Below are 114,597 nucleotides of genomic sequence, written 5' to 3'. Positions count from 1 at the left end.
TGAGGATAGTCGATCGTGTTTGCTTCGCGAATAAGGATGAAAATCCCTCCAGTTTCAAGCATCTTTTATAATAATTCGCTGGTGCCAGCTGAATAGCAAATTATGAGCTGGATCCTTCTTCACGTTTTCCCCCTAACTTCATAGATAACTGCACGCCAATCATCAGCATCACGATGGCGAGCATTGCGAAAATAGCAGCTTGAAAATGTCCGCTGATATCGAAAATCAAACCGATTAAAAATGGACCAAATCCTCCCATGATGTACCCGCCCATCTGCGACATCGCTGACCATGTACCGGCTTCTTCTGGCGTACGCGTTTCAATAATAGGCAGCATAAGCGCCAAAGGAAATAATCCACCTGCTCCAATCCCTAGAAAAATAACAGCTGGCAGGATCGGCATTGGCAGTAGAAGGAATAGGAGGCCAATCAGCTCTGACAAACTGCATAAGATCAGAAATAATTTCGGCTTTCCTAGACGATTGACGATGTTTGGAACGAGTAATGCCACCGGAATCTGAATGAGTGTAAATATCGTAAGCAACATGGCGGCATACTGTGGACTATTCCCAAAATCAAGCGCAATGGGTGTAATCCACGCTGTTAACGAATAGAACATGCTAGACATAAAGCCAAAGAACAAGGTGAATTGAATGGCTTTTTTGTTTCGCAGCGGTAATCTCAGCGGCACGTCTGCAAGATCCGCTTGTTGGTTTTGACGAGCTAGACCGAGCCATAAAATCAGTGCAATAACGCCTAAAACCGCCCAGCAGGATAACGCAAGTGGAAGGTTATGCTCACTGCGAAGGTAAATCGGAATGGTCAAGCCCGAAGCAAGTGCAGCTCCAACTGTCATCGATATAGAGTACACACTGACAATCCCAGGACTTTTCGGGAAATACTTTTTAATAAAACTAGACAACAATGGTCCGGCAAAACTAATTCCAACTCCTCCTGCAAAAGCAGTCGTAAGAAGGATGGTAACCGTTTGACTTGTACCACGCAGTCCAGTCGCAATTGTGATAAGAAAAATCGAGAAAAAAAGAGTTCTCTCTAATCCAAACCGGCGGCTTAGTTTCGTTGCTACAGGGGCAAACACTCCCATGCACAAGACCGGCAAAGTGGTTAAAAGACTTGCCGTGAGTGCACTAACGCCAAGGTCTGATTGAATCATGCTCATCATAGAAGCTACGGATGTAATGATTGGGCGCAAGTTTAAGGCAGCTAAAAATAAAGCAGCTAAATAAAATATTTTTTTTATCAATACTCTTCTTCCTCTCTCATCTTGTTGAGGTTACTATGAGTATAAATCCGCTTCATTCATTGATCAATACAATAATTCGTATTATGATGATAGGAAAATACTATCATTAATGAAAGGATGGCATATGGATACTCGTCACATTACCTATTTTATGGCTGTATTCGATCATTTACATTTCACAAAGGCTGCAGAGCAACTAGGTATATCACAGCCTACATTAAGCCAACAGATTCAGCTGCTTGAAGCTGAAGTTGGGATGCCGCTTTTTGACCGAATCGGTAAAAAAGTAGTTGCAACTGAAGCTGGTACGCTCCTTTATCAATATGGCATGAAAATGCTTCAGGCTGAACGAGATGCAAAAAATGCTATGAAAGAACTGTTATCTGAACAGCGGGGCACTGTTCGGCTTGCCGTCCTTCCCTCTGATCTTGACTTTCAGCTTGTTCCGCTTTTTGTAGAATTTAAAACGCTGTATCCAGAGATCAACCTAAAGGCTTTTTCGACCATCTTTGTTCGTGACGAGGTGCTCTCACATAAAGTCGATATCGGAATTGGGCTGCGCGGGCCTGCGGATAAACGACTGATTCAAATTCCTCTTGGCGATGAGCCCTACGAATTGTTTGTTCATTCAGACAGTGAACTGGCAAAAAGGCGTGAAGTGACGCTAAAAGAATTGACAGAGCATGCACTGGTCATGTATCCAAAAGGCTATCTAGGAAGAGATTTGGTCGATGACGTATGTAAAGAACACGGTTTTGAATTGGACACGGTCATGGATGTTGGATCTGCCACTTCACTATTGCAATTGGTTGAAGCCGGGATCGGTGCCACCATCCAGCCAAGAGGGCTGTTAAAGCAACATTCAGCATGGACTAATATTGTCTCTATCCCTATTTCTGCCCCTGCTCCTGTTCGGCATCTTGAATTAACGTATTATGCCGATCGATTTGTGACCAAAGCGCAAAAACAGCTATCTGAATGGCTAATAGACTTTTTCAAATCAAGAACAAATTAAAAAGTGAGGGTAACACATGAAGAATGCAAACAGCATATTTACAAGAACAAGCCGGGTTGTGATTCGTCAGTTTGATCAGCTGGATATTGAAGCATTTTATCAATACCGATCAAATCCCTCTATTGCCACATTTCAATCTTGGGAAAACTACACGCACGAAGACGCTGAATCATTTGTTCAACACCAAATGACGCAACAACCTAATCAACCAGGGACGTGGTTTCAATACGCGGTTGCCTTAACTGAATCCAATCAGCTGATAGGAGATTGCGCCATTCATACACTCGGCAGCGAGCCTAGAATCGTTGAAATAGGATTTACACTCGCGCCTGAATTTCAAGGAAAGGGCTATATTCATGAAGCCTTGAATTCAATGATCGAATATATTTTCACTACACTGAACAAGCATAAAATCATTGCCTTTACAGATGTAAGAAACGAAAAATCTATTCGAGTGCTGGAACGTTTAGACATGAGACGCGAAGGACATTTGCTACAAAATTATATGTCAAAAGGACATTGGGTCGATGAGTATCAATATGCGATTCTTCAATCCGAGTGGGACGCGAAGCGTCATTAATCATTTATTTCCTATTCAAAATCCCTAAATAAGCGCTTCAAAGAAGAAAATAAAAGGTGCTTTTGATCAACCTTCTATATACAAATAGAACTTTTCTATAACACTCACCATCCTTTCTTTTTTTATAATAGAAAAAAATGAAATGTGGTGATAGTGATGTCTACAACGATTGGGATTATGGGTGGTATGGGCCCTTTAGCGACGATTGATCTGATGAAAAAAATTATCTCTCATACACCAGCTATTAAAGATCAGGATCATCTCCATGTGATTGCTGATAATTATGCGCAAATCCCTGATAGAACCAATGCCATATTTGGGAAAGGCGAAGATCCTACAGAATATATGATTGCATCAGCTAAAAGATTAGAACGCGCAGGAGCGGACTTTATTCTGATTGCATGCAATACCGCTCACTTCTTTTTAGAAAACGTACAACAATCCATTCATATCCCTATCATGAATATGCCATTAGAAACCGCAAAGCACCTGAACAAACATCACTATACGTCTGTGGGCTTACTATGTACTGATGGCACATTAAAAACCCAGCTCTATCAAAAGGCTTGTGCCCATCACAAGATTGATGTCATGACTCCTAGTGAAAATCTTCAGAAAAACGTGATGAATGGGATTTATGCCGTGAAAGCAGGGAAATTGAGTAAAGGCGAAAGTGAACTGGTGTTAGCTGCAGAAATTTTAATCAATCAAGGAGCAGAAGCCATCATTGCCGGCTGTACAGAAATTCCTTTAGTTCTAAGGTCAACCAAAGCTGTGAAAGTGATTGACCCTACTGTCATTTTGGCGAAAGAAGCTGTAAAATTAGTGTATGAGCTTGAAAAGCTAAACATTTAAAGAACGTCATATAAGGGGATAACATGAATATTGAGAATATAGAAGCGTTTATTTATGTATGCCAGCTAGGCAGTATCAATAAAGCTGCAGAAGCACTGTATTTAACCCAGCCTTCTGTATCGGCACGTATTCAATCGTTAGAAAAAGAATTAGATCTGAAATTATTTGATAGACAGAGAAATAAACTATCTCTGACGGAAAAAGGTGAACAGTTTTACCCTCATGCCAAAAAGATTCTCCATTCTTATCAAGAAGCAAAGCATAGTCTTAAACAAACGATGATCCCTTATGAATTGACGATTGGATGCGCATCCTCTATTTCCAATAATCTATTGCCTAACATATTGCCCGCCCTAAAAGAAAAATACGAAAACCTGAAAGTGAAAATTGTAACAGGACATTCAAAGGATGTTGTCCAAAAAGTGATTAACAACCAAGTAGACTTTGGCATTGTCAGGACTGAAACACATCCTCAAATTGAATCCATCCCGATTTTCAGCGATCCAATCGGGCTGTTCGTCCCAACTCATCACCCGCTCGCCAGCCTAGACAACATCAATATGAAAGAACTAGAAGAACAACCTTTTATTTTCTTTGACTATGGGTCATTTGATTGGTTGATGCTCCACCGATTATTTCAAAAAAACAACATCACACCGAACATTTCCATTGAGGTTGATCATATGGAAACTGCAAAAAATTTAGTACTGCAAGGAATGGGACTATCGTTTCTTCCTCATCATTGTGTTAGAAATGAAGTAAAACAAGGAACATTAAAACAAATTTCTATCGATCCCTCTATCAATTTCAACATCAATATTGAGTTTATCTATAAAAAGGGAAAATCCAAATCCGTTTTCATTGATCAGCTCAAACAATTTTTTCATGAATTAGATTAAAAAAAGCCCTTTTTGGGGGCTTTTTTTCTTTCACTATCGTTTTTTCACTGGATGAATGTCCCCTCCCAAAAAGGCGATATTCGGATCTCCACTATTTTCTAGAAATTCAGCAATTACTTGCAGCTCTTGATTAATACGGTCATTCCTTGGCATATCTGGGTTTAACAGAAGGTTGGAGTGAATAGCAGTAGCTGTTTCATACAAGACATGTTGATCTTTTATCTGTTTGATGCACTGTTTCATGCGCAAGAAAAACCATGCGATCTCTTCAATGTCTTCCATCGGATAATGTGCCATTTTGAAGAGATTCTGCTGACGAAGGTCTCCTCTCTCAAAAATGTGTTCAAGCTCTTCTTTACTGATATATAAATCCGAAGCTTCCTCCTCAATCTCTATTACTTCAACCATGGCGTCGTCAGCTGTATATAACCGCTCAACAAATTCATCAAAACTATCTGCCAGCTTAAAATCTACTTCCAGCTCTAAATCAAAATAGTGAATAGGAGGATGTTCTTTCGTTTCTCGGTAATCCATGGCGATCCATGTATCTTCTTCTCCGCTGATGAAAATAAGTCCCTCGGGCAGCTCCAATTCATCACTTAACTGAGCGCTATTCATAATTCCATCATCTTTGGCGATTCCTCTTAGATGGTCGAATTGAACATGATCCTCTGCCCATGAATTCGGCCGTTCGGTTGGAAAAGCATTGCGAACTGTAAAACCACCATTCCATTCTAAAATGAGTTTTTTGTATGTATCAGGTAAAGTGACACCAAGTGTTCCCTCTGCTTCACGAATTTGTTCCTCATCTATCTTTTCAAACGTAAAAGGACTCTCTTCATCTTTCTCCCAGAATGATTTCAAAGTGGATGCCTCCTCGTATCTATCTGAGATAAGTATAACATTGGCCAACTGTTCATTTGCTCATTCTACTTCATAAAAAAACAGACTCTTAAAGTCTGTTTTAATCTTGTCTATGCGTTTTCAGAAGTTGAATTTCGATCAATCATAGTCGTGTTTCGATTTGATTTTTGTTCCTCCATTGTTGTATTCCGAATTGATTTTGTTTCAATGATTTTTAAAGTTTCTGCTGTTGAAACACTTAACAATACAATGGATAAAATGATTAGTAATTTTTTAATAATCATACAGACACTCTCCTTTTTGAATATCATTTTGAGCCTTAAGAGCCTTTCTGTAATATTCGGCAGCTTTTTCAAAGTCCCCTTTTTTTTCATAAAATAACCAAACACTTTGAGCAAATGCTTCCACATAGACATGTAGTTTCTTTTCTTCAAAAATATCAAACACTTCTTTCAAAGCTTGTTCATTAGTATCCATATAAATAGCTTTTAATGCTTTAAATAACAAGACACTTAGCGAATCATTTACCTTTAAGGAATATATAAGTCCATCTTCAACGAGCAGATCCGCTTCATCAGTTTGATTAGACTTGTACAGCGACCAACACAAACTAAATAGAGTGATTGGCTTTATGTCACTTTTTTCCGAAGAAATAACATCTAACACTTCTTTATAATGCTTTATTGCCTTTGTATACTTTGATTGCCTATCATATGTATTACCAATATTTAATAATGTTTTTGCTACTAAACGTTGATCGTTTGCGCCCACAGCAATTAAATAAGCAGTCTTTAAATGTTGCAACGACTTTTCATATCTCATGAAATCATCATAATTTCCTGCAATGACAATTAGACTTTGAATTTGGCGAACTTTATACTGCTCATGTTCTTTATAAATATCTAGCGCCTTTATGATGTGATGCATAGACACATGCGTTTGTTTCATAATATAGTAGGCCTCAGCCACCTTGAAGTGAAACTCCGCTTGCTCAATATCATCGACAACCAGTGCAAGCTGCCTTTCAATGATCTTGTAATATTGAATAGCCTGTACATATTCTTTCTTACTAAATTCATGCATTCCTCAAAAAAAAGCATTGTAATATTGCAACATACCGGAAAGTTGATGATTAGAATTCTCAATTTTATCAACCAAATCAGAAACAGAAGGCGATCGTTTTTCTGATGGTTTGATATAATCAAGCATAAGCTGGTGACGAAAGCACATCAATTGATAATAAATGAGTAAATCCTGATCTTCTTCCATCCGTTCAATTTCATGTTCTACCTCAGCTTTCAAAATCTCTGCATCAGGTACACTGAATTGCCGAATCATTTTATACCATTCATTGATTTTCACACCTACATGTGAAGAAAGAACTTTCTCCATCCCTTATCCCCCTTCCACTGAACTCCCTTATATGACATTTATTATCACATACAAGAATTTACAAAGCACCGAAAAGAAACCGAAAAAAGAACAAATATAGCCTTAGTAAACCTTTGGAACATTTTCATTCTCATCACAAAACAAAATGGCAGACTCATTTCAGTCTGCCTTCATCTTCTAGATTTCCATGAGAACACCTTTTGTCTTCAGGTAATTTGCATTGAATCATTTAACCACTCTTCACAATGTTCAATAAGCCATCTCATATATTCCACATATTGACCGACATGATAGCCATCACAAACAGCATGATGGACTTGAATCGCGACTGGCAAGGTGATTTTTTCTTCTTTCATCTTAAATTGACCTAACGTAATTATTGGTAGTAAATAAGTTATATCTGTAGATACATTAAGGTTAAAAGAAGTAAAATCAATCCACGGCAGACTTGAAATATTGAACATGTTTTCTGGCATATGAGGTTTCGGAAATAGGCTGCTGCTTTTGCTGTAAGTGTCCATGTCCGCTACACAGCTTTTATAAAACCGACCAAAGTTTTCGTCATAAGGCGTCCAAATACTTGAAAACGTCTTTGTTTCTTTATTTAAAATCGTATAACTAGGATGGAGAATCTCCCAGTAACCAAGTGCATCGTTCACTTGATCCATCCGAAATTCCGGTATTTTTTGCACAGCTCTTGCTAACAAATAAATTTGCACAGGATATACTTTTAGCCTTTTTTCTTTTAATATTGCATACAATTTCGTGATGTCTAGATCGATCACCAGACTATATGTGCATCGGGTTACCGTCATATAATGATGAAAGTGCTCTTTTCTCGGATAATTGTCATCTATTTGTTTAAACATTTTTTATCTCCTCCTGAATGTAATTGCTTGTATTCAGGAGGAAGCTTTATCTGTTTTTACCACCACAATCATCCTTTCAAAAGATATATCATGTTTCTGTCTATTCAAAGACTACCATGAGCTTTGCCTACGTTAAAGCCTGCAGCAACTCTTCGTAAGTTATCTTGCCCAACGTGAATTTTTCTAGTGCTATATATGTATTCTCCGCTGAGGTATTCATTCTATTATGACAGTCTTTCACTAGCTCATGTTCATTTGGTAATGGTTCATGTATATGTTCTGTTTTTCGAAATGCTTCATAGTATCTTATCCCAAATATTCTCTGGGACATCGCATTGATGTGAATTCCGTCCAGATTAGGTATAAGGCCTTTCGCAGTAACATAATAACAATTTTCATGATGATTTGCATATTTTTGTAGTACCTCATTGATCAGTTGATATTCCACACATCCTGAGCCAAATGCTGTCTTTCCTAAGAAATCGCCCAAACCACCTATCACAAGCGGAATGTTAGGGACAGATAATTCAGTTCTTAGCTCATGAAATAATCTTCGTATTTTTTCATCGTATTCTTTGTATTTTCCATCTTGGCTGTCACTTTCTCCTTGATGCCATAATATCCCGACTAATTCGCTATCTTCCTTTGCAAATGTAGCTTCATTTATTGCATGACGAAATAAAGCCCCATCTCGTGACCACTCATCAATAGAACTGCCACCTTCGGCACATGGGATAAGACCCATCTTCTCTCTCTCATGCTCTTTACACCAAGCCTCCGCAAAAGAAGCCGCTAGTCCTACGCCAGCTACCGGTCTATCAAAATGGATGGGCTCAGTCATCATTTGCCATCTACCATTTCTCAACATCATGATTCTTTCATTATAAATTGGCGGCACTTCATGCTTAAAGCCTCGACCCGCCATATTAGATTGTCCAATTAGTAAAAATGACTTCATACCTTTCCCCCCTCCGCTAAATATTTTATCAAAAATGTATTTGCCTGAACGTTATCAGTTTACCCTTGCTCTGTGATTTCTTGAATTTCAACACTCTCTTGAAATTCCCTTAAAAACTATTACTTCTTTCTCGACTCATAAACATAGTTCAAATCAAAAGCAATCTCTTTTAATATATCAATGAAAATGTGAATGGCTGCTCCTAGATGTTTGTCCTTCCTATAAACTATTCCTACACTTCTAATCAGATTAGCGTTCTTTATAGGAATAATCTTTAATTGAGGTTCGTTTAAGTATTCAAGATAAGGAGTCGGTAAGACCGTTATCCCTATGCCATCTACCACCATATTAATTAATGACTGCATAGTTGTTACTTCAAAAATAGGATTGGGTAGAAAACCAATATCTTTACAACTTTTGTTGATAAACTGTCTGATATAAAATTGCTCAGGAAACAAAATTGAAGCAGTTTCTTCTAATACTTCTAACCCCAACTTTTCACTTTGTGCCAGGGGATGTTTAACAGGTACTGCATAAGCCATATCTTCCGTGTATAAAGAGATTGTTTCAAATTCATCCCCTTTCATTGGTAAAAACACAATCCCTAAGTCCACTCTATTTTCTATTAAGTGTTTTTGAATATCCCCAGTACGGAGACCTAGTACAGAAATTTTCACAGCTGGATATTGCTGATGAAATTTAAATAATGCCGGTGGAATAAGGTAGTTCTCTACTGTTAGCAATGTCCCAATTGAGATTGATCCTCTTTGAAGCCCATTTAATTCATTAATCGATATTTTTGCTTGTTCAATTTCGTGAAAAATATTGCGAGTATATTTTAATAGGAGTTTTCCTGATTCAGTAAGAGTCGTTTTCTTACCAATACGATCAAACAAAGGTGTTCCAATTTCATGCTCTAAAAGTTTGATTTGCTGGCTCAAAGATGGTTGAGATATTCCAACCTTTTCTGCAGCTTTTGTAAAATGCAGTTCTTGACACATTGCATAAAAATACTCTAATTGTTTTAATTCCATTCTTCGACTCCTAATTAGAAATTTTCACAAGTACCAACTTTATGATTTTTGAATATCAACATCTAATATACATTATTATACAAATAAAACCATAGGTACAAACTATAGTTATTATATAAATAATTGAATTGTTCTATAAAAATAAGTGTCTTAGACTATTACATGAAGGCTAGACTTACATGCACAAAGAATTCCTTCAAACCATGTAAAGGAGGTCAGTCGATATAACGGGAACGAGTAACATTTTTTATACATGATAAAAATTTTAATGTTGGAGGTTAAAAATATTGAAGAATTTAAATGTAGCGATTCCAACCCCCTTTCATGAAGATGAAAGTCTGTACTTGGATGGATTTAAACCAATCGTTGAATATTTAGCTGAAAATGGTATTGATTCACTACTCGTATCTGCAACTACAGGTGAACAAAACTCAATGAGTATTGAAGAAAGGATACAAATTATTGACTTTTTTAATCAGCAAGACTTTAAACATGTTGAACTAATGTTTGGTGTATCAGCTACAACGACAAAAAATGCAATAAAATTGATTGAAAGTCTCGAGGATTCAGTTTTCGACTCGATTCTCATTCAATTTCCTCCTTATATCCGACCAACTCAGGAACAAGCGATATCTTACATGAATGAATTGTTAGAGCAAACCACAAAACATGTTGTTCTTTATAATAATCCTTTGCGCACGGGGTTTGAATTGAGCGCTGACTCATTTCACACTCTTGTGAATCAAAAACACTCTCATTTGGTTGGGATGAAAGAAGAGAGTGATGTTAGACGCCTGAAAAACACAACTTTACCAGATGACTTTATCATGTTCGCTGGAGGGGACGTAAACCTCATTGAAAAAATATTAAACGGATGTAACGGGCTTTCTAGTATGGTAGGAAATGTTTATCCAAAAGAGATTCAAACATTTTTTAGTGACTTAGTTGCAAATAAGCCTGTGAATCTTCAAAAAATAAATCAACTAATCGATGAGGTGACACGTGGACACGCGATTGTAAATATTAAAAACCATTACAATGCTTTAGGCATAAAGGTAGGTAGTTGTCGTTCTCCAATTCGATAAATATTATTTCATTGCAAGCAGATTCAAATCATTTCATCCAGATTGTCCCAATTCGTCATAAAAGATTTGGAGGAGTCTATAGCTGCCATGAGTATTCCGCAAACAGAGCAAAAGAAAAAATCGAGTATGCAGACAAATAAAAAGATATTAACTGTTGTTGGTGTTATTCTAATTGCAGCAAATCTAAGGGCCCCAATTACATCAGTCGGTCCAGTATTGTCTTCCATTCGTGATCATCTTGGTATCTCTAACACATTAGCTGGTACAATTCCTACAGCCATTTTACTCACATTCGCATTGTTTTCTCCTTTTGCCCCCAAGATCACTCGCCGTTTCAGCATGGAATTCACACTGTTTATGTCAATAGCATTATTATTCGTTGGAATTGGAATACGTTCTTTTGGTAGAGTGGACACGTTATTTATAGGAACCATTATAATCGGTTCTTCAGTCGCGATTTGTAATGTTTTATTACCTAGCTTCATTAAACATCATTTTGCAACCAAATTAGGTTTGATGACAGGCCTATATGCTGTTTCTATGAATTTATTTGGCGCTATTGGCTCAGGGATTAGCGCCCCCATTTCTTCATCATTGGGTTTCGGATGGTCAGGTTCCCTGGGTTGCTGGGGAATCTTAAATCTTCTTACCATGATATTTTGGGTACCAAAACTAAGGAACAACCAAGAATCTTTGGATTTTTTTCGAAAAGAGAATAAGAAAAGACCTATCAGTCTTTGGCGTTCTAAGCTAGCGTGGAATGTTACATTGTTTATGGGGACTCAGTCCTTCGTATTTTTCACAGTCATTTCATGGATACCTGAAATTCTTGAAACTAAAGGGTTAAATGCTAATGAAGGTGGATGGATGCTGTCATTGATGCAACTTTCAATGCTTCCTGTTACTTTTATTGTACCTATTTTAGCTGGACGTTTTAGCAAACAACAGATATTAGTATGGATTTCATTTCTCTTGCTTGTTGTTGGTTTAATGGGCATTTTATTTGGCGTGTCATTCCTTATACCTCTGTGGATGATAATGATTGGGATTGGCATTGGAATGGCCTTTAGCTTAGCCATGATGTTTTTTAGTTTACGCACCAAAGATACACAAGAAGCAGCAGAATTATCTGGTATGGCACAGTCTTTAGGCTATCTATTAGCAGCGATAGGACCTATTTTATTCGGCTGGTTACATGACATTACTTATCATTGGACTGTTCCTCTGTTCATGCTCATCTTCATTTCAGTCATTATTTTAATTACTGGTGTGAATTCTGGTAAGAACGTATATGTTACTTCTGCTAAATAAATGGTAACATTCATTAAGAATTTTTATGACACATGCATCGTAAAGGTTTTTGAGTTAGTAACTTCTTCCCCAATTCGTCCCTTTTCAAAAAAATAAAACAAATATCTGTTGTCAAAAAAACCCTTGCTAAGCAAGGTTTTTTTGATGATTCCGGCTAAACTCGATCCAGCAACCTCTCCCCTGTCAAGGACCGTTCAACCCCTATAACAAATAACCTATTTACTTCATTTTTTACAAATGATAACATCCATTAGAGATGGAAAACCAATATGCATACATATTCATTATGATAAAAACTTCAAAAGGTTTAATATTATCCACTGTTGCAGGAATTTCTTTTTTTATTCACACCTTCTGCAGAATCAAAATTCGAAACCATTCTAATCACTCTTGAACACTATACAGGCGCTCTTAAAGTGAATGGAAGTGAAAAGGCAGCATGTGGGTTGCTAGAACCATCATGTTGTTCGTTTTTTAAAATGAACTAAAACACAATGCTGAAACAATAAGGAGGTGCTTGGTTAGTGACACAGGAAAATAAGGCATCAAAAGGTTTGTTAATTACTTTACCCATCGCTATTATAGCTGTTGTCTTGATTTTAGGGAAAATTGATACACCTGTAACAAATATTTTATTTTATGTAGTAGCTTTCGGTGTAATGGGTTTAACTGTTTCAAGTTTAGTAAAAGACTACAAAAAAAAGAAAGATTGATGACTTGTCCGTAGGTGCTGGTTACAAAAATATGGTTTCATGATCTTAAACAAACTATGAAACTAATCTATTGTTAAGTGGCTCACCTATCGTATCTTAAATTGACCACACTGAAAAATGCAGTGTGGTTTTTAATTTTACTAATGTTTTCTTTTGCTTTAGAAATACAAAAGCCACTCTCGACTATCTCAAGAATGGCTCTGTATCAACATCTTTTCATATGATTCCGACTGGGTTCGAACTAGCGATCTCTCCCCGTCAAGGTGAATGACCTTATCCGAAGCCACCAGATGTTCTCTTAAAAAGATTGATTTAATAAGATTCTACGATGAGCCTTTCTGATAAAAAATGTGCATTTCTGAAGGAAACTGAAAGGGTTCGTCCCCAATCCGTCCCCATAAAAAACAGACGCTGCATGGTCTGTTTTCATTTTGCCTATACGTTTTGAGATGTGTTTCTAATACCTTTTGATCAGCAGCCGTAGCTTCTTCAAATCGACCTTGTTTCCCATACTCATCTGCATATACTATATAGCATGCTTCAGCATAAGCGAAACGCTGTTTCTGCTCTAAATACTGAAAGACCTCGGGCAACTGCTTCTCATTTATATTAATAAAATAAATCGGTTTATACCATTTTAACAAGTAGAAATATCTCATCCTTATTTTAATATTGGCTTACGTTAAACTTGTGAAAAAAACATATTCATGTATAATACAATTAATGTATGATACATGAATTGTAGGAGAGTGACCTTTTTGAAAAGAGAAGATGCCTTAAAACTAAGATCAGATATTAAGAAAATGATTATAATAACTGGGGTTTTTGAATCTCAAAATTTGCCCAATGGACCATTTGAAAAACCTCTACCAACCTCTCAAATGATGGCGTTAGAGGAAATAGAGATGGAAAAATTAACTGTTTGGCAACTATCCAATAAACTTAGATTAGAGACTTCAACTGTAAGTAGATTGGTAGATAAGTTAGTAAAAAAGGGGCTTGTTTATCGTGAAGTAAATGAAAAAAATAGAAGAGAACTTTTTCTGCACCTCACAGAAAAAGGTCGCAAAACTGTTCATAACTTAAGAGAGCAATCCATTACATTTTATCAAAATATTCTCAATAACTTATCAGAATCAGAACAAAAAATAGTTGTGGATGGTTTTGAATTATTTATTGATTCTATTTCTAAGTCTTTTGATTAGAGTGAGGTAAATCATACCCTTTGGAGGATAAAATGAGTTTGGATTTTGAACGTCCTATTATTGAACTAAAAGAGAAATTTGATGAATTAAAGAAAATGATGAAAGAACATAATGTAGATTTATCATCAGAAATTCAAGAATTAGAAAAACGTTTAAATAAAATGCAAGATGAAATTTATTTTAATCTTACACCTTTTCAACGAGTTCAAATTGCAAGGCTACGTAACCGGCCCACGACATTGGATTATATACCTTTATTGTTTACAAACTTTTTCGAACTTCATGGTGATCGATTATATGGTGATGATAAAGCAATGATAGGTGGTATTGCAAAATTTAAAGGGATGCCCGTTACGGTTATTGGTCATCAAAGAGGGAGAAGTACAAAGGAAAATATAGAAAGAAATTTTGGAATGTCACATCCAGAAGGATATAGAAAAGCGCTAAGACTGATGAAACAAGCTGATAAATTTAATCGCCCTATTATTACATTTATTGATACAATTGGCGCCTATCCAGGCAAAGGGTCTGAAGAACGTGGAATTTCTGAAGCGATAGCTCGAAATCTATTGGAAATGGCTACACTTAAAGTACCAATTGTTTGTATTGTAATTGGAGAGGCATCAAGTGGTGGAGCTCTTGGTATTAGTGTCGGTAACCATATCCATATGTTAGAGTATTCATGGTACTCGGTCATTTCGCCAGAAGGAGCAGCATCTATCCTATGGAAGGATGCTAAGTATGCTCCAGAAGCTGCTAAACACATGAAAATTTCAGCAAAAGATTTAAAGCATTTAGGAATTATTGATGAAATTATTCCTGAAATTAAGGGTGGAGCACAAAATGATATAAAATCACAGGCAAAATTGATTGAATCTGCAATCGAATCATCTCTTAAAAAATTGATACGATTATCCTCGGAAGAGCTTATACAACAGCGATATGAAAAGTATAGACAAATAGAGAATTATAAATGAAAATACTTAAAACCGTATTACATTTCTGAGGATTCTTACTAAAAAGTTCTAAATATTTTGTAAGTAACCTCTTAAACTGGATATGCTGATACTATTAAAAGTGTGTGATCGGTATGGAAAAGGGATTTTTTGATTCTAAAAATACTGAGAAACAATCTAATGGATAAAGTTCGTTCCCAATTCGTCCCCAATCAAAAGAAACAGAACAAACATTTGTTACCGACAATCAAAAAACCCTTGCTAGGCAAGGGTTTCAACGATGATTCCGACTGGGCTCGAACCAGCGACCTCTACCCTGTCAAGATGAATGATCTTATCCAAAGCAAACGTAGGTTCTCTGAAAAAGGCTGATTTAATAAGGTTCTATGATGAGCCTTTCTGATAAAAAATGTGCATTTCTGAAGAGAGCTGAAAGGGTTCGTCCCCAATCCGTCCCCATAAAAAACAGACCATGCAGGGTCTGTTTTAATTTTGCCTATACGTTTTGAGAAGTTGTGTTTCGATCGATCATAGTTGTGTTTCGATCGATTTTTTGTATCGATGTCGTGTTTCGATCAGTTGCAATAGTGTACACTCCTGCAGCTGCAACCACAGTAAGAGCAATCATCGTAAAACCCTTCTTAAAACTCATACAAACAATCCCCTCTCTGAATTTTGAGTTGTGTTTCTAATACCTTTTGATAAGCAGCTGTTGCTTCTTCAAATTGACCTTTTTTCCCATACTCATCTGCATACACTATATAGCATGCCTCAGCGTAAGCGAAAAGCTGTTTCTGTTCTAGATACTGAAATACTTCGGCCAGCTGCTCCTCATTTATATTATTAACATAAACCGCTTCTAAGAAGGTAAATAGATTTTCATAAAGCTTATTAGGGGCTTCCTTAAGTATATTAGTTCCTTGTTTTAAAGATGCTTCTCCTTCTTTAAGTCTTCCTGCTTTAAATTGCGTACAGCTAATCGCAAAATACAATTTTGTAAGAAGCTCAGAATCATCATCTGCCTTTAGAATAGCCTTCTCAAAATAATTGATTGCTTCATCCCATTGACCGTCTCTATCAAATGTATGGCCAATATTCAAAAATGCTTTAGTTAGGATTTTTTGATCTCCAATTTCCTCTGCTATTTTAATTGCATTCTTTAGATGAGGAATTGATTTATCATGTCGAGCCAAATCATCATAATTTCCTGCTATGACAAATAAACATTGAATTTTTCTTACTTTATACAGATCATATTGATCGTAGATTTCCAGAGCTTTTAAAATATGATGCATCGAGACGTGGGTTTGTTTCATAATATAGTAAGCTTCAGCCACCTTGAAATGAAATTCAGCTTGTTCAATTTCATCTATAACTAGCGTAAGTTGTTTCTCCGCCATTTTATAGTATTGGATGGCCTGTACATATTCTTTTATACTGAACTCGTACATCCCACGAAAAAAAGCGTTGTAATACTGCAGCATGCCGGACAATTTATGATTGGAGTTTTCTATTTTATCAACTAAGTCTGCAATGGATAAAGAGCGTTGATCAGAGGGTTTAATATAATCAAGCATAAGCTGATGACGAAAGCACATCAATTGATAGTAAATCAGTAAATCCTGGTCTTCTTCCATTCGTTCAATTTCTTGTTCTACCTCAGCTTTCAAAATCTCTGCATCTGGAACACTAAATTGACGAATCATTTTATACCATTCATTTATTTTCACACCAACATGTGAAGAAAGAACCTTCTCCATCCCCTTACTCCCCTTCCACAAGATTGCCTTATATTACATTTATTATGACATACAGAAATTTACAATACACCGAAAAGAAACCGCAAAAAGAACCATTGTACATCAATAAACCTTTGGCACATGTCTTTATCATCACAAAACTAAAAGGCAGACTCATTTCAGTCTGCCTTCATCTTCTAGATTTCCATGAGAATACCTTTTGTCTTCAGGTAATTTGCATTGAATCTAGCCTTTTTTCTTTTAATATTGCATACAATTTCGTGATGTCTAGATCGATCACCAGACTATATGAGCATCGGGTTACCGTCATATAATGATGAAAGTGCTCTTTTCTCAGATAATTTTCATCTATTTGTTTAAACATTTTTTATCTCCTCCTGAATGTAATTTCATGTATTCAGGAGGAGACTTTATCTGTTTTTACCACCACAATCATCCTTTCAAGAGTTATGTCATGTTTCAGTCTATCACTAGTTTGAATTATAACGTTTTCATTCAGTGACTGCCATAAGCTTGGCATGAGATAAAGTTCCAGCAACGCTTGATACATAAATTTGTCCAACATGAACGTCTCTATTAATATATGTTTTCTTTGCTGAAGTATTCATTCTATTAGTATGTCTATAGAAGTTAAACTAGACGAACTCGAATAGAAAAGCACCTTCTATCATAGGATGGTACTGATCTTATATTCAAAACTTAACCTTTTTATCTTTTTGAATAAATTGATGACCTTCATTTAAAAAAACTAGAAAACGCTTATTTATAGTTTCAATAACGATTCTATCTGATTGACCGTATGGAGCACCAATCTATATTATCTGCAACTCCATACTTGTCCGTCTGTTTAATACTAACTATTTGATCAATTGGTATTTCTGTTTTAGATAAAACAAATTTTATGACTAAGCTTTTTTCATCAAAACTATACCGAGTATTTAAGAAAACAGTAAAAATAAAGAAAAGTGCTAATAAAAAGATTAACACAACTACATATTCCGTAAAATCACTCTTTCTTATATTTTTATCTAATTTTACCATGTTTTTCACTCTTAAATCAAAAAGCTTTAAGAGAAAGTTTAAATTTACCCTAGTAAGGCAAGCTCTGTGAATTGCTGTTCAAACATTCATATAAAAAACTGTTCTCTGAATCTCATTTGATTAATTCGTATTTTATTCTAATCTCATATAGTACAAACTTGTGTTTCCTTCTTTGTTTATTATACAAATAACTCAAATGTGCTTAGCTGCGATCCCTCCTCCTCTATATTTGAAAGAATGACTGAGAGTTCATCGTACTTTAAGTGAGGAAATCAATTGTTCAATCAGTCAATCGACATAACTTTTCTGGAATGTCCACAATTTCATCTTCATACCCGTTGATCTCAATAGCTGTTTTTAACCAATTCGCATATTCACCGCCCGCAGATACGTCACGCTTTGTTACTTCGACTGGATCTTGTGTGCTGTATGCCTTACGCAATTCCTTTGATTTGTTTATTTGAATGCAATAAAACACACGCTCATAGAAAAATAAATCCCCTTTTTCTCGGTTTACAGCCAATTAAACAAAAAAACCTTGAACGCCAGTGGTCAATCAAGGTTTAAACCATTTTCTAGTCATGGTCTTCATTCTTTATTTCAATTAATAGATCTTTAATAATAGCTACTATGGATGAATCCTGTTTTGATAGTACATTGCGATATTCTAATCTCACTTCAGGTTGGTTAAGAATCTTGGGAATCGCCTTAGCAATGCCGTGCCCTTCCTCTGTATCATTTTTATATGAGTATAGTCATCAAAAACCGAAACACTTCCATGATCAAGTACTTTACTTTTGCCCAAGACTCTTCGAACTCTTGTATTTTCGTTTTCTAAAAGTCGATGATCGTATAAGCTTTTTAATTCTTACATAAGATCCAAAGGAATTCAACCCTTCCATATTTACTTATTGAACAAATTAGGATACTGTTCTCTATTTTATTCATTACGTTTTTTAAACCTTGTCTTTTATATATTTTCCGGGCATTCCAAATATCATGTGCTAATGAAGCGCAATATATTTAAATTCTAGATAATCTTTCAATTTTTGCCCCGATAAACCATATGTTTATTTCTCACGATGTCTACCACCTATACCAGGATGTGGTTGTTTCAAATTCATACTAATACCATTGTTCTTTTTTATACCCGACTGTTTCATTTTTGCATAGACCGGTATTGGTAAATATCGAGTGCTCTGACTGCAGCTGAAGTGGCTTTGGTGGTTGTGTAGACGGCTTTTCCACCTTTGAAAATACGCCCTTGTCCAGCCGGCAATTGGGATGTAGCCCGCCGCTGCCATGCCGCCTGCGGCGACGCGCTGACCTGACATTAGTTCTTCACCTGTGATCGGGTCAACACTTGTTGCGGCACGCTTTGTCACACCTGTTAGCTCATTGACAATATTTTCGCCATAACGAGTGCTTTGAACGGTTAGCCAAGGCTTGATGTTCCTTAGCAAACTCACGGGCTTCTTCTTGTTCTTTTTGAATTTTGAGATATTCTGCAGTTTGCTTCTCGATATCGCTTTTTGCCTTGTAGATTTCACAATCTTGAAATGCTTTTTTGTCAAAATTCATAGGCGAAATGGCTTTTCCGTCATTTGCTTCAATTCATCATTTCTGCATACCATGCCATTATAGTCTTCTCCCTAGTCTCTGACAAAGCATATTCATCTTTTAAATTAATCTTTAACGTCTTTTTCCGCTCATCTTTAAGCTTAAATCCCTTAATGATTATAAGGAATTTAAGGATTTATAAACCTTTAGCTCCTTGATCAGAGCATTTCGGACTTGTTTCTGATCGATCCTTTGCAGTAAACGCAATTGTATAGATTTCATCCTACCACTCCTTGAAAGTTCATATTGAAATTTTCTTATAATCTATCTAACTCTGAAAACCATTCGTTTTTTTACAAAAATGCCCTTGAATTTTTTATAAAATATAGGATAATTAAGGATGTCAAATTAAACTAGGGAGTGTTTTAAATGAGATTAAAAAAAGTTATAACTTGTTCCGCATTATCCATTGCTTTACTTCTTTCTGCATCTTCTGCATCCGCTTCAAATTCTAGTGCAGACAGCAACAAGAGTCAAAAGATAAAAACTCCTCAAGCTGAGCTGAACACTATTCATCTAAAAGCCAATACACAAAAAGAAGCTATCATTTGTCTCTTTCCTCCTAAAAGATGCAAAAGAGGTTGATGGTGCTTGGACAGGCAAATATCAAGGTTGATTTTAAAAATGAGATAGGAGGGTAACTCCCCTATCTCATTTTTAATTTTTAAGACATACAATGATCGAACTCCTTATTGGGGGCTGATGAGAGCATTAAAGCCGGACATGCTAGCGCTAAAACAATCTTACATATTAATGGTCATTCTACAAATAAATTAAAAATTAACACTGCTGAACAATTTAATCGTTTTGTTACTAAAGAATACTGACAAACAATCTGGTGGATTAAGTTCGGCTCAATCAAAAGAAACTAAACAAATATTCGTTACTGAAATAACAAAGAAACCCTTGCTAAGCAAGGGTTTAAACAATGATTCCGACTGGGCTCGAACCAGCTACCTCTTCCCTGTCAAGGACGAGACACGTTTTCTGACTGATTCTAACACATTCTAAATAATCGTCCCAACCCTTGGTACATAAAGGTTCATTCGATTTAGTTTACTAACTTATACTGAGTGATTCTTAATAGTAAAAACATTTCTTGTGACACCGCCGTGACTCAAATCCTCAATCAATTCATCATGATCCACACTCTTAGCTTCATCTAACTCACGTTCTAACCGTTTCTTATCTTGTTCAGCTTCCTTTAATGCTTTCTTAACTTCACGCAGCTCACGCACAGTCATTTCGTCTACAGTTTTCGTTTCACCTGTGGATGGGATTTTGTGTGGTTGGTTCCGCTGATCGGGAGATAGTTGAGCAATTTCATAAAGGGCATTCAATCCCATATCACGTGACGTCACGTGTTTTCCTCCACTAAATTCTTAAAATACTCTAATGTACCTTCTCGAGAGGTCTTGAGTTATTCCAATTGAAGCACACCACTTTCCCCACTCCCCATAAACCAAATCATTCTCCTTCACATTCTTCAGCCTTCTGCCAATCTCGAATATGGCTTGGCCAGCTACTTGCTTATATGAGTTTATTTCTTTTTCATATCTTCTTTTATTTGAATTAGTAACTCTTTAAAATGAAGTGATACAAAGTATCTTTCTCTATCTTTATACGCCATGAATATTAAAAACAATAGCAATAAAGCAAATATGACAAACATCCACCTGTAATCTAAATTTAACTGAAACAATCGTTTAAAGATCCCTGATTCCCTAAATATTAGTGAAATAGTAGTTACGAAAAATCCCATTACTATTATTGATTGTCTAAGATCACTTATTTGACAAATCTTCTCCAATCTGGCTATTGCATATAAAATAAAATCTTTTTTTAAACTCCTTATAGCCTTAATATTATTTTCAATATCTGAAGGCTTTTGTTGACTAGGAAATGATTTTTTTAGGAACTTAATTAGTTTCCCTGTTGACATATTTGTTAAGTTTTCTTCAAGGGTGATTTCGCTAAAATTCATCTCATTATTTTTTTTGTGTTTCATAATAGGTCACCTCGTCTAATATATCGTCCAAGGAAGAAAATGGTTTAAGCGTAACGTTTAACATATGGCACTCCCACTACAGACTTTAAGTATTTACTTCCTAAGTTCAATTTAGGCGGCTTAATACCCTCATTTAAAATGATAGTGGTGACCGGCATAGTATTCCTATCATATAGGGTGTCGGTTAAAACTACACCCTTCAATACCTGTCAAATGGACAGACAATAAGTCAAAACGCAAAATTGCGTTCTGATCAATATAAAGGTAAGCCAAAATTTAGATTCTCTAATCACCCAACCCAAAAATGGGTTCGTTAGATCATTTCATTTTCTCCTACTGTAGATGAGTGAGCTATAATCTCTAAATAGATCGCTACACCCGAAGATATTTTAAAAGTAGCCAAGGCAACATTGACCTTCGCTTTTGTTTTCTGTCCATTCCTGTGAAAACGTATAGCCATTTTCAAATGAATGAGGCTAACTCTAATCGGAATGACTAGAAAGAAAATCACATTGTCAAAAGTGAGCCTTACTTTCATATCCTTTTCTAAAACTTCTCTGTATGCCGAATATGATGTGCTTAGATATGCCAATAACACGAAAAGTACGAACAAACCTAAATAATCCATTTGTTTTCCTCCTGTTTGATTCAATTTCCATATCGGACGACATCGCCACTCCTTTAAATCGAATCCTAAATCTCCGAACGGTCGGAGGTTTGAATAGTTTCCATTTTCTCAAATGTGTGGTACGTACCACATTTTCTTTCACTTTTAGTCTTGACTTGTCGTTTACTTTTTGGCTTGATAGGTTGTAAGCAATGGACAACGGCTGAACAAGTTGTCTGCCTGAATTTGCTTGTAAAAAAATAAACAAACTCAGACAGGCGACTGACTAACTTGATAGTATATCAAGCTTATGGTATCCGTATGTGTCACCCTATTTGCCGTTGGTTATTCCCCAAACAAGCCTACTGTGTCAAGTGTCCCTAACAGTTTCAACGAACGCAAAATTACGTTCGTATACTTATGGCTTGTCCTGCATCGTCAGAAACGATACACCCATCCTTCGTACAGCACTTAATGGCAGCTTTCGCCTTTCAGATACATGTGCAAATAGGGAAGCACAGTGGTATCCTATCCTCATTTATCGCATCGGCTGAGTCACTACCCTTTCAAGTTTAACGTGTGTTAGCGCATTCCACGACAGTCTTATCCTTAAAATAGGCATCACTAAAGACAACACCTTGATCCAGGAGTATAGACTGATTCTATTCAATTAAGTGAGGTAAACTTTACTTACCTCACTGAATGCACGACCTATGTTTAAATGAGGTCGTAGAGTGACCTATTGAATACAGATTAAAAATAAGTTAGAATGGGCTGATATCATGGGAGTGTAGCAACCCAACAGATTAGATAGTGCGCCAACACTTTTCTAATCAGCTAGAAATGACGATCATGAGCAGTAGGAATATTCCTGTTAAGCTCATGATTGTTACAAACAGTAACTCATCTATGAACCTTCTACACAGCTTCCCCATTAATTTAACCCCACTACAGCTAACTCTTCACGATCATAAACATCAAGCATGTTATATTCATCATCAGCGACTCCATATTGATTATTGCTATGTACTTCTTCGATTGTTCCTAGTCCGTATAACGTTTGTACTCTTTGACCTACAGATAGTTTCCAGTTTGGATTAACATTGTTTAACATGTTCATTTCCCCTTTGTAATTGGTTTAGTTGGATCAAGTATGATGCAATCAAATTCAGTTTCTTGATTCTTCGGTTCTAATATCCTCAAGTCCGTTAAGGCTTCCCAAAGCGTAATTTGCTTCAATAGATGTGTAACGACCTCAGCAAGCGTTTCTAAGTCTGCATATGGAACGTTTCTTCCTATATACCAGATCATTCCCTCATCGTAGTTACCATCAGTTCGTTGAGTGATTTCAGCTAAAACAACCTGGCCATCACACTCTCCTACTGCATAACCTTCTTTAACTATGATTGCTGAGTAAAGATTGTTGATTTCTTGTGTGTTGAATTCGGTTTGAACGATTGTGATATGGTTCATCTAACTCTCCTCCCCTGACACGTTTTTGTTGTTGACTTAACCATAAATCAACACCTGAAAGGTGTCAACACTTTTTTGTAGTCGTTTTTTAAGAAAATCCACTTTTAGATTCTGTTTTTTGTTATAATCAAAGAGGAGGTGAAACTGTTGACTAAAATTGTTAAAACAAGATTGAAAGAAATATTAGATGAACGAGGCTTATCAATTAGGGGTTTCGCCTTCGGAAACGACCTAAGATTTGAAACCGTTAGAAGGTTTTACAATAACACCGCTAAACAATACCAACGTGAGACACTAGGCAAGATTTGCGAAGCCTTGGATATAAAAATTGAGGATTTACTTTACATTGCAGAAGATGATTCTAATGACTCTTAAGCAAAAATATTGCTTTTTATTTTTTGAAATTCGTTAAACAAAACAATTGCAATGGTGATACAATCAGACTAGAGGTGAAACACAAAATGGAAAACAATATGCTTCAAGCTATACTTGATGAGATAAAGAAAATTGATAAGAAGGTTGACGGTTTAGCTTCTGATTTGAAATCATTTAAAGAAGATATGAACGAATTCAGAGAAGATACAAAAAAAGAATTCAATCAAATCAATGTTAAATTAGATAGACTTGAAGAGAATCAACCTAAAGATATTACAGCGCACCTGAAACAAATTCAGAATGTAGACAACAAAACAGAACTACTGAATAAACGACTGTTCGATGTTGAAAGTAGGCTTAAAAATTAAGCTGAAGGGGAAATGTATATGAAGATCAATAAAATCCGTTCTGCGCTTTATAAATCAGCAAAGGTACTTGGTGATGTGAATGCTGTCCAAAAGGGTACAGTAGGCAAGAGAATAGCTAGAAGAGCCGCAGGAAAGGCAACAGGAAGACTATTGGGGAAATTGTTTAAATGACCACTTACATAAATGTGTAGGTGGTTTTTTCATGTGCAAAAATGCCCATTATTATCTGTAAGAAATTAGTAACAAATCAGCTATTACACTGACAAATAATGTGTGATTTAAATTCCATTTATTCTAATTTATGTAAATTTTATTTCATTTTGTGATATCCTCACTATTGAAAAAATGATTAGAAAGGAAGTATTCCAATGAAAAAGTTTTTTGTTAAGATGTTGCTAGTTCTCATATCAGCAGCAGTATTTATTCCAACAACAGCTACATATGCAGCAGAAAAGATCGAACAGAAAGAAGATTTGGTAGTAACATACAATCCTACAGAACTTCAGAAGCAACTTGCTCTAAGAGATGTACCTTTAGAAAAACAAGAAGTCTTGCTTCAAGCATTTAAAGCTATTGAGAATGCTAATAATGATCCACTTGCTACTACAAATGGCCCGAAGGGTACTGGAATTAAAGCAGCTATTAAAATTCTTAAAGGATTAGCTAATAATGATTTTGCTCAATAAGAGCTAATAAGCTTGTTTATGCAGAATTGAAAAAACATATGGATGCTGGATTAGCACAAGGTATAGCTCATGTAGTTGAATACATCCTTATTGTTGGTGACGCTTTAATATTATAATTGTGAAAGGACGTATACTATGGCAGAAAATAAATTCGTTGAATTTCAGAAGAAAAATAATTTAGATAGTGATGATGAATTATTTCTGATTACACTTAGTGGAGCTTTTTGTGATTTTGAAAATGACAAAGCTAGTGAAATTGGAAAAGTTGCCTTCCTTAGACACTTTGGTGAAGAATTAAACCTTTCAGAAATTGAAGGAAACACTAGAGAAGAATATGAAAAGATCATCAATCAATTTTTAAGCAAGAAGGATAAAAAGATCAATGTAGATGAACTATTACAATCTTTTTATGCTGCAGATATGATGGATGGATTAAAGAAGAAATTCAATTAATGGCCTTCATTTGAAGGTCTTTTTTAATACCATCATTTACATATAGACCTCCTCCTCTATTCTTCTTATTATTAATTTTAGAAATTCAATTAGAGGGGTTTTATTGTGGTCAAAACTAATAGAGGAAATTGGCAGGAAATCTTTGAACATGCCAAGAAGAATACGACAGAAACATTAACATTTCCAGGAAAACCCTACTCCATAGCAATATTCCCCCAAGTTTATGGAACACTGACAGAAGAAGAATTCTATCAAGAATTAGCAAACATAATCATAAAAGAAGCACTTATGGAATCTAAATATGAGGGTGATGAATATGAGCGAACAGCAAAAAAACAAGCCAATGAAGAGAAAAGAAGCAATCGCGAACTATAGAATCACTACACAGGTAACACCAGAAATGGAAAAATTCTTTAAAGAAGGTATGGCTACAAAAGAGTTATATGATTTCGCCTCACATCTAATGTACAAATACAAAAAAGTCTAAAAATAAAAAAGAACCCCAATATTATAGGGTTCTTTTTCTCACATTCCTGGTCTAACATCATTTAAAGATACTTTCATATTCATCCCTCTCCACTATCTTCAAAATACTTCTTTTATTTAGATACATAACATTTATGTGTTTCTTATCATTTTACAAATTATATGTTATTTCCATCGGTTGTAATTTCAGCAAAGCTATTCATTATATAAGCTAAACTTTCCCCTGCTTTTTGTGGTCTTTCACCTTTCTGCATTAGAGAAATCAAAGCACTTAAAAAATCAAAAAAATTGTTCTGGTTTAGTATCACTTTTTCTTTATAGATTATGAAAGCTTCTTCAAATTGGTTAAGTTGCACTCCGTTCATAGCAGTAACAGCTAACTTATCAGAAATGCTTTCATATGACTCACTTAAATCAAAAAAACTTTTTACATCGATCAATAAGGTAATACATTTTAAATAATCATAGCTAAGTCCTATATGTAAATTTCCGGCTGCAAAAAGCAAGTCGTTCGTAACTAAATATTGTTCTCCGTTCTTTGCAATTGTTTGGATTCCTTTAGCAAAAAGTAATGGTTTTATAGCTTTAGGTTCTCGGTTTTCAGTAACAAACTTGATTATATCTTTTGTAGTAGGAGTACCTCCAAACAGAGCTGATGCTTGGGCGCAATAAAATTCAACTTCCTCATATTTTTTCACTGAGTCAAATACAAATAAAAGAATTAAACTTATGCTAATCATGGAAACTGTCCAAACGTTATACTCTGTTGTTACTGCTGTAATTATTGCCAACCCTGTATTAAACAATGGCACAAGTGTAAGTTTTGATTTAAACAAAGTCAAAGCAATTGTAAAAAATGCTGATAAACAATTAATAACTATTATAAGCGTATACCAGTCCACAAAGTTCCACACCTTTTTTATTTAAAAGAATGATTTCATAAAAATTCCTATATCTTCTTTAACTCTCGATGAAAACAAAAACTTTCAATTTCAATTATCTCTCAAAATCTTGGAAAAAACACACAAAAAACAGGTATATAGAATACAGTCTATACACCTATTAGACCTTACCTTTCATTTGCTTTAATCCCTGGCAAATTGCTTGCAGTGCATTATTAGCCCCCTTTTTCATTAGCAACCATTTTATCAACGTTCATATTCACTGAATAATTGTTGGTAAAATTCTAGTCACTGACACTTCAAATACTTAAAACGATCGATTTTTTGTCCAGTAGTATTACCCTTAACGACAACACCAAGAGTATTTGAAGCCTCTTTCCAACAGAGAGAAAATCAAATTGATCACATATTAAATTGACCACACTGAAAAATACAGTGTGGCTTTTAATTTGTTAATGTTACCTTTTTGTTTTTAGAAATACAAAAGCCATTCTCGATTATCTCAAGAATGGCTCTGTATCAACGTCTTTTCATATGATTCCGACTGGGCTCGAACCAGCGACCTCTACCCTGTCAAGGTAGCGCTCTCCCAGCTGAGCTACGGAATCGGGTTATGTATCAGTTCTGGGCTTTCTGTTACTGACAGTCTCTATTATATAACCATCATGATCAGTCGTCAATGGTTTTGTTCAAAAAAGGCACAAAGCCGGTATCCATACCGGCTTTTTACTGACTTTTATGATTGCTTCACAAGAACTGGCTTTAGTTGATCTAGTGCTTGTTTGAAGTCCCTTTTGAGATCTTCTCCGTTTTCTACGCCCACACTTAATCGAAGTAAACCATCCGTGATGCCTCTTTTTTCTCTTTCTTCTTTTGGCATAGCGGCATGGGACATTTTGGCCGGATAGGAAAGAATGGATTCGACTGCTCCGAGGCTGACGGCGAATACAGGTAATGTAACGCCATCGACCAATTCTTTGACAGCCGCTTGGTTTTCTAGTTCAAATGAAAGAACAGCACCTGCACCGCTCGCCTGCTTCCGCTGAATGTCTGCCCCTGGGTGATCATCTAATCCTGGGTAATATACTTTTTTGACCGCAGGATGTTCTTTGAGGAATGTAGCCAGTTCTAATGCGGTTTGACTGGCTTTTTCTAATCTGACTTGAAGGGTCTTTAATCCTCTAAGCACAAGCCAGCAATCCTGTACGCCAAGTACCGCCCCGAAGGAGTTTTGCAGCGAATAAAGTTCGTCTCCTAGCTTCTCATCTTTCACCACGGCTAAGCCTGACAGTACATCACTGTGGCCGCTTAAAAATTTCGTTGCGCTGTGCAGCACAACGTCAACACCAAGGTCCAGCGGACGCTGAAGCGCAGGCGTTAAAAACGTATTATCTAAGAAAGTCAGACAGTCATGTTCTTTCGCAATCTGTACGACACCTTCAATATCCGTAATACCGAGTGTAGGGTTTGACGGTGTTTCCATGTAAATGACTTTTGTATTTGATTGAATGCCTTGTTTCACTTCATTCAAATTGGTCATGTCCACAAAGGTATGCTCAATCCCAAATCTTGAAAGAACTTGGGTGATCATTCGGAAAGTCCCGCCGTACACATCTCTTGTGACAAGGACATGATCTCCTTTTGATAATAGAAGAAAAGCGGTTGAAATGGCTGCCATACCTGACGCAAAGGCAAGCCCTCTCGTTCCTCCTTCTAGCGCTGCAATGGTATCCTCCAATGCCTGACGTGTAGGGGTGCCTGATCTGGAGTAGTCATATTGACCAAAGTCATCGAAGCTGCTTTGGTGAAACGTCGATGCATGTTGAATCGGTACACTGACTGCACCTGTTGAGCGGTCTGTTTTAAACGCATTATGAACGAGTTGTGTTTCGAGTGTCCAATCATGTGTGGTCATTTCGTGTGTACCTCCTCTTTCACATTTGATAGTGCCTGTTTCAGGTCTGCTTTTAGGTCTTCCACATGCTCAATCCCGACTGAGAAACGGAGCAATTTGTTACAAACACCGTTTGCGATGCGAATCTCTTCTGGGATGTCCATATGGGTTTGCGTTGCAGGATACGTAATGAAGCTTTCGACTCCGCCAAGGCTTTCAGCAAAACAAATCGTTTTCAGCTGCTTCAAAAATGGATTGACCCAGTCCTCTTTGGCTACTCGGAATGACAGCATGCCTCCCTTTCCTGGGTAAAGGACATCTTGAATTTCAGGCTGCTGCTTTAGAAAATCAGCTAATTCCTTCGCATTTGCTTCGTGCTGACGCATTCTCAGCGCCAATGTTTTCATTCCTCTCATTAAAAGCCATGAGTCAAATGGAGATAAAACCGCCCCAATGGCGTTTTGATGCTGGAACATGTCTTCCGATAGCTTCTCTCCTTTTGTGACGACAAGTCCGGCAAGAACATCGTTATGTCCGCCTAAATATTTGGTTGCACTATGAATGACAATGTCCGCTCCGAGTGTAATCGGTTTTTGCAAGACGGGCGTATAAAAGGTGTTATCCACAATGACCAATGCACCGTGTTCTTTTGCGATTTTCGCAACCTGTTGAATATCCGCTTCCTGCATGAGTGGGTTTGTTGGCGTTTCAATAAAGACGGCTTTTGTATTTGGCGTCATTTTAGAGCGTAAACAGTCTTCATCTGAAAAATCATCATAAACAAAGCGCAGTCCGTACTTTTTCCATTCGTTTTCAAATAGACGGTATGTACCGCCATATAAATCTGATGAAACAATGAGTTCATCCCCGCTCTCAAACAGCGCCATGATCGTTTGGATGGCAGCCATTCCCGAACTGAAGGCAAAACCGGCCGTTCCTTCTTCGAGTGAAGCAATCGCATCTTCTACAAGCTGCCTTGTTGGGTTTTTCGTCCGAATATAATCAAATCCTGTTGATTCCCCAATGCCTCTATGTCTGTAAGCTGTTGAAAGATAAACGGGAGGACTGACAGTACCAGTCACCTCTTCGCTGCGGTTTCCAATTTGCGCTAACTTCGTTTCCACATGTTCTGTCATTTGACACCATCCTAAGTAAAAATCTAATTTCAAAACAGAAAAACCCCTTCTTCATAAGAAGAAGGGGTTTAATCGCTTCCTCTTATCTTCCAAGCAAAAAAGCTGCTTGCTGGATTTAGCACCTTGGTACATCACATGAAGTGATGCATACCGGTTGCTGAGGTTTCAAAGGGCCAGTCCCTCCACCTCTCACGATAAGAATGTGTTGTCTGTCTGTTCTAATTCTTAATACTGTAACGCATTAAACCTCATTTTTCAAGGGGAAATGTAACGATTAATTAAAATTTTCTGTATTTTGCACTAGATCGAATGTCAGCCAATTTGATTGCATGTTAGCATATAGGAACAACGCTGTTTTTCGTGTTACAATGAATGGAAACGTTTCACTTATGATGAATTTGGTTAGCTGGAGGAATGGATTATGGTGAAGAAAACAGGCATCATTCAAGAAGAAACCTTACAGTCAAAAGAACTTGGGGCAGAAATGACCATTTTGATTTATTTGCCAGTCAATTACTCCCCCCTTTATACATATCATGTCATCATTGCACAGGATGGTCATGATTATTTCCGTCTAGGTAAAATAGGCAGACAAGCGGAAGAATTAATGCAAAACAAAGAAATGGAACGCTCGATTATCATTGGTGTCCCATATGAAAATGTTACTGAAAGGCGAAATACGTATCATCCAGACGGACCAAAGTTCGAGGCGTATAAACGCTTTTTGGCAAATGAACTAGTTCCGTATATTGATGAACACTATCCAACGTATCAAGTTGGATCAGGTCGTACATTTATTGGTGATTCATTAGGTGCTACGATCTCACTTATGACAGCCATTGATTATCCTTCGTTATTTGGCGGACTGATTTTGCAGTCTCCTTACGTGGATGAGTCGGTTCTGCAAGCAGTCAAACAATCATCATCCCTTGCTCATTATGCCATTATCCATCAAATCGGGTTAGAAGAAACAGCTGTGAAAACGACAGATGGGCAAGTGCTAGACTTTATTCAGCCGAACGAAGAATTAAAGTTCCTTTTGGAGAAGTCCGGTGCGGATTATTTATTTGAGACATTCGAAGGCGATCATAAATGGACGTTTTGGCAGCCGCTCATTTCACCTTCGTTAAAAAGAATGCTCCCATATTCGTTAATCAACTGAATTTTGTTATAATAAAAAATAATAAATACTTTCTTAATCAGGAGGGAACATGATGAAATACGGAGTTGTTTTATTTCCATCAAAAAAATTGCAAGACATTGCGAACTCTTATCGGAAACGTTATGATCCGAACTATGCACTCATACCACCTCATTTAACATTAAGAACACCTTTTGAATTAACGGATCTAGAAGCAGCTGAGGTCGTCTCCACCTTGCGAGAGTACGCAAAAAATGCTTCTCCTATTACGTTACGTATTAAAAAATTCAGTTCATTCGCTCCTGTAAACAACGTGATTTATATGAAAGTAGAACCGAACGAAGAATTAATGACTCTCAATGAGAAGTTGTACACTGATCCGCTTGCTGGTACACCTGAATATGCATTTGTTCCGCATGTGACAGTGGCTCAAAAGTTATCAGACGATGAGCATTCAGACGTTCTAGGCACATTGAAGCTGAGAAAAATTGACCACGAGGAAACGGTTGACCGCTTCCATCTTTTATATCAATTAGAGAACGGTTCTTGGACCGTTTATGAAACATTTATCTTAGGAGAAGAGGGTTAAAGACATTTGAATACAGTCATCGTAAAAGAACAAACACAACGAGAAGATGCTTATTATGTTCGAAAAGAAGTTTTCGTAAAAGAACAAGAAGTCCCGTTAGAGATCGAAATTGATGAACTTGAGGACGAAGCCATTCATTTTGTCATTTATAATGATGACAACAAACCACAAGCTGCTGCTAGACTGCGCATAATTGAAGGTCATAAGGCAAAGCTTGAACGAATTTGTGTATTAAAAGAGGCGCGCTCTTTCGGTCTTGGCCATCAGCTTTTAGAAGCACTTGAGTCTGAAGCGATGGCAAACGGAGCGAAAGAAGCTGTCATGCATGCACAAGTCCAAGCTCTTCCTTTCTACGAAAAGAAAGGCTACAAAGCCGTTTCAGAACCGTTTGAAGAAGCAGGGATTACACATGTCAAAATGACAAAAACACTATCCGTTTAACGAAAATAAAAAGCCAGGGCATCATGGATGCTCTGGCTTTTTATTGATTCCATCTCGTTCGCTCAGGAAGAAAGCGCAGTCATTTAGACGTAAGTATTGATATGAACGCCCTTACCTTCTTCCATAAACATATCTCGTACAAAGCGTTCCCGCTTTTTTTGCTGTACTTTCGTTTCCGCTTCTGTCACTAAGTCCTCTTTTTTCTCCAGCTCTCTGTATACCTTGTCATGAAAGGTGCGGGTGACCTTCGTCACTTTCGCATAGTCTTCTTTATCCTGAGGAGCAGGACGATTGATATATTGAAAATACAGATCCGGCTGAATCGGGGCTATATATCCCATCAAGAACGCCTCCTTTGCTTCTCTTCTACTCTACTATTCCCTAATTATGACTGTTTGAAACACGCCTCATTTGATATGATTAGATGTGTTTCTTTTTAAGATTGATTGACTATTGGAGGACTAGCTTTGAAATGCGCACGACGACATGATCGAACGATCTCATTACATACATATTCGAGAGAACACTATCAATTCCTCCATGATGAGGGGAAAAAAGGGCATTTATCTTGCCCATATTGCGGACAACCCGTCTTTTTTAGATTAAATATACATGAAGAACCTGCCTTTATCCATAAGCAAATATCTCAGCAAGAGATTTGCGAAAAAAGAGAACAACAAGAGGAAAAGAAACCGGCTGAACGAGAGGAAGATGCATCCTACAAAGAACTTGGCAGCTTTCGCTTTCCAACCGGCAAACAGATCATCTCACAAACAGAAGATTCGGATGACTGGCAGGAACCACGGTCCATTCAATTTGGCGAAACCTTTCATTTAGAAAAGAATGAAGAAGTGCATACCATTGACCTCTTTCCACACATCACCTTTAGCGCACCACAGCTTCAAGCAGTCACACACAAAGACGGTCCGATGCTTGTGCTAGCTGGCGCCGGCAGCGGGAAAACAAGGGTACTGACAGCAAGAGCTGCTTATCTGATGTCGCACCATCAAATCCCTGCTCACCATATCCTGCTCGTGACCTTCACCACAAAAGCAAGCAGTGAAATGAAAGAAAGACTGCGTATGCAGTATCAGCTTCATCCTTCACAGGCGAGCCAAGTTGTGACAGGCACATTCCACAGTCTATTTTATAAAATGCTGCTTCACGATGATCGGGGCAAATGGAACAGACAGCATTTGATTAAATTCGACTGGCAAAAAGAGCAGTATATTCGCAAAGCGATCATGCATGAAGGACTTGATGAAAAAGACTATCCAACCGATCAAGTGCTGCAATCAATCGGCTATTGGAAAAATGCTTTTTTACCAAACGAACTTCCTGAGCTGAAAGATGAAAAGGAAAAGCAAATGTGGACAATCTATCAGTCATACGAACAGCAAAAGCGTGAAAATCAACAATTTGACTTTGATGACATGGCGATTGCCTGTTTACACATGCTGAATAAGCAGCCTGAATTGCTCAAACAATATCAAGAACGATTCAAGTATATTTTAGTAGATGAATTTCAAGATATTAATCCCGTACAATATCAATTAATCCAGCTTTTAGCTGGAGAATCCGAGCAGCTATTTTGTGTAGGCGATGATGATCAAGCCATCTATGCATTTAGAGGAAGCAATCCTGCTTTTATTCTTGACTTCAAACAGGACTATCCTTCGGCCGAGATCGTCCATTTACATGCAAATTACCGCTCTCATCATACGATTGTCGCAAGTGCTGACGCCATTATTAAGAAGAACCAGCATCGTTACGAGAAAACGTTAAAAGCCGTACGCGTGGAGAAGATTCCGCCGACTCTTTTTTATCCATATGACGAGGAAGAGGAAGCAACCATGATCGTAGCAGATATTCAGGAGAAAATTAAAAACGGTGCAAAACCGAATGACTTTTGCGTGCTGTTTAGAACGAATACAGGAGGCCGCGCGATTTATGAACGTCTTCATCAATCGGCGATTCCGTATCAAACCGATGCTGGCGTAAAAGCCTTTTATAGCAGAAGAATTGTTCGGGTGCTGCTCGCTTTTCTTTCGCTAAGTCAGGATGCAGATGATGTCGCCGCAATGAAGCTGCTGCTGCCCGTTTTCTTTTTAAAGCAGCAAACACTGAATACCATGAAGGCGCTGACCATTACGGAAGATTGTTCTATGGTAGAGGCACTTGGAAAGCTAACAGACATTCAGCCGTTTCAGCGCAAAAAACTGCAATCGATCGTTCCCCTGTTTCGAACGTTAAAATCGTTAAAGCCATCTGAAGCTGTAGCGTTTATTGAACAAAGGATGGGACTTGGTGATTATTTAAAAAAACGTGTGAATGATACGAATGTGCTTGAAAAAGGAACAGATGATGTACGAGATGTGAAAACAGCGGCGAAACGTTTTGAAACAATTGAAGCCTTCCTCGCTCATGCCGAACATATGAAATCTGCTGAAAAGGAAAAATCAGATGAACCAGGCGTTCAGCTCATGACGATCCACCGTGCGAAGGGACTAGAATTCCAAACAGTGTACATCACGAGCGTGGTTGATGGGGCGCTCCCTCATGACTTTGCACTTGATGAGCTGAGAAACGGTGATGAAGAAGCCATTGAAGAGGAGCGGCGCTTATTATACGTTGCCATGACGAGAGCAGAACAATCCCTTTATCTATCCGTTCCATCATATAGAAGAGGAAAAACTGCTCACCGCTCCCGCTTTTTGTACCCTCTTTTAAAGAAAAATCGTGAATTATTCACACAAAAACAACAGGCCCCCCTTTAAACGGAGAGCCTGTTGTTTATTTTTTGTTGTTCATCATTTTAGCGATTGTATTAAAATCAAGCTTTTCTTTTCCACTTGTAATCGATTGAACGATTTTGTCTTCCATTTCTTTAGGTACACGTTTGTTTGCAAGCTGCGCCACTTTTTTAATGACACCTCGAACGGTATTCTCATCTTTAAAGTTCGCGTTTTGCAAAGAACCTGCAAGCTTAAAGACATCATTCATATTTACACCTGTTTTATTTTCCACACTTTTAAAGAACTTATTATCCATTCCTTTGCCTCCTCTTTGTGGAGTAATCACCTTACTATATGAAAATAGGCGAGATATGTGCCTATCCTGCTGCCTTGTTAGCAAAGAGAAAGGAAAGCAAAAGGCTTCCCTATTGCTTCCCTCACCTTCTTACTGTTTAGTTAAAGAAAGAAGCACCAACGATGATTAGAAGAATGAAAAGCACGACGACAAGAACAAAAGTTGAACCATAACCGCCGCCGTAGCCGCCGCCATAACCTCCGCAATAACCGCCACCGTAACCGTAACAACTCATATTTAAGCACCTCCTCTTCTCCCTTACAAAATATGAAAAATACATGAAATGGTTTGGACGATCACATAAAAAAGTGCGGAATTTTTATTTCTGCTGTTTAAAGACGTAATCTGCCTCTCCATGACGGATCATGAATGCTTCTGTTTCTTTCGCAAAAGTATCCATTTTCTCGCCAAATGCTTTTAAGTGCTCTTCAAGATCCTTCGCTTTATTCGCTAGATCCATTTCAGCTTTTTCGTGCGCTTGCTCTTTCCCATCATGGGGTTTAGTGAACAAGGAACCGATTAATTGTTCGAATGCATCCATTCTGGTCACCCCTTCTCTCTTACATATGCATCACCCAAAAAAAGGGCAACAAAAAAACCGGATAAATCCGGCTTTTGTTTTTCCCTATTGAGGTTTCTTTTTCTTCCCGCAGCCGCAGCCCGTCTTCTTGATTTTCTTCGTATATACAGATTGTTGATTTGACTGCGCTGGATACCCTTGAAGCATATGTGACGGTGTTTCAGTTGGTTTCATCGCAACCCTTCCTTTCCTATTCCATGTTAGTATATGCATTTTCTTTAAGCGTGTCTGATCAGAATGCCTGTTTATTTCACAAGCTTCGACACGACTGCTTCAATCAAGCCTGCTGCGGCGGCAATCGCTAATAGTAAATTAAGCCACATGCTGATGACAGGAAAAAATATGTATATCAGTAGTAAAGCAGCAGTGCACCACATACCCGTACACCAATAACAGCTTAACAGCTCTCCTATCCAAGATCGCAGTCCCTTCCCCTTAATGACGATATAGGTCTCGACTTCACCTTGTTCGTTTACCTCTTCTTGCTCTTCATGAAATAGACGGCGAAAGGGGGCTGTAATCGTATCAAACACGATCAATCTCGTCAGCCTAAAGGATGCGAGGGCAAATATAGCAAATGACAAAGCGCCGCTCATGGAACCTCCACCTCCTTCATTCTTCTTTTTCCGTCCTTTCTTTATATATGCAAAAAGAAAGACCACCATGATGAATCGGGTGCAAATAAAATTGGGTTGTACTTTTTCATGCTTTCCGATTCCACCTTGAGCCTCTGCTGCATTAAATAATGTATAGATAAGAAAGGAGTGAAAGTATTGTCTATTGAAGAAAGTGCTGATTTATTATACACACAACTGTTGAACGAATTAATCAGCAATTATGATGATTTCATCGAGATCAAGGATTCCGAAAATGTCACGATTCATAAAACAGATGTAACAGCCGCACTCTCCCTTCAAGCGACCGTAACGACAATCATTACTCTTTTAATTCAAATTCTTGTACCAGATGATGAATTGGCTGCAGACATCACAGAACAGCTTTTAGCTGCACAACAAGTGACAGTTCAAAAGAAAACAGTGATTCAAATCATCAATTGTTATAACGTCACGATTACATTATCTGATGCATCCATTATGAACTCCGTACAAATTCTCACTCAAACACTGAATGTACTTTTAGTTGAAGCCGGCATTCTTTGACCCTTTCTTTTTCTAACATCACGTATGAAAGAGGTGAAATAATCGTGGCTGAAGAGAACGAAAAAAAGGAGTTTCAAATCAACACTGATGTTGATCCATTAACAAGCCTTCTTGTGAGTGATATTTTAAACAAAAATAATGTCACAGATGATCAGAAAGCAAACCTTTCAGAAGATCAAAGAAAGATGATTTTGAAGCTGGTTCAGGATTTACAAAAGAAAGCAGATGATTTCGTACAGCAGCAGCAGGAGAAAAAGCGTCAGGCAGAGGCAGCAAAACATGCAGAAGAGGTCGAGCCTGAACCACAAGTGCGCCCTAAACGAAATTCACTTCGAGAACGTATCCAGCAGCGTCGTCAAGCGCAGCAAAATAACGATTAAATAAAAATGGGTTGCCTGCTAGGATAAATGCCCGAGACAAAACCAATCATTCCAGCATTTAATAAAGTAAACGGAAGGAGGAAAAGAAATGGATTCTAAACCATACTCTTGGGTCGCTCTAGATCGCAACTGTACACACCACGGCGATTACCATCATAACTACGAAAGAAAAGCAGTTTGTGACGGCCACTATTATGATGATGAAGATGTTTTACAAGACTTTGATCAAGTGAGTGTAACAAAGCAGACATCTGAGGAAGTCATTATCGTTAGAGATTCTTGTGACATTAACGTCTCTTCTGTTGATGCACAGGTTGCAGCATCTATCCAAGCAGCTGTTCAAACAGCGATCATCACCATTACAAACATCTCAATCGCTGATGGTGACCTAGCTGACCGCGTCACTCAAGATCTATTGCAAGCAGCTAGCCACAAACAAACAAATCGCCAGAAACTTGTTATCGAAAACTCTAGAAACGTTACAGTCTCTACAATCGATGCAGACATCTCTATTGCCATCCAAACGCTTACACAGACACTTGTTGCGACGATCGTTGCAATTGGTATCCTCTAATGTACAAAAGCAGAGCGAAAAGCTCTGCTTTTCCTTTTCTAAAAATACAACAAAGATAAATAGTCATTTACCCACACCAACTAGAGGGCGCATACATATGTTGTTAAGGACTAAAGTCAAATACCTTGTTAAAGGAGCTGAAATCCATGAGCTGCGGAAAACACCATGGCCGACATGATGAAAACTGTGTATGCGATGCGGTTGATAAGATTTTAGCAGAGCAGGAAGCTGTAGAAGATAAATGTCCTACGAGCTGCTACAGTAATTTATTAAGCCCGACAGTTTCTGGAAAAGATACGATTCCGTTTTTACTTTTTGATAAAAAGGGCGGATTGTTCTCTACTTTCGGAAACATTGGAGGATTTGTTGACGATTGCCAATGCTTCGAATCCATTTTCTTCCGGGTTGAAAAATTGCATGACTGCTGTGCCACATTATCTGTATTAAGACCTGTTGATGTACACGGACATACGCTAAGCGTTTGTCACCCTTGCGATCCTGACTTCTTTGGTTTAGAAAAAGCGGACTTTTGTATCGAAGTTGATTTGAACTGTTTCTGCGCGATCCAATGTTTAAATCCAGAACTTGTCGACAGAGTCATGCCAACAAAAGATAAAAAGCATCATCACCACGGCTAAACCAATCGCCCGCTCATCTAACTTGTCATAAGTCAAAGCATCCCCTTCCTCACGAATGACAACCAATCATGCGGAGCAGTCAGCAAAAGGCGGCCGCTTCCGCATTGATTGACATTAGATGCATCAACCGGCGAGACACGTAATAAAGCTTATAGATGATGATGACAGTGCTCAAACACTCAAACAAATTTCCTTGTATAGGAGGGTTGAATATGAGCCGCAAACATTCATGGAACTGTGTAGCAGAGGCTGTTGAAAACATAAACGACTTACAAAATGCCGTCGAAGAAGATTGCCCGACCAGCTGTTACAGCAATCTCCTTTCTCCATCACATTCATTAGGTGACACTGTCCCGTTTGTTCTATTTACCTCAAAATCAAAACCATTCGTCGCATTCGGAAACGTCGGAGAAGTAGATGCTGGCCCTTGCTTCAGCACTGCATTTTTCAGAGTCGAACACATCTCTGATCACTGCGCAACACTCAGCTTGCTTATTGCATTTGACAAAGATCGTCATATTTTAGATTTTACAGATAAAGATTCCGTATGTGATGTGTTCCGTTTAGAAAAATCAAAATATTGCATTGAAGTAGACCTTGACTGCTTCTGCGCAATCGAGTGCTTAAATCCAAGACTCATCAACCGTAGCTGCTAACAAAAAAAGTCCCGTTATGGGACTTTTTTTATGTTCATTAAAAACCAAGTGGATGAATAGAAGAAATATCACCAATCGCTAATTCTACTGGATTACCACCGCCTGCTGTGCGGATGACCACCATATTGTCTTTTCTCTCCATGATGATTCCTCTGTATGTTTTTCCATCGGCTTCAATGAGGCAAAGCGCTCTCGGCATATTATGCGGCAGACTTGTAAGAAAATCGACTTTCTCCTCGATATTCATTTGGCTTAACGGCTTCTTCACTCGTTTTCTTCTTGGTTCTTCTTTTGTTTCATGAAATACGCCTTCTGGCTGTTTTTCTTGTTCTTGTACTGGCTCTCGATTTTGTGAATCATCTTTTTCTAGATTGATCTCCCGCTCTTGCTGTAGCGTAGGCGGCTCTTCTTTTTTCTGCTTTACTTCCTGTGATACAGGTTCTTGCACGCTCTCTTCGATTGCATGCTCTTTGTCGCTTTTTTTGGTTTCTGAAGGTTTTTCTGACTTCTTGCGCTTTCTCACAATATTTTGCATGGCCGGCGCTGATTCATCATAGCTCGGCTGAACAATATACATAAGCGGCTTTTGATTCTCATCACCTTTATTTGACATACTAATCCCTCCCGAATGATTCATTCCTTATATATATGAGAGGACACCCCAAATCAGAAGAAAAATAAAAAACAGCATACCAGTGATTGGTATGCTGCAAATCATTTATTCGTTTAGCGAGCAATGATATGGAAGCCAGAATCAACATGAAGATTCTCACCTGTCATGCCGCGGGATAAATCACTGAATAAGAATAGTGCTGTATCGCCAACTTCTTCAGGAGTCGTTGTACGGCGAAGCGGTGCACGCTCTTCAATATCCTTCAGGATCGTATTAAAGCCGCTGATTCCTTTTGCAGATAACGTACGAATTGGACCAGCAGAAATGCTGTTCACACGGATGCCTTCCGCTCCAAGATCAGCTGCTAAGTATTTCACACTTGCTTCAAGGGCTGCTTTTGCTACACCCATGACATTGTAGTTAGAGACAACGCGCTCTCCGCCTAGGTAAGTAAGTGTGACAATGCTTCCGCCTTCTGTCATGAGCGGACGTGCTGCTTTTGCTACAGCTGTTAGTGAATAGGCACTAATGTTGTGCGCTAAAAGGAAACCTTCACGGTTCGTGTTCAAATATTCACCGACAAGCTCTTCTTTGTTCGCAAATGCAATCGCATGTGCAACACCATGGATGACTTGTACTTTTTCTTTAATCGTTGCAAAACATTTTTCGATTTCTTCATCACTTGTCACATCACAAGGAAGAATAATGGAATCATCACGCTCTAGCGTGCTTGCTAGCTCTTTCACTGATTCTGCCAGACGATCTCCAACATAAGTAAAAATCAAACGAGCTCCTGCTTCGTGAAGTGAACGAGCAATTCCCCAAGCGATGCTTCGTTTATTGGCAACACCCATCACCACAATATTACGGCCTTCTAAAGAAAAGTTCATATGTATTAAAGCCTCCTATTTTTTCAAGACATAGTATTAGTACCTGATCATAATCTTATCACAAATCATGAGATATTGACAATTTCCGCTGAAAGAAAGTTTTTATTTCAGAAAAAAGACCGCCCTCACAAGTGAAGACAGTCTTTTTTTATGCTTTGACTCTGTTTTGCTGATAAGCAAAGTGGTTAGTCGGTCCATGCCCAGCGCCAATATTCAGAGGAAATTTGATCGCCTCATGGACAAAGGTTTCTGCCGTTTCAAAGGCTTCCTTCATGGAACGACCTTTTGCTATTTCTGCCGTTAATGCCGCTGCAAATGTACAGCCTGTTCCGTGTGTATGTGGTGTATCAATATGTTCATTACTGAGTTCAAAAAAGCTTTTTCCATCGTACAAAAGATCTGTAATGAGGCCGTCTGAAGGGCTATGACCTCCTTTGATCACAACATAGGACGTGCCAAGCTCATAAAGTCGTTCTGCTGCTCTATGGCGATCGTCTTTTGTCTGAATGCGCATGCCTGTCAGCACTTCTGCCTCAGGGAGATTCGGTGTGACTGCATAACTGACAGGTAGTAACTGTGTTTTCATAGCAGAGACCGCATCTTCATTTAATAAAGAAGCGCCTCCTTTGGCAATCATGACTGGATCGACAATTAGTTTCAAATCATATTGCTTCGTCTTTTCAGCAACGACACTGATCATGTCGGCACTCCACAGCATCCCTGTTTTAGCGGCATCTGGCAACAAGTCTTCTGCTACTGCATCAATTTGATTTTCGAGCGCCTCGATAGACAGTGGATAAATACCGTGAACACCAAGTGTGTTTTGTGCTGTAATGGCGGTAATTGCGGACATTCCGTACACACCAAGCTCCTGAAAGGTTTTCAAATCTGCTTGAATACCTGCTCCACCACCAGAATCAGTACCTGCGATGGTTAATGCTTTTTTAATCGTCATGTCATCTCACCCTCTCATTAGCCAATCCATTGATGATAAATCGTTCTCGCTTTCGCAATATCATTTGTCCCATGTACAAGCGCTCTGCCATCTTTGAATAAAACGAGCTTGTACTCATCCTTCTGACACGAAAGCAAATAAGGATTTTCCAGCACATCCATTCCTGCTTTCTTTAGCTGACGTGCTACTTCATGCAACGCCGGGGGTGCCCCTAGTGCACTGCGAATTTGTACGGTATTTCGTCCACATAATACATCTGCTTTTGCTCTTTGATCATAAGAGAGAAATGGATATGTCTTAAGACCGCAGCTTGGACATTGTTTCTTTTTTAAAGACGTAACGGATCGAATATCAGATCGCTCGTTTGTCCATAAATCAAACGATCTTAATACCGGCGTGATGTGGTGTCCTGTTAAAAGCTTCAGTGCATCCGCCACTTGATAGGCCGCAACCTGTTGCACAACTGGACTAATAATTCCTGCTGTATCACATGTCATGCCTTGTGCAGGTAAATGCTCAAGCAGGCAGTGTAAACATGGTGTTTCACCAGGAATCACTGTGAATTGAATACCGTAGCTTGCTACACAGGCTCCATAAAGGAACGGAATTTGATGTTTGACGGCTGCATCGTTCGCAATCATTCTCACCTCAAAATTATCCGCTGCATCCACGATGATGGATGCCCCGCTGACGTACTCATCAATATTTTGAGCGGTCACGTCAATGACGATTCCTCTCACGTGAACATCACTGTTCACCTGCTTGAGTCTTTTCTCAGCAGCCACAGCCTTTGGCAGCCGATCAAGAACATCTTGTTCTGTGTATAGCTGCTGACGCTGCAGATTGCTCCATTCAATATAATCTCTATCCAAAATGGTGACAGATCCTACGCCGGCACGAACGAGCATTTCAGCACTCGCTGTTCCAAGTGCCCCAGCCCCAATAATGACGGCCTTTGAGGCATGTAGCCGTTTTTGTCCTTCCTCTCCAATAGGCCTAAAAAGCTCTTGGCGTGAATAACGTGTGCTCAAAATGCTGGCATTCCTTCCTGCGGACTGCTGGCTGTTCCATAGTTTTTGAATGGAATACGGCCTGCCTCGAACCCGAGTCTTCCAGATTCAATCGCCAGCTTCATCGCTTTAGCCATTTTCACAGGGTCCTTTGCGCCAGACACGGCTGTATTCAGTAATACAGCATCAGCGCCCAATTCCATCGCATAAGCAGCATCCTTCGGAGAACCTACACCCGCATCAATAATAACTGGCACCTTTGCCTGTTCGATAATAAACGATAGATTCAGAGGGTTTAAAAGCCCTTGACCTGAACCGATTGGAGAAGCACCTGGCATAATGGCATGGACACCAAGTTCTTCTAATTTCCTTGCCAGCACCACATCATCTGACGTATATGGCAGCACGATAAAACCTTCTTCTAATAACATTTCAGATGCTTTTAACGTTTCGACTGGATCTGGCAGAAGAGACCTTGAGCAGCCAATGACTTCTACTTTGATCATGTCACACAGTCCAGAAGCTTTCGCTAAACGGGCAATCCGCACCGCTTCTTCCGCTGTACTTGCCCCGGCAGTATTTGGCAGCAATGTATAGGCTGATAAATCGAGCTGCTCTAAAAAATTGGGCTGTGATGGTTCAAATATGTTCATTCTTCGCACAGCAAAGGTCAAAATTTCAGCTTCTGATACGTTGACCGCCTCTTTTTGAACTTCAAATGATGGATACTTTCCTGTCCCTAGTAATAGTCTTGATGTAAATGTTTTTCCGCCAATATGCAGCATGTTGTCATCCTCCTCCTACAAAGTGAACGATTTCAATCGTGTCATTTGGTTGAATTTTTACCTGTTGAAAGGCTTCTTTATCTATAATTTCTTGATTTTTTTCAACGATCACCACTCGGTTTTCAAGTTGATAGGCTGATAGCAGATCAAAAATCGTGCCATTTTCCTTATCGAAATCAACCATTCTTCCATTCAATTGAATTTTCATACGAACAATGCCTCCTTTCGCCCAATACGAAACGCATGAAGCCATTCCTTATTCACAGACTCGCCTACTATCAAGCTGCGAATGATTTCCCCCGTAATCGGCGCAAGTAAAATGCCATTTCGGTAATGTCCCGTTGCAAAAAGAATACGCTCGTCTTCCGGATGTTTTCCGATATAGGGGTGCCGGTCGCTTGTCGCTGGCCGTAGACCTGCCCAGCATTGATCAATCGGCATCTCTCGAATAGAAGGCATGAGCTGAGATGCTTTGTGAATAACTGCTTCAATACCGCCAAGTGTCGGAACGGCCTGCCAGTCATTCGGTTTCATCGTTGCACCAATCACTAGCTTACCGCTATCCCTTTGAACGATATAACAATGATCATGATAGATGGTGTGTGCAAGCGCTGGACCGTTATTCCAAACAGACACGCATTCTCCTTTTACAGGATAGAGAGAATGTGATAACCCCAGTTCTTCTAAAAAACGGCCTGACCATACACCACTTGCTACAGTCAGATGATCACATGTGAAGATGCCTTTAGCTGTACTGACTGTCAAAGTTTCTTTTCCCCTCTTCACATCGATAACGGGGGTAAACTCCTTCACATCCGCTCCGTGCCGAACAGCCGCCTGCCAAAAAGCCCTGCATACCGCATATGGCTCGACATGTACATCATCTGCTATCAAGCCTGCTCCTACGATGTCATCTGCTATTTGAGGCATACGTTCTTTTACGCTGCTTGCTTCAAGCCATTCAAATGTGGGCAAATGCTGCATCCGGCAAAGCGCTCGCTTTTCTTGTTCTGTAAAAGCCACCTTCATAATCCCGCCCACTGATGTCCGAATATCAATGCCCGATTCACGCTGAAGGTCGACCGTTAATTTTTCATATAAAACCTGACTTTGTCTGCCTACTTGAAAGAAAATATCCTCATCACCTTCTCCTTCAGCATGTGCACCCAGCATGCCAGCAGCCGCACTCGTCGTTTGCTTCCCGATCTCATTTGCCTCAAATAAGACAATCTGCTTTCCTGCTTTTGCAAGGTGATAAGCGATCGACATCCCTATGATTCCACCACCAATGATTGCAACATCATAATGCTTGTTCATAAGGATTCTCCTTTCGCTTTTTAGAAAATGTTTGCGCCATTTTGCGCGGCTGAGGATGAGCAAAAATTCCCGACATGACGGCTATTCCCTTTAAATCAACATGCATCAATTCTGGCAGTCGTTCTGGTGTGATTCCACCAATGACAACGACTGGAATGGACAGCTCAGAAGTCATGTCTTCCACAATCTTTATGCCTCTCGCCTGAAGTCCGGGTTTGCATGCGGTATCATACACATGCCCAAACATGACATACTCTGCCCCCTTCTTCTCTGCTGCTTTGGCTTCTTCTATCGAATGAACCGATACCCCCGCATGGAGGTGAGGAAATTTTTGTCTTAATTCCTTTGGCGAAAAGCTGTGTCCTGGAAGATGAACCCGGTGAATATTGGTCAGCAGCGCAACGTCAACTCGGTCATTTATAATCAGCTTTTCTTTCGGAACACCTTCTGCTAGGAGCTGTTTCACGAGGTGAACCAGCTCACCTGCTGCCTTCGATCGTTCACGAATATGAATAAAGTCTACTTCAGACGCAATGTCTTTTATTTGCTTGATGAGCTCCCTGACAGGAAGCGTATCATTTGTCACTGCATGGAGTTCCATTTGCACCAACCCCATCTAAGCATGCTGTTTGCCACATTTCTTTTTCATACGCCATCTCCCAGAAATGGTATTCGTAATAGCTCGAAATCACGAAATTTTCTTTCATATTAGCCCGCACATGTTCTGGCGCTTTTTCTGCAAGTTCATCAAAACGGTTCACCTGTTCAAAAACAAGCTCTTTAAACCAATCCCCGCCATATGTCAAAATCCATTCTTGATAAATCGGATGGTCAGGCGTTGTTTGTTTCAGTTTTTCTCCTACCTCATAATAAAGCCAGTAGCACGGCAATAATGCGGCTAAAATTTCTTCAAAACGACCGCTTTTCACAGATCGGTACATATGCGAGGTATATGCATAAGCAGTTGGAGAAGGTTTAAAGTTTGCCAGCGCTTCATCAGAGATCTGGAGCAGTTCTGTGAACTTTCTATGCAGTGATAGCTCTGCTTCATACGTACCCTGCGCATGATATGCCATTCTGCCTGTCGTATGTAAGTCCTCACTAATAGCGGCTCCATACGACTGTACTTTTGCAAAATGAGTTAAATAGTACGAATCCTGCATCACATAATAAGTGAAACGATCGAGTGTAAGTGTGCCATCACCAATCCCTTTCACAAAAGGGTGTGTAAAGCTCCCATTCCACCATCTAGCTGCTGCTTCTTTACATTCGTTCGAAAATGTCATGTTCCTCTCCTCCTGTTTTTCCATATAAAAAAACCACTTTCCGCGTGGAAAGTGGTTTGGAATTTGTAAAAAGCATAGTCAAACACCGCACCACTTCCCTACGCAGGTATGAACCTGTTCAGGTAATGAGGGTCTAAAAGTCTACACTTTTATCTCAGCCCTTTTAAAGGACTCCCCTAGTGGATCAAACATATATTGTTGTACCTCTATCTTAATCAGGATTTGTTCATCGGTCAAGGGTTCATTGCAACTCTAATTGGGCTCTAAGTCCTGCCACATACTCCCGGGAACCAGACACAAGCACGCGGTCACCGCTTCTAAGCGTCGTATCCCCATGCGGTACTAAGCTGTCAATTCCTCTAAAAATACGGACAAACACCAAATCGCCGGTAAAAGGAAATTCCCTTAGCATGACATTATGATACCGATGATTGTTCATTTGAATTTGATACAAAGAAGAATCCTCATTTGTTAACAAGCGAATCGCATCAGGTGCTTCAATCAATGCCCTCAGCACCGTTTTAGATGATAAGAAGTTAGAAAAGGTATCGATCCCTGCTTCCTTTAAAGTCAGCTCGGCTTCCGCTTTGTTAACACTTGCAATGACTTGTTTAGACCCTTCTTCTTTTGCAAATAAAGCAATTTCCTTATTTTTCGTTTCACTGCCTGTAGCTACAACGAGCACATCCTCTTGCCCGATGCCAGCCTGCCTGAGCGTATCATCGTCATATTGTTCAATCGCTTCAACTTCAAAGATGGAGTCAGCAAGCAAGGCTTCTTTATTTTCCTGAAAGACGTGTAAAATACGGATGTCATATTCATCCTGATGCAAATCAAGCGTCACAGGTAACGTCAGCTGATTCGCTCCAATAAACGTCACACGCTTTTTATGATTGGTTTCACGTTCTTGTTTAAATAACGCCTTAAACCAAACAGGCGTTAAAACACTCGTGAGCACAGCGACTAGAATAAGGGCTCCTGACATTTTATGATCAATGACACCAAGCCGCTCACCAATCGTTGCAGCAGCAATAACTAGGGATAACGTCGAGGTTAATAAAAAACCAGAACCAATGACTTTTTTCATGTCATACCATTTTTTTAAATAAAGAATCGGAACGAGTTTACTAAGCAATAATGCGATAAACAGCAGCGGAATCATGATCATGATGGTTGGATCTTTAAAGAGTGACCATATATTCAGGTCCACACCGACCATCACAAAAAAGATCGGAATTAAAAATCCATAGCCAAACGAGTCCAGCTGCTGTACGAGCTCTTTATTAGGCGAAAGAAGAGACACAAGCACACCTGCTAAAAAAGCCCCAAGAATATTTTCAGCACCGAGTGATTCAGATAAGGCAACTAAGACTATAATGAGAGTAAAGATGGCTCTTGTCCCAATTTGCACCGTTCCTTTTGACATGGACTGAAAAATGGACTTTGTCTTAAATACCCGGCCAAATAAATAAAGAAGAATACCTGCCGCAAATAATAATAAGAGCAACCACATGTTCCCTGTTCCATCGCCATAAATGGAGGAAAACACAGCAAGTAAAATCATTGTCACCAAATCAGCAATGACGGCTACAAGCAAAATGATTTGACCAATATTCGTCTGCATCAACTTTTCCTCTTTTAAGGTAGGAACTACCACACCCAATGAGATGGTGGAAATAATAAGCGTCATTAAAAAGGCATTTTGAATAAATCCTGCAAGGACAAACGCATAAGACAGGATAAAGGACATACAAAATACGCCAACAAAAATAATGGTCGCTGTTTTAAATGTATTCGGTTCTTTTAATCCATTTGGTAGTTCTCGCGCTTTCTTCTTTGATTCAAAAGAAGAAAAATCTATTTCAAGTCCACTTAAAAACATAAGAAAAATAAAACCTAGCATGGATAACGTATCTAGCCATGCGTCGTGTTCAACAACTAGTTGAAGACCGCTTTTTCCAATGATGAGCCCCATGATGATTTCAGCGACAACGACCGGGATGGTCAGCTTAAATCGGTGCAATAAAATGGGGGTGAAAAAGGCTACAATAATAACGACAACGAGTGATGAAACAGATGTATGCTCCATTGGCTAAAGCCTCCTAACATTCATGTTTAATTTTTAAGTTTTACGTTAAAGCATTGATTCTAACAATTGCGCAAATGAAATGAAAGCCATTCGTTATATTTTCTAAAATTCAAACTTCTTTATATCCGATCAATGGATGAAAAAATCAGGAGGAACCTTTATGAAATTCGATATCATCGGCGATATCCACGGCTGCTACGAAGAGCTGCTTACCCTCATACACAAACTAGGATACGAACTCAAACATGGACTACCTGTCCACCCTGATAAGAGAACACTGGCCCTTGTTGGTGATTTAACAGACCGCGGCCCTCGATCAGTTGCCGTCATGCAATTTGTCATACACGCCTATTCTAAGGGCGCAATCCGCTATGTGCCTGGTAACCATTGTTTTAAGCTGTATCGCTATTTGAAAGGAAATCCCGTAAAATTACTGCATGGCATTGAAACAACAGTGAATGAAATCAAAAACCTGCCGCATGATGAACAAACCATTTTATCACGTGAATTTAAACATTTATTTGAAAAGGCACCGCTTTATGATGTACTGATTCCGAATGAACTGATCATTGCACACGCAGCGATGAAGGAAAAGGATATTGGCAAAAAACCGAACAAACAAATGAGGTCTTATCTATTATTTGGAGCAGTCACCGGAGAAACATGGCCAGACGGTCGACCTGTCAGGAAGGACTGGGCAAAGGAATATCACGGAAAACCATGGATTGTGTACGGGCATACACCCGTAAAAGAACCAAGATTTATCGGTAGAACGGTTAACATTGATACAGGCTGCGTCTTTGGCCACAAGCTCTCTGCCCTTAGATATCCAGAGCTTGAGACCGTATCTGTTCCTTCATCTATGCCATATGATGATTCAAGATTTCAGCATTTCACGCAATAAAAAACCCGGTCCACCATGACAGGTGACCGGGTTTACTTGTTTACTGAAGCAATAATGTCATATCATCCGGCAAAGGAGCCGAAAAGGTCATGGACTCCCCTGTTATCGGATGCGGAAAAACAAGGGTTTCACTATGAAGTGCCTGCCTGCCTATTCTCTCGCTTGTTCCACCATATAGCGTATCTCCAACAAGCGGATGACCAAGGAATTGCATGTGAACACGAATTTGATGAGTTCTTCCCGTTTCAAGGGTAAGGGACACATCAGACATATCTAAATGAGTATGTACCGCCCGCACCGTATAATGTGTTACGGCTTCCTGACCAGATTCATCCACCATTCGTTCAATAATGCTGTCCCCTTTTCGAGCAATTTTTGCTCTAATTGTTCCTTCCTTTTGCGTGATCATGCCATGTGTAATGGCTCTATACGTTCGCTTGACTTCCCCTTTTTTCTGCGCCTTTGATAAAAGGCTGTGTGCAAAGCGATGTTTAGCGACTAACATGACACCAGAAGTATCACGATCAAGACGGTTCACCAAATGGACAGTCAGTCGAACAGGCTGTTCAGCATAATGGTGAAGCACCCCATTTGCAATACTATACTCAGGGTGCTCTCGAGAAGGAATCGATGGGATATACGGCTTTTTATTCAGCACAAGCACGTGCTCGTCCTCAAATAAAATATCAAGCGGAATGGCCGCAGGTTTTAGCCCTTCACTCACTTTTTCCTCGGGAAATAAAATGGTGAGCCTGTCTCCCTCGCGCAGCTCATATCTCACGGTCACATGCTCTCCATTAATCAGAAGGTCACCGCCATCAAATTTAATATCTGTCAGCATTCGTTTTGAAATGCCAAGATCGATTAAGTAGTCCTTCAGCAGCCTGCCTTCTTCTTTGGCTGATATGGTTTTGTTTATCTTAAAGTATTCCAGCGAGAACAACCTCTTTCTTATTCTCCTTTGCCGATAAAGGAATCTTGCACCCTTTTCCAAAACGGAAATGGTCTAAATCGGGCAAACCGGACATTCTCGTCTGCCACTCGGCATTGAATGGATTTCACATCTTTATGCAGCAGCGACAAATGATCTATCGTCACCTGAAAATCCACATCATTAATCGGTTTGATCACACACGTATGGTGGTCGGGCAAAATGAGCGGCGAACCGACCGTTCTAAACACTCTGTTGTTGATTGAAGCCATTTCTGCCAGCTGGATCGCCCTAATGGATGGGTGAATAATAGCCCCGCCAAGTGCTTTATTATAGGCTGTACTGCCAGATGGTGTAGACAAACAAAGACCGTCTCCTCTGAATGTTTCAAAAAGCTGACCCCTAATCTCAACATCTGCCACAAGTGTACCTTCCATACTTTTAATCGTACATTCATTCATTGCTAAATATTTTTCTTCCCGGCCCCCATCGTTGTACCTGACGATGACTTCAAGAATCGGATATTCCACAATATGATAAGGCGTTTTGGCAATGGCTAACACAAGCTTTTCAATTTCACTCGGGACCCAGTCCGCATAAAAACCAAGATGGCCTGTATGTACGCCGACAAAAGCGGTTTCGTTCAGACGGTTGCTATACCGGTGAAAAGCGTATAAAAGGGTTCCGTCTCCGCCAACTGTAATGACGAGATCGGGTTCCTCTTCATTTAATTCCATTCCAAAATCCAATAAGTAGGTCTGTATTTTATTTTTAAGTGTGTCAGATACAGAATTCCCTTTCGAAGAAACTGCAAATTTCATGAATTCTTCTCCTTTTCCACCTTGCTGCGACGAGAAAGCAGCATCATATTTGATCAATCTTAGGCTCAGCTATCGTTTTTCTTTTTCCGGGAAAATGCCACTTGCGCTTCTTGAATTTCCCCTCTGATTTCAGACATCTCATCATCAAGAAGAGATGCTGCCTCAGAAGCTCTTTGAAGGCGCTGCTTGACCTTCTCCGGGATATTCCCGCTATATTTATAATTCAGAGAATGCTCGATGGTCGCCCAAAAATTCATGGCTAATGTACGGATTTGGATTTCGACGAGGAGCTGCTTCTCTCCATTGATCGTTTGCAGCGGATATAACACAACAAGGTGGTACGAGCGGTATCCGCTTTCTTTATGTTCTGCAATATAGTCGCGTTTATCTACAACCACGAAATCTTTTCGTGACTGGAGCATTTTCTTGACGACTTGTATATCTTCTACAAATTGGCACATAATGCGAAGCCCTGCAATATCCTGCATCGTTTCTATCTCATGCATCGGGATGTTTTTACGCTTTGCCTTTTCCAATATGCTGGCAACGGGTTTCACTCGGCCAGTGACAAATTCTACTGGTGAATGGTCATCCTCAAATTCATACAGTTTTCGAATGCCTTTTAGTTTCACTTTTAATTCTTCGACTGCTTGCTTATATGGTGCGAGGAATTGATCCCATTGTTTTTTGTCCATGAAACTTCCCCCAATTCCAAATACCTAATTATTTCAGAGGAATGTGCTCTTCACTTTCTCTTCCATATCTCCGTAATTGGCATTGTCTTTAATATTGTCGATTAAATAGTTTAATTCCTGATGAAGTTGAATGAGTTCTAGCGTTTGCTCTTCCGCCGCCAAATAGACAGGGATTTCACGATTCATTGCTTCTTTTAATGGAGCCCATGTATGTTCTCCTAAAATAAGATACGTAAAAGACTCCTCAGTCTCAAGTATGTAAACGAACGCAAAGTGATCAGAATCAACAAGCATTTGTCCTGATGCTTTTGCTTTTTGAATTTGCTCATCTGACTGGACCGTCAAGATCAGCCTGTCTTCTTTTAAAGTTGCTTCTGTGATTTCAATTCTGTTTTGCATCATGATCTCCTTTACAACAAAGTACAGCTTTATTTTATCATATCAAGTTCAATATTGATAAACCGAACTTTTTGAGAAAATTTGATTTCTCCATTTCGTTGTTCATTTTGCCTCATTTAGCATCTATATACGTCTCTTTTTAAGGAATAAATAAGAAAAAAAGAAGCTTTTCATGTACAATAATCATATTTCCTCTAAATGAAAGGTTGATGTCAAAATGGCACAGGAAATTGAGATAGAACTAAAACAATTATTAATGAAAGAAGAATTTGAACAGCTAAAAGAATACTTTCAATTAAAGGACGAGGACTTCCACACTCAAACCAACTATTATTTTGATACACCTCAATTTGATATAAAATCCAAATTCGCTGCATTACGAATGAGAGAAAAAGGCGGGCAGTGGGTCCTCACATTAAAGGAACCGCATGAGATCGGCCTTTTGGAAACTCACCAAACGATCGATCCTCCCGCAAGTCTTGAACATTTCCACCTCCCAGAAGGTGAAGTGGCAGACAGATTAGTACACCTTCACATTCAAAAGGATCAAATCGTGTATTTTGGTTCACTGGAAACGTCAAGAGCAGAAAAAATGATCAAAGAAGGCTTAATTGTTTTGGATCACAGCCGATATTTAACAGTAGAGGACTATGAACTTGAATTTGAAGTGAGCGATTTAGACATTGGACAAGCCGCTTTTACAGCATTGCTTCAGCAATTTCAGATCCCACCAAGACACACGAAAAACAAAGTCGTACGTTTTTATGAAGAAAAAATGAAAACAAAAGAATAGATGAATTCCTTGAAGGAGGAACATGATGAACGTCAATCAACTTCAATCCTTTATGCAGCTTCAAGCACTCAAAACGTTACAATCTGATAATGGACAAACACAACTCACAGCTGGACAAGAATCAAGCGCTGAGACTTCATTCCAGTCGCTGTTGCAAGATTTTTTAGGCGGATCAGAATTATCTCGTCTCCCGCTTTCCATTTCTGCTTTCATGGGATCGGACCCATCAACGTCTCCGAACACGCAATATGCACGCATGAATCCATATTTATCTGCGATAGCGGGCAGTGAACAGCTTCAATCTCAGTCTCTTTATGCAAATGACAGCCAATTGAATACCGCAAATGGTATTGGAAACGTCTTAAATAACAGCTACACACCACCGCTTCAAAAAGCTGTTTCAGGCTCTTCATCAAAAGAGATTAATCAGATCGTCTCACAAATGGCTCAAAAGCACGGAGTTCCAGAAAAGCTGATCCACGCAGTGATCAAGCAAGAATCCGGTTATCGCACGAATGCTGTCAGCCATGCTGGTGCACTTGGACTGATGCAGCTTATGCCGTCTACTGCTAAATCACTTGGCGTGAACAATGCCTTTGATGCAGCCCAAAACATTGAAGGCGGAACGAAGTATTTAAAACAAATGCTGCAAAAATATAATGGAAATGTCTCACTTGCCTTAGCCGCTTATAACGCAGGCTCAGGGAATGTAGATAAGTACGGAGGCATTCCTCCATTTAAAGAAACACAAAATTATGTAAAGAAAATCACAGCTCAATATTTCGCCTAAACCGAAGAGAATAACCTCTTCGGTTTTTTGTATGTCGCTTTTCACCCTTTTTTGACTGAATGTGTTATGATATGGTCAATTGAACACGGACCCTGTTTCCCTCACTATTCCCAAAGGACCAAAGCGGTTTGTTTGTGGAATTGAGTAGAGGTTGTTAAAATAAGTATACAAGAATAGAAACAACAAAATAGAACAAACTGAATATCACTTTTGAAATACATGAAATTCGCAATAGGGTGAGCCATCCTATTAGCTACGAGTTAAAGGAGTAGTCAACATGGTACAATCGTTTAACGCACCTTACGAAGCGGTTGGAGAGGAACTTCTATCGCAACTTGTTGATACTTTTTATGAAAATGTAAAGTGTCATCCTTTGCTTCATCCTATTTTCCCGGATGACTTAAAAGAAACAGCAAGAAAACAAAAACAGTTCTTAACTCAATATTTAGGCGGACCGCCGCTTTATACTGAGGAGCATGGTCACCCAATGCTACGGGCGAGACATCTCCCTTTTCCGATTACTGAGGAGCGAGCGGACGCATGGCTTGAATGCATGGAGGATGCAATGGATCAAGTAGGACTAACCGGCGATATTCGTGACTTTTTATTTGAGCGCCTGTCTTTGACGGCTCGTCACATGGTCAACCAAATACCTGAAAAGGACGGACGATCTTGAGCTGCAATCCGCATGAGCAATATTTCTCACATTGTCACGGACATCCTCAAAAGCCGATTGAAATCTATGTATTCATTGATCCTCTCAGCCCGGACTGCTGGTTATTAGAGCCATCAATTAAAAAGTTAAAAATGAAATATGGCCGTTTCTTCACTTTACGAACGGTTACAAGTTCTAGTATTAATGCTTTGAACCGGAAACGAAAAAAACATTTACTAACCGAAGCGTGGGGGAAATTTGCCACGAAAACTCAGACCAAAAAAGAACAAATGCTGTCTGAACAAATTGTGACATCACCTTATCTCGCCTCTCTTGCATTAAAAGCAGCTGAACTTCAGGGCAGAAAATGCGGAATGAAATTTTTACGACTCATTCAAGAATCGCTTTTTTGCCATCAGCAGGACGTCACCAGTGAACAAGTCTTGCTAGAAAATGCAAAAACGGCTGGACTGGACATTGAAGAGTTCCAGCGAGATATCCATTCTCAAAGTGCTGTCAAAGCGCTCCAATGTGATATGAAAATCGCAGCTGAAATGGATGTGTCTGAGCTTCCCACTTTCGCCTTTTTTAATACGATAAATGGTGAAGAAGGATTAAAGATTTCAGGTGCATATTCTTATGATATTTACGAGGAAATTCTCTTTGAAATGATTGGCGAAAAACCAACACCTTCAGAACGACCGCCAATTGAATGGTTTATCGCTTACTTTCAATTTGCATCAGCAAAAGAAATTGCCGTTGTATATGACCTGACACTTGAAGAAGTTGAACGCGAGATGAAAAAACTCGCATTTGCTAAAAAGGTAGAACGTGTACAAGTACATCAAGAAATGTTTTGGCGTTATACAGAAGGAGACAATCATTCAGATCTTGATGTCTACCGCTGTGAGAATGAACATGGGTGCTGACCCATGTTTTTTTCTTCACTCCAAAAGGAACACTTGTTCTATTTATAAGTACGAAGAAACCGCGCCGGGATAAGCGCGGTTTCACTATGTCTTAACGACAACAAAGGGGATGGGAGAAATTTTTCACGGTCAAACAAAGGGGTAATGTTTGTATGTGATTAATTTCACATCTGTAGTATATCAAATTTTGTCGACTTATGACAACCGATATACTATATGTTCATATTTTTGTCACAAAACATAAGAGGACTGTCACTTTCATATAGTGAAAGTAACAAAAAAATGGGGGGATCTGCATGCGCAGCACAACCATTGGACTTGTTGCCATTGGCTTATGTTTCTGTTTAAATATATTAGGCTTAATGAAGATGCTGCCTCTTTACCTAACATCTCCACTCCTATTCGCTTCCATTCTCTTTACACTCTATCTAATGAATCACCGGAAAACCTTCAAAGGTTTTAAAACGTAATCATTGAATGTACAAACCTCGTTCATATAGACGAGGTCTAGCGTGTAGGCAAACCCTCGCATTCGGTGTCAGTCCTGCAAAGGTTTTCTATCACGCTAAAAAGAAGTCAAAGGGCTAAAATCAAGTTCATTTTAGCCCTTTGTCAACAATCTGGTCTTTTTTATTTCAAGAAAAAACTCCTGCCAAAAGGTGAGTTTGCACTCACACATCTGACAGAAGTCTTCTCGTTACTCACCAGTCTTTGAGATGAGCTCTTCCATTTCCTTTAATTTTTCTTCAAACAATTGACATGCTGCCTCAATTGGCTCTTTCGATGCCATATCTACACCAGCTTTTTTCAGCACGTTGATTGGATAGTCAGAGCTTCCTGCTTTAAGGAAGTCTGTATAGCGCTCCACCGCAGGTTTCCCTTCTTCTAAAATTTGTTTACTTAATGCCTGAGCCGCACTATAGCCTGTCGCATATTGATACACATAATAGTTGTAATAGAAATGCGGAATTCGCGTCCATTCTAATCCGATTTCCTTATCCACAACCATACCTTCGCCAAAATACTTCTTATTCAGGTCGTAATACAGGTTCGTCATAAACTCTGGCGTTAATGCCTCCCCTTCTTGCGCTTTCACATGAATCAGGTGCTCGAACTCTGCAAACATCGTTTGTCTGAATACCGTCCCTCTAAATCCTTCTAACAAATGATTGAGCACATACAAGCGCTGCTTTTTGTCCTCTAAATGATTCAGTAAGTATTCACCTAGTAATGCTTCATTTGTTGTAGAAGCTACTTCCGCTACAAAAATACTGTAGTTTCCGTACGGATATGGCTGATGCTTTCTTGTATAGTAGCTATGAACAGAGTGACCAAATTCATGAGCCAGTGTAAATAAATTATCAATATTATTTTGCCAGTTCATTAAGATATAAGGATTCGTACCATAGCTTCCAGAAGAATACGCACCGCTTCGTTTCCCTTTATTCTCATAAACGTCTACCCAGCGATTTTCGAGTCCCTCTTTTAATACCGAAACATATTCTTCTCCTAATGGCGCTAACCCTTTCAGCATATAATCCTTTGCTTCATCATATGTCAGCTTCATGCCAGCATCTTTTACTAATGGTGTATACAAGTCATAATTGTGCACTTCATCAAGCTTTAATACCTTTTTACGCAATTCAATGTAGCGGTGTAATAACGGTAAATATTGATGAACTGTATCAATTAGATTGTCATACACTTCTTCAGGAATACTGTTGCGTGATAACGCTGCTTCTCTTGCAGATTTGTAATGACGTACTTTCGCATAAAAATTATCCTTTTTAATCGAGCCGCTGAGTGTAGACGCCAAAGTATTCTTATATTGATCATACGTTTTATAAACGGCTTTAAAAGCATTCTTTCTCACTTCACGATCATCACTGTTTAAAAAGGTAATGAAGTTGCCATGAGTAATTTTCTTTTCTTCTCCATTTTCATCCTTAACAGAAGGGAACGAAATATCTGCATTATTAAACATACTAAACGTAGTGGATGATGTTGATAAAGGTTCAGAGGCTTCAGCTAATAAAGCTTCTTGCTCTTCACTTAAAATATGTGGACGCTCTTTGTTAATTTCTTCGAGAGCGTGAGAATAAAGTTTTAATTCTTCTTTTTCCAAAATAAATTGCTGCAGCTTATCTTCTTGAATAGATAAAATCTCCGGAACAATATAGGCAGATGTACTAGACAGCTGTGTAAATAAATTGGATGCTTTATCATTTAAAGCCTGAAATGATGAATTTGTTGTATCTTCATCGTATTTCATGTGCGCATATGTATAAAGCTTGCCAAGCTTTTCAGAAAGTTGATCCTGAAATGTTAGGGCTTCATACAAGACATCAGCAGAATGGGCCAGCTTGCCTTTAAATTGGGCGAGCTTCGGAATTTCTTTTTTTACAGCTTCGAATTCCTTATTCCAAGAATCGACACTTTCAAAAATATCTTCAAGGCGCCATTTGTTTTCTTCTTTTACTTCGCTTCTGTCTGGTAAATGATTGTTGTTATTTTGTGAAGTCATATGAATCCCCCTTGCATGAGTTGTGTTGAACCAACCTTTCGGAAAGTGAAAGAAATTGGTGTTGTATTTATCTTCTTTGTTTTGAACTATATTTGTCAAATCATATGCAGAAATAAATACCAAACAAACTAAAAAAATGAGAAAAAAGCGTTTCTTTCTATTCAATAGCAGCACCACCTTTTTCTTATCATGATCAAAGTGGGCATGAAACATGCTAATGAAATAAGAAAGCATCTCGATTTATCGCTTCATCTGCTGTTTGTATAGGCTTTTGATTCGACGTTACTTGATAATTACCCTCTTTCGTCATGTATAAAAACCCTAGATTCACAAGCGCCCGTACATATGAAATGATCACCCCTTTGATTTCTTCTATTGTGACATTGGTATATCGGAGTTTCACTTCTTTATTCTGGACACATCGCTCAATTTCTTTTAAAAGAAGATGAATGGTCACTTGTTCTTTTCCCTTTCTAACCATCCAATCATAAAGACATCCTTGCCACACATAAACAGGGCTTGAAAAGATATATGCTTCTGTCAGGGGGATAAATAATTCTGTCGGTAGAAATGGCCATGCTGTTTGATGATGCTCATAAAAAATGGTTCTTAAACGTTTGCTTTCATTTGCTAAAATGCGGGGTGGCCGCTCCCTAAATTGCCGAATACACTTGAGCCACTCTTTATACAATTGATGATTGCTCGAGGAAACAGATAAGAGTGCTGATAGTTGGCGATAAGCTAAAGGCGGTCTAACGGTCATTGAGGCACATATTTTCGTTGGCTGAAACACGAGAAGTTGATCCAGGTGGATGAATCTATTTTGGATCGGACAATAAAAAATGAGTCTCCTATTCTTTGACTGCCTTAAAATTCCCCAATGAATGGAGGAGAATGAAAAGAGCTGGCCAGCCATTCGTTTTAAACGATTCGCCCCTATGATCCATATAGGATAGAGCCCCGCAGCTTGGAGACCTTCCGTTCGTTTATGTAGCTCTTTCCACGAAATATTTGCACATTGAAATTCGATGGCATAGCTTTTATTTTCTATAGCAACGGTCACATCAGGGCGCTGCTGAATGTTTGAAACATATTTCTCTAGTAACGGCTCATATCCAAGCTGCGTGAGCCAATCCTTAAGAGCCATTTTCCCTGCCTGATGATAAGCTGTTTCACCGGTGGACGCTAATGGACATGCCGAGAGCTGTTTATGTGCAAAATGATGGACACGATGCTCACCTAGCTTTAATAGAACCTCCTGCCTACATTCAGGACAGTAAAATTTGCACGTAGCTCTTACATGCTCTAGCCGCCTTTTAGTCAGATGTTGTGTGATGCGAACCAGCTTGCCATTCTCCATGATCGCTGCATTCATATATTTCGCCCCTTGCTCTTTGATGGCCGTATTATAGCTTTTTCTCTCACAAGAAAGCGAATATGGAAAATGAACTTTTACCGTGTCAAAACACGATTTCAACCTGCTTTCCCTTAGTAAAATCAAAAATCCCCCTTTTAGAAAAGGGGGAAATACAATTTTTATAAAAGTGGTGATAATAATCTTGCTGTTGATTCAAACAGCCTCACCCTCAAAGATCTCTTCGCAAATTCTTCTGGAACAATTTCATGTGACTGCTCTAAATCACCTAAGAAATCGTTGACCAGCTTCTCTGTGCTTTTTGTTTTATAGAGGAAAGCATTCACTTCAAAGTTCAGATGAAAACTTCTCATATCCATATTTGCTGTACCAATTGAAGCTAGCTCACTATCCACAATGATAAACTTACTATGCATAAAGCCTTGATCATATTCGTATACCTTCGCACCTGCTTCTAAAAGTTCGGGGAAGTATGAACGGGACGCATGAAATACGATGCGTTTATCTGGATTTTTCGGCGCAATGATTCGCACATCGACTCCGCTCAATGCAGCAATTTTCAGTGCGGACAAAATATCATCATCAGGTACAAAATATGGTGAAGCAATCCAAATTGATTTTTTGGCGGAGATAATCATGGAGAAAAAGAGATTTTTAATGACTTCCCACTGTTTATCAGGACCACCCGCAATCATTTGTACGCCTTCTGCTCGACTCTCCATATGGCTGAAATCTTTAAAATAATCCACACCCGAGCACCTTTCGTTGGTCATGTAATACCAATCCTGCATAAAGATCTGCTGCAAATCACGAACGGCCTCACCTTTAATCATCAGGTGTGTATCACGCCAAAATCCATATTGTCTGCTTCTACCCATATATTCGTCCCCAATGTTAAGTCCGCCGACAAATCCTACTTCTCCATCAATCACCACGATTTTCCGGTGATTTCGGAAATTGATTTTATTATTTAATAAGGGCAGTCTCACTGGTAAAAACGGAACGATCTGCACGCCAGCCTTTTCTAAGTCAGCAATATATTGACGGGAGAGTTTTAGGCTACCTACATCATCATATAAAAAGCGGACAATCACACCATTTTTTGCTTTCTCGATTAAAATGTCCTTTAATTCTTGTCCCAGATCATCATGACGGAGAATATAATATTCTAGGTGAATGTGATGTGTTGCTTTTTTGATCTCTTCAAAAATATGAGAGAACGTTTCTTCTCCATTGGTCAGAACTTTAGAGGATGTGCGATACGTAATAGGGGTATGTCCAAGTCTGTGGGCCAGCTTAAATAAGAGCTGCTGATGGTCACCCATATGAGTCATTTTTTCAATTGCTTCTCTGTGGATACGTTCATCTTCCTGGACAAGTTGTTCATCCAGTACCGCTTTCTTTTCAAAAAGTCTGCGCTTTTTAATATTGCGTCCAAAGAAAATATAAAACAAAAACCCGAAAAGCGGAAAGCTCCCAAGCAGAACAAGCCACGTAATCGTTTGAGAGGGATTTCTGTTTTCTAAGAAAATGACAAACCCGATGAAGATAATCGATAAAGTGAATAGAACACTGACGGAACTTAATACACTTACCGCTAGATCACCGGCAAAAATTTGGATAATCAAATAAGCACCTATCGTAATGATAAGAAAAAATAGAACTTTGACTACATTTCTCATTTCATTTTCTCCTTGCCGATCACTTTATTTACTTTTTCATTCAGATAAAAAAGTCGATTCCTCTATAGAAATCGACTTTTGGTTGTTACGAGAAGTGCTGTTGAATCGTTTCAAGCGCATTCTCTTTGACAATCAGCTGACCGTATTCTTGCAGTCTGTAGATGCTGACCACTGATTCATGAGCATATTCAAGCAGAATACTAAGCTTATTCTCCACCTGCTCATCTGACAAATCCTCGTGGAAGTCAACATATAGATAATAACGGTTTTCAAACGAATATAAACTTGTCGTAAAATCCTGCATATTTAATTGAGAAAGTGCAATCAAATCTTCAAAGTCATCCATTTTCAATACGAACTGAAGTTGAAGTTTTTTGTCCTTCTCATTATGATCTTCTTGATCTTGCTCTTCTTTATGAAAATCATCAAGCAGAGCATCTAAACTTTCTTCATCTGTTTGATCTTTTTTATCTTCTGGAATCGGCAATTCGAGCTTTTGTCCATCTTTAGAAAGTTGGGCTTTTGTCACGACAATTTCAAGACCTTTATCAAGTGCCTGTACTTGAATCCAAAGTGGTCCCTCTACTGCAAATTCTTCTTCTTCGTGCACTTCGTCCATCACTTCCCAGAACAGCTCTTCACTGCGCTCACGATTATACCAAATCTCTTCACGGTCAAAACCGCGATCTTCAATATCACCGTAGGAAATATAAAATTTGACTGTATGTTCATTTATTCTTTCGATTTCCATTTTGCCAACCTTCCCTTCTATATAAGATGTTGAAGGGACATACAAGCTCCCAATTAATAGTACTTTACTACACTTTACCCGTTCCGTCTACATGTTAACCATTTAAAGAAATGAGGTATTGCTGTGTACTGTCTATTTTATGATAAAACATGAATAAAAGAAATAAAAACGCATTTTTTGCAGAGAAAACTTGCAGAAACATATATTTGAATTGTCCTCATATATTGGTTGTACGAGCTATTTTAGTGAAATGAGGTGAACTGGATGGAAACAGAGTGGATCATATCCTTACTGATGATTATTGGCATAGACCTCATATTAGGCGGAGATAATGCATTAATCATTGCGATGGCCAGTCGAAGCTTATCAAATGAAAAACGAAACAAAGCCATATGGATCGGCACACTTTTGGCAGTGCTGATGAGAATCACCATGACTGGTGCTGCCGTTTATTTATTGACCATCCCCTATTTGCAATTTATCGGCGGTCTCTTTCTCCTTTATATAGGATACAATTTGTTAATTGAACAAAAGAAAGAATCCATTCGGATTAAAAGCAGCGGCTCCCTTTGGCGTGCTGTTCAGACCATCGTGATTGCAGATCTTTTTATGTCACTTGATAATGTGATCGCTGTTGCAGGGGCAGCTAAAGGGAACATGGTGCTCACTGCCTTTGGCTTAATGATTTCAGTTCCGATTATTATTTGGGGGAGTAAGCTGATTCATGCAGCACTAACCAAGTTTCCGATTCTTTTATACGGAGGGAGTGCCCTTTTAGCTTTTACTGGCGGAGAAATGATTGTCCGTGATGTAAAACTGAATGAATTTATGGCGCAGCATACAACACTTGAATTGTTGCTTCCTTTTTTAACCGTCGCAACCGTTATTTTAGCCAGTCTCTTTTACGAACAAACGGCTGAGAATAAATAAAAAAAGCTGCCAAATGATCGGCAGCTTTTCGTCTTCTCTATTAGTTAGCAAGTCGCTGAGCTTCTCGAAGTTGGAATGTACGAACCGTTCTAGGAAGGAAACGTCTAATTTCATCTTCGTTGTACCCAACTTGCAGTCTTTTTTCATCCAAAATAATTGGACGTCTTAGAAGACCAGGGTGCTCATTGATTAGTTTATACAATTGTTGAAGCGGCATTGTCTCAACATTTACATTTAGTTTTTGGAATACTTTAGAACGTGTTGAGATAATTTCATCTGTACCATCTTCCGTCATACGAAGAATCTCTTTGATTTCATCGATTGAAAGAGGCTCAGAAAAGATATTTCTCTCTTGGTATGGAATATTGTGCTCTTCTAACCACGCTCTTGCTTTTCTACATGATGTACAGCTTGGTGATGTGTATAATGTTACCATAAATCTTCACTCCTCAATTTGTAGAATGAATATTGATCTGTATTCTTAAATTAAAATTGTTCTAAATAAGTAATCTTTATAGTGATTATACTATAAAAAAGTAAGTGTGAACAGATTTTCTTGCAATTTTTGTGACAAAAACTAGACAATTTCATTCTTTTTGTGCAGATGTTTGAAGTCTGAACATTCTCATTTAGTCGAGATGATCGAAAATATTTTTTTGTTTTCTATTTTCAACGAGCTTCAGCACATCATCAACATCCTCATACGATTGTCCATACCATTCTTCGTCTTTATACGTATGGATTCTTTCGTACGTCTTTCTCATGGCCTCCATCATTTCTTCCTCATTATCTGTACGAGGCGACCAATAAAGAATTTCCATGCGGTTCACTTCATTCGTTGCAAGTGACCTGCGTTTATAACCAATTGATTCAGCATGCTTGAAGTGCTCTCTCTGATAAAACTTTAGGCGTTTTGCAGTATCTGCATCATCTTCATCTACAGGCTCGACCTCAAGCAAGATCGGTTTTCTTTTTTCCTTCAGCTTATGAATGAGCTTTGAGCCGAGGCCTTCACCTCTTGCATCCTTGGAAACAAATAAATAATCAATAAAGATGAAAGAATCAAATTCAGCGTACATCATCACATGATGAGGCCCTTCTTCTTTATGATAAATATCACTTCTTTCCTTTAATAAAGCTTCCATATGCTCTTTTGACTTCATTTCTTCTATCGGGAAGTATTCACTGAGCTTTTCATACCAATTCATGGATCCGCTCCTTATGATGTAGTTAAGAACCACTTCCTTATCTATTCCCGATTTCCTGCTATTTAAACGCCTGTACTAGTAAGACGCAGCAATGCCTTTGGTGGTTTCACTTTTTTTCAAGAGAAAACAAAAAAGTTTTATATCGAACGATTCATGAGCATTTGAAAGCAAGCAAACAAAAGAAGTGTCATGGCGATCTGAAAAATGATGAAATAAAGGTACTTCATACGCCGGACTTCTTCCTTCTGTTCATTCGTGCGCCGATACACAGCAAATTCAACCGAAAACGAAATGATGCAAATGAGCACTAAAAATGCGATCATCCACTTTCCTCCGTTTGGTTCCGTTAAAAAAGATATTGAAAAAAGCATCGTGACGATAAAAAAGTGAAGACATGAATAGCGAAACGTCCTCCATAACAACATTTGATTTCCTCCTAGCTTACTCATTTTACATAAAAATTACCATCAACTTGTTTTTTTGTAAAATAAAAAAAGAAGCACTGATATCGCAGTGCTCCTTCTCTGTTCTTATTGTTTTGCTTTGATCTCTTTAAATTCTTCCTCAGTACAGCTGACAAAGTGACCTGGCTTCACTTCACGAAATTCCGTATTTGTTCCTTTATGAACAGATGGATCGTATTTAATCCGTTTGCGGTTACGCTCATAATCAGGATCTGGAAGCGGAATCGCAGATAGTAATGATTTTGTATATGGATGAAGCGGGTTTTCATATAATTCATTCGCTGGTGCCAGCTCAACCAATTTCCCAAAATACATCACGCCGATACGATCGCTAATGTATTTCACCATGGAAAGGTCATGGGCAATGAATAAATACGTTAAGCCCTTTTCTTCTTGCAATTCTTTCATTAAGTTGACGACCTGCGCTTGGATCGACACATCTAGTGCAGAGATTGGCTCATCGGCAATGATGAAATCCGGCTCAACAGCTAACGCACGAGCAATCCCAATACGCTGCCTTTGACCGCCTGAAAATTCATGCGGGTATCTATTCGCGTGCTCTTTATTCAAACCAACCGTTTCAAGCAATTGATATACACGCTCTTTACGTGCTTGCTTTGTTTTCGCAAGGCCATGAATGTCAATACCTTCTGCAATGATATCAAGAACTGTCATTCTAGGGTTAAGTGAAGCATATGGATCTTGGAAAATCATCTGCATTTGGCGGTTAAATTCAAGCATTTTTTGTCTTGATTTCTTTCCGTGAACGCTTTCTCCTTTATAGAGAACTTCACCATCTGTCGCATCATAAAGTCTTATGATCGAACGGCCAGTTGTCGACTTTCCACATCCAGATTCACCTACAAGTCCAAGTGTTTCACCTTTATAAATATCAAATGAGACACCATCAACTGCTTTTACAGTCCCTCTTGCTGTATGGAAATGCTGCTTTAAATTTTTAATTTCTAACAGTTTTTCTGCCATGCTATTCACCCTCTTTTACTAATACAGGTTTTTCGTAGCTACCTTCTAGTTCACGCATTCTCGCCTTTACGGAAGCAGGCGGTTCAACTTTAGGGGCATTCGGATGAAGTAGCCATGATTTCACATAATGCGTATCTGATACTTTGAACATTGGTGGTTCTTGTTCAAAGTCAATTTTCATTGCATAATCGCTCCGGAGTGCAAATGCATCTCCTTTCGGCGGGTTTGTTAAATCTGGTGGTGTTCCTGGAATTGCCGTTAGTTTCCCTTCAGCTCCTCCATCTGTGTCTAGGCTTGGCATAGATGCTAAAAGTCCCCATGTATATGGATGTTTCGGATTGTAGAAAATTTCATCAACAGTCCCTGTCTCCACAATCTGTCCAGCATACATAACGGCTACACGATCAGCAACATTGGCCACAACACCTAGATCATGGGTAATAAAGATAATAGATGTTTCGACTTTTTGCTGAATTTCTTTCATTAATTCTAAGATTTGCGCCTGAATGGTTACATCAAGTGCAGTCGTTGGCTCATCAGCAATCAATAGCTTTGGATCGGCTGCAAGTGCCATCGCGATGACAACCCTTTGTCTCATCCCGCCACTAAATTCATGCGGATATTGTTTGATTCTTTTTTCAGGCATTGGAATCCCAACAAGCTCTAAAAGTTCAATGGCTCTTTTTTCAGCCGCTTCTTTTGAGATTTGTTCATGCTTGAAAAGTACTTCTGTAATTTGTTTCCCGACCTTCATGGTTGGGTTCAAAGAAGTCATCGGATCTTGGAAGATCATTGAAATGTCTTTTCCTCGAATGGTTTGCATTTGTTTTTCCGTTTTCTTGACAATATCCTGCCCATCAAATAAAATCTCTCCGCGCTTGAAATAACCTGGCGGCATCGGGATTAATCTCATGATGGCCTGTGATGTTACACTTTTTCCAGAACCAGATTCACCTACAATAGCAAGTGTCTCGCCTTTATTTAAGTGGAAGTTCACACCACGAATGGCTTGAACCTCTCCACCATATGTTTTAAATGAGATTGCAAGGTCTTTCACCTCTAGAATACGTTCACGTTCCATCCTAATCACTCCTTATTTACGCAACTTCGGATCTAAAGCGTCTCTTAGTCCGTCTCCAACCACGTTAAAACCAAACATTGTAATACAGATAAATGCGGCTGGGAACCATAATCTCCATGGATAATACATCATAGCTGGAATTCCATCAGACGCCATTGTTCCCCAGCTAGCTAATGGCTGAGGTACACCAAGCCCTAGGTAGCTCAAGAATGCCTCTGTGAAAATAGCAGAAGGAATGGTAAGTGTCATTGTGACCAGAATTGGTCCCATTGAGTTTGGAATTAAGTGTTTAAATAAAAGTCTAGATGTTTTTGCACCTAATGTTTGTGCAGCAAGAACGTATTCTTGACTCTTTAATTGTAAAACCTGTCCCCGAACAATACGTGCCATGTTTATCCAGCCTACGACGGTCATGGCAAGGATAATGGTTAATAATCCTTTTGGCAGAACAACCATCATTAAGATGACCATGAGAAGTGTTGGAATTGCCCATAAAACGTCAGCAATACGCATCATGACTTCATCTGTACGACCGCCTTTGAATGCAGCAATACTTCCCCAAATAATACCGATGATCACGTCAAGGACCGCAGCAGCAAGACCGATGAAGATCGAAATTCTTGCTCCAACCCATGTACGGACAAACATGTCACGACCTAAATCATCTGTACCAAACCAGTGCTCTTTTGAAGGCGGCTGGTCAGCATTCAATAAATCAGTCGTCGAGTAATCATACTTAGAAAACCACGGAACTAAGATGGCGAGCATCACAATAATAAAAATGATTGTGAGTCCAACCATTGCAAGTTTGTTTGCACGGAAGCGAAGCATGGCATCCTTCCATAAAGATAGACTAGGTTTAGAAATTTTTTCAGAATCTGCTACGTCAGCTGTCGCAGGCACAAATAAATCTTTTCTCATCTCTTCCATGTGTTAGACCCCTTTCTTCGCCTTCGTCAGTTTAATTCTAGGATCAATAATACCGTAGAGGACGTCAACAACTAGAATACTGACTAATAGAATAATACTGTAGAAGACTGTGACACCCATGATGACGGTGTAATCACGGTTTGTAATGCTTGTAACAAAGTGAGAGCCTAGACCAGGGATACCAAAAATCTTCTCCACGACAAAACTACCTGTCAACACTGAAGCTGCCATTGGTCCCATGTATGTGATAACGGGTAACAATGCGTTTCGAATGGCGTGTTTGATCGTCACAGCTGATTTTGTTAATCCTTTTGCTCTAGCCGTTCTAATGTAGTCACTATTTAATACTTCAAGCATACTTGACCGTGCAAGTCTAGCGATAAATGCCATTGGCATGAAGGAAAGTGCAATAGAAGGTAGTACGGTGCTTGCCCAAGACTCCCATCCTGCAACTGGGAAGATCGCTAAAAAGCTTGCCTCAGATGCAAATACATATTGTAATAGCGCCGCTAAGATGAAACTTGGAACTGAGATTCCAAAGATCGTTAAAATGGCAATCGTATAGTCTTGCCACTTGTTATGATAGAGCGCTGCAAGGACCCCAAACAATACACCAAATGCTAATGCGAGGAGAATTGCCTCAATTCCGAGGGTAAAGGAAACGGGGAATCCAGAACTGATTAAATCATTAACAGTTTGTCCTTTATATTTAAATGAGGGACCAAAATCTAATTTTGCAACTGAACCTAGGTAGCTCACGTATTGAACAAATAAGGGTTTGTCCAACCCGTAGTGCTCGTTTAGGTTTGCTTCAATTTCAGCAGGAAGTTTCTTCTCTCCAGAGAATGGACCACCAGGTGCTGCCTGCATGAGAAAGAAAGTTGCAGTTACAATAACAAACAGTGTGATTAAAATATATATTAATCGCTTACCGATATATTTAAGCAACGGAATTGCACCTCCATGATTTTACAACAATTTCTCTAATCAGCAAGAAAGGTATATGGAGAGACATCCTCCATATACCTTAAGATCCTTGCCGTAGATCTCTACACTATAACTATTACTTTTCGAAATATGCCCATTTATATTGTGCATCACCCAGTCCAGATACAACTACACCTTTTAGTTTTGGATCTTGCACCCAAAGCTGAGTATAGAAGTATATTGGTGCGATAGGCATGTCATTGATAAGAATTTTTTCTGCTTTTTTCAGCATTTCTTCACGCTTCGTTTTGTCTGTTTCTTTCGCAGAATCATTCAATAATTGTTTGTACTCTTTGCTTTCCCATCCAGTGTCATTGTTTCCACCGTCTTTATCTTTATAGAGCTCAAGGAAGTTCACTGGATCGTTGAAGTCACCTAACCAGCCCATACGTCCAATTTGGTAATCTCCACTGTGAAGTTTATCGATATAAACGTTCCACTCAGAGTTATCAAGTTCTACTTTTAAACCTAAGTCTTTCTTCCACATTTCTTGAATTGCTTGTGCAATCTTTTGGTGAGCTTCATCTGTGTTGTAAGACAATTTCAATGTTGGAAGGTCAGAAACTGATTTATAACCTAATTCTTTTGCACCTTTTTCAAGAAGACTTTTTGCTGCTGTTACATCATGATCTTTAAAGTAGCCAGTTTTGTTGTCCTCAAAACCTTCCATTGTTGGAGGAACGATTGCCATAGCTGGAACTTGTTCACCTTGCGTAATTTTGTCAACAATCGCTTGACGATTAATCGAGTACGCAAGTGCCTTACGGATGTTTGCATTGTTTAAAGGTTTTACTTCAGTGTTAAATTTATAATTATAAACACCTGCAATCGTTTGAATCTTAAGATTGCCTTTATTTTTCAATGATTTTAGAGACTCAGTAGGAAGGTTACCAGTTGGAGAACCAGCCCAGTCAAGCTCGCCTTTTTCGAACATGCTAAGTTCAGTGTTTGTATCTTTGATCATAGACATGTTAATCTTTTTCAATTTCACAGTGTCTTTATCCCAGTATTCATTGTTCTTTTCAAGTGTGATAGAGCCGCCATGTTTCCATTTAGAAAGAACGAATGGTCCATTAGATACGTAGTTTTCACCAGCATTTGTGTACCAGTTTTTATTCTTTTCAGCCACTTTTTTGTTGACTGGCATATACGTATAGAATGCAGTTAGTTCAGTAAAGAACGGTGTTGCGTTCTCTAGCTCAACTACAAGCGTTTTGTCGTCTTTTGCTTTAATGCCAACATCAGAAACTTTTGCTTCCCCTTTGTTAGCAGCTTCAGCACCTTTAATATAATAAAGCTGGTAAGCATATTGAGATTCATTTTTAGGATCTAATGCCCATTTCCAAGCATATTCGAAATCTTGTGCTGTGACAGGGTCACCATTAGACCATTTTGCATCACGAAGTGTGAATGTGTAAGTTTTACCATCATCACTTGTTTTGATATCAGAAGCCATTGCGTTTTCTGGCTTACCTTCAGCGTTAATTCTTGTTAATCCCTCAAAAGTCTGACGGATGACACTTCCTGAAGTTGAATCATTTGCCAATCCCGGATGTAGAGAAAAAGGCTCAGTGGAGATATTCACATTTAATGTTGTTTTAGCCTCTCCAGAACTGCTCGTGCTGTCGCCTGATTTGTTTCCGCTGAAACCACAAGCGCTTAATACAAGTGTGAAAATAAGCATTAAAGTAACAACAGACCAACGCTTTTTCAACTGTATTCCCCCTTATAATATGTTTTTAGTTCAAAGGTCTCGATAGAAGATGAGATTCAGATTTAAGAAATAGCGTAAAAAAGTCCCTGAATAGCTTACTTTCTATTTCTTTTGTTTTTTCTGAATTTTCACTATGTAAAGAGCCTAGCACAAACGTGTGAACAAATTCATTATAATGAATAGAATAATTTATTGCAATATCAATTTCACATATTTTTAAAAAACGTAAATGGGGATAAAGATTGATTTTTATAAACTAAAGTCTCAATCACTTCAACAAATTAAAGCGTAAATTGATTAAAATAATTTAACAAATTCAGCAGGAATAATGTTTTATACATATAATTAATCATCCTTTTTTAAAAAATTCTGACAGATAGTTACTATTTTATCTAAAATTTTAAGTGTCAAACGACATGATGAGAAGGTCACAAATAGGCTTCGTGACTTTTTCATGGTCATCCTTTATAATAGATAGACATACTGTTGCGATGAAAAAGAAGAGTACATATATTCACCATTTACAGAGAGTCTGCGGTCGGTGCAAGCAGATAATGGCATGTATGGAATGGGCTTTGGAGCAGCTAACCGAACACTTGACAGAGTCAGTAGGCTTAGACGGAGCAGTCTCCGATATCAACGTCTTGAGTGATTTCGTATTGAAATAACAAGGGTGGTACCACGGTTCATTCGTCCCTTTTCTGTTGAAAAGGGATGGATGGGCCTTTTTATATTGAAGAAAAGAGGTTTTAGTATGACAAAAAAGACGATTTTCTCAGGCATTCAGCCTAGCGGTTCTGTGACATTGGGGAACTACATTGGAGCGATGAAGCAATTTGTCGATCTTCAGCATGATTACAACGGCTACTTTTGTGTGGTCGATCAGCATGCCATTACGGTCAGTCAGGATCGTTTAGCCCTTCGACAAAATATTAGAAGCTTAGCCGCTCTTTATTTGGCAGTGGGACTTGATCCAGAGAAGGCAACATTGTTTATCCAATCAGAGGTACCTGCCCACGCCCAGGCAGGATGGATGCTGCAATGTGTCGCTTATATTGGGGAATTAGAAAGAATGACTCAATTTAAGGACAAATCTGCTGGTAAGGAAGCAGTCGTTTCAGGACTATTAACGTATCCGCCATTAATGGCTGGCGATATTTTGTTATACGGTACGGACTTAGTTCCTGTAGGAGAAGATCAAAAGCAGCATCTTGAATTAACGAGAACACTTGCTGAACGCTTTAACCGAAAGTATAACGACATCTTTACTGTACCTGAAGTCAAAATTCCAAAAGAAGGCGCTCGGATTATGTCTTTAACAGACCCATCGAAAAAGATGAGCAAATCTGACCCGAACCAAAAATCTTTCATTACCTTATTAGATGAGCCAAAACAGCTTGAAAAGAAAATCAAAAGTGCTGTGACTGATTCAGAAGGCATCGTCAAATATGACAAAGAAAACAAACCTGGAATTGCCAACTTGCTGACAATTTATTCTGTATTAGGGAACGTATCGATTGCAGAGCTTGAACAAAAATACGAAGGCAAAGGTTATGGTGAATTTAAGGGTGATCTTGCGAACGTGGTCGTGGATGTGTTAAAACCAATTCAAGATCGCTATTATGAACTCATTGAGTCAGATGAGCTTGACCGCATTTTAGATGAGGGTGCTGAAAAGGCAAACCGTGCGGCAAACAAAATGCTGAAAAAAATGGAGAATGCAATGGGTCTTGGCCGGAAACGCAAATAAAACAAGCTTGCAGCATATTCAGCTGCAAGCTTGTTCTAATTCACTTTTGATTCGTTTTCCATTTCCCAAAGTTTTTCAAAAAATGGCTGTCCTTTAATCATTTTTTCACAAAAGGCTAAATGGTTTTCTGACCATCCATCAATGGTTTCGTTATAAAGCATGTTCCAAATTTCCTCGAAAGACATTCGTTTGATCTGGTTGTACATGCGCGGATTCCATTCTGTATACCAATAGGCAATTTCTGCTCGGTTTTGAAGCCCCTTTAGTTGATCTAGCGCCATAAACATCAGCTGCTTCAGCTGTCTTTCTTTTCTCGTTAATCCGCTGATATGCTGCGGTGGTAATGATAGGATGTGATATTCTTTCGTCGATTCAAGGCTGTCTGTCGTAAATTCATACTCCTCTGCCTTCACATCTTTCACCATTTCATACACCAATTGCTCCTGTCTTGGAATCAATCGGCTCTTTCTCACAGGGATGGAATAACCAATCGTATCCACAGCGATGATTCTAATCCCGTCCGTGACCACAAAGCAATACTCTAATTTACGGCGTTCATGATTTTTTCGAATATATGATTTCTCAAATACAGTCTCTAGCAGCGTCTTTGGCAGCTCTGATAGATCATTCTCTATGTAATCAAACAAAGGACTCTGCACCTTAAGTAAAGGCACTTGATCTAACAGCTCAACGCTGTCCTCCTTGCGCCACTCATGAAAATGACACACATTGTAGCCATTTTCTTCCCCTTCAAACCAATTCACCCATACGTCATGAAGAAATAACATAACCAATCCCTCACTTTATAAAAACTGTTGTCCACAGTATGGGCAAGGGATAGAGAAATTATTCCAACTTTATCAAAACTTCAAGCTGAGCGACAGGTGGTTTGCCTTTATTTTTTTCGCGGCAGTTAATAAGACGGAAAACACCAGAGATATCAGTAATCCATATGACACCAATATATTTAGAAAAAATACTGGCAATGCCAAGAATGAAGTTAGAGAACATTTGTAAGATGGGAATCGCATGACTCCTATAAGCATGTGGAGTAATGAGTAAGTCCCAGAAATAAACTGCTAATCGGCACATTTAAGAAGGCATTCATTAGACCGATAAAAAAACCAAAAGGTAGACTGACTGTAACCCAAACAGTGCTTCTAGAAACTCAACTGGTATGATAAACTTCATACCAAATCCCATAATGATTGTCGTTGTAATTAAAATACAACCTGGTTTTAATTTTCCAAGCAAGTAAGGAAAAAGCTTCAATCATCCTAAAATGAAAACCTAATACTTGAAACTCGTGCAGCAAGATGGAGTTGGATGTGTTTTAAAGTAAAGTCTGCTTTTTCTGATTTCAATGTTAATATTTATTTTAGCAAAATTAAAACACACAAAACAATTGATCAATTCATATAACCAATTTCCGTTAACGCTCCTCTTTCTAAAGTCAACTCTCAGACAGAAGTATACTTTTTTTCATTCTTGTAATTAAAGTTTTTCATACATAAATATGATGTGATGAATAGAGCAGCAAATACGATGATGAATAAAATAAGATATCCATATTGAGATTTTCCAGCTGGCACAACAGTTATAGTTAAAGTTCCAATTAAAGCAATCTGACCTAATAACTTACATGCATTAATTAATGAGTTGACACGTCCCATATATGCATTATCAACATGTTGGAACATATAACTTTTTCTAAATACTCTAATGGCAGCATTTGAATGACCCCAAAAAAAACTTGCTACAATAAATGTCACAGAGTGAGGGAAAAGAAAGATAACGACTGTTGAAATAGCAAATACGATCATAAACATAATGACACCTTGAATATGTGGAAGTCTCTTTGACATTTGATAGGCTACGAAACCAGCGCCAATTGCTCCGACTGCGTAAAAGATATTTGCAATACCAATTACTGAGGGACCTTCATTCAAAAATTGATAAATAAAAATTGGATCCAAATAATTTGCCACAATAATAACAATACTAGGCACAAAAGTCGTTAATAAAATTACGAACAAAACTTTCCGTTGAGTTAGGTATTGAAGTGAAGACCTAAAGTTAACCCAGTATGATACACTCTTCGTGGCATTGGTCTCCTCTTCTACCACACGACTTCGTTGATAAGGAAGTTTGTATATGATAATTGAAGCGGCAAGAAATGTCACGATATTCATAACCAATATAAGGGTGATGGATATTTGACCGATCATAAAAGCGGCTAAACTAGAGCTAATCATCAAAGCTGCTTGCCCCTGAACTTCTAAACTACTATTGACTTTACTATACTCATCCTCTTTAAACATTTCTTGAGTTAAAGCTGATAACGTTGGGTATTTTATTGAATCATAAATTGTATTATATAGTGTTAATAAAACGACAAGAAAAATATTAAGGAAATTTGAAATATCAAAGAGGATGAGAAAAACAATCAGCATGAACGCACCTATTAATTCTAATTGCAGGAAGATAGCTTTCCGAGAGTGTCTATCAACCAAGCTTCCTAAAAAGGGCGAAGCAAAGAACACAAAAATCATCGTGACAATGGTTAAAATTCCATACAATACTGATTGATTCAATTGGTCTATCAGCAACCAAATGATTAAATAAGAAGTTACTCCGGTTCCCACAGTTGAAATCAGGTTAGCCGCTAATAGTAACCTTAACTTTCGCATTAAAAAATATATTCCTTTATTAATAGGAGTGATCCATCTTTATTGACTCGATAGCATTGTAAGAATCCATTATTTCCACCAATAATTAAATAATTCTCCCCATTTCCTCCCTTATAATGTTTAATTGCTTTTACATGACCTTTTATATTTACATTCTCAATTATCTCATCGCCCCATGGAAATTCTCTATCATCCCAACTTCCTCTAGCGGCTTTTTCCCACTCGGGTTCAGTTGGAAGATCTATACACTCTCCCAAGGTTTCTGAAGCCCAGTAACAAAACATCAACGCATCTTCAAAATTAATGTGATATGCTGGGAAATCTAAATCGTTATTATTAATATGTTTTTTTATGACTAAGGGCATTTGCACATGTGGATTATTTTGATAAAATTCTTTCATCATTCCAATCGTAACTGGAGTTTCAGAAATCCAATAATCATTTAAATATACTTTTTTCTGAGGGACTTCTTTTAATAACCATTCAAGCGGAACATTATAATTATTTACCATGTTTATAAACTTTTCTTTGTTCCACTCTGTTCCAAAATGAAATTCGCCTGCTTCTATATACTTGAATTTTAAGTTTTTGATCATACCAAAATTTCTCACCTCTCTATACTTAATAAAATGAATCACACAAATTATTTTTTTCTAAATAGGGATTGTTTTCAAGAAAAAAGTCATTGATTGGGAGATATTAATAATGAATTAGAGAAATAAATGTGATATAAATTGCAGAAATACGAAGATAAAATGTTGTGTTACTCTTTGAGGAAAGTAATGTGCTACTTATTATGGGTAGATTATAAAGAATATCTATATATTACTCTACCATATTATTCATTTTAAGTAAATAATTAGATATTATATTTTTTGGTTTTTATATATTTTTTTCTTATGCAAATTAATTTAGTATAATCTTCCTTCATCTCTATATCTAAATTAATGCCATTAGAATTAGAAATACTAAAAAAATCGATCATAAACTCCATCTCCTCCGTAATTGACTGCCTGTTACAATAAAGGACAGCTTTTCAGCCCTTAAATAGGTCAAAAAAACTATTGAAACGAAAAAACAATATCTTAGCAACAGGAAAAGGAGTTTACCAAACCTTCAATCATTAAATAATCCAAACTCTATCAATTACTTTTCTTGTACCTATATACTTCTAAATATCAAGTGGGAATGAACCATATAATCAGGCTATTGAGATCTTTCTACAGCCTGATTATGACTCGTTCATATCCTCTTAGGATCAAATGAATCTCTTAAGCCATCTCCTAAAAAGTTAAAGCAAAGAACCGTTATTAAAATAAAGAGACCTGGGAAAAGCGGATACCACCAAGCTTGCACCATAATCGAGAAATTTTGTGCATCTTGCAGCATGTTGCCCCAGCTTGCCGTTGGCGGCTGAATACCAAAGCCAAGATAGCTGAGCGTTGATTCAGCTAAAATCACGGAGCCTACTTTTAATGTAGCCGATACAATAATAGGACCGATACAGTTCGGTAAAATATGCGAAAAGATGATGACATGATTTTTCGTTCCAATGGTTCTCGCCGCGAGTACGAACTCTCTTGTTCGAAGTGATAAGAATTCACTGCGGATGAGCCTGGCCGTTGTTGTCCAGCCGGTCAAAGCAAAGATTAAAATCAATTTATCAACGCCCGGCTTGAAAATGGTGACGAGCGTGATCAATAGAAAAATGTCTGGAATCGACAACACGACATCCACAAACCTCATTAACAAGGAATCAACAAATCCTTTGAAATACCCCGCGACCGCGCCAACGACAGTGCCAATGGTGATTGCACCGACCACTGAGACGAAACCGACCAATAAAGAGACCCGCGCGCCATATAGCACCCTTGAGAAAATATCGCGTCCAAACTTGTCAGTGCCCATAAAATGCTCAGCACTTGGCGGCTGAAGCCGCTTCAATAAATCTTGCTGCTCTGGTGCATATGGAGCGATCACTGGAGCGAAAATGGCAGAAAAGATAATGATCAATAAGATCACGGAGCCGGCAACCGCCAATTTATTTTTGAAAAATTTCTCGCAAAATAAACGCAGCATCGTCTCTGGTTTTGGTGGAAGGCCTTCTTTTAATTTGAGATCAACTGGAGGTGTTCCCATATTAGGTTGTGCCAATTGTGCTTCAGCTCCCTTCTAATATTCAATACGCGGATCAACGATCGCATAGAGAATATCCGCTATTAAGTTTCCAACGACCACGAGCACAGCAGAGATAACAGTCATCGCCATAATGACGGGATAATCTCTTGAAAAAGCAGAATCGATAAACAGTTTCCCAAGCCCTGGCCATGTGAAGATTTGTTCCACCACGACTGCGCCGCCAATAAAGGATGGAATCATGAGTCCAAAGATCGTAATAACAGGCATCAGACCGTTTCTCAATCCATGTTTGAAGATGACTTTGTTCTCTCTAAAACCTTTCGCTCGCGCCGTGCGAATGTAATCCTGCCGCATCACATCGAGCATACTTGACCTTGTATAACGTGTAAGGCCGGCCATATCAGCCGTTGCTAAAACAAAGGCCGGTAAAATAATATGATGAAGCCGGTCAAATAGATTAAAATCTGCATTTAAGGTAGAGACACCCCCGGTCGGAAACCATCCTAAATTCACTGATAACACCATAATAAGGATCAAACCAAACCAAAAATTCGGAATAGCCAGTCCGATAAATGATGTAACCGTAATACCATAGTCAAGTTTTGTATACGGACGTTTTGCTGAAAGAACACCAAATGGGATGGCAATGATCAGGGCAACTAATGTAGAAAAGATCATGAGGATGAGGGTATTTGGCAGCCGGGCAAAAATCAAATCCGACACGGGCGTTCCTTTTTTTACAATGGATGTGCCAAAGTCACCTTGAAGCATATTACCGAGCCATTTCATATATTGCACATATTCAGGATCGTTCAAGCCGTACTTATCAATAAAGGCTTCCCGGTCTGCGGCACTAATGGTCGGGTCCATCATGAGTGACATCGGATCGCCTGGTGCTGCTTTCATAATCGCAAAGGACAAAATCGTAATACCAAACAAAATCGGGATAGAAAGAAGTGTCCTTCTAATGATATATGTAACCATGTGCACAACTCCTTTTTCATCGGATGGCCATACTATGATGAAAAAAGGGGAGACCCCTCCCCTTCTTCACTAGCAGACTACTGTTCAATCCACCATTTTTCGATTTTGTAATATTCATCTTTCGGGTGGTAAGAGTAGCCTTGTAGATTAGATGGCATCGCGCGATGTGAGTTGGCATAATAAAGGAACGTATACGGCTGGTCTTCTGCAATCAGCTCATAAATTTTTTCATACGCCTTTGAATACTCTTTACGATCACTCAAGTTTTTGGCATCAACTAGCAGTTTATCGACTTCTTCATTTTTATACCAAATGTTATTTAAGCCTTTTTCAGACTGACTTGAATGGAAAATGCTGTATTGGTCAGGGAATGTCGCTAAGCTCCAGCCGAGTAATAACGCATCATAATCCCATTTTGGCGGGGTTGTTTGTTCGATTAATGCACTAAATTCTACAATTTGCGGTTTTGCTTCAATGCCAATTTCTTTGAGCTGCTGCTGGACAACGACAGCAATATCTTCACGGACTTTGTTTCCTTGGTTCGTCTTCAAGACGAAGGAGAACTTCTTACCGTCCTTATCCAGATAACCATCTCCATCTGTATCCTCCCAGCCTTCTTCTTTCAGCATCTTTTTCGCTTTTTCTTGATCAAATTCAAATACTGGGACTTTTTCATTTTTAGGGTAGTTCCATGACAGCGGGCTTTCTGGGATGTTGGCTACTTTCCCGTCTCCATTTAACACTTGATCGACAATCGTTTGACGATCAATGGCATGGGTAAGAGCTTGACGGACTTTTTTACTTTTGAACAGTTCGTTTTTCTGATTCCAGCCAATATACGAATAATTTAGCCCTAGATCAGATTCGATTTTGATGTTACTAACTTTTTCAGCTGTTTGCAGTTCTGCTCCAGGCACTGCAAAGAAATCAATATCACCTGCGGATAGCTGAGCCATGGCTGCATTTTGATCAGGAATCGTTTTAATGGTGACTGTATCAAGGTATGGCCGTCCATCCCAATAGTCATCAAATGCTTCGAGTTTGACATAGTCTCCTTCTTTCCACTCGGCAAATTTAAATGGACCGGAGCCGATTGGATTTTTTCGGTTAAATTCATTTTCGCCAAGATCCTTTATAGGGACATCACCTAAAATATGCTTTGGTAAAATCCCATAGCTTCCTAGCGTGACATTATAAAAATATGGATCTTTTTTATTCAGCTTAAATTCGACCGAATAGTCCCCTGTTTTTTTGACAGACTCTAATACTTCAAAGCCTGATCCACGCTCACCATTGTAATCCTTATTGATCGGAATGCTGTATGTAAACACAACATCATCAGCAGTCAGTTCTTCTCCATCATGAAACTTCACGCCTTTTCTAATGGTCACATCAAACTGTTTGCCGTCATCGGATTCTTTAATATCTTCTGCCAACGCCAGCTGTGGGTTTAGCTTTCCATCTGTTTGTAGTAAAAAGCTATAGATTCTTTCTTCAATATCAGAACTTGCCACGTCTGTTGAGTAAAGTGAGTTAAATAATGTAGGCTCTGCAATCGAACCAATGACAAGATCGCCGCCTTGTACAGGTTTACCTGTGGATTTCTTTTCACTGTCTCCAGACGTTTTATTTTCACCAGAACAAGCAGCAAGGATCAATGTAAAGATCAGCAGCAAACTGACCAAAATGGACTTTCTCTTTCTATCTTTCATAGACAATTCCCCCTATCTTTTTTAAAAAATGATGACAGAAGCCCGTTTTATCCCCCCTCTCAAAGATGAGATCATACAAGCGTGATCAAGCGTCGTAGAGGTGGCAGGCCACAAAGTGGTTCGTTTTTAATTCTTGAAATTGTGGTACTTTTTCTTTACAGACTTCTTTCGCATGCGGGCATCTTGTATGAAACACACAGCCTTTTGGCGGATTTGCAGGGCTTGGTAAATCCCCTTGCAGCATAATCCGTTCCCTTTTCATCTGACCTTTTTTACGGGTGACTGGAACGGAAGATAAAAGCGCCTGTGTATACGGATGAAGCGGATCATCGTACAGGCTATGCTTATCTGCAAGTTCCATCATTTTGCCAAGATACATGACGCCCACTCGATCACTAATGTGGCGGACCACACTGAGATCGTGAGAGATAAAGAGATAGGTGAGGTCAAACTCTTCTTGAAGCTCTTCCATCAAATTGATGACCTGCGCCTGAATGGAGACGTCAAGCGCTGAAACAGGCTCATCTGCTATGATCATTTCAGGATTCATGGCAAGTGCACGAGCGATACCGATCCGCTGCCTTTGTCCGCCGGAGAATTCGTGCGGGTATCGATTCGCAAAACTTGGGTGAAGGCCGACTTTGGATAAAAGCTGTTCTACTTTTTCATTTCTTTCTTTTAAGGAATATAAGTGATGTGTTTTGTAGGGTTCTTTGATGATACTTCGAAGTGTTTTTCTAGGGTTGAGTGATGCAAAGGGATCTTGAAAAACCATTTGGATGTTTTTCCTTGTTGATTGTCTTAGTTTTGATTCAGATACATGAGAGATATCTTGCCCTTTAAATAGAATTTGTCCTTCTGTTGGTTCATATAAACGAATCATCGTCCGTCCTAATGTGGATTTACCGCATCCAGACTCTCCAACGATGCCTAACGTTTCGCCTTTATAAATGTTTAAGTCGATGCCGTCAACCGCTTTGACTGCTCCTACTTTCTTTTGCAGCACCCCAGCTTTAATCGGAAAGTGTTTTCGTATATTTTTTAATTCCAGGATGGTTTCTTTCTCAGATCGATCTGTCATGTATGGTTGATTTTCAGCAAGTGTCATGTTTGGCTTGCCTCCTCATATAAGAAACACCTGACGCTTCTACCATTTTCAAAGGTTGTCAGTTTGGGCAATTCACCTATGCAGCGTTCCATTACTTTCGGGCATCTAGGCGCAAAACGGCATCCTGTCGGAAGCTGATCTGGCGCAGGGACATTTCCTTTTATCGCCGTTAATGGCTGAATGTCTCCGTCAATGACTGGAATGGATTCAAGCAGTCCTTCTGTGTATGGGTGAAGCGGCTGATCAAACAACTCTTCAACGGTTCCATTTTCAACAACCTGTCCGCAGTACATGACAATGACGCGGTCTGCTACTTCCGACACAACACCTAAATCATGCGTAATGAGAAGTATAGATGTACCAAAGGTCGAACATAAATCTTTCATTAAGGTCAGCACCTGGGCTTGTATGGTCACATCGAGAGCAGTAGTCGGCTCATCCGCAATGAGGAGCTTCGGATCACAGCTTAGCGCAATGGCGATCATGACTCGTTGACGCATACCGCCGGATAAACGGTGCGGGTAATCTTTGATGATTTGTTCTGGCCTGGAAAAGCCTACAAGCTTTAGCAAGTCAATCGCTTTTTTGGTCGCTTCTTTTTTTGAAAGTTTTTTGTGGTAAATGAGGATTTCTGTTATTTGTTCCCCGATGGTTAAGACGGGATTAAGTGAGGTCATGGGTTCCTGAAAGATCATGGATACATCATTACCGCGAATATTGCACAATTCCTTTTCACTATATGTAACAAGGTCTTTTCCATCAAGCTTAATGGAACCATCCATAATCTTCCCACCAGTCCCATTAATCAGACCCATGATGGATAAAGACGTAATACTTTTACCAGACCCAGACTCACCGACTAATGCGACTGTTTCCCCTTTTTTGATACTAAAATCAACGCCATCAACAGCAGGTATTGGTTCCTTTTTTCGAAAAAAATAGGTTTTTAAGTTTTGCACTTCAAGCAGTGTGCTCATGCATTCGCCCCTTTCTCCATAGATTAAATGAACCGGATCAAAAAATCTGTCTTTTTAGAATAAAAAGAATTATCAAAATTTATATTTGTATATTATTACATCAGCATGACGAAATCAAGAAGTATTTAGTAAAATTGTAATATGTCACTTTTTTTGTGAATGTTTGTATTTATGATTCTATCGCCTTTAAAAACGTTTCCGCTGGCTCCGCAATCATAGACTCCTCGCTGATTCGGTGCTCATCGAAATACTTTTTCACGATATAAAATCCAGTGGCATAGCCAAGCATTTTGGGGTAGTTCCCTTTTCCATAAAGGAGATTCTGTATCAGCCTTTCGTCGTCCTGCACTTTCTGATAAAGGTGACTGGATACCCATTTCTTGTACATGCGCTGCAGCTGCGATTCGTCATATAAAGTCGTCCACTTTGCTGTATAGCTTTCTCCATATCTATGATACACAGCATATTCAGCGAGCCCCTCCATCATGATTGTATCAAGGAATGTAAAATCTTTTTCTTCTTTCGTGAGAAAATGCAACCTGCATACATGATGATATTCATGCGTCAGCAACGTACCGATTCGCTCCTTCGGTGTATGTGGGGATAAAAAAAGAAAGATTTTGTCATCAAATGCCATGCCTGATTGAAAGTAAAATTGTTCTCTGATCTCTTTGCTGCTCTCATTAACAGGCAAAATAAAGACGGGGACATCAGGACCTCCCCACTTTTTTTGCAGCGCTTTGTATTCTTTCATCACAAGCTTGAAATACCCTTTTTCTTTGAGCTTGTCGATCATTTCCTGGCAGGCGTTCCATGATCGCACCATTCCGTGATGTTGTAAATGGGCGAGAATAGATGATCCTTCTTTTTTCTCCGCTCCTTTAAAATAAGGGACAAAACGTGCCGCCAGCTCCTGAAATGATGATGATTGTTGGATGAGATATTGTGTATTGATCAGACCCATACCGCTGAACACCTCCATTTTCATCATATGCAAAAAGGCGGCGATCTGTTTATAGATCGCCGCCTTCTTAAGACATATTACGCTTCGTATTTTTTGAAGATAATTGTCGCATTGTGCCCGCCAAAACCAAGTGAGTTGCTCAACGCAACTTGTACTTCTTTTGAACGTGCTTCATTTGCTACATAATCAAGATCACATTCTTCATCTGGTGTTTCAAGGTTAATCGTTGGCGGAATGACACTGTCTTTAATCGCCAGAACAGAGAAAATCGCTTCTACTCCGCCTGCTGCACCAAGTAAATGACCTGTCATTGATTTTGTCGAACTGATCGCAAGCTGATTCGCATGCTCTCCGAACACTTCTTTAATCGCCATTGTTTCAAACTTATCATTATACGGTGTGCTTGTTCCGTGGGCATTGATATAATCAATTTCTTCCACTGTTAAACCTGCATCACGAATTGCTTCTTTCATTGCACGTACGCCGCCTTCTCCGTTTGGAGCAGGTGCTGTGATATGGTATGCATCTCCAGTTGAACCGTAGCCAACGATTTCTGCATAAATGGTCGCACCACGTTTTAACGCATGCTCTAATTCTTCAAGAACAACAATTCCCGCTCCCTCACCCATAACAAATCCGTCACGGTTTTTATCAAATGGACGACTTGCTGTATCTGGATCAGGATTTGTCGAAAGGGCTTTGTTTGCACAGAAACCAGCAAACGACATTTTCGTTAATGGTGCTTCTGTTCCACCTGTAATCATCGCATCTGCATCTCCGCGCTGAATCACTTTAAAGGCATCACCAATGGAGTTTGTTCCTGTCGCACATGCTGTCACTGTACAAGAGTTAACCCCTTTTGCGCCAAGTGCAATCGAAATTTGACCTGTCGCCATATCTGGAATCATCATTGGAACGAAGAACGGGCTTACGCGTCTAGCTCCTTTATTTGAATACACTTCGAATTGCTCTTCGAATGTTTCAAGTCCGCCAATACCAGATCCAACCCATACCCCAACACGAGGTGCGTTTTCATCTGTAATTTCGAGGCGTGAATCTTCTAAAGCCTTTTGAGCAGCAACGACTGCATATTGTGTGAAGCGTGCCATCTTTCTCGCTTCTTTTTTCTCCATGTAATCTTCGATGTTAAAATCTTTTAGTTCTGCTGCTACTTTTGCTGTATATTCACTTGAATCAACACGTGTGATCGGGCCAACACCTGATACACCTGATACAGCATTTTTCCATGTTGTCTCTACATCGTTGCCAAGAGGTGTCAAAGCACCTAATCCTGTAACAACTACTCGTTTCTTATCCATTAATTTGTGCACCCCACTCTTTTATCGGCCCCATCGCATAGCGATTGCGCCCCACGTTAATCCGCCACCAAAACCAACCATTACAATCACATCGCCGTCATGAATTTTTCCGGCTTCGATTTCTTCACATAATGAAATTGGAATGGATGCTGCTGATGTGTTTCCATATTTATGGACTGTTTTCGACATTTTTTCAACTGGCAGCTCTAAGCGTTCGCGTGCTGCTTCCATAATGCGAATATTTGCTTGATGCGGAATCAAGAAGTCTACGTCTTCTTTTGATAGTCCAGCTTTTTCAATCACGTTTACACTTGACTCGCCCATTTGTCTAACAGCAAATTTAAATACTTCTCTTCCATTCATGATTGTATGATCTTTTTCATCTAAGTACAAGTGCTTCCCGCCTCTTCCATCGGCTCCAAGCTCAAATGATAGAATTCCCTTGCCTTCGCTGACTGTTCCTAGTACAGCAGCACCTGCTCCATCTCCAAACAAAACAGCTGTGTTGCGGTCATCCCAGTCGGTAATGCGAGAAAGCTTTTCTACACCAACGACAAGCACATGTTTGTAAGTGCCAGATTCGATAAATTGTTTTCCAGTAACAAGCCCATACATAAAGCCAGCGCAGGCAGCGCTAATATCCATTGCACATGCTTTATGTGCACCGAGCTGCTCTTGAATCATACAAGCGACTGTCGGAAATGCTTGATCTGGCGTAACTGTCGCTACAAGAATCATATCAATATCTTCTGCAGCCACATCTGCGTCAGCTAATGCTTTTTTTGCAGCAGCAAGCGCCATATGAGATGTATTGACATCATCAGATGCAATTCTTCTTTCTTCTATACCTGTTCTAGTACGAATCCACTCGTCAGAAGTTTCAACCATTTTTTCTAAATCGCGATTTGTTAATACTTTTTCAGGTATATAGCGGCCAAGGCCAATAATTCCAGCATTCATTGAATAAGACTCCTTTTACTCATACGAGCATGTGATATTGTGATCTTATATTAGTATCTGGTACTAATTTTACCTTATTTTTTTCTCCTTGGCAATACAAACGTCTAACCTTTCCTCTCACTTTTTTCATAGATTAATGATATACCAATAGTAGAAAGGAACATGTGATATGGCGCAAAAGGATATTTTCTCAGCAATGATGTTTGGTCAGCCGCTTGAAAAGGAGAAAAGCAAGACAGAAAAAAAGGAGGAGCGTGCAGAGACTTCTTCAAGTGATGACTCCATTGACTACATGCATGTCATGAATCAAATTGGAAACATTATGAACTCCATCGATGAGCTGAAGCCTGTGTTTAAAGATGTTGGTCCTATGATTAGTGCCTTCAGGAAAAAATTATCATAAAAAAAAAGCCACTATTCTGTGGCTTTTTCTGATGCTGCATCTGCTTTTCCAAGCTCATATGCCTCTTGCATGACAGATGTAAACAAAGAGAGAAGCGGCTGAAGTGCTTGTGGATCAAGCTGAATCCCTGCTTTATCTAATTCTTCTTTTGCTTGTGGAAAATACTTCATCGCAATTTGTAAAAACTCCATCGATTTTTCGTGTTGCATGTTCAACGTCCTCACTTTTCATTTGGCAATTTGCCTGTTTTTTTGTAATTCGCAATATCCTTCTCAATGTCTTTCACAAAAGCGCGGTCTATGGTTGAGCTAAATTTCCCCATTTCGATCACTCCTTCTTTAAAGTCAAAGGAGTACTCACCTTGTTCGTTTAGCTTGCCTTCATTAAACTTCTTCGCAATGATACTGTACGCTTTATCGACATGCTGTACAGTGCTAGTTAACACCGTATGGCTTCCAAGGTTGGATTGATCAGTGACATATCCGATCGCAGATAAATTGTCGGTTTTGATTTGTTCAATGACAGGGATATTATAACCATCACCTGCTGGATACACAACATCTACACCTTGTTTTTTCAATTTTTGATAGAGGTTCACCGCTTTGTCAGCATCATCCCAGTTTTCGACAAATTCCGCTAGGACTTGCACATGTTCGTCCTGATATTTTGCACCTTTGATAAAACCGTCTACTTCACTTTGCCAATCATATGTAGCCAGAATACCAATCTTTTTTGTTTTGGACATATGTGCTGCTGTCATGCCTCCGAAAAAGCCCATTGCTTCTCCTTTAAACGTGACGTTTGTGACATTATCAGCTTGAGGCTTGCTTCCATTGACCGTGATAAATTGTGTTTTCGGATAATCTTCACTGATCAAGTTGAAAATTTCGCTGTATTCATTGCCATGGCCAATAATCAAATTGACTCCTTTTTTATGAAATTCTTCAATGGCATCAACGATTTTCTCCTTGTCGACCATCCCTTCCTTATAATAAACATCTACACCAAATGTTGATTGGATATTTAATAAGCCTTTATAACCTTTCGTTCCCCAAACTTGATCATTAATCGTATCGGGAACGAGTAAACCCACCTTCTCAATATGTCCTTTTAACGGCGCCTGCGAGCAGGCAGATAGCATAAGAAGAAGGAACGAAAAGATCATGACAAGCCGCTGGTACTTCATGCCATGTTCAACTCCCTTTGCAACACGCAGGCATGAACCTGTATGTTAAATATAGGTTTATTTTATACTGAAAAAAGATAAGATGGAAGATCATTCTTGCTTTTTGTCGAAAAATGTTGAGTTTTGTCTTTTCCATTCTTCTATGATTTCTTCTGCTTGTTTGTCACCTGTTTGTCTTTCTACCTTCAATTGATGGATCATTTCCTGCCTTTGATCAGTCCGTGCCCACTTTAAAAGCTCCTTTGCGACATCTTCTACAAAAAATGCGTGATCGTCCTTTATTCGTCTCTCTTCATTGAGTGTCCACGGACCAAACATGCGTGGAAGGATAACAGCCGAAACGCTTTGTTCATGCGAAATGCTTTCGGGTTCTTCGTAAAACAAGCGGTATATGCCATGCTTCGCTTCGAGGTCTGTCTCTCTGTTCATTGAATCATCTAATTGAAAAAAGATCAGGTCATATGCCTCTTTCCTATCTTGACCCTCAATAACGCGGACAAGATCATTGCGGCCGAGCCACATCATCCGCTCTTCTAATAACATTTTTTGCTCCTCTGACTGCTCCTTAGGATATGTGATATCCACTTGTATGCCCTCTTTCATCATATATTCACAAAGTGTCAGTCCAAAAAATTCATCTGCACCTATGATCAGTCCTGTTTCCATGTTCATGTCCCCTTTTTTAGCATATCGAATAAAAAGAAGAGCCCTTTCCATGAAGGGCTCTTATCATCCTATTCATTACAATTCTCTTTCATGCGATTTATAAAACTTGTGAATGGACTGAAAGATTCTTCTTGGATGATCAAACATATGCAAGGTAAGGTCCATCTGACAATGGTCTGGATTCATCATATGTTGATCAATAAATGGCTTTGCATGTAGTTCATAGGCATACGGTGCGCCGTTTAGTCTCTGCCATATATGAATCGGTACATGAGCTGAATGAACGGGGCAAGAAGGATGTGGATACGTTTCTGCTTCCTTTGCAGAGCACCCATAGCTCTGTGCGAGTTCTTTCATGAACTGTTTGTAGAAGAATTTGTGTTCCTTTTCTCTTTCTCTTTGTGCTTGCAGGTGTAAACATGGATTCATCATGGCTATAGACCTTAGCACTTCTGGCATTTCTTCGGCAAGACTCATGGCGACAAGTGCGCCCATTCCCTCTGCCAGCACATGAATTTCGCGGTTTAATATTTCTTGTTTTAATGTGTGATGAACAAGCTGTTTCGCACTAAAAACAGCATCTTCACATCCCCAGTGATTCCCATGAAGATGACTATTAAACAATGTATATCCTTCATCCTTTAAAGCAGTTAAAAGCTGGTTTCTCCCGTAATGCTGAAGCCAGAATGATGTATTTTCCTGCACAAAGTGATTTCGGTCACCGAGGATTAGAATGCCAAAGCCATTTGGTTTTTGAGGAAGGTGAATGACGTTCCACTGGGAACCAAGCTGGAAAAAACGTTCGCTTACACCCATATGGCCAGCCTCCTTTCAGTGATTCTGCTTTCTATGATATGAACAACAACTCTTGTAGGAATAAGGAAATCCCCTAAAGACAGAAGAATTCTTTTTATTTTTATAGTAGAAGGTCTCAAAATGGTCACATAAAGGCGGAAAACAGTCTTTTCTCTGAACTCGTATCTATGGTATGATAGTCAATAGATTGTTACATAAAGGACGGTGGAATAATGCATTACATTATCACCCTCATTTGGACTTTTCTGCTGACACATATGGCTGGTTACATCGTTTCATCTATGAATGGAGCTGCTTATGATTTTACGTTAACTTCCATTCTTGCCATAGTGTTTACGGTTATTTTATTCATCTTTGCTGAAGTAAGTCCAATGAAAGAAACAGAAAGTTCAACAGAACATTCTTAATATTGCTGGAAAAGAGCTAATGATTTGAGATTAGCTCTTTTTCTTTTTTTCAGAATGATGACTAGAAGTTGAGAGCGCACGCTAAAACCCCCTGCCGTCAATTACAGGGGGTTTTTGAGTTACACCTCAACCGTTTCGGACTTCTGTTTGTCTGCTGACAAATGGCTTTTCGCAAGCCCTGTGAACAGGAAGATCGCGATGCCCGATAAAATTTCAAGCACACCACCCCCCGCAATGACAGGTCCTGCTCCAAAGCGTTCTGCCAGGACGCCCGATATGACGGCTGCAAGCGGGAGAAAGACATTTGATGACGCATTGATCACGGCATATACTTGCGGCTGATCTTCTTGGTCAACAGACGTTTGAATAATGACCATCTCTGGGACATTGATCGCACTGACGGCTGCACCAAAAATAAAGGAAGCTAGAAGAACGACTGGAAGCCATGTACTCATTCCAGTGATAACGAATGCAGCTCCTTCAATCATGCCTGCGACAATAAAGAACAAGCCGAATCTTTTGATTTTCACCTTCGCCAGTGCAAAGCCCATCATAAACGCACCGACTGCAGCGACACCTCTTAAAATGGAATACACCATTGAATCACTTTGCAGCGCTTCTGCTACATATACAGCGGATAATGCCTGCCACGGAGCTGCGGCGACATTCATTAAAATACAATAAAGGGTTAGTGCAAATAAAATATGATGATTTTTAACGACTAGAAAGCCTCTTTTTAAGTTATACAGATATGTATTCTTTGCTTGCTTAATGTCTGCTGCTTTTTCTGCATCTGACTTTTGGAGTTTAACGCCAATAATGAACAAGCCCGATATGATAAATAAAGCAGTGGTGATCAGAAGCGTATCTGCAGGGCCAATTAATTTGACCAAAAGACCAGCGACCATCACCGCAGCAAGTGCGACAATTTCAAAAGATGATTGCAGGATCGCATTTGCTTTTTGAATGAGATGCTTTGGAACAATCTGCGGCAGGATGGCCACAGAAGCCGGGTTATAGGCTGCACCTGTTGCCGATTGAATAACCATTAATGAGATCAATAACCATAGAGGCAATATGTGCGAAAAATGCAGTAGTGGAATAATGAGTACAATGGTTGCTCGAATGACATCTGAAGCAAACATCCATTTAGATAAATGATGTCTTTTCATAAGAGGTCCTAGTATTGGGGCCAACAATGATGAAGGAAGAACTGTCACTGCTAGAAGAAGTCCGGTACCGAGCGCTCCATCCCCTCTTAAAATCAATAACCAAAGAACGGATGTAAAAGCAAAACTTTCTCCTGTATTTTTTATGAGTCTTGATATGAACAATGAGGTGAAGCGTTTATTCCAAACACTTTCACTGAGATTCATCTTTTCCATCACACAAATCCTTTCAACCTTATACTAATTTATACATATTTTACCTTAATCTTTCTTTTTTTCATACTATTTATTTGAAAATTGGAACTTAATTGTTTTTTATTATAAAGAAAAAAGAGGCATGACACATGCCTCTAAAGACTTATTCATATGGACTCTTAGTCAATTGCTTACGGCTTTCTTTGGTAAGTCCAAACACGGTTATGGTTCGAGTTATCCGGAAAGACGTCTCCTGCTTTAAGCTTTATCTTTAAAGGATCTTTCACCATACTACCGGTCTCACCGATTTCGATATAAACACCATTATTAGGTGCTTTATTACCAGATTTAAACTGATGCTGTTGACCCATTTCCATCCTCCTTTCTCGATTGATGTTATTATGTCCCGTCCATTGCCTCTCCAATCCAATATGTAAAAAGTCCCTGCTCAGTCGAGACAGGGACACTTGTGATTTATTTAGGTTGTTGATACATGAGCTCTTTGATTAACGCTTTTTGCACATGCAGGCGGTTTTCTGCTTGCTGGAATACTTTAGAGTGTGGTCCATCAATGATATCAGCCGTCACTTCTTCTCCGCGATGTGCCGGCAGACAATGAAGGAAGATATAATCTGCTGCTGCATGTTGCATGAGTTCCTCATTGACTTGATATTCTTTAAATTCAGCTAGACGTTTCTCTGTTTCAGCTTCCTGTCCCATGCTTGTAAATACGTCTGAATAAATGACATCTGCATCATGAACAGCAGCTACTGGATCTGTTGTGACGATGACTTCTGCGCCTGATTGTTTTGCAAACGCCTGAGCAGTGTCTGTCACCTCTTGAAGAGGTTCATAGCCTTTTGGTGATGCAACGGCAATGTCACAGCCTAACTGCGCGCAGCCGACCATTAAGGAATGAGCCACATTATTCCCATCACCGATGTACGCCACTTTCACACCTTTTAGTGTGCCTTTTGCTTCTTTAATCGTCAGTAAATCAGCCAGTGCCTGACATGGATGAGAGTAGTCCGTTAGTCCGTTGATCACTGGAATAGAGGCGTATTTTGCAAGTTCTTCTACCTTCTCATGTTCAAAGGTTCGAATCATAATGCCATCTACATACCCAGACAGCACCTGCGCTGTATCACCAATCGTTTCTCCTCTGCCAATTTGCAGATCATTTGAGCTGAGGAAGAGCGCATGTCCGCCTAGCTGCGTCATGCCCGCTTCAAACGAGACACGGGTTCTAGTTGAAGATTTTTCAAAGATCATCGCTAATGTTTTTCCTTTGAATAAATCTTGATATGGATGTTGTTTCATTTCTTCTGCTTTTTCAATTAAGTACGCAATGTCATTGATCGAAAAGTCTTTTAACGATAAAAAGTCTTTTCCGTATAATGCCGGTTGCACGTCGACTTGGCTCATGCCGTCACTTCCTTTTTATATAATTCGTGGAGAGATACTGGTGATACATCTCCATCTTTTCCTTGCAGGAACGCTTGCGCCGTTTCATATTCGGTTAAAACTTGAACACCATGTGTGAGTGCTTTTACACGCTGTTCTTTTGCCTCTTCATCATCACCTAAATGAATGTGAAGCGATTTATCGTCTTGTTGCAGCCACGATTCAAAGCTGCCAGTCCAGACGTCAAAGCCTGCTCGTTTTGCTTCATCTACGAATAATTCACTGCCTTGTATAAAGAGGCTTCCTTTCTGTTTCCAGATCGGTGCAAACACTTTTTTCAAGGCGCTTTCGACGTTCTTTCCTACACACATTCCTTCACCCGTCGCCTTCATTTCAGGTGTGAGCTTTAAATCGATATCTTGAATGGCATGTGAGGAGAAGACCGGGAATTTAACAGCTGTGCCCCCCTTATTCTTCGTTGCCGGTTTCAATTCTTCAAGCGTTGCACCAGCTAACAGCTGAGTCGCCATTGGGATCATGTCAACACCCATGACTTTACTTACAACTGGAACAGTCCGGCTTGCCCGAGGATTCACCTCTAATACGAGCGCCTGGTTCCCTTTTATCACAAATTGAATATTCATAATGCCTTTAAAAGCTAATTTCTTTGCGATTTGTTCAGAAGCGTTATACACCTGTCGTTTGATGTCTTCACTAATAGAGACACTTGGTAAGATGGCAAAGCTGTCACCTGAGTGTACGCCCGCTTTTTCAATATGCTCAACAATGGTTGGAATGAATGTCGTTTGTCCGTCTGAAATGAGATCCACTTCCACTTCTTTTCCAGTGACATACTCATCAATTAAGATCGGATAAGGTAAATGATCTGGCTGATCAAGTAGTTCTGCCAATTGAGCTTCTGTATGAACAACGATCATGCCCATTCCACCAATGACATATGATGGACGAATAAGAACAGGGTACCCGATGCTTGCAGCATGCTCCAGTGCTTCTTCTTTTGAATGTGCTGTATCTCCTTTTGCATGAGGAAGATTCAGTTCATCAAGAAGCTGATAGAATAAATCGCGATCTTCTAATGCATCTAGTGTGTCAAAGGACGTGCCTAACAAGGTAACGCCGGCTTTTTCTAAACCTTCCGCCACATTGATTGCTGTCTGCCCGCCAAATTGAACGATGACAAAATCAATTTGCTCCGCTTCAACTACGTTTAAAATATGTTCTAACGTGATCGGCTCAAAGTATAAACGATCTGCAATCTCATAATCGGTACTAACCGTTTCTGGATTATTGTTCATCATGATGGTTTCAAATCCAAGCTTTTGTAAAGTAAGAACGCCGTGAACGGCACTATAATCAAACTCGACCCCTTGCCCAATTCGAATCGGACCAGAGCCAATGATGAGTGCACGCTCCTTTGTTTTCTCTTGATGCTCTCCATCACTTTTGCCAAAGTACGTAGAATAGAAGTAATTCGTTTTTGCATCGAATTCAGCCGCACATGTATCGACAATTTTAAATGAAGCGGCAATGCCATACTCTTGACGAAGCTGTCTGATATCTTGTTCACTGCGATCCGTCAGAGAAGCGATTGTTTCATCAAGGAAGCCTTTTTCTTTCACCTTTCTTAAGGTGTCTTTGGATAGCGTCCCCTGATGATTCTTCAATTCTTGTTCGAGTGTGATCATATTCTTGAAGACATGTAAGAAAAACAGATCAATCTTCGTCGTTTCATGAATCGTTTCAACGGTTTCTTGTCTGGAAAGCAGCTCCATGACAGCGAAGAAACGGCGATCGTCCGGTGTTTTGATTAATTCAAATAACTGTTCAGTCGAATGTTCTTTCAGTTCAGGCAAGTGGAAGCCCTTTGTTTTGATTTCAAGTGATGCGACGGCTTTTTGAATGGCAGATTCTAAATTACGGTCAATCGCCATGACTTCACCAGTCGCCTTCATTTTTGTGCCTAATTTCCGGTCTGCCTGTTTAAATTTATCGAACGGCCAACGCGGGAATTTCACCACGACATAATCGAGTGCCGGCTCAAAGCTAGCATACGTTGTTCCTGTAAGCGGATTTTTCAATTCATCTAGTGTATAACCGACCGCAAGTTTTGCCGCCATTTTGGCAATCGGATAGCCTGTTGCTTTCGATGCAAGAGCAGAAGATCGGCTGACCCGAGGATTGACCTCAATGACAAAATATTCTTTGCTAAGTGGATCAAGAGCGAACTGGATATTACAGCCGCCAACGACATCAAGCGCTGAAATGATTTTTAAGCTCGCTGAACGGAGCATTTGATAATCCTGATCCGTTAATGTCTGTGACGGTGCAACGACAATCGAGTCGCCTGTATGCACACCAACTGGATCGATATTTTCCATGTTACATACAGTGATACACGTATTTTGACGATCTCTCATGACCTCATACTCGACTTCTTTAAAGCCAGCAATGCTTTTTTCAACTAAGCACTGATGAATCGGACTCGCTAGAAGAGCACCTTCAATCAGCGGTTTAAAAGCCTCTTCAGTTAAAGCGATGCCTCCCCCTTTACCACCAAGTGTGTAGGCTGGTCGAAGAATGACAGGAAAGCCCACTTCTTTTGCAAATTGAAGGGCGTCTTTCGCATTATCCACAATTTCACTTTCTGGTACAGGTTCATTCAAATGCTTCATGAGAGCACGGAATTTCTCACGATCTTCACCGTTTTCAATTGTTTCAACTGACGTTCCGAGCAGTTTTACCCCATGCTTTTTCAGCACACCGGCTTTTTCCAGCTCGACAGCAAGGTTTAAAGCCGTCTGTCCGCCAAGATTGGCTAAAAGACCATCTGGTTTCTCTTTTTCAATGATTCTTGTCACTGAATCAACTGAAAGCGGTTCAAAATAAATTTCATCAGCAAATGACTCGTCTGTCATAATGGTTGCTGGGTTGTTATTCACTAAGATGACGTTGTAGCCTTCTTCTTTTAAGGCCATACAACCTTGTGTTCCTGAGTAATCAAATTCTGCTGCCTGACCAATGATGATTGGACCAGACCCGATGACTAGAATGGTTTGTATGCTTTGATCTTTAGGCATGTGCGACTTCTCTCCTTGCTTGTTTCACTTTCTCAATAAAATCATCGAATACCCATTCACTTTCTGCAGGGCCTGGATGTGCTTCTGGATGAAATTGAACGGACATAATCAGCTTCTCTTTATGAATGAATCCTTCAACAGATCCGTCATTCACGTGGAGGAATTTGACGTCCACTTCTTTGTCATTCATGCTTTTTTCATTGACCACATAGCTATGATTTTGGCTTGTCATAAAGACACGTTTTGATTCTGTATCTTGTACAGGATGATTCGCTCCGCGGTGGCCAAAAGGAAGCTTATACGTATCCCCGCCAAGCGCAAGAGCAATTAATTGATGACCTAAGCAAATGCCTAGTGTCGGGAAGGTCATCATGATGTCATGAATGGTTTTTAAATATGGCTTCATTGTTTTTGGATCTCCAGGTCCATTTGACAAAAGGATCGCATCTGGCTTGATATCAAATACCTTTTCCATTTGTTTGTACGGAATCACTGTGACTTTACAGCCGCGCGCTTCGAGTGAGTCCGCAATAGATTTTTTAAAGCCAAAATCAATGAGCGCTACATGTTCCTCGCCGCTTCCTTGTGTGTATACTTCATCTTCTGTGACCTGCTCAATCACATTGTCTTGCTTCATTGCAGGAGGCGTTTCATTTTCGTCTAAACTAAGCACTGCATTCATCGTTCCATTTGCTCGAATGTTCTGCACGACTGCACGAGTATCTGTATGTGTAAGAAGCGGAATGTTCCACTTCTGTAAATAATCTTTTAAGCTTACGGCTGCAAGGTGATGAGAAAAATGGTCAGCTGCCTCATAGACAACGACCGCTTTCACTTGTGGTTTTTTGCTCTCAAAGTCTTCATGATTGATGCCGTAATTTCCGATGAGCGGATATGTGAAGACAATGATTTGTCCTTTATAAGAAGGATCTGTGAGCACCTCCTGATAACCTGTCATCCCTGTAAAAAAGACCACTTCACCTGTCATGCCAGCTTCTCCTGTCAGATCTCCTTCAAAAGAGGCTCCATCTTCTAAATTTAAATAACCTTTCATGCTTGTGTCACCCCATATTGAATAATTAATAATATAAATGCATGTTTATGCGTTTTGGTGTAAAAAAATTTAGACCGTTACTGCTTCATTTGCTAACACTTGAATGATTGCTTCAATGGCTTGATCCAATTCAACTTTTTTGACATTCAGCGGAGGTAATAAACGAATGACATTCGGACCAGCTGGAAGCACAAGCAAACCTTGCTCTCGAAGGGCTGTGATGTAATCACCTACTGGCTGATGACACTCAATTCCTGCCATTAATCCTTTGCCCCTTACTTCTTTCACGATGTTCAGCTGTTTGACTTCTTGCAGTCTCTTTAAGAGGTACGCACCCTTTTCTTTCACTTCTGAAAGAAAGTCTTCTTTGAATATTACATCAAGGGTTGCGTTCACAGCTGACATAGCGAGCATATTGCCACCAAATGTTGTGCCATGAGATCCTGGAGAAAATGCATCCCCTAAAGCTTTTTTCCCTATCACTGCACCGACTGGAAATCCATTTCCTAAACCTTTTGCGGCTGAAATAATATCAGGATCAAGTCCCGATTGCTCATAGGCAAATGCTGTCCCTGTTCGCCCAATACCCGTTTGGATTTCATCTACAATCAGCAGTGCTTGATGTTTTTTGCAAAACGTTTGAACGGCTTCTAGAAATTCAGCTGTAGCTGGATTCACTCCACCTTCACCTTGCACCACTTCCAGCATGACCGCTGCGACATCATCGATTTCACACGCTGTGATCGCTTCAGGGTCATTAAACGGTACATAATGAAAGCCTTCCAGCATCGGTCCAAAACCAGTTTTGATTTTATCTTGACCTGTGGCAGCCATACCAGCATACGTGCGCCCATGGAAAGAGTGCAAAAACGTCACAATATTTGTTTTACCTGTTGCTTTTCGGGCCAATTTGATAGCCCCTTCATTCGCTTCAGCCCCGCTGTTGCAGAAAAATACGAGATCTCCTGAACTGTTGGCTGCCAGCTTTTCCGCTGCTTTTTCTTGCAGTCCATTTTCAAATAGATTTGATACGTGCCAGACCTCATCAAGCTGCTTCTTGATGGCTTGATTGACCTTTGGATGATTGTGACCTAAATTCGTGACCGCAATGCCTTGTATAAAGTCTAAATATTTTTTCCCAGTTGTATCAACTGCCCAAGAACCTTCTGCCTCTTTAATTTCAACATTCCACCGTCCGTACGTTTGAAAGAGATGACTCACAGGACCGCCTCCTTTTGTTTTACAATTCGAGTTCCTTTAAAGGTATCTCCTGTAAAAATACTACCTTTTCCATTCACAATCATGACTTCATCCACATCTCCCGATAAAGCACTTAGCGCAGATTGCACTTTTGGAATCATTCCCCCGGAAATAATACCTTCATCGATGAGCTTGAGAGCTTCTTGTTCGGTGACAACGTCTAACAGCTCACCATTTTTTAAAATTCCTTCCACATCTGTGACAAACATGAGCTTATCAGCTTTCATAGCTCCTGCGACTGCTGATGCTGCAAGATCAGCATTTACATTTAACGTTTGGCATTCTTCGGTCATAGATAGCGGCGCGATGACGGGAATGAATTGTTTCTCCATTAGTGCTTCTGCCATCTCTGGATTGACTTCTTTGATTTCGCCAACGTACCCATATACATCTTGATCGAGAAAATCGGCGACAAGCATCTGTCCATCTTTACCAGATACACCGACAGATGATATATCATGCTTTGCCAACTCTGAAACAAAGTATTTATTCACCGTTCCTGAAAGGACCATTTCGGCTACCTCTAACACCGGCTTTGTTGTTTTGCGCTGTCCATCTACAAATTCCGTTTTCACTTCTAATTTTTGCAGCATGCTCGTGATTTCAGGACCCCCGCCATGTACGATAGCCAGTTTAAATCCAGCAGCTTGAAGTGAGCGGACATTTTCATAAAAGGTATCGGAAAGTTCTCGAATGACACTGCCTCCACACTTGAACACGATCGTTTTATCCATGTCTATCTCCTTCATTATGTGCGATAGCTCGCGTTAATTTTCACATAATCATAGGTAAGGTCACAGCCCCATGCTGCCGCTTCACCATTTCCTTCATTCATTTGAATGAAAATCGTAATCTCATCCTGCTCTAGATACGCTTTTGCTTCCTCTTCTGAGAAAGACTGAGGTTCATTATGTTTAAACAGACATTGCCCGCCTAGGTAAACTTCAACCTCTTCTGGCGTGACAGAAGCTGCGCTATGACCGATTGCTCCAATAATCCGTCCCCAGTTGGCGTCCGTACCGTATACGGCTGTTTTCACAAGACTTGAACCTACGATTTTTTTTGCAATAATTCCCGCTTCTAAGTTGTTTTTAGCACCAACAACTTTCGCTTCGATTAATTTGGTTGCGCCTTCTCCGTCTCTTGCAATCTCTTTTGCTAGATCTTCACAGGCTAGTTTTAATCCTTCTTTAAACAATGGCCATTCTGGATGTTCTTCATTCAGTGCCTGGTTTTCTGCCATTCCATTTGCCATCACAAGCACCATATCGTTAGTTGATGTTTCTCCATCGACGGTAATTTGATTAAACGTCACATCTGTAATGTCACGAAGAGCATTTTGCAAAGCTTCTTGTTCGACATTTGCATCGGTTGTGACAAACCCGAGCATTGTTGCCATGTTCGGATGAATCATACCAGAGCCCTTTGCTGCACCAGAAATGAGAATCTCTTTCCCGTCTATCGTCAAGGAGTATGTCGTATTTTTAATGACTGTATCTGTTGTTAAAATCGCTTCTTCAAAGTGGCCATTTCCTGCTTTTGCTTCTTTTAGCTGAGCGATGCCTGTTTTGATTTTATCCATATCCAGACACTCTCCAATGACACCAGTAGAAGAAACAGCAATGTAATCAGGCTCTGTGCCTAACATGTCTGCACAGGCTGCCTGCATGTCGTATGCATCTTTTAATCCCTGCTCACCTGTACATGCGTTGGCGATGGCACTATTGACAATGACACCTTTTAGTTTGCCCGTCTTTTTCAAGCTTTTTTGTGTGACTTGAAGAGGCGCAGCTTGAAAGTGACTTTGAGTGTATACCGCTGCACTCGCTGCTGGTACTTCACTGATGATCAAGCCAAGGTCTTTTTTTGAATAGCGTAATCCTATATGAATCCCCTTTGCTTCAAAACCTTTTGGTGATGATACGTCCCCGTCTATTTTGACAATACTTTTTTCATTCAATTCGATCATGTTTGTTGTCTCCCCTGTTCTTATGGATAGAGAGGTGTCATTGTGAGGCCCGCCTCTTCATGTAAGCCTTTGATGATGTTGAAGTTTTGAACCGCTTGGCCGGCTGCACCTTTCATGAGATTATCTATGACAGATACAATCGTCAGTCTCCCTGTTCGCTCATCTAAATGAAAACCAATGTCACAGAAGTTACTGCCGTATACTTCTTTTGTTTGCGGATATATCCCATGATCTCTCACTCTTACAAAATAGGAATCTTCATAAAAGTCCTTCATCCGTTTCATTAATTCTTCTTTTGTGATATCTGATTTCAATTGTGTATACATCGTCGCCATAATCCCTCTTGTCATCGGGACAAGGTGTGTTGAAAATGTGATGTTCGCCGTTTGCGGGTTCCATTCTCTAAGTACTTGTTCTATTTCAGGTGTGTGCTGATGTTCATTCACCTTATAAATTTTAAAGTTATCGTTCAGCTCTGAAAAATGTGTGCCAAGTGAGGCTGATCGTCCTGCACCGGACACCCCGGTTTTTGCATCTATTATGATCATAGATTCATCGATTAAATTCTGTTTCATCAGCGGTGCTAAACCTAGAAGAACTGCAGTAGGAAAGCAGCCTGGGTTTGCAATGACTTCCGCTTGCTTAATGGTTTCACGATTCAATTCAGATAATCCGTATACAGCTTGTTGAACCGATGCTTCATCCGCTGCCCTTCGTTTATACCACGCTTCATAAACAGTTCCATCTTGAATGCGCAAGTCACCTGATAAATCAATAATTGGCACCCCTTGATTCATGAGCTTCGGTGTGAGTTCACTTGAAACGCCTGCTGGTGTCGCTAAAAACACAGCATCTGTTTCTTGCACAATGGCAGCCGGATCAATGGCTTTTAATGTTTGGTCAGTAATCGTTGTCAGATGCGGATAAGATTGACTGTATAATTGCCCATCACCACTTGATGAATACAATATACATTCCTCCACATGTGGATGCTGCTTAAAGATACGAACTAATTCCGCACCACCGTACCCTGTAGCACCTATAATACCTATTTTCAACGTCAATACACCCTCTTGATCTTTGTGAAATTATTTAACATTATAACATGTATAAAAATTAATTCAATTGCATATTTAATATTTGTTTTCATTTTTTTTCATAAAAAAATCCACATATCTTCGTGAGACATGCGGATTTTATCTATTGTTCTTCATATTGAGGACCAGAAGCGCACTGCATAAATATAATAGGGAACTTGCATAAAAAATCAAATGAATGGTGAAGAAATCAGCAAACAGGCCGCCAAGCATAATGGCGATGGATGAAAAAAGCGCTGTCCAAAAATGATAGTGCCCAACTTCTTTCATTCGCTTTTTCTCATTTGTGAGTTCGGTGACGAGTAGTTTCTCTCCGTGCTTCTGAACACCACCTAGCACACCTAAGGCAAGCTGAATCATATAAACTTGCTCTACTTCTGTGATATGTGGAAAAAGTAGAAGAAGAAACGCCATACCAAACGAATGAATGATTAAAAAGAGACGCCTGTCGGTCGTTTCAGGAAGTTTTCCTAATAATAAATGAATGAACGCACCGCTCAAACCAAACAGACCATAAGCAAGACCAAATTGAGAATAGCTCGACCCAACATTTTTAATAAAAAGAATATAAAAAGGGAAAATGAGACTACTGGCGAAAAACAGTAGACTTTGTGAATAGACGAACCATTTCATTGCTTTAGCATTCATTGTGTATTGTACCTTTCATAAAAGTAGTTGATAAATCTGCCATCTGGATCTGCTTGCTTTTTCTTTTGAAAGAATAGATCGGTTTTTGGATACGCTTGTTTCATTTGTGCTTTCGTTTGATACGGCATGTATGGTAAGTAATAGCTTCCATGGTGCCGCAAGGTGATATCTGTCATTTGCCGGATGACCCGCTCTGCTTCTGCCTTCTCTTCTTTCTCAAAACCATAATTCACTAACAAAACAAGTGCAAACATATCTTCTTTCGCATATGAGAGATCCGCTTTTTCATTTTTTTGTACGTAGCGGATCGTGATGTTCATTAAATTCAATTCTTCCTGTTGTAAAAAGCTTCTCATGTCATCGATATACGCACGAAAACGATCAACTGGAACAAAGTATTCTTGAAGCACATCGGTATCTGACTCATTTTCATATTCTAAAAAAGCAGAATCAGACCGCATCACGTTATTTCTTGTGATCAGCTGGTCATTTTGACTTTGAAAATACTTTTTTTGCAAGTTCCATAGCAAATCTTTCCCCATATCAAATCTTCTCGAAAGGCCGAGCATAAATTTTAAAGGGATGACGAGCTGATCTTCTTTGAGCTCGCGGTATGGATCAATCTGTTGATCAGAAGTAAGCGAATAATTCGTCACATACATCTCTTTCAAAAAATTTGTTTTCGCTGTAGAGATTCTTGCGAGATGCATGCGCACTTCTTTATTGTTCTTTACATGCTTTTGAAAATAATCAGTGTATTCATCGAAGTGTAAAGAGGTTGTCTCCATTTTATATAATTCATCCTTTGTTAAGGAAAGCTCAACATCTAAAATGACACCGAATAAGCCGTATCCTCCAATCACGGCAGTAAATAAATCATCGCTAGGCTTTACTGTGATGATCTCTCCATCTGCTTTTAACAGTGTGAAAGAGCGCACGGTGTCAATGAGTGAGCCGTAGCGAATGTCACGTCCATGTGCATTTGCACTTAACGAGCCACCAATCGTAAAGATGTTTTGAGATTGCATCACCTTTACTGCAAGACCATATGGGTTCACATATTTTTGAATATCATCCCATGTGGCGCCGCTCTGGACCCGAATGGTCTTCTTTTTTTCATGAAATGACACGATTCGGCGAAATTTCGTCATGTCTAGTACAATGCCATTTTCATAATACGTGTGGCCGCCCATACTATGCTGCTTTCCGGCGATTGAAATGGGCAGATTCTTCTCTTTTGCTTCTTCTAATACTTCTTTTAAAGATTCTATTTCTTTTCCTTGCACGACTTTTTTTATTTTGACCGGCATGAGGTGACTCACATCTGTAAACGCATCAAGTCCTTGTCTTTTGTGTGCTTGACCTTCACGTATAGAGACTGATGCAAAAAAGGCAGCGCCATATCCCATCAAAAGAACGATCCATATCCACTTTCGTTTCATTATAGGTACTCCGTTCTATAAAATTACATCCATTATATCAAGCCATACTCCTCCTCTACCTTAATTTTTCATAAAAAAACCTGGTACGAGTTCAACTCATACCAGGCATTTTTCGTATTTACTTATTGAATACCAAGCGCAATTTTAGCGTATCTTGACATTTTGTCACGTGTCCAAGGTGGATTCCATACGATGTGAACTTCTGTTTCTTTCACTTCAGGCAAGTCACTTAATGCTTTTTTCACTTCATCCACGATAACTGGTGCTAGGGGACACCCCATTGATGTTAAAGTCATCGTGATATCCGCTTTTCCATTCTCATCAAGATCGACATCATAGACAAGTCCAAGGTTGACGATGTCTACGTTTAACTCAGGGTCAATCACCTGTTCTAGGGCGCCTAAAATATTTTCTTTCAATGCTTCATCCATGATATCCACTCCTTTTTCAACTAGTATAACGTACTTTTCCTTTTGGCTAAACGTTTGTGCTTTTCAGGTGTGTCACAAACCAGTCAATGGTTTCAAACATTGCTTGTCTTGAGACCTTATGGCCAGCCTGTCCATCTGTGATAAAACGAATCAGGTGCGGATCTTCTTTATATTGGGTTTCTGCTAACTCGTCATAAAGAGCTTTTGCATGTCTGTAAGGGACAACTGGATCGTTTTCTGCATGCCAGAATAACAGCGGTCTTTTGTTTAATCGATCTGTTTGCAGCGTTAAATCATAAGGGCGCAGCGCGTCTAATTGCTGATGAACCTCTTCATCTGTAATCTCTTTCATCAACCCTTTGTGCCGCATGTCCATAATTTGTGCTTGTAGGAATGTCGTATATTTCGGACTGCCCATCAAGCTGACTGCCGCTTTAATCCAATCATGTTTTGCGAGTGCACCAAAGGTCGTGATGCCTCCCATGGAAGTACCAGCAACACCTATTAGATCGGCTTCAATCAATTGTTTTTCTTGAAAATATGTTTTTAAGATATCGATTTCACGGATTTCGTTCAGGACGATTTCCCAAAACTTTGATGCCAGTTCCTCTAAGCTGAGGTTTTCTGATCTTACACCATGATAAGCACAGTCAGGCAAAATGACTCTCATGCCTTTTTCCGCCAAATGAAAGGCGAAGTGTAAGTTGTGCTCGCGTGCACTTGTAAATCCATGAATAAAAAATACAAGCGGCATCGGTTTATCTTTATTTTCAGCTTTTACGATATGTAAAAATGGAATATCGTGCGTCTTTTGCTCATCAATGGTGATCACAGCCTATGAATCCTCCTTTATCATTCCCGTCTTTGTTTATTTTAACATGTAGACAACGAAGATGTGATAAAGATACACTATAGGTGGAGGCACCCGCACCAGTTGCCTCCTATTACTTACAGATCAAAGGAGATTTTATGGAGACTAAACCTTATCTAATCGCACTTGACCTGGATGGCACGTTATTAAAAGACGATAAAACGATTTCTGCACACACACTTGATGTCATTCAAAAAGTGAAAGACAGCGGGCATCATGTCTGTATTTCAACTGGCCGGCCATTTCGTTCCAGCTCTCCTTATTATCAGCAATTGCAGCTCGATTCACCGATTGTGAACTTTAATGGAGCGTTTGTCCATCATCCTCTTGATGAAAAATGGGGCAGATTTCACACATCACTTGATCTTCAAGTCGTGAAACAGCTTGTGGATATTAGTGAGGAATATAAAGTACACAATGTGTTAGCTGAAGTGCTAGACGATTTGTATTTCCATTATCATGATGAAAAGCTCATTGATATATTTAATATGAATGCAAACAAAGTGACCGTTGGAGACCTTCGGAACAATCTTGGAGAGAATGTCACAAGCGTCTTAATTCACGCAAAAGAAGAAGACGTCGGAGCGATTCGGAGCTATTTGACAGATGTTCATGCAGAAGTCATTGACCACAGACGCTGGGCTGCTCCGTGGCATGTCATTGAAATCATTAAAACAGGTATGAACAAAGCCGTTGGACTGCAAAAGATCAGTGATTATTACGGTGTGCCTCAGGAGCGGATTGTGGCATTCGGAGATGAAGACAATGATTTAGAGATGCTTGAATTTGCTGGATGCGGGGTTGCCATGGGCAACGGGATTGATGCAGTGAAACGCGTCTCTAATGAAGTGACAGATACGAATGAACAAGATGGGATTGCAAAATTCCTAACGAATTACTTCTCGCTTTAATTTTTCCATTCATACATAGCAGGTCGAAGCGGGCATACTACCGTTAGACAGGTTGTCCTGTCAGCTTGTGTAAAGGGGCGGATTCCGAATGGGTAAAAGAAGCAAATCGAAACGCTTTATACAACAAGGTAAAGATTCAGTCAGTCTACATGACGCACGTTTTCCGTATCGTTCCACACTTGAAGAAGCTGCGGAGGACAGGGGAAATATGAAGACTGATGCTTCTGGAGGTTCATTGTGAGAAACGAACTTTTTGATCAAGCCAAATCATTTACTGAAGAAGCCCTTACTTCTTCATTTCCATCTGGTTTAGAGCGTCAACAAGCAGTTCAGCGAGCTAAAAACGCCGTATCATCTGCATTTGCTAATTCGACAGATGCAGAAAGAAACCAGCTGCATACGTTCCAAGACCTGCTTGATGATCTTTAACGAAAAAAGCTGTCCGCTTTGTGGACAGCTTTTCTTATGCTTATTTCACTTGGAACGTTTTCTTCTCAGTGATTTGCTTTAGCCCTTCTGCTTTTCCTTTAAATGTGACGACCGCTTCATACGTTCCCGGCTCCACACCGTTTGACCACGTATCTTGGAAGTCATATGTTTTATCTGCTTTCAGCACAAAGGATTGGATGGCTTGTGTGAACATACGGTCTTTCGAGTAACGGTATTTTTCATTTCCGTCTTCATCGTACACACTCAATTCGAATTTTTGACTTGTGTTAAACGTGAATTCAATATCTCGATCTGATTCATTTTTTAGTGACATATGAAATTGAACCGAAGAACCTTTTTGGACGGGGTCTACTGTGAGTACAACGGTTTTTTCTCCCATTTGACCGGATACCTCCTTGTCTGGTTCATCCTTTTTTTGTTGTCCACAAGCTGTTAAAACCAATAGAACGAGAAAAAGCACTAACCCTTTTTTCATCTTCTACCCACCTTTTAATCTCGTCTGAAAAATCCAAGAATATTGGTTGTTTGAACAATATTTGTAAAGGCTTTTGGATCGACTTCCTTTATAATTTGTTCAAGTTCATACAGCTCATACCTTGTAATGACAATGACCATCATTTCTTTTTGTTCATTGGTAAATGCCCCTTTTGCCGGAACAGTCGTAATCCCTCTGACCATTTTTCCATAAATGGCTTCTTTGATTTCATCTGCTTTCTTTGTCACAATCATGGCGGTCAGCTTTTCATGTCTCGTATGGATGGCATCAATTACCCTAGTCGTCACATATAATGTGACAAGGGTATATAAAGCTTTCTCCCAACCTTGTAACAATCCTGCTGTAAAAATGATAATTCCGTTTAAAATGAAGAAATACGTGCCCACTGGTTTGTCTTTCCATTTCGCTAAAATCATCGCAATAATGTCAAGGCCGCCTGTAGATGCCCCATATTTCAGTGTAATCCCAATGCCAAGTGCAGAAATGACTCCGCCAAATACAGCATTTAATAAAATATCTTCAGAAACACTTGTCTCTGGTAAAATGCCGAGGAAAATCGTTGTCAGTGCCACACTAATAATGCTATACAAAGTAAAGGAACGACCAACCTTCATCCAGCCTAAAATGCCGACCGGAATGTTTAAAATAAATAATAGGATCCCTGTTGATAAATAAAACGGTGCATATTGATCGATTAAACTAGATAACAGCTGGGCAACCCCTGTAAAACCACTTGCATATACGTCAGCAGGGATTAAAAATAAATTCAGCCCAATCGCATTGAGTAAGGCACCAATGACGACGACGATGAATTTTTTTGCTTCTCCAATGAACATGTTGTCATTCCTCCACTTACCATTCTCTCTATGGTTTTCCCTAAAATTTAGAATTTGAACACGAAAAAATGATTTTCTATGATATAGTTAGGCTAAAAAGATGTAAAATATGGTTGATTTTTTAGAAAGAAGGGATTTTGATGACTGTTCATATCATAGCAGACAGTGCTGCTGATCTGCCTCTTTCTTATTATGATGAACAAAACATGACACTCATTCCGCTGCGTGTGTTACTCGGCGAGCAGGAATTTGAGGATTTGATCACCATTGAACCAAAACAAGTATTTGATGCGATGAGACAAGGTGCAAGTCCAAAAACATCACAAGCTTCACCGAACCGGATCAAAGAAGCCTTTGTTTCTGCGGCCCAAACCCATACATCCGCTATCTATGTTGCCTTTTCATCAGAGCTTTCAGGTACATACCAAACCGCTGTGATGATGGCAAACGAAGTGAAGGAAGAATACCCTGATTTCGATTTACGAATCATTGATTCTAAATGTGCTTCACTTGGTTATGGACTAGCTGTCAAACACGCTCAATCACTTGCCATTGACGGAAATACAATACAAGAAATTGAAACGTCTGTAAAGCATTTTTGTGAATCTTTACAACATATTTTTACTGTAGACGATTTATCGTATTTAGCAAGAGGCGGAAGAATCAGTAAAGCGTCCGCATTTGTTGGCGGATTGTTAAGTATTAAACCCATTTTACACGTTGAGGATGGAAAACTGATACCCCTTGAAAAAATTCGTGGCCGTAAAAAATTATTGAAACGCATTATCGAGCTGATGAAAGAACGCGGATCTGACTGGTCTAGTCAAACTGTTGGCATTAGTCATGGAGATGACCCTGCACTTGCAGAAGAAATGAGACAATTAATCGAAGCGGAATTTCACCCAAAAGAAATCGACATCCAGGTCATCGGCGCGGCTGTTGGGTCCCACTCAGGCCCTAGCACACTTGCCATCTTCTTTACAGGCAGCCCATCATAAAAAGCACCCTTCCCTGAAACATCACGGGAAGGGTGCTTTTCTTATGATAGCTTAAATCGGTGAACGGTTTCGTTTAACCTTGCTGTCATACTCATCAGTTCTTCTACTTGTTTGTTCATTTGATGGAAAGATTGCAACTGTTCGTTTGCCGAGGCAGAAATTTCTTCGCTGCCCGCTGCCGTTTCTTCTACAACGGCACTAATATTTTCAATCGAGTGCAGCACTTGTCCGCCAAGCTCTGTTGATTGAATAATTTGGTCATTTAAGACCGCCATTTCTTGCTTAATATGTTGTGCTTTTGTTTCTATATCTTCAAAGGAGTGTGAGGTTTTGTCCATTGCATCTTGTTGCTGAAGTGATAGCTTGACCCCTTCTTGTACAGTTTGGCTAATGGATTGAATGCCTTTTTCAATATGACTCACCATGTCAAAAATTTGTCTTGTTGCACGAGACGATTCATCTGCCAGCTTACGAATTTCGTCCGCTACGACGGCAAACCCTTTGCCAGCTTCTCCTGCTCTTGCCGCTTCAATCGCCGCATTGAGTGAGAGGAGGTTTGTCTGGTCCGCAATATCAGAAACCGTTTTGGCCATTGCGGAGATTCCGCTTGCGTACTGAGTGAATTCTCCTGCTGACTCTTCAATTTGTCTCGTCGCACGTGTATTTTTTTCAATGGTTGCTTTTGTTTCTGTTAACGTGTGCTTTCCGCTTTCCACCGCTTCAATGGCATCCTCTGTACTACGGATGACTGTATGTGATCTTTCGGAATTCTTACGGCCATGTGAATCCATTTTCTCAATCAAACTAACGCCATGCTGAAGGTCTTCTGAAATCGCTTGTGAACCATTCGCCATTTCGTCTGTCGATACAGACACTTGATTGGCTGATTCCATAAGCTTTTTGTTTTCATCATCTAGCTGAATCGAGAATGATTCCACTTGACTTGAGACATGACTGATTTCTTGAATCAAGCTAATCAGCTGATTCGTCATTTGATTGAACGACTCATTTAAGCCACCGATTTCATCTTTCCGCTTGATGTCCATCCGCTCCACAGCGAGGTTTCCTTCTGCAATCTGTTTTGCCCGATAAGAAAGGGATTTGATTGGCGTCACAATGGATCTCGTTAAACCAATATTTAAAAAGACGGCGATGACAATCAGCGTGAGGGCTGCGACAGATGCGCTTGTGATGATCCTTTGCACATTGTCTGCCGCCTCCTCTAAATGGTATTCATACGCTTCTTGTGCTCTTTTATTCATCGTATGCACGTCGTTTAAAACACCGTCAATTCTGGCAGCTACTCGTCTGGCATCAGAGGCATTTTTTTCACCAATGGCATTGTTTGCTTCTTGCGTCCATGTGTCAAACTTTGAATTTAACCGTGTTAGGGCTTCTTTGTTCATATTTCCTGCGTTTTTGTTTAAAGTTTGCAGCTGTTTTTTCGCTGTCGATATATCGCTTTGAACCACCTCTAGCTGTTCATCTGAAAGGGTCATGGAATAATTGGTCATGGCTTGTTCGACACTTTCAAAGCTGGCCTTCGTTTTTTGTACGTTCAGTAAGGTTTGAACTTCTGTTTCGCTTGATGACTGAATCTTTGTCATGCTCACAATAATAAAGGCAATTACGCCAACCGCTAAAAGAAGTGAAATGAGTGAGTTGAGCAAAATTTTGATGCGTAAGCTCATGATGCTGCCCCCTCTTCTTTCAGAAGTGTCTGCTTCAGTCCATTTAATTTTTTGGTCAATTTCTCAGCATCTTTGAGCACCCGGATTCTTGCCATATCGATTCCGTCATTACTTAAGTCATAGACGATATGTCCGCTTTTGATTTTGCTGCTTTTGACGAGCTGTTCGCTGAATTGATAAACGACTTCATCTACTTTTTTGACCATAGACGAAATAACGGCTTTTTCAGCTGTATAATACTGATCGCTGTCCACGCCGATTGCATATTTGCCTTGCGTTTGCGCTTCTTTTAATACACCAACACCCGTATAACCGGCTGCGGCATATAAAACATCTGCTTTCTTTTTGATCATGTCTTTCGCTATTTTACTGCCTTTGCCTGCATCACTAAATGTGCCAGCATACGTGGATACGACCTTGATTTTCGGATTCACAGATTTTGCGCCTTTTTGATAGCCTTGTTCAAATCGGTGGATCACCTCTGCATCGACTCCGCCAACAAAACCAATAACATCACTTTTTGTTGTCATGGCAGCAAGTGCTCCCGCTAGATAGCTGCCCTGCTCTTCTTTAAAAGTCACTGATGTGACATTTTTCAGTTCAGACACAGCATCAATGAGTAAAAATTGCTTTTTCGGATATTTTTTCGCTACCTTTTCTAAGTCTTCTTGCATACTGAAACCTACACCGATGATCAGGTCATTTCCATCTTTCACAAGCTCGGTCAGCCCTTTTTCATATGTATCGGTTTCTGCAATTTCTCTATAATCGAATTCAATGCCAAGCTCATCACGTGCTTTTTCTAATCCTTTAAATGATGAATCGTTAAATGATTGATCACCAAGACCATCATCCGTCAGCATGACACCAATATGCTTCGCATTTGATATCGGTGGTCCTCCCTGCTGATTGCTGCATGAGGCGAGTACCATGATCATCGCTGCCATCAGAAGTAATGAAATCTTCACTTTCATCCAAAAACACACTCCTTTTATCATCCTTACCCCTTATTTATCGGATTTGAGAGTCATTGTTTCAATGATAAAGTGAAGGATTTTCAGCTTTTTTCATGACTTTTTTCACTGAAAAAAACCATTATTTATGACAAAAATAAAAAAAGTGAGCAAATGCTCACTTTTTCTCGTATGTCCATCCTTCTTTTTGGTAAACAAGATCATTTTTCATCAGATGACCTAATGCTCGTTTGAAGGCTGCTTTGCTCATTTGAAATCTTTCCCGGATATCTTCTGGATCACTTTTATCCCCGTAAGGCATTGCACCGTTTCTCGTTCTCATGTAAGTTAAAATTTCTTCTGCATCGACAGATAATGCATCCTGTTTTCTAGGAAGCAGAGAAACGTTCACGGTTCCGTCCTCTTTCACTGCAATGACGCGTCCTGTCACGGTCGATCCTAATCTAGGCTCTTCCTTTCGTTCCGTGCGGTGGATAAATCCACGCACGCCTGTATCTGTCAGCATAAAAGAACCTGTCGCAATTAAGCGATAAATCGTTCCCGTAATTTCTTTGTTCATTAACATTTCTGGCGCCTCAGTAAATAATTCACTGATCACATCTTCAGTGGCTGGTTTTGCGAACATTCTCCCGTAACTTGTCACTTTGAGCATACAGTATAGTTTGTCGCCTTTTTTCGGCCACGCTTCCTCAAAAGGCGGGAGGTGTTCAGTTGCAACAAGTGCATCCTTTGACAAACCTATATCGACAAAAGCACCCATATCTTCTACAACGTCTACGACTTCTACCCAATCGTATGTATGTGCATTGATTTTAGGAATTTTCATCGTCGCTGCCAGTCTTTCCTCATGATCTACATATAGGTAGACCTCTACTTCATCACGATCTCCAATATCCTCTGTCATCTCACTGCGATGTAGGAGAACAGAATCTTCGCCATCTGTTAAAAAGTAGCCGTATTCCATCTCGTTATCTATTTGCAAGGTCAGTTGCTCACCTGGTCTCATGTTCTCTTCCTTCCTATCTGCCCTTAAAAGAGCGTTCGTTCATCTTTTGATTCACTTTATTCTACTATACTTCTGTCATCATGAACATCTCTAGTTCTGTTAGCTAAAGTGGACAAACTGTACTTGAATTATACCGCATGCATCTGAACTCGCTTCGATAAAGTTTCTTCTTCCCCTATTGGCATGATAAAATAGACGCAATATCTATAGTTGGAGGTCATATGTGATGGCAAAAGAAAGTTCATTTGATATTGTTTCGAAGGTGGAGCTGCCAGAGGTGCAAAACGCCATTCAAGCAGCACTGAAAGAAATTAAAAATCGTTATGATTTTAAAGGAAGTAAAAGTGATATTTCACTAGAAAAAGAAGAACTCGTTCTCATTTCTGATGATGACTTCAAGCTGGAGCAGCTAAAGGATGTCCTTGTGACAAAACTGATTAAACGAAACGTACCGACTAAAAACATTGACTATGGAAAAACAGAACATGCCCTAGGTGGAACCGTTCGCCAGCGTGCAAAGCTGATTAGCGGGATTGATAAGGACAATGCCAAAAAGATCAATGCCTTGATCAAACAATCTGGTTTAAAAGTAAAGTCGCAATTTCAGGATGACCAAGTGCGTGTGACAGGAAAAAATAAAGATGATTTACAAGAAGTGATGGCGCTCATGCGCAAGGCAGATTTACCGATTGACGTCCAATTTATAAATTTTCGATAAATTTCAAATTTTCCATTGATTATTTCCGATTTTTTCGATACAGTTGATGGAAGTTCAATTCATTGACATGTTCATATCGCTTTCTTATCAAGAGAGGCAGAGGGACTGGCCCTGTGAAGCCTCAGCAACCGGTGTAGTAGAAATCTATTTTCTATGACCAAGGTGCTAAATCCAGCAAGCAACTGCTTGGAAGATAAGGAGAAGAATTTCAATACAGCCAAAAAGTCTTCTTCTTATCAGAAGGCTTTTTTTGTTACATAGAAATAAGGAGGAAACCAATGGGCCTATTACAAGACTTACAAAATCGCGTACTGATTGCTGATGGAGCAATGGGAACACTTTTATACTCTTATGGCATTGACCGCTGCTTTGAAGAATTAAATTTATCGAAAGAAGATGAAGTCAAAAGAGTGCACGAAGCATATGTGCAAGCTGGAGCGGACATTATTCAAACGAACACATACGGTGCGAATTATATTAAACTATCCCGCTATGGCTTAGAGGAAGAAACAAAACGCATTAACACAAAAGCTGTACAAATTGCCAAAGCAGCCGCTGGCTCAGCTTATGTCCTCGGAACGATCGGCGGCATTCGAACATTTAACAAAAATGCCTACTCTTTAGACGAGATTAAACGGAGCTTTAGAGAACAGCTCTATATCCTTTTAAATGAAGAGCCTGATGGGTTACTGCTTGAAACATATTACGATATTGAAGAAGCAAAAGCCGTTCTTGAGATTGCTCGCAAAGAAACAGCGCTTCCGATTGTCATGAACGTCTCCATGCATGAGCAAGGTGTATTGCAGGACGGTACACCGCTAAAAGACGGCTTATCTGAATTATCCTCACTTGGCGCTGATGTCGTCGGCATTAACTGCCGATTAGGCCCTTATCATATGATTCAGGCACTTGAAGGCGTTCCACTTTTGCAAAATTCGCATTTATCTGTCTATCCAAACAGCAGTCTCCCCTCCCTTGAAGAAGGCAGACTCGTCTATGATACAGATAATGATTATTTCCGAAAAAGTGCACTTGAGTTTAGAAATCAGGGCGCACGAATCATTGGAGGCTGCTGCGGAACAACCCCTCAGCATATAAGCGCCATGGCTGAGGCGGTCAAAGATTTAGCACCTATCACCGAAAAAGAAGTGAAAGTATTAAAAGAAGAAATCATTTCCATCCAAGATCAACGGACAGAACCAGGTCTTGACGAGCTTGCTGTGAAAAAACGTTCGATTATCGTCGAGCTGGACCCGCCGAAGAAGCTGAACTTTGAAAAATTCCTCGTCGCAGCGAACGAATTAAAAAGTGCAGGCATTGATGCCCTCACACTGGCCGATAACTCTCTAGCTACCCCGCGTATTAGCAATGTGGCATGCGGCGCTTTATTAAAACAGCAGCTTGATATGCGTTCACTTGTCCATATCACATGTCGTGATCGCAATTTGATTGGACTCCAATCTCATTTAATGGGGCTAGACACGCTTGGACTAACCGATATTTTAGCCATCACAGGCGATCCGTCTAAAATTGGAGACTTCCCAGGTGCGACATCTGTGTATGATTTAACCTCCTTTGATTTGATCCGTCTGATCAAACAATTTAACGAGGGACTATCTTTCTCCGGGAAGCCGCTCGGGAAAAAGACTAATTTTTCTGTGGCTGGTGCGTTTAATCCAAATGTCCGTCATATTGATAAAGCGGTCAAACGCCTCGAGAAGAAAATTGAATACGGTGCCGATTATTTTATTTCACAACCTGTTTACTCTGAGGAACAGCTTGTGAAGATTCATGAAGAAAGCCGACATTTGGATAAACCGATTTACATCGGTATTATGCCGCTAACAAGCAGCCGAAATGCTGAGTTTATTCATCATGAAATTCCCGGCATTAAATTGTCTGACTCGATTCGTGAGATTATGGCCAAGGCAGGCGAAGATAAAGAAAAGCAGCGGACAGAAGGGTTAGCGATTGCCCGTTCTTTATTAGATACAGCCTGCGAATTGTTTAATGGTATCTATTTAATTACCCCTTTCCTTCGATCAGATTTAACAGCAGAACTGACAACTTACATCCATCAGAAAGAAAAGGAGCCAAACATCCATGCCAACTATCACTGAACAGCTCAAAAAACGCATCCTCGTCCTTGACGGTGCAATGGGCACAATGATTCAAAACGCCGATCTCACAGCAGAGGATTTCGGCGGAGAAGAGTATGAGGGCTGTAACGAATATTTGAACGTCACAGCCCCTCATATAATCTCCACGATTCACCGGCAATATCTTGAAGCAAGTGCAGATTTAATCGAAACAAATACATTCGGCGCGACGAAGCTCGTTCTCGATGAATATGGACTTGGCCATCTCGCCTATGAATTGAACGTAAAAGCAGCTCAGCTGGCAAAGCGTGAAGCAGACCGTTTGTCAACACCAGACTGGCCCCGCTTTGTTGTAGGCGCAATGGGGCCCACTACAAAAACATTATCCGTGACAGGCGGCACAACGTTTGAAGAGCTCGTTGCAAATTATGAAGAACAAGCCCGCGCCCTGATTGATGGAAAATGTGATGCTCTTCTTTTAGAAACAAGTCAAGACATGCTGAATGTCAAAGCTGGATTTAAAGGTATTCAAAAAGCCTTTCACGCAACCGGTATTGAGCTACCACTGATGGTGTCAGGGACGATTGAACCAATGGGCACCACCCTTGCCGGTCAAGATATTGAAGCCTTTTATATCTCACTTGAGCATATGAAACCAATCAGCGTCGGACTAAACTGTGCAACTGGTCCAGAATTTATGACAGACCATATCCGTACACTCTCCTCCATCTCAAAGTCGGCTGTCAGTTGCTATCCAAACGCTGGTCTCCCTGATGAAGAAGGGCAATATCACGAATCCCCTGCTTCGCTTGCTAAAAAAATTGCCGCTTTTGCAAAAGAAGGCTGGTTAAATATCGTCGGCGGCTGCTGCGGTACAACGCCTGCACATATTCAGGCATTGTCAGATGAAGTACGTTCGCTTCAGCCCCGCAGCATGTCGCATGAGTCATCACCGCATACCGTATCAGGCATCGAGCCCCTCATTTATGAAGAAGCGATGCGCCCCCTCTTTGTTGGTGAGCGCACAAATGTCATTGGTTCACGCAAATTCAAACGGCTCATCGCAGAACAAAAGTTTGAAGAGGCGGCAGAAATTGCCCGTGCTCAAGTGAAAAATGGCGCTCACGTCATTGATGTGTGTCTAGCAGACCCTGATCGTGATGAGATAGCAGACATGGAAGGCTTTTTAAAAGAAGCCATGAAAAAAGTGAAAGCTCCTTTTGTCATTGATTCAACCGATAAACATGTCATCGAAAAAGCACTCATGTATTCTCAAGGAAAAGCCATTATCAATTCTATTAATTTAGAGGATGGAGAAGAGCGCTTTGAAGAGATTCTTCCGCTTGTCAAGCTATATGGCGGCGCACTTGTTGTGGGAACAATCGATGAAACAGGGATGGCCGTCACAGCAGATCGAAAACTTGAGATTGCCGTAAGATCCCATGACCTGCTCACGAAAAAATATGGAATCCCTGCGAGTGATATCATTTTTGACCCGCTTGTCTTTCCAGTAGGTACTGGAGACGAACAGTATATTGGTGCTGCTGAAGAGACGATTAAAGGCATTGAGCGAATCAAAGCAGCACTGCCTGAATGTCTCACCATTTTAGGCATTAGTAACGTGTCTTTCGGACTCCCGCCAGTTGGCAGAGAAATATTGAATGCCGTTTATTTGTATCACTGCGTAAAAGCAGGGCTTGATTATGCGATCGTGAATACTGAAAAACTTGAACGCTTCGCTTCAATTCCAAAGGAAGAAATCAAGCTGGCTGAAACTTTACTTTATGAAACAAATGATCAAACCCTTGCTGAGTTCACCCAATTTTATCGCGGGAAAAAGAAAACAGAGAAGAAACCAAAGATCTCCTTATCACTTGATGAAAGGCTGGCACTCTATGTCGTCGAAGGGACGAAAGAAGGCCTGATTGATGATTTGGCCCTTGCTTTGGAGAAATTTGAATCACCTCTTCATGTCATCAATGGACCATTAATGCAGGGAATGTCAGAGGTTGGGCGCCTTTTTAATCAAAACGAATTGATTGTAGCTGAAGTCCTCCAATCCGCTGAGGTCATGAAAGCATCTGTTTCATACCTTGAGCAATTTATGGAGAAAAAGGACGCAAGCGGCAAAGGGAAGATTCTCCTCGCC

127 protein-coding genes, 1 tRNA gene, 5 pseudogenes, 3 riboswitches and 1 other annotated feature (2 of these 137 cut by a window edge) are annotated in these 114,597 nt (G+C 39.6%); of the genes and pseudogenes, 43 read left to right on the top strand and 90 right to left on the bottom strand.

What is annotated here, in order from left to right; genetic code table 11:
• A protein-coding gene (locus NSQ64_RS06935; protein ID WP_341018254.1) for a GNAT family N-acetyltransferase crosses the window boundary here: on the bottom strand, nt 1-38 show its start. It extends 382 nt beyond the left edge of the window; only the first 38 of its 420 coding nucleotides appear in the window; it begins with the start codon at nt 36-38; its stop codon lies off the left edge, out of view.
• Nucleotides 39-100: 62 nt separating this feature from the next.
• The gene (locus tag NSQ64_RS06930) at nt 101-1,261 is read right to left on the bottom strand and encodes an MFS transporter (protein WP_341018252.1); all 1,161 of its coding nucleotides are present in this window, start codon (nt 1,259-1,261) and stop codon (nt 101-103) included.
• A gap of 112 nt (nt 1,262-1,373) precedes the next feature.
• Between NSQ64_RS06930 and NSQ64_RS06925 the strand changes: the two genes are divergently transcribed.
• The 4 genes from NSQ64_RS06925 (at nt 1,374) to NSQ64_RS06910 (ending at nt 4,613) form a co-directional block, all read left to right on the top strand.
• The gene (locus NSQ64_RS06925; protein ID WP_341015735.1) at nt 1,374-2,279 is read left to right on the top strand and encodes a LysR family transcriptional regulator; all 906 of its coding nucleotides are present in this window, start codon (nt 1,374-1,376) and stop codon (nt 2,277-2,279) included.
• Between the two features lie 16 nt (nt 2,280-2,295).
• Nucleotides 2,296-2,859, top strand: a complete 564-nt coding sequence (locus NSQ64_RS06920) for a GNAT family N-acetyltransferase (RefSeq protein ID WP_268381680.1) — start codon at nt 2,296-2,298, stop codon at nt 2,857-2,859.
• A 156-nt stretch (nt 2,860-3,015) separates the two neighbouring features.
• Entirely contained in the window at nt 3,016-3,714 is a 699-nt protein-coding gene (locus tag NSQ64_RS06915) for an aspartate/glutamate racemase family protein (RefSeq protein ID WP_341015731.1), read from the top strand.
• Between the two features lie 23 nt (nt 3,715-3,737).
• Nucleotides 3,738-4,613 (top strand): LysR family transcriptional regulator, encoded by an 876-nt coding sequence (locus NSQ64_RS06910; protein WP_024720161.1) that lies wholly within the window; start codon nt 3,738-3,740, stop codon nt 4,611-4,613.
• A 33-nt stretch (nt 4,614-4,646) separates the two neighbouring features.
• On the opposite strand, the gene NSQ64_RS06905 is transcribed toward NSQ64_RS06910, so the two are convergent.
• From NSQ64_RS06905 to NSQ64_RS06880, 6 genes and pseudogenes are all read right to left on the bottom strand, one after another.
• A complete protein-coding gene (locus tag NSQ64_RS06905; protein ID WP_268381682.1) occupies nt 4,647-5,477 on the bottom strand; it encodes an SMI1/KNR4 family protein in 831 nt (276 codons plus the stop codon).
• Between the two features lie 110 nt (nt 5,478-5,587).
• Nucleotides 5,588-5,761: a RapH phosphatase inhibitor gene (locus NSQ64_RS06900; protein ID WP_268381683.1), complete on the bottom strand. Its 174-nt coding sequence runs from the start codon at nt 5,759-5,761 to the stop codon at nt 5,588-5,590.
• Nucleotides 5,751-6,869, bottom strand: a pseudogene (locus NSQ64_RS06895) (Rap family tetratricopeptide repeat protein). Before NSQ64_RS06895 ends, NSQ64_RS06900 begins: the two are co-directional and overlap by 11 nt.
• A gap of 206 nt (nt 6,870-7,075) precedes the next feature.
• Nucleotides 7,076-7,738: a type A chloramphenicol O-acetyltransferase gene (gene catA, locus NSQ64_RS06890; protein ID WP_268381684.1), complete on the bottom strand. Its 663-nt coding sequence runs from the start codon at nt 7,736-7,738 to the stop codon at nt 7,076-7,078.
• A gap of 127 nt (nt 7,739-7,865) precedes the next feature.
• Complete coding sequence (locus NSQ64_RS06885; RefSeq protein WP_268381685.1) at nt 7,866-8,696, bottom strand: sialate O-acetylesterase; 831 nt, start codon at nt 8,694-8,696, stop codon at nt 7,866-7,868.
• 119 nt (nt 8,697-8,815) lie between these two features.
• Nucleotides 8,816-9,730, bottom strand: a complete 915-nt coding sequence (locus tag NSQ64_RS06880; RefSeq protein WP_024720155.1) for a LysR family transcriptional regulator — start codon at nt 9,728-9,730, stop codon at nt 8,816-8,818.
• A gap of 287 nt (nt 9,731-10,017) precedes the next feature.
• Between NSQ64_RS06880 and NSQ64_RS06875 the strand changes: the two genes are divergently transcribed.
• The 3 genes from NSQ64_RS06875 (at nt 10,018) to NSQ64_RS06865 (ending at nt 12,839) form a co-directional block, all read left to right on the top strand.
• Entirely contained in the window at nt 10,018-10,815 is a 798-nt protein-coding gene (locus NSQ64_RS06875) for a dihydrodipicolinate synthase family protein (RefSeq protein ID WP_039168825.1), read from the top strand.
• Between the two features lie 87 nt (nt 10,816-10,902).
• Complete coding sequence (locus NSQ64_RS06870) at nt 10,903-12,126, top strand: CynX/NimT family MFS transporter (RefSeq protein ID WP_341015726.1); 1,224 nt, start codon at nt 10,903-10,905, stop codon at nt 12,124-12,126.
• 524 nt (nt 12,127-12,650) lie between these two features.
• Entirely contained in the window at nt 12,651-12,839 is a 189-nt protein-coding gene (locus NSQ64_RS06865) for a hypothetical protein (RefSeq protein WP_268381687.1), read from the top strand.
• 323 nt (nt 12,840-13,162) lie between these two features.
• Here the strand turns inward: NSQ64_RS06865 and NSQ64_RS06860 are convergent, their stop codons facing one another.
• Nucleotides 13,163-13,483, bottom strand: coding sequence for a hypothetical protein (locus NSQ64_RS06860; protein ID WP_341015724.1), 321 nt, complete (start codon nt 13,481-13,483; stop codon nt 13,163-13,165).
• Nucleotides 13,484-13,597: 114 nt separating this feature from the next.
• On the opposite strand from NSQ64_RS06860, the gene NSQ64_RS06855 reads away from it, so the two are divergent.
• Both NSQ64_RS06855 and NSQ64_RS06850 read left to right on the top strand, forming a co-directional pair.
• Nucleotides 13,598-14,044 carry a MarR family winged helix-turn-helix transcriptional regulator gene (locus tag NSQ64_RS06855; protein ID WP_171465248.1) on the top strand — a complete coding sequence of 149 codons (447 nt, stop codon included), beginning with the start codon at nt 13,598-13,600 and terminating at the stop codon, nt 14,042-14,044.
• A gap of 32 nt (nt 14,045-14,076) precedes the next feature.
• Nucleotides 14,077-15,021 (top strand): acetyl-CoA carboxylase carboxyltransferase subunit alpha, encoded by a 945-nt coding sequence (locus NSQ64_RS06850; protein WP_171465247.1) that lies wholly within the window; start codon nt 14,077-14,079, stop codon nt 15,019-15,021.
• 475 nt (nt 15,022-15,496) lie between these two features.
• On the opposite strand, the gene NSQ64_RS06845 is transcribed toward NSQ64_RS06850, so the two are convergent.
• From NSQ64_RS06845 to NSQ64_RS06820, 6 genes and pseudogenes are all read right to left on the bottom strand, one after another.
• Nucleotides 15,497-15,652 carry a RapH phosphatase inhibitor gene (locus tag NSQ64_RS06845; protein WP_268381689.1) on the bottom strand — a complete coding sequence of 52 codons (156 nt, stop codon included), beginning with the start codon at nt 15,650-15,652 and terminating at the stop codon, nt 15,497-15,499.
• Nucleotides 15,642-16,760, bottom strand: a complete 1,119-nt coding sequence (locus tag NSQ64_RS06840; protein ID WP_268381690.1) for a response regulator aspartate phosphatase — start codon at nt 16,758-16,760, stop codon at nt 15,642-15,644. The genes NSQ64_RS06845 and NSQ64_RS06840 overlap by 11 nt, the downstream gene beginning before the upstream one ends.
• A 226-nt stretch (nt 16,761-16,986) precedes the next feature.
• Nucleotides 16,987-17,124: pseudogene (locus NSQ64_RS06835) on the bottom strand (CatA-like O-acetyltransferase); the annotation flags it as partial.
• 328 nt (nt 17,125-17,452) lie between these two features.
• Nucleotides 17,453-17,801: pseudogene (locus tag NSQ64_RS06830) on the bottom strand (SunI/YnzG family protein).
• 280 nt (nt 17,802-18,081) lie between these two features.
• Nucleotides 18,082-18,255, bottom strand: a pseudogene (locus NSQ64_RS06825) (phage tail assembly chaperone); the annotation flags it as partial.
• A gap of 726 nt (nt 18,256-18,981) precedes the next feature.
• Nucleotides 18,982-19,518, bottom strand: a pseudogene (locus tag NSQ64_RS06820) (pre-toxin TG domain-containing protein); the annotation flags it as partial.
• 272 nt (nt 19,519-19,790) lie between these two features.
• On the opposite strand from NSQ64_RS06820, the gene NSQ64_RS06815 reads away from it, so the two are divergent.
• The gene (locus NSQ64_RS06815) at nt 19,791-20,006 is read left to right on the top strand and encodes a hypothetical protein (RefSeq protein ID WP_234900678.1); all 216 of its coding nucleotides are present in this window, start codon (nt 19,791-19,793) and stop codon (nt 20,004-20,006) included.
• A 479-nt stretch (nt 20,007-20,485) separates the two neighbouring features.
• Here the strand turns inward: NSQ64_RS06815 and NSQ64_RS06810 are convergent, their stop codons facing one another.
• From NSQ64_RS06810 to NSQ64_RS06785, 6 genes are all read right to left on the bottom strand, one after another.
• Entirely contained in the window at nt 20,486-20,782 is a 297-nt protein-coding gene (locus NSQ64_RS06810) for a pathogenicity island protein (protein ID WP_268381691.1), read from the bottom strand.
• A 21-nt stretch (nt 20,783-20,803) separates the two neighbouring features.
• Entirely contained in the window at nt 20,804-20,911 is a 108-nt protein-coding gene (locus tag NSQ64_RS06805; protein WP_268381771.1) for a hypothetical protein, read from the bottom strand.
• 50 nt (nt 20,912-20,961) lie between these two features.
• Nucleotides 20,962-21,429 (bottom strand): hypothetical protein, encoded by a 468-nt coding sequence (locus tag NSQ64_RS06800; RefSeq protein ID WP_341015713.1) that lies wholly within the window; start codon nt 21,427-21,429, stop codon nt 20,962-20,964.
• Between the two features lie 313 nt (nt 21,430-21,742).
• Nucleotides 21,743-22,057 carry a hypothetical protein gene (locus NSQ64_RS06795; protein WP_268381693.1) on the bottom strand — a complete coding sequence of 105 codons (315 nt, stop codon included), beginning with the start codon at nt 22,055-22,057 and terminating at the stop codon, nt 21,743-21,745.
• A 913-nt stretch (nt 22,058-22,970) separates the two neighbouring features.
• Nucleotides 22,971-23,150 carry a hypothetical protein gene (locus NSQ64_RS06790; protein WP_178930196.1) on the bottom strand — a complete coding sequence of 60 codons (180 nt, stop codon included), beginning with the start codon at nt 23,148-23,150 and terminating at the stop codon, nt 22,971-22,973.
• A 2-nt stretch (nt 23,151-23,152) separates the two neighbouring features.
• Nucleotides 23,153-23,509 (bottom strand): hypothetical protein, encoded by a 357-nt coding sequence (locus NSQ64_RS06785; protein WP_171465242.1) that lies wholly within the window; start codon nt 23,507-23,509, stop codon nt 23,153-23,155.
• Between the two features lie 147 nt (nt 23,510-23,656).
• On the opposite strand from NSQ64_RS06785, the gene NSQ64_RS06780 reads away from it, so the two are divergent.
• From NSQ64_RS06780 to NSQ64_RS06755, 6 genes are all read left to right on the top strand, one after another.
• On the top strand, nt 23,657-23,884 hold the full coding sequence (locus tag NSQ64_RS06780) for a helix-turn-helix domain-containing protein (RefSeq protein ID WP_058838748.1): 228 nt from the start codon (nt 23,657-23,659) through the stop codon (nt 23,882-23,884).
• Nucleotides 23,885-23,970: 86 nt separating this feature from the next.
• Nucleotides 23,971-24,252: a hypothetical protein gene (locus tag NSQ64_RS06775; protein WP_268381694.1), complete on the top strand. Its 282-nt coding sequence runs from the start codon at nt 23,971-23,973 to the stop codon at nt 24,250-24,252.
• Between the two features lie 18 nt (nt 24,253-24,270).
• Nucleotides 24,271-24,423, top strand: coding sequence for a hypothetical protein (locus NSQ64_RS06770; RefSeq protein ID WP_171465240.1), 153 nt, complete (start codon nt 24,271-24,273; stop codon nt 24,421-24,423).
• Nucleotides 24,424-24,620: 197 nt separating this feature from the next.
• Entirely contained in the window at nt 24,621-24,938 is a 318-nt protein-coding gene (locus NSQ64_RS06765; protein ID WP_268381695.1) for a hypothetical protein, read from the top strand.
• Between the two features lie 135 nt (nt 24,939-25,073).
• Entirely contained in the window at nt 25,074-25,391 is a 318-nt protein-coding gene (locus tag NSQ64_RS06760) for a hypothetical protein (protein WP_268381696.1), read from the top strand.
• Between the two features lie 105 nt (nt 25,392-25,496).
• Entirely contained in the window at nt 25,497-25,766 is a 270-nt protein-coding gene (locus NSQ64_RS06755; protein ID WP_268381697.1) for a hypothetical protein, read from the top strand.
• A 269-nt stretch (nt 25,767-26,035) separates the two neighbouring features.
• Here NSQ64_RS06755 and NSQ64_RS06750 read toward each other — a convergent pair whose 3' ends face one another.
• From NSQ64_RS06750 to NSQ64_RS06735, 4 genes are all read right to left on the bottom strand, one after another.
• On the bottom strand, nt 26,036-26,779 hold the full coding sequence (locus NSQ64_RS06750) for a hypothetical protein (RefSeq protein ID WP_268381698.1): 744 nt from the start codon (nt 26,777-26,779) through the stop codon (nt 26,036-26,038).
• A gap of 535 nt (nt 26,780-27,314) precedes the next feature.
• Nucleotides 27,315-27,387: transfer RNA gene (locus NSQ64_RS06745), tRNA-Val, on the bottom strand.
• 128 nt (nt 27,388-27,515) lie between these two features.
• Entirely contained in the window at nt 27,516-28,694 is a 1,179-nt protein-coding gene (gene metC, locus NSQ64_RS06740; RefSeq protein ID WP_268431255.1) for a cystathionine beta-lyase, read from the bottom strand.
• Nucleotides 28,691-29,809 carry a methionine biosynthesis PLP-dependent protein gene (locus NSQ64_RS06735; RefSeq protein ID WP_024720141.1) on the bottom strand — a complete coding sequence of 373 codons (1,119 nt, stop codon included), beginning with the start codon at nt 29,807-29,809 and terminating at the stop codon, nt 28,691-28,693. The genes metC and NSQ64_RS06735 overlap by 4 nt, the downstream gene beginning before the upstream one ends.
• A 79-nt stretch (nt 29,810-29,888) precedes the next feature.
• Nucleotides 29,889-30,010, bottom strand: a riboswitch (SAM riboswitch).
• 220 nt (nt 30,011-30,230) lie between these two features.
• Here NSQ64_RS06735 and NSQ64_RS06730 point away from each other — a divergent pair.
• Genes NSQ64_RS06730 through NSQ64_RS06720 form a run of 3 tightly spaced genes read left to right on the top strand, consistent with a single transcriptional unit; the run spans nt 30,231 to nt 31,980 of the window.
• Complete coding sequence (locus NSQ64_RS06730; RefSeq protein ID WP_268381740.1) at nt 30,231-30,971, top strand: esterase family protein; 741 nt, start codon at nt 30,231-30,233, stop codon at nt 30,969-30,971.
• Nucleotides 30,972-31,023: 52 nt separating this feature from the next.
• Entirely contained in the window at nt 31,024-31,539 is a 516-nt protein-coding gene (locus NSQ64_RS06725) for a YjcG family protein (RefSeq protein WP_024720139.1), read from the top strand.
• A 6-nt stretch (nt 31,540-31,545) separates the two neighbouring features.
• Nucleotides 31,546-31,980 (top strand): GNAT family N-acetyltransferase, encoded by a 435-nt coding sequence (locus NSQ64_RS06720; protein WP_008348412.1) that lies wholly within the window; start codon nt 31,546-31,548, stop codon nt 31,978-31,980.
• Nucleotides 31,981-32,063: 83 nt separating this feature from the next.
• Here the strand turns inward: NSQ64_RS06720 and NSQ64_RS06715 are convergent, their stop codons facing one another.
• Entirely contained in the window at nt 32,064-32,321 is a 258-nt protein-coding gene (locus NSQ64_RS06715) for a hypothetical protein (protein ID WP_008348414.1), read from the bottom strand.
• 126 nt (nt 32,322-32,447) lie between these two features.
• Between NSQ64_RS06715 and NSQ64_RS06710 the strand changes: the two genes are divergently transcribed.
• Complete coding sequence (locus NSQ64_RS06710) at nt 32,448-34,757, top strand: ATP-dependent helicase (RefSeq protein ID WP_341015702.1); 2,310 nt, start codon at nt 32,448-32,450, stop codon at nt 34,755-34,757.
• 16 nt (nt 34,758-34,773) lie between these two features.
• Here the strand turns inward: NSQ64_RS06710 and NSQ64_RS06705 are convergent, their stop codons facing one another.
• The 5 genes from NSQ64_RS06705 to NSQ64_RS06685 form a co-directional block, all read right to left on the bottom strand.
• A complete protein-coding gene (locus NSQ64_RS06705) occupies nt 34,774-35,031 on the bottom strand; it encodes a stage VI sporulation protein F (protein ID WP_008348417.1) in 258 nt (85 codons plus the stop codon).
• A gap of 136 nt (nt 35,032-35,167) precedes the next feature.
• On the bottom strand, nt 35,168-35,305 hold the full coding sequence (locus NSQ64_RS06700; protein ID WP_008348419.1) for a YjcZ family sporulation protein: 138 nt from the start codon (nt 35,303-35,305) through the stop codon (nt 35,168-35,170).
• Between the two features lie 84 nt (nt 35,306-35,389).
• Nucleotides 35,390-35,611, bottom strand: coding sequence for a hypothetical protein (locus NSQ64_RS06695; RefSeq protein WP_008348420.1), 222 nt, complete (start codon nt 35,609-35,611; stop codon nt 35,390-35,392).
• Between the two features lie 84 nt (nt 35,612-35,695).
• Nucleotides 35,696-35,824 (bottom strand): hypothetical protein, encoded by a 129-nt coding sequence (locus NSQ64_RS06690; protein ID WP_008348422.1) that lies wholly within the window; start codon nt 35,822-35,824, stop codon nt 35,696-35,698.
• 71 nt (nt 35,825-35,895) lie between these two features.
• Nucleotides 35,896-36,246, bottom strand: a complete 351-nt coding sequence (locus tag NSQ64_RS06685; RefSeq protein ID WP_035700339.1) for a DUF1360 domain-containing protein — start codon at nt 36,244-36,246, stop codon at nt 35,896-35,898.
• A 177-nt stretch (nt 36,247-36,423) separates the two neighbouring features.
• Here NSQ64_RS06685 and NSQ64_RS06680 point away from each other — a divergent pair, with 177 nt between their 5' ends.
• The 5 genes from NSQ64_RS06680 to NSQ64_RS06660 all read left to right on the top strand — a co-directional run bounded on the left by NSQ64_RS06680 (nt 36,424) and on the right by NSQ64_RS06660 (nt 39,058).
• Complete coding sequence (locus tag NSQ64_RS06680) at nt 36,424-36,810, top strand: spore coat protein (protein ID WP_007498962.1); 387 nt, start codon at nt 36,424-36,426, stop codon at nt 36,808-36,810.
• A 44-nt stretch (nt 36,811-36,854) separates the two neighbouring features.
• Entirely contained in the window at nt 36,855-37,190 is a 336-nt protein-coding gene (locus NSQ64_RS06675; RefSeq protein ID WP_024720135.1) for a hypothetical protein, read from the top strand.
• Nucleotides 37,191-37,278: 88 nt separating this feature from the next.
• Nucleotides 37,279-37,764, top strand: a complete 486-nt coding sequence (locus tag NSQ64_RS06670; protein ID WP_008348431.1) for a spore coat protein — start codon at nt 37,279-37,281, stop codon at nt 37,762-37,764.
• 146 nt (nt 37,765-37,910) lie between these two features.
• Entirely contained in the window at nt 37,911-38,402 is a 492-nt protein-coding gene (locus tag NSQ64_RS06665; protein ID WP_008348432.1) for a CotY/CotZ family spore coat protein, read from the top strand.
• A gap of 212 nt (nt 38,403-38,614) precedes the next feature.
• A complete protein-coding gene (locus NSQ64_RS06660; protein ID WP_008348434.1) occupies nt 38,615-39,058 on the top strand; it encodes a CotY/CotZ family spore coat protein in 444 nt (147 codons plus the stop codon).
• Between the two features lie 37 nt (nt 39,059-39,095).
• Here the strand turns inward: NSQ64_RS06660 and NSQ64_RS06655 are convergent, their stop codons facing one another.
• The 10 genes from NSQ64_RS06655 to NSQ64_RS06610 form a co-directional block, all read right to left on the bottom strand.
• Nucleotides 39,096-39,671 carry a CotO family spore coat protein gene (locus NSQ64_RS06655; RefSeq protein ID WP_326112581.1) on the bottom strand — a complete coding sequence of 192 codons (576 nt, stop codon included), beginning with the start codon at nt 39,669-39,671 and terminating at the stop codon, nt 39,096-39,098.
• Nucleotides 39,672-39,784: 113 nt separating this feature from the next.
• On the bottom strand, nt 39,785-40,561 hold the full coding sequence (fabI, locus tag NSQ64_RS06650) for an enoyl-ACP reductase FabI (RefSeq protein WP_003211867.1): 777 nt from the start codon (nt 40,559-40,561) through the stop codon (nt 39,785-39,787).
• 148 nt (nt 40,562-40,709) lie between these two features.
• Entirely contained in the window at nt 40,710-41,516 is an 807-nt protein-coding gene (gene thiD / locus NSQ64_RS06645) for a bifunctional hydroxymethylpyrimidine kinase/phosphomethylpyrimidine kinase (protein ID WP_326112583.1), read from the bottom strand.
• A gap of 17 nt (nt 41,517-41,533) precedes the next feature.
• Nucleotides 41,534-42,547, bottom strand: coding sequence for a thiazole biosynthesis adenylyltransferase ThiF (locus NSQ64_RS06640; protein ID WP_024720132.1), 1,014 nt, complete (start codon nt 42,545-42,547; stop codon nt 41,534-41,536).
• On the bottom strand, nt 42,544-43,311 hold the full coding sequence (locus NSQ64_RS06635) for a thiazole synthase (protein WP_327855239.1): 768 nt from the start codon (nt 43,309-43,311) through the stop codon (nt 42,544-42,546). The genes NSQ64_RS06640 and NSQ64_RS06635 overlap by 4 nt, the downstream gene beginning before the upstream one ends.
• A 4-nt stretch (nt 43,312-43,315) precedes the next feature.
• A complete protein-coding gene (gene thiS / locus NSQ64_RS06630; protein WP_017367025.1) occupies nt 43,316-43,519 on the bottom strand; it encodes a sulfur carrier protein ThiS in 204 nt (67 codons plus the stop codon).
• Nucleotides 43,516-44,628 (bottom strand): glycine oxidase ThiO, encoded by a 1,113-nt coding sequence (gene thiO, locus NSQ64_RS06625; protein WP_341015689.1) that lies wholly within the window; start codon nt 44,626-44,628, stop codon nt 43,516-43,518. Before thiO ends, thiS begins: the two co-directional genes overlap by 4 nt.
• Nucleotides 44,612-45,229, bottom strand: a complete 618-nt coding sequence (gene tenI, locus NSQ64_RS06620; protein WP_341015687.1) for a thiazole tautomerase TenI — start codon at nt 45,227-45,229, stop codon at nt 44,612-44,614. Before tenI ends, thiO begins: the two co-directional genes overlap by 17 nt.
• A complete protein-coding gene (gene tenA, locus NSQ64_RS06615; RefSeq protein ID WP_008348448.1) occupies nt 45,204-45,914 on the bottom strand; it encodes a thiaminase II in 711 nt (236 codons plus the stop codon). Before tenA ends, tenI begins: the two co-directional genes overlap by 26 nt.
• A 78-nt stretch (nt 45,915-45,992) precedes the next feature.
• Nucleotides 45,993-46,102: riboswitch (TPP riboswitch) on the bottom strand.
• Between the two features lie 53 nt (nt 46,103-46,155).
• Nucleotides 46,156-48,003 (bottom strand): monovalent cation:proton antiporter family protein, encoded by a 1,848-nt coding sequence (locus NSQ64_RS06610; RefSeq protein WP_007498989.1) that lies wholly within the window; start codon nt 48,001-48,003, stop codon nt 46,156-46,158.
• Nucleotides 48,004-48,163: 160 nt separating this feature from the next.
• Here NSQ64_RS06610 and prpE point away from each other — a divergent pair, with 160 nt between their 5' ends.
• Nucleotides 48,164-48,907 (top strand): bis(5'-nucleosyl)-tetraphosphatase PrpE, encoded by a 744-nt coding sequence (gene prpE, locus NSQ64_RS06605; RefSeq protein WP_017359667.1) that lies wholly within the window; start codon nt 48,164-48,166, stop codon nt 48,905-48,907.
• A gap of 40 nt (nt 48,908-48,947) precedes the next feature.
• Here prpE and NSQ64_RS06600 read toward each other — a convergent pair whose 3' ends face one another.
• The 4 genes from NSQ64_RS06600 to NSQ64_RS06585 form a co-directional block, all read right to left on the bottom strand.
• Nucleotides 48,948-49,841 (bottom strand): RluA family pseudouridine synthase, encoded by an 894-nt coding sequence (locus NSQ64_RS06600; protein ID WP_045034754.1) that lies wholly within the window; start codon nt 49,839-49,841, stop codon nt 48,948-48,950.
• A gap of 17 nt (nt 49,842-49,858) precedes the next feature.
• On the bottom strand, nt 49,859-50,659 hold the full coding sequence (locus NSQ64_RS06595) for an NAD kinase (protein ID WP_008355343.1): 801 nt from the start codon (nt 50,657-50,659) through the stop codon (nt 49,859-49,861).
• A gap of 65 nt (nt 50,660-50,724) precedes the next feature.
• Entirely contained in the window at nt 50,725-51,354 is a 630-nt protein-coding gene (locus NSQ64_RS06590) for a GTP pyrophosphokinase (RefSeq protein ID WP_008348457.1), read from the bottom strand.
• Nucleotides 51,355-51,387: 33 nt separating this feature from the next.
• On the bottom strand, nt 51,388-51,753 hold the full coding sequence (locus NSQ64_RS06585) for a UPF0738 family protein (RefSeq protein ID WP_008348459.1): 366 nt from the start codon (nt 51,751-51,753) through the stop codon (nt 51,388-51,390).
• A 217-nt stretch (nt 51,754-51,970) separates the two neighbouring features.
• Between NSQ64_RS06585 and NSQ64_RS06580 the strand changes: the two genes are divergently transcribed.
• The 6 genes from NSQ64_RS06580 (at nt 51,971) to NSQ64_RS20955 (ending at nt 55,635) form a co-directional block, all read left to right on the top strand.
• On the top strand, nt 51,971-52,546 hold the full coding sequence (locus tag NSQ64_RS06580; RefSeq protein WP_007498999.1) for a CYTH domain-containing protein: 576 nt from the start codon (nt 51,971-51,973) through the stop codon (nt 52,544-52,546).
• Between the two features lie 25 nt (nt 52,547-52,571).
• Entirely contained in the window at nt 52,572-53,336 is a 765-nt protein-coding gene (locus NSQ64_RS06575) for a lytic transglycosylase domain-containing protein (RefSeq protein ID WP_008348461.1), read from the top strand.
• Nucleotides 53,337-53,613: 277 nt separating this feature from the next.
• Nucleotides 53,614-54,012, top strand: coding sequence for a globin domain-containing protein (locus NSQ64_RS06570; RefSeq protein ID WP_007499001.1), 399 nt, complete (start codon nt 53,614-53,616; stop codon nt 54,010-54,012).
• Entirely contained in the window at nt 54,009-54,920 is a 912-nt protein-coding gene (locus tag NSQ64_RS06565) for a ClpXP adapter SpxH family protein (RefSeq protein ID WP_007499002.1), read from the top strand. The genes NSQ64_RS06570 and NSQ64_RS06565 overlap by 4 nt, the downstream gene beginning before the upstream one ends.
• A gap of 296 nt (nt 54,921-55,216) precedes the next feature.
• Nucleotides 55,217-55,390 carry a hypothetical protein gene (locus NSQ64_RS06560; protein ID WP_341015681.1) on the top strand — a complete coding sequence of 58 codons (174 nt, stop codon included), beginning with the start codon at nt 55,217-55,219 and terminating at the stop codon, nt 55,388-55,390.
• Between the two features lie 65 nt (nt 55,391-55,455).
• Entirely contained in the window at nt 55,456-55,635 is a 180-nt protein-coding gene (locus tag NSQ64_RS20955) for a hypothetical protein (RefSeq protein WP_414642614.1), read from the top strand.
• Here NSQ64_RS20955 and pepF read toward each other — a convergent pair.
• The 4 genes from pepF to mecA all read right to left on the bottom strand — a co-directional run bounded on the left by pepF (nt 55,618) and on the right by mecA (nt 61,252).
• Nucleotides 55,618-57,444: an oligoendopeptidase F gene (gene pepF / locus NSQ64_RS06555; protein WP_282746884.1), complete on the bottom strand. Its 1,827-nt coding sequence runs from the start codon at nt 57,442-57,444 to the stop codon at nt 55,618-55,620. The genes NSQ64_RS20955 and pepF overlap by 18 nt on opposite strands.
• Before the next feature lie 214 nt (nt 57,445-57,658).
• Nucleotides 57,659-58,819, bottom strand: a complete 1,161-nt coding sequence (locus tag NSQ64_RS06550; protein WP_341015679.1) for a competence protein CoiA — start codon at nt 58,817-58,819, stop codon at nt 57,659-57,661.
• 161 nt (nt 58,820-58,980) lie between these two features.
• Nucleotides 58,981-60,501: a cardiolipin synthase gene (gene cls / locus NSQ64_RS06545; protein WP_341015676.1), complete on the bottom strand. Its 1,521-nt coding sequence runs from the start codon at nt 60,499-60,501 to the stop codon at nt 58,981-58,983.
• 85 nt (nt 60,502-60,586) lie between these two features.
• The gene (gene mecA, locus NSQ64_RS06540) at nt 60,587-61,252 is read right to left on the bottom strand and encodes an adaptor protein MecA (RefSeq protein ID WP_008348474.1); all 666 of its coding nucleotides are present in this window, start codon (nt 61,250-61,252) and stop codon (nt 60,587-60,589) included.
• 264 nt (nt 61,253-61,516) lie between these two features.
• On the opposite strand from mecA, the gene NSQ64_RS06535 reads away from it, so the two are divergent.
• Complete coding sequence (locus tag NSQ64_RS06535) at nt 61,517-62,182, top strand: TerC family protein (protein ID WP_060832241.1); 666 nt, start codon at nt 61,517-61,519, stop codon at nt 62,180-62,182.
• A gap of 40 nt (nt 62,183-62,222) precedes the next feature.
• Here the strand turns inward: NSQ64_RS06535 and spxA are convergent, their stop codons facing one another.
• The 8 genes from spxA to NSQ64_RS06495 all read right to left on the bottom strand — a co-directional run bounded on the left by spxA (nt 62,223) and on the right by NSQ64_RS06495 (nt 69,550).
• Nucleotides 62,223-62,618 carry a transcriptional regulator SpxA gene (spxA, locus tag NSQ64_RS06530; RefSeq protein ID WP_003211421.1) on the bottom strand — a complete coding sequence of 132 codons (396 nt, stop codon included), beginning with the start codon at nt 62,616-62,618 and terminating at the stop codon, nt 62,223-62,225.
• 193 nt (nt 62,619-62,811) lie between these two features.
• The gene (locus NSQ64_RS06525; protein WP_024720065.1) at nt 62,812-63,390 is read right to left on the bottom strand and encodes a GNAT family N-acetyltransferase; all 579 of its coding nucleotides are present in this window, start codon (nt 63,388-63,390) and stop codon (nt 62,812-62,814) included.
• Nucleotides 63,391-63,527: 137 nt separating this feature from the next.
• Nucleotides 63,528-63,815, bottom strand: coding sequence for a hypothetical protein (locus NSQ64_RS06520; RefSeq protein ID WP_341015672.1), 288 nt, complete (start codon nt 63,813-63,815; stop codon nt 63,528-63,530).
• Between the two features lie 105 nt (nt 63,816-63,920).
• Nucleotides 63,921-64,838, bottom strand: a complete 918-nt coding sequence (locus NSQ64_RS06515) for an ABC transporter ATP-binding protein (protein WP_007499016.1) — start codon at nt 64,836-64,838, stop codon at nt 63,921-63,923.
• A gap of 1 nt (nt 64,839) precedes the next feature.
• Complete coding sequence (locus tag NSQ64_RS06510; RefSeq protein WP_007499018.1) at nt 64,840-65,919, bottom strand: ABC transporter ATP-binding protein; 1,080 nt, start codon at nt 65,917-65,919, stop codon at nt 64,840-64,842.
• A gap of 12 nt (nt 65,920-65,931) precedes the next feature.
• Nucleotides 65,932-66,849 (bottom strand): ABC transporter permease, encoded by a 918-nt coding sequence (locus NSQ64_RS06505; protein ID WP_171465179.1) that lies wholly within the window; start codon nt 66,847-66,849, stop codon nt 65,932-65,934.
• 3 nt (nt 66,850-66,852) lie between these two features.
• On the bottom strand, nt 66,853-67,797 hold the full coding sequence (locus tag NSQ64_RS06500) for an ABC transporter permease (RefSeq protein ID WP_007499022.1): 945 nt from the start codon (nt 67,795-67,797) through the stop codon (nt 66,853-66,855).
• Between the two features lie 115 nt (nt 67,798-67,912).
• Nucleotides 67,913-69,550: a peptide ABC transporter substrate-binding protein gene (locus NSQ64_RS06495; RefSeq protein ID WP_171465178.1), complete on the bottom strand. Its 1,638-nt coding sequence runs from the start codon at nt 69,548-69,550 to the stop codon at nt 67,913-67,915.
• Between the two features lie 482 nt (nt 69,551-70,032).
• Nucleotides 70,033-70,251 (top strand) — a binding site (T-box leader).
• Between the two features lie 53 nt (nt 70,252-70,304).
• Here NSQ64_RS06495 and trpS point away from each other — a divergent pair.
• Nucleotides 70,305-71,300: a tryptophan--tRNA ligase gene (trpS, locus tag NSQ64_RS06490; protein WP_341015664.1), complete on the top strand. Its 996-nt coding sequence runs from the start codon at nt 70,305-70,307 to the stop codon at nt 71,298-71,300.
• Nucleotides 71,301-71,335: 35 nt separating this feature from the next.
• Here the strand turns inward: trpS and NSQ64_RS06485 are convergent, their stop codons facing one another.
• From NSQ64_RS06485 to NSQ64_RS06435, 11 genes are all read right to left on the bottom strand, one after another.
• On the bottom strand, nt 71,336-72,088 hold the full coding sequence (locus tag NSQ64_RS06485; protein WP_017367012.1) for a YjbA family protein: 753 nt from the start codon (nt 72,086-72,088) through the stop codon (nt 71,336-71,338).
• Between the two features lie 672 nt (nt 72,089-72,760).
• Complete coding sequence (locus NSQ64_RS06480; RefSeq protein ID WP_268381744.1) at nt 72,761-73,990, bottom strand: MFS transporter; 1,230 nt, start codon at nt 73,988-73,990, stop codon at nt 72,761-72,763.
• On the bottom strand, nt 73,990-74,586 hold the full coding sequence (locus NSQ64_RS06475) for a formylglycine-generating enzyme family protein (RefSeq protein WP_171465176.1): 597 nt from the start codon (nt 74,584-74,586) through the stop codon (nt 73,990-73,992). The genes NSQ64_RS06480 and NSQ64_RS06475 overlap by 1 nt, the downstream gene beginning before the upstream one ends.
• Before the next feature lie 646 nt (nt 74,587-75,232).
• Nucleotides 75,233-76,129: an oligopeptide ABC transporter permease gene (opp4C, locus tag NSQ64_RS06470; protein WP_171465232.1), complete on the bottom strand. Its 897-nt coding sequence runs from the start codon at nt 76,127-76,129 to the stop codon at nt 75,233-75,235.
• Between the two features lie 33 nt (nt 76,130-76,162).
• The gene (locus tag NSQ64_RS06465) at nt 76,163-77,113 is read right to left on the bottom strand and encodes an ABC transporter permease (RefSeq protein WP_008348492.1); all 951 of its coding nucleotides are present in this window, start codon (nt 77,111-77,113) and stop codon (nt 76,163-76,165) included.
• A gap of 77 nt (nt 77,114-77,190) precedes the next feature.
• Entirely contained in the window at nt 77,191-78,825 is a 1,635-nt protein-coding gene (locus tag NSQ64_RS06460; protein WP_341015658.1) for a peptide-binding protein, read from the bottom strand.
• 85 nt (nt 78,826-78,910) lie between these two features.
• Entirely contained in the window at nt 78,911-79,906 is a 996-nt protein-coding gene (locus tag NSQ64_RS06455) for an ABC transporter ATP-binding protein (protein ID WP_024720061.1), read from the bottom strand.
• 23 nt (nt 79,907-79,929) lie between these two features.
• The gene (locus NSQ64_RS06450) at nt 79,930-80,910 is read right to left on the bottom strand and encodes an ABC transporter ATP-binding protein (RefSeq protein ID WP_341015655.1); all 981 of its coding nucleotides are present in this window, start codon (nt 80,908-80,910) and stop codon (nt 79,930-79,932) included.
• A 169-nt stretch (nt 80,911-81,079) separates the two neighbouring features.
• Nucleotides 81,080-81,874, bottom strand: coding sequence for a DUF2268 domain-containing protein (locus NSQ64_RS06445; protein WP_056407963.1), 795 nt, complete (start codon nt 81,872-81,874; stop codon nt 81,080-81,082).
• Nucleotides 81,875-81,951: 77 nt separating this feature from the next.
• Nucleotides 81,952-83,193: a beta-ketoacyl-ACP synthase II gene (fabF, locus tag NSQ64_RS06440; RefSeq protein WP_100324881.1), complete on the bottom strand. Its 1,242-nt coding sequence runs from the start codon at nt 83,191-83,193 to the stop codon at nt 81,952-81,954.
• A 21-nt stretch (nt 83,194-83,214) separates the two neighbouring features.
• Nucleotides 83,215-84,153 carry a beta-ketoacyl-ACP synthase III gene (locus tag NSQ64_RS06435; protein WP_024720058.1) on the bottom strand — a complete coding sequence of 313 codons (939 nt, stop codon included), beginning with the start codon at nt 84,151-84,153 and terminating at the stop codon, nt 83,215-83,217.
• A gap of 169 nt (nt 84,154-84,322) precedes the next feature.
• Here NSQ64_RS06435 and NSQ64_RS06430 point away from each other — a divergent pair, with 169 nt between their 5' ends.
• A complete protein-coding gene (locus NSQ64_RS06430; protein WP_268381748.1) occupies nt 84,323-84,556 on the top strand; it encodes a hypothetical protein in 234 nt (77 codons plus the stop codon).
• A gap of 11 nt (nt 84,557-84,567) precedes the next feature.
• Here the strand turns inward: NSQ64_RS06430 and NSQ64_RS06425 are convergent, their stop codons facing one another.
• The 4 genes from NSQ64_RS06425 to NSQ64_RS06410 all read right to left on the bottom strand — a co-directional run bounded on the left by NSQ64_RS06425 (nt 84,568) and on the right by NSQ64_RS06410 (nt 87,224).
• Entirely contained in the window at nt 84,568-84,765 is a 198-nt protein-coding gene (locus NSQ64_RS06425) for a ComZ family protein (RefSeq protein ID WP_008348507.1), read from the bottom strand.
• A gap of 11 nt (nt 84,766-84,776) precedes the next feature.
• A complete protein-coding gene (locus NSQ64_RS06420) occupies nt 84,777-85,742 on the bottom strand; it encodes a BMP family ABC transporter substrate-binding protein (protein ID WP_268381749.1) in 966 nt (321 codons plus the stop codon).
• 90 nt (nt 85,743-85,832) lie between these two features.
• Nucleotides 85,833-86,408, bottom strand: a complete 576-nt coding sequence (locus tag NSQ64_RS06415) for a nad binding enzyme (protein ID WP_268381750.1) — start codon at nt 86,406-86,408, stop codon at nt 85,833-85,835.
• Between the two features lie 75 nt (nt 86,409-86,483).
• Entirely contained in the window at nt 86,484-87,224 is a 741-nt protein-coding gene (locus tag NSQ64_RS06410) for a hypothetical protein (protein WP_341015646.1), read from the bottom strand.
• 212 nt (nt 87,225-87,436) lie between these two features.
• On the opposite strand from NSQ64_RS06410, the gene NSQ64_RS06405 reads away from it, so the two are divergent.
• On the top strand, nt 87,437-87,631 hold the full coding sequence (locus NSQ64_RS06405; RefSeq protein ID WP_024720055.1) for a YjzD family protein: 195 nt from the start codon (nt 87,437-87,439) through the stop codon (nt 87,629-87,631).
• A 119-nt stretch (nt 87,632-87,750) separates the two neighbouring features.
• Here the strand turns inward: NSQ64_RS06405 and NSQ64_RS06400 are convergent, their stop codons facing one another.
• The 13 genes from NSQ64_RS06400 to NSQ64_RS06340 form a co-directional block, all read right to left on the bottom strand.
• A complete protein-coding gene (locus NSQ64_RS06400) occupies nt 87,751-89,016 on the bottom strand; it encodes an MFS transporter (protein WP_268381751.1) in 1,266 nt (421 codons plus the stop codon).
• Nucleotides 89,017-89,186: 170 nt separating this feature from the next.
• The gene (locus NSQ64_RS06395; protein WP_008348517.1) at nt 89,187-89,366 is read right to left on the bottom strand and encodes a YjzC family protein; all 180 of its coding nucleotides are present in this window, start codon (nt 89,364-89,366) and stop codon (nt 89,187-89,189) included.
• A 103-nt stretch (nt 89,367-89,469) separates the two neighbouring features.
• Nucleotides 89,470-90,420 (bottom strand): ornithine carbamoyltransferase, encoded by a 951-nt coding sequence (argF, locus tag NSQ64_RS06390; protein WP_268381752.1) that lies wholly within the window; start codon nt 90,418-90,420, stop codon nt 89,470-89,472.
• Nucleotides 90,417-93,497, bottom strand: a complete 3,081-nt coding sequence (locus tag NSQ64_RS06385) for a carbamoyl phosphate synthase large subunit (RefSeq protein WP_341015642.1) — start codon at nt 93,495-93,497, stop codon at nt 90,417-90,419. The genes argF and NSQ64_RS06385 overlap by 4 nt, the downstream gene beginning before the upstream one ends.
• Nucleotides 93,490-94,551, bottom strand: coding sequence for a carbamoyl phosphate synthase small subunit (locus NSQ64_RS06380; RefSeq protein WP_045034690.1), 1,062 nt, complete (start codon nt 94,549-94,551; stop codon nt 93,490-93,492). The genes NSQ64_RS06385 and NSQ64_RS06380 overlap by 8 nt, the downstream gene beginning before the upstream one ends.
• Before the next feature lie 69 nt (nt 94,552-94,620).
• A complete protein-coding gene (locus NSQ64_RS06375) occupies nt 94,621-95,772 on the bottom strand; it encodes an acetylornithine transaminase (RefSeq protein WP_008348527.1) in 1,152 nt (383 codons plus the stop codon).
• Nucleotides 95,769-96,545, bottom strand: coding sequence for an acetylglutamate kinase (argB, locus tag NSQ64_RS06370; RefSeq protein ID WP_017360181.1), 777 nt, complete (start codon nt 96,543-96,545; stop codon nt 95,769-95,771). Before argB ends, NSQ64_RS06375 begins: the two co-directional genes overlap by 4 nt.
• A gap of 14 nt (nt 96,546-96,559) precedes the next feature.
• On the bottom strand, nt 96,560-97,780 hold the full coding sequence (argJ, locus tag NSQ64_RS06365; RefSeq protein ID WP_039167371.1) for a bifunctional ornithine acetyltransferase/N-acetylglutamate synthase: 1,221 nt from the start codon (nt 97,778-97,780) through the stop codon (nt 96,560-96,562).
• 20 nt (nt 97,781-97,800) lie between these two features.
• Nucleotides 97,801-98,838 (bottom strand): N-acetyl-gamma-glutamyl-phosphate reductase, encoded by a 1,038-nt coding sequence (argC, locus tag NSQ64_RS06360; protein ID WP_268381755.1) that lies wholly within the window; start codon nt 98,836-98,838, stop codon nt 97,801-97,803.
• Between the two features lie 138 nt (nt 98,839-98,976).
• Complete coding sequence (locus NSQ64_RS06355) at nt 98,977-99,525, bottom strand: MFS transporter (RefSeq protein WP_008348533.1); 549 nt, start codon at nt 99,523-99,525, stop codon at nt 98,977-98,979.
• Nucleotides 99,522-100,967 carry an FAD-binding oxidoreductase gene (locus NSQ64_RS06350; RefSeq protein ID WP_249855767.1) on the bottom strand — a complete coding sequence of 482 codons (1,446 nt, stop codon included), beginning with the start codon at nt 100,965-100,967 and terminating at the stop codon, nt 99,522-99,524. The genes NSQ64_RS06355 and NSQ64_RS06350 overlap by 4 nt, the downstream gene beginning before the upstream one ends.
• A 122-nt stretch (nt 100,968-101,089) precedes the next feature.
• On the bottom strand, nt 101,090-101,398 hold the full coding sequence (locus NSQ64_RS06345) for a metal-sulfur cluster assembly factor (RefSeq protein ID WP_003211530.1): 309 nt from the start codon (nt 101,396-101,398) through the stop codon (nt 101,090-101,092).
• A gap of 46 nt (nt 101,399-101,444) precedes the next feature.
• Nucleotides 101,445-102,230, bottom strand: coding sequence for an alpha/beta fold hydrolase (locus NSQ64_RS06340; protein WP_024720048.1), 786 nt, complete (start codon nt 102,228-102,230; stop codon nt 101,445-101,447).
• A gap of 137 nt (nt 102,231-102,367) precedes the next feature.
• On the opposite strand from NSQ64_RS06340, the gene NSQ64_RS06335 reads away from it, so the two are divergent.
• From NSQ64_RS06335 to NSQ64_RS06325, 3 genes are all read left to right on the top strand, one after another.
• On the top strand, nt 102,368-103,180 hold the full coding sequence (locus tag NSQ64_RS06335; protein ID WP_008348537.1) for a Cof-type HAD-IIB family hydrolase: 813 nt from the start codon (nt 102,368-102,370) through the stop codon (nt 103,178-103,180).
• A gap of 88 nt (nt 103,181-103,268) precedes the next feature.
• Nucleotides 103,269-103,421, top strand: a complete 153-nt coding sequence (locus tag NSQ64_RS06330) for a hypothetical protein (RefSeq protein WP_008348539.1) — start codon at nt 103,269-103,271, stop codon at nt 103,419-103,421.
• On the top strand, nt 103,418-103,609 hold the full coding sequence (locus NSQ64_RS06325; RefSeq protein WP_008348541.1) for a DUF3813 domain-containing protein: 192 nt from the start codon (nt 103,418-103,420) through the stop codon (nt 103,607-103,609). Before NSQ64_RS06330 ends, NSQ64_RS06325 begins: the two co-directional genes overlap by 4 nt.
• Nucleotides 103,610-103,649: 40 nt before the next feature.
• On the opposite strand, the gene NSQ64_RS06320 is transcribed toward NSQ64_RS06325, so the two are convergent.
• Nucleotides 103,650-104,105, bottom strand: a complete 456-nt coding sequence (locus tag NSQ64_RS06320; protein WP_341015628.1) for a BsuPI-related putative proteinase inhibitor — start codon at nt 104,103-104,105, stop codon at nt 103,650-103,652.
• Nucleotides 104,106-104,119: 14 nt separating this feature from the next.
• Nucleotides 104,120-104,962 carry a YitT family protein gene (locus NSQ64_RS06315; RefSeq protein WP_007499067.1) on the bottom strand — a complete coding sequence of 281 codons (843 nt, stop codon included), beginning with the start codon at nt 104,960-104,962 and terminating at the stop codon, nt 104,120-104,122.
• Between the two features lie 140 nt (nt 104,963-105,102).
• Here NSQ64_RS06315 and NSQ64_RS06310 point away from each other — a divergent pair, with 140 nt between their 5' ends.
• A complete protein-coding gene (locus NSQ64_RS06310) occupies nt 105,103-105,960 on the top strand; it encodes a DegV family protein (protein WP_008348544.1) in 858 nt (285 codons plus the stop codon).
• A gap of 41 nt (nt 105,961-106,001) precedes the next feature.
• Here NSQ64_RS06310 and NSQ64_RS06305 read toward each other — a convergent pair whose 3' ends face one another.
• The 3 genes from NSQ64_RS06305 to NSQ64_RS06295 all read right to left on the bottom strand — a co-directional run bounded on the left by NSQ64_RS06305 (nt 106,002) and on the right by NSQ64_RS06295 (nt 109,631).
• Complete coding sequence (locus NSQ64_RS06305) at nt 106,002-107,651, bottom strand: methyl-accepting chemotaxis protein (protein WP_341015625.1); 1,650 nt, start codon at nt 107,649-107,651, stop codon at nt 106,002-106,004.
• Nucleotides 107,648-108,625: a BMP family lipoprotein gene (locus NSQ64_RS06300; RefSeq protein WP_025207132.1), complete on the bottom strand. Its 978-nt coding sequence runs from the start codon at nt 108,623-108,625 to the stop codon at nt 107,648-107,650. The genes NSQ64_RS06305 and NSQ64_RS06300 overlap by 4 nt, the downstream gene beginning before the upstream one ends.
• Before the next feature lie 157 nt (nt 108,626-108,782).
• Nucleotides 108,783-109,631 carry a CvfB family protein gene (locus NSQ64_RS06295; protein WP_072367614.1) on the bottom strand — a complete coding sequence of 283 codons (849 nt, stop codon included), beginning with the start codon at nt 109,629-109,631 and terminating at the stop codon, nt 108,783-108,785.
• A gap of 226 nt (nt 109,632-109,857) precedes the next feature.
• Here NSQ64_RS06295 and NSQ64_RS06290 point away from each other — a divergent pair, with 226 nt between their 5' ends.
• From NSQ64_RS06290 to metH, 3 genes are all read left to right on the top strand, one after another.
• Nucleotides 109,858-110,349, top strand: a complete 492-nt coding sequence (locus NSQ64_RS06290; protein WP_024720044.1) for a YajQ family cyclic di-GMP-binding protein — start codon at nt 109,858-109,860, stop codon at nt 110,347-110,349.
• A gap of 81 nt (nt 110,350-110,430) precedes the next feature.
• A riboswitch (SAM riboswitch) is annotated at nt 110,431-110,549 on the top strand.
• Nucleotides 110,550-110,627: 78 nt separating this feature from the next.
• Nucleotides 110,628-112,469 carry a bifunctional homocysteine S-methyltransferase/methylenetetrahydrofolate reductase gene (locus NSQ64_RS06285; protein WP_008348554.1) on the top strand — a complete coding sequence of 614 codons (1,842 nt, stop codon included), beginning with the start codon at nt 110,628-110,630 and terminating at the stop codon, nt 112,467-112,469.
• Nucleotides 112,453-114,597 carry the 5' portion of a methionine synthase gene (metH, locus tag NSQ64_RS06280; protein ID WP_341015618.1) on the top strand. It continues 1,284 nt past the right edge of the window, so the window shows 2,145 of its 3,429 coding nt (coding positions 1-2,145); it begins with the start codon at nt 112,453-112,455; its stop codon lies off the right edge, out of view. Before NSQ64_RS06285 ends, metH begins: the two co-directional genes overlap by 17 nt.

Source organism: Bacillus sp. FSL W8-0183 (assembly GCF_038006825.1).
GTDB classification, from domain to species: Bacteria; Bacillota; Bacilli; order Bacillales; family Bacillaceae; genus Bacillus; species Bacillus altitudinis.
This window is presented reverse-complemented; position numbering and strand designations above follow the sequence as displayed.

Excerpts from the sequence above, each read along its gene's own strand:
- NSQ64_RS06925 (WP_341015735.1), top strand. The coding sequence starts at position 1,374 with ATGAAAGGATGGCATATGGATACTCGTCACATTACCTATTTTATGGCT.
- NSQ64_RS06920 (WP_268381680.1), top strand. The coding sequence starts at position 2,296 with ATGAAGAATGCAAACAGCATATTTACAAGAACAAGCCGGGTTGTGATT.
- NSQ64_RS06915 (WP_341015731.1), top strand. The coding sequence starts at position 3,016 with ATGTCTACAACGATTGGGATTATGGGTGGTATGGGCCCTTTAGCGACG.
- NSQ64_RS06910 (WP_024720161.1), top strand. The coding sequence starts at position 3,738 with ATGAATATTGAGAATATAGAAGCGTTTATTTATGTATGCCAGCTAGGC.
- NSQ64_RS06900 (WP_268381683.1), bottom strand. The coding sequence starts at position 5,761 with ATGATTATTAAAAAATTACTAATCATTTTATCCATTGTATTGTTAAGT.
- catA (WP_268381684.1), bottom strand. The coding sequence starts at position 7,738 with ATGTTTAAACAAATAGATGACAATTATCCGAGAAAAGAGCACTTTCAT.
- NSQ64_RS06885 (WP_268381685.1), bottom strand. The coding sequence starts at position 8,696 with ATGAAGTCATTTTTACTAATTGGACAATCTAATATGGCGGGTCGAGGC.
- NSQ64_RS06880 (WP_024720155.1), bottom strand. The coding sequence starts at position 9,730 with ATGGAATTAAAACAATTAGAGTATTTTTATGCAATGTGTCAAGAACTG.
- NSQ64_RS06870 (WP_341015726.1), top strand. The coding sequence starts at position 10,903 with ATGAGTATTCCGCAAACAGAGCAAAAGAAAAAATCGAGTATGCAGACA.
- NSQ64_RS06850 (WP_171465247.1), top strand. The coding sequence starts at position 14,077 with ATGAGTTTGGATTTTGAACGTCCTATTATTGAACTAAAAGAGAAATTT.
- NSQ64_RS06845 (WP_268381689.1), bottom strand. The coding sequence starts at position 15,652 with ATGAGTTTTAAGAAGGGTTTTACGATGATTGCTCTTACTGTGGTTGCA.
- NSQ64_RS06840 (WP_268381690.1), bottom strand. The coding sequence starts at position 16,760 with ATGGAGAAGGTTCTTTCTTCACATGTTGGTGTGAAAATAAATGAATGG.
- NSQ64_RS06815 (WP_234900678.1), top strand. The coding sequence starts at position 19,791 with ATGAGATTAAAAAAAGTTATAACTTGTTCCGCATTATCCATTGCTTTA.
- NSQ64_RS06800 (WP_341015713.1), bottom strand. The coding sequence starts at position 21,429 with ATGAAACACAAAAAAAATAATGAGATGAATTTTAGCGAAATCACCCTT.
- NSQ64_RS06795 (WP_268381693.1), bottom strand. The coding sequence starts at position 22,057 with ATGGATTATTTAGGTTTGTTCGTACTTTTCGTGTTATTGGCATATCTA.
- NSQ64_RS06790 (WP_178930196.1), bottom strand. The coding sequence starts at position 23,150 with ATGTTAAACAATGTTAATCCAAACTGGAAACTATCTGTAGGTCAAAGA.
- NSQ64_RS06785 (WP_171465242.1), bottom strand. The coding sequence starts at position 23,509 with ATGAACCATATCACAATCGTTCAAACCGAATTCAACACACAAGAAATC.
- NSQ64_RS06775 (WP_268381694.1), top strand. The coding sequence starts at position 23,971 with ATGGAAAACAATATGCTTCAAGCTATACTTGATGAGATAAAGAAAATT.
- NSQ64_RS06770 (WP_171465240.1), top strand. The coding sequence starts at position 24,271 with ATGAAGATCAATAAAATCCGTTCTGCGCTTTATAAATCAGCAAAGGTA.
- NSQ64_RS06765 (WP_268381695.1), top strand. The coding sequence starts at position 24,621 with ATGAAAAAGTTTTTTGTTAAGATGTTGCTAGTTCTCATATCAGCAGCA.
- NSQ64_RS06760 (WP_268381696.1), top strand. The coding sequence starts at position 25,074 with ATGGCAGAAAATAAATTCGTTGAATTTCAGAAGAAAAATAATTTAGAT.
- metC (WP_268431255.1), bottom strand. The coding sequence starts at position 28,694 with ATGACCACACATGATTGGACACTCGAAACACAACTCGTTCATAATGCG.
- NSQ64_RS06735 (WP_024720141.1), bottom strand. The coding sequence starts at position 29,809 with ATGACAGAACATGTGGAAACGAAGTTAGCGCAAATTGGAAACCGCAGC.
- NSQ64_RS06730 (WP_268381740.1), top strand. The coding sequence starts at position 30,231 with ATGGTGAAGAAAACAGGCATCATTCAAGAAGAAACCTTACAGTCAAAA.
- NSQ64_RS06725 (WP_024720139.1), top strand. The coding sequence starts at position 31,024 with ATGAAATACGGAGTTGTTTTATTTCCATCAAAAAAATTGCAAGACATT.
- NSQ64_RS06715 (WP_008348414.1), bottom strand. The coding sequence starts at position 32,321 with ATGGGATATATAGCCCCGATTCAGCCGGATCTGTATTTTCAATATATC.
- NSQ64_RS06705 (WP_008348417.1), bottom strand. The coding sequence starts at position 35,031 with ATGGATAATAAGTTCTTTAAAAGTGTGGAAAATAAAACAGGTGTAAAT.
- NSQ64_RS06700 (WP_008348419.1), bottom strand. The coding sequence starts at position 35,305 with ATGAGTTGTTACGGTTACGGTGGCGGTTATTGCGGAGGTTATGGCGGC.
- NSQ64_RS06695 (WP_008348420.1), bottom strand. The coding sequence starts at position 35,611 with ATGGATGCATTCGAACAATTAATCGGTTCCTTGTTCACTAAACCCCAT.
- NSQ64_RS06690 (WP_008348422.1), bottom strand. The coding sequence starts at position 35,824 with ATGAAACCAACTGAAACACCGTCACATATGCTTCAAGGGTATCCAGCG.
- NSQ64_RS06685 (WP_035700339.1), bottom strand. The coding sequence starts at position 36,246 with ATGAGCGGCGCTTTGTCATTTGCTATATTTGCCCTCGCATCCTTTAGG.
- NSQ64_RS06670 (WP_008348431.1), top strand. The coding sequence starts at position 37,279 with ATGGATTCTAAACCATACTCTTGGGTCGCTCTAGATCGCAACTGTACA.
- NSQ64_RS06665 (WP_008348432.1), top strand. The coding sequence starts at position 37,911 with ATGAGCTGCGGAAAACACCATGGCCGACATGATGAAAACTGTGTATGC.
- NSQ64_RS06660 (WP_008348434.1), top strand. The coding sequence starts at position 38,615 with ATGAGCCGCAAACATTCATGGAACTGTGTAGCAGAGGCTGTTGAAAAC.
- NSQ64_RS06655 (WP_326112581.1), bottom strand. The coding sequence starts at position 39,671 with ATGTCAAATAAAGGTGATGAGAATCAAAAGCCGCTTATGTATATTGTT.
- fabI (WP_003211867.1), bottom strand. The coding sequence starts at position 40,561 with ATGAACTTTTCTTTAGAAGGCCGTAATATTGTGGTGATGGGTGTTGCC.
- thiD (WP_326112583.1), bottom strand. The coding sequence starts at position 41,516 with ATGACGATTAAAAAAGCATTAACCATCGCAGGTACTGATTCTGGTGGT.
- NSQ64_RS06635 (WP_327855239.1), bottom strand. The coding sequence starts at position 43,311 with ATGCTGCATATTGGCGGAAAAACATTTACATCAAGACTATTACTAGGG.
- thiS (WP_017367025.1), bottom strand. The coding sequence starts at position 43,519 with ATGAAAATTCAATTGAATGGAAGAATGGTTGATTTCGATAAGGAAAAT.
- thiO (WP_341015689.1), bottom strand. The coding sequence starts at position 44,628 with ATGAACAAGCATTATGATGTTGCAATCATTGGTGGTGGAATCATAGGG.
- tenI (WP_341015687.1), bottom strand. The coding sequence starts at position 45,229 with ATGGAACTCCATGCAGTGACAAATGATACGCTTCCTGTCAGGGAGCTC.
- tenA (WP_008348448.1), bottom strand. The coding sequence starts at position 45,914 with ATGACATTTTCGAACGAATGTAAAGAAGCAGCAGCTAGATGGTGGAAT.
- NSQ64_RS06610 (WP_007498989.1), bottom strand. The coding sequence starts at position 48,003 with ATGGAGCATACATCTGTTTCATCACTCGTTGTCGTTATTATTGTAGCC.
- prpE (WP_017359667.1), top strand. The coding sequence starts at position 48,164 with ATGAAATTCGATATCATCGGCGATATCCACGGCTGCTACGAAGAGCTG.
- NSQ64_RS06595 (WP_008355343.1), bottom strand. The coding sequence starts at position 50,659 with ATGAAATTTGCAGTTTCTTCGAAAGGGAATTCTGTATCTGACACACTT.
- NSQ64_RS06590 (WP_008348457.1), bottom strand. The coding sequence starts at position 51,354 with ATGGACAAAAAACAATGGGATCAATTCCTCGCACCATATAAGCAAGCA.
- NSQ64_RS06585 (WP_008348459.1), bottom strand. The coding sequence starts at position 51,753 with ATGCAAAACAGAATTGAAATCACAGAAGCAACTTTAAAAGAAGACAGG.
- NSQ64_RS06580 (WP_007498999.1), top strand. The coding sequence starts at position 51,971 with ATGGCACAGGAAATTGAGATAGAACTAAAACAATTATTAATGAAAGAA.
- NSQ64_RS06575 (WP_008348461.1), top strand. The coding sequence starts at position 52,572 with ATGAACGTCAATCAACTTCAATCCTTTATGCAGCTTCAAGCACTCAAA.
- NSQ64_RS06570 (WP_007499001.1), top strand. The coding sequence starts at position 53,614 with ATGGTACAATCGTTTAACGCACCTTACGAAGCGGTTGGAGAGGAACTT.
- NSQ64_RS06560 (WP_341015681.1), top strand. The coding sequence starts at position 55,217 with ATGCGCAGCACAACCATTGGACTTGTTGCCATTGGCTTATGTTTCTGT.
- pepF (WP_282746884.1), bottom strand. The coding sequence starts at position 57,444 with ATGACTTCACAAAATAACAACAATCATTTACCAGACAGAAGCGAAGTA.
- NSQ64_RS06550 (WP_341015679.1), bottom strand. The coding sequence starts at position 58,819 with ATGAATGCAGCGATCATGGAGAATGGCAAGCTGGTTCGCATCACACAA.
- cls (WP_341015676.1), bottom strand. The coding sequence starts at position 60,501 with ATGAGAAATGTAGTCAAAGTTCTATTTTTTCTTATCATTACGATAGGT.
- mecA (WP_008348474.1), bottom strand. The coding sequence starts at position 61,252 with ATGGAAATCGAAAGAATAAATGAACATACAGTCAAATTTTATATTTCC.
- NSQ64_RS06535 (WP_060832241.1), top strand. The coding sequence starts at position 61,517 with ATGGAAACAGAGTGGATCATATCCTTACTGATGATTATTGGCATAGAC.
- spxA (WP_003211421.1), bottom strand. The coding sequence starts at position 62,618 with ATGGTAACATTATACACATCACCAAGCTGTACATCATGTAGAAAAGCA.
- NSQ64_RS06525 (WP_024720065.1), bottom strand. The coding sequence starts at position 63,390 with ATGAATTGGTATGAAAAGCTCAGTGAATACTTCCCGATAGAAGAAATG.
- NSQ64_RS06520 (WP_341015672.1), bottom strand. The coding sequence starts at position 63,815 with ATGTTGTTATGGAGGACGTTTCGCTATTCATGTCTTCACTTTTTTATC.
- NSQ64_RS06515 (WP_007499016.1), bottom strand. The coding sequence starts at position 64,838 with ATGGCAGAAAAACTGTTAGAAATTAAAAATTTAAAGCAGCATTTCCAT.
- NSQ64_RS06510 (WP_007499018.1), bottom strand. The coding sequence starts at position 65,919 with ATGGAACGTGAACGTATTCTAGAGGTGAAAGACCTTGCAATCTCATTT.
- NSQ64_RS06505 (WP_171465179.1), bottom strand. The coding sequence starts at position 66,849 with ATGGAAGAGATGAGAAAAGATTTATTTGTGCCTGCGACAGCTGACGTA.
- trpS (WP_341015664.1), top strand. The coding sequence starts at position 70,305 with ATGACAAAAAAGACGATTTTCTCAGGCATTCAGCCTAGCGGTTCTGTG.
- NSQ64_RS06485 (WP_017367012.1), bottom strand. The coding sequence starts at position 72,088 with ATGTTATTTCTTCATGACGTATGGGTGAATTGGTTTGAAGGGGAAGAA.
- NSQ64_RS06480 (WP_268381744.1), bottom strand. The coding sequence starts at position 73,990 with ATGCGAAAGTTAAGGTTACTATTAGCGGCTAACCTGATTTCAACTGTG.
- NSQ64_RS06475 (WP_171465176.1), bottom strand. The coding sequence starts at position 74,586 with ATGATCAAAAACTTAAAATTCAAGTATATAGAAGCAGGCGAATTTCAT.
- opp4C (WP_171465232.1), bottom strand. The coding sequence starts at position 76,129 with ATGGGAACACCTCCAGTTGATCTCAAATTAAAAGAAGGCCTTCCACCA.
- NSQ64_RS06465 (WP_008348492.1), bottom strand. The coding sequence starts at position 77,113 with ATGGTTACATATATCATTAGAAGGACACTTCTTTCTATCCCGATTTTG.
- NSQ64_RS06460 (WP_341015658.1), bottom strand. The coding sequence starts at position 78,825 with ATGAAAGATAGAAAGAGAAAGTCCATTTTGGTCAGTTTGCTGCTGATC.
- NSQ64_RS06455 (WP_024720061.1), bottom strand. The coding sequence starts at position 79,906 with ATGACAGATCGATCTGAGAAAGAAACCATCCTGGAATTAAAAAATATA.
- NSQ64_RS06450 (WP_341015655.1), bottom strand. The coding sequence starts at position 80,910 with ATGAGCACACTGCTTGAAGTGCAAAACTTAAAAACCTATTTTTTTCGA.
- NSQ64_RS06445 (WP_056407963.1), bottom strand. The coding sequence starts at position 81,874 with ATGGGTCTGATCAATACACAATATCTCATCCAACAATCATCATCATTT.
- fabF (WP_100324881.1), bottom strand. The coding sequence starts at position 83,193 with ATGGATAAGAAACGAGTAGTTGTTACAGGATTAGGTGCTTTGACACCT.
- NSQ64_RS06435 (WP_024720058.1), bottom strand. The coding sequence starts at position 84,153 with ATGAATGCTGGAATTATTGGCCTTGGCCGCTATATACCTGAAAAAGTA.
- NSQ64_RS06430 (WP_268381748.1), top strand. The coding sequence starts at position 84,323 with ATGGCGCAAAAGGATATTTTCTCAGCAATGATGTTTGGTCAGCCGCTT.
- NSQ64_RS06425 (WP_008348507.1), bottom strand. The coding sequence starts at position 84,765 with ATGCAACACGAAAAATCGATGGAGTTTTTACAAATTGCGATGAAGTAT.
- NSQ64_RS06420 (WP_268381749.1), bottom strand. The coding sequence starts at position 85,742 with ATGAAGTACCAGCGGCTTGTCATGATCTTTTCGTTCCTTCTTCTTATG.
- NSQ64_RS06415 (WP_268381750.1), bottom strand. The coding sequence starts at position 86,408 with ATGGAAACAGGACTGATCATAGGTGCAGATGAATTTTTTGGACTGACA.
- NSQ64_RS06410 (WP_341015646.1), bottom strand. The coding sequence starts at position 87,224 with ATGGGTGTAAGCGAACGTTTTTTCCAGCTTGGTTCCCAGTGGAACGTC.
- NSQ64_RS06405 (WP_024720055.1), top strand. The coding sequence starts at position 87,437 with ATGCATTACATTATCACCCTCATTTGGACTTTTCTGCTGACACATATG.
- NSQ64_RS06400 (WP_268381751.1), bottom strand. The coding sequence starts at position 89,016 with ATGGAAAAGATGAATCTCAGTGAAAGTGTTTGGAATAAACGCTTCACC.
- NSQ64_RS06395 (WP_008348517.1), bottom strand. The coding sequence starts at position 89,366 with ATGGGTCAACAGCATCAGTTTAAATCTGGTAATAAAGCACCTAATAAT.
- argF (WP_268381752.1), bottom strand. The coding sequence starts at position 90,420 with ATGAGCCAAGTCGACGTGCAACCGGCATTATACGGAAAAGACTTTTTA.
- NSQ64_RS06385 (WP_341015642.1), bottom strand. The coding sequence starts at position 93,497 with ATGCCTAAAGATCAAAGCATACAAACCATTCTAGTCATCGGGTCTGGT.
- NSQ64_RS06380 (WP_045034690.1), bottom strand. The coding sequence starts at position 94,551 with ATGAAAGGTTATTTAAATTTAGAAGATGGAGCCTCTTTTGAAGGAGAT.
- argB (WP_017360181.1), bottom strand. The coding sequence starts at position 96,545 with ATGGATAAAACGATCGTGTTCAAGTGTGGAGGCAGTGTCATTCGAGAA.
- argJ (WP_039167371.1), bottom strand. The coding sequence starts at position 97,780 with ATGATCGAATTGAATGAAAAAAGTATTGTCAAAATAGACGGGGACGTA.
- NSQ64_RS06355 (WP_008348533.1), bottom strand. The coding sequence starts at position 99,525 with ATGAATGCTAAAGCAATGAAATGGTTCGTCTATTCACAAAGTCTACTG.
- NSQ64_RS06350 (WP_249855767.1), bottom strand. The coding sequence starts at position 100,967 with ATGAAACGAAAGTGGATATGGATCGTTCTTTTGATGGGATATGGCGCT.
- NSQ64_RS06345 (WP_003211530.1), bottom strand. The coding sequence starts at position 101,398 with ATGGATGAAGCATTGAAAGAAAATATTTTAGGCGCCCTAGAACAGGTG.
- NSQ64_RS06335 (WP_008348537.1), top strand. The coding sequence starts at position 102,368 with ATGGAGACTAAACCTTATCTAATCGCACTTGACCTGGATGGCACGTTA.
- NSQ64_RS06330 (WP_008348539.1), top strand. The coding sequence starts at position 103,269 with ATGGGTAAAAGAAGCAAATCGAAACGCTTTATACAACAAGGTAAAGAT.
- NSQ64_RS06320 (WP_341015628.1), bottom strand. The coding sequence starts at position 104,105 with ATGAAAAAAGGGTTAGTGCTTTTTCTCGTTCTATTGGTTTTAACAGCT.
- NSQ64_RS06315 (WP_007499067.1), bottom strand. The coding sequence starts at position 104,962 with ATGTTCATTGGAGAAGCAAAAAAATTCATCGTCGTCGTCATTGGTGCC.
- NSQ64_RS06310 (WP_008348544.1), top strand. The coding sequence starts at position 105,103 with ATGACTGTTCATATCATAGCAGACAGTGCTGCTGATCTGCCTCTTTCT.
- NSQ64_RS06305 (WP_341015625.1), bottom strand. The coding sequence starts at position 107,651 with ATGAGCTTACGCATCAAAATTTTGCTCAACTCACTCATTTCACTTCTT.
- NSQ64_RS06300 (WP_025207132.1), bottom strand. The coding sequence starts at position 108,625 with ATGAAAGTGAAGATTTCATTACTTCTGATGGCAGCGATGATCATGGTA.
- NSQ64_RS06295 (WP_072367614.1), bottom strand. The coding sequence starts at position 109,631 with ATGAGACCAGGTGAGCAACTGACCTTGCAAATAGATAACGAGATGGAA.
- NSQ64_RS06290 (WP_024720044.1), top strand. The coding sequence starts at position 109,858 with ATGGCAAAAGAAAGTTCATTTGATATTGTTTCGAAGGTGGAGCTGCCA.
- NSQ64_RS06285 (WP_008348554.1), top strand. The coding sequence starts at position 110,628 with ATGGGCCTATTACAAGACTTACAAAATCGCGTACTGATTGCTGATGGA.